At 61.8% G+C, this 114,186-nt stretch carries 104 protein-coding genes and 1 pseudogene (1 of these 105 only partly in view); 36 read left to right on the top strand and 69 right to left on the bottom strand.

The features are described from left to right. From BC363_RS11015 to nirK, 12 genes and pseudogenes are all read right to left on the bottom strand, one after another. Positions 1–605, bottom strand: a pseudogene (locus tag BC363_RS11015) (SAM-dependent methyltransferase) (its annotated part extends 469 nt beyond the left edge of the window); the annotation flags it as partial. Continuing rightward, positions 577–3,234: a nitrate reductase gene (locus BC363_RS11010; RefSeq protein WP_065781676.1), complete on the bottom strand. Its 2,658-nt coding sequence runs from the start codon at positions 3,232–3,234 to the stop codon at positions 577–579. The gene BC363_RS11010 and the pseudogene BC363_RS11015, both read right to left, overlap by 29 nt. Before the next feature lie 2 nt (positions 3,235–3,236). Further along, complete coding sequence (gene nirD / locus BC363_RS11005; protein ID WP_053248710.1) at positions 3,237–3,572, bottom strand: nitrite reductase small subunit NirD; 336 nt, start codon at positions 3,570–3,572, stop codon at positions 3,237–3,239. Positions 3,573–3,576: 4 nt separating this feature from the next. Beyond that, the gene (gene nirB, locus BC363_RS11000; protein ID WP_065781677.1) at positions 3,577–6,036 is read right to left on the bottom strand and encodes a nitrite reductase large subunit NirB; all 2,460 of its coding nucleotides are present in this window, start codon (positions 6,034–6,036) and stop codon (positions 3,577–3,579) included. Between the two features lie 5 nt (positions 6,037–6,041). Continuing rightward, on the bottom strand, positions 6,042–6,842 hold the full coding sequence (locus tag BC363_RS10995) for an ABC transporter ATP-binding protein (RefSeq protein ID WP_065781678.1): 801 nt from the start codon (positions 6,840–6,842) through the stop codon (positions 6,042–6,044). Between the two features lie 14 nt (positions 6,843–6,856). Next, positions 6,857–7,750, bottom strand: a complete 894-nt coding sequence (gene ntrB / locus BC363_RS10990) for a nitrate ABC transporter permease (protein WP_065781679.1) — start codon at positions 7,748–7,750, stop codon at positions 6,857–6,859. 59 nt (positions 7,751–7,809) lie between these two features. Beyond that, the gene (locus BC363_RS10985) at positions 7,810–9,102 is read right to left on the bottom strand and encodes a CmpA/NrtA family ABC transporter substrate-binding protein (RefSeq protein ID WP_065781836.1); all 1,293 of its coding nucleotides are present in this window, start codon (positions 9,100–9,102) and stop codon (positions 7,810–7,812) included. A 355-nt stretch (positions 9,103–9,457) separates the two neighbouring features. Continuing rightward, on the bottom strand, positions 9,458–10,753 hold the full coding sequence (locus BC363_RS10980) for a CmpA/NrtA family ABC transporter substrate-binding protein (RefSeq protein ID WP_065781680.1): 1,296 nt from the start codon (positions 10,751–10,753) through the stop codon (positions 9,458–9,460). Between the two features lie 52 nt (positions 10,754–10,805). Beyond that, entirely contained in the window at positions 10,806–11,393 is a 588-nt protein-coding gene (locus BC363_RS10975; RefSeq protein ID WP_053248712.1) for an ANTAR domain-containing response regulator, read from the bottom strand. Between the two features lie 287 nt (positions 11,394–11,680). Further along, a complete protein-coding gene (locus BC363_RS10970; protein WP_053248632.1) occupies positions 11,681–12,382 on the bottom strand; it encodes a Crp/Fnr family transcriptional regulator in 702 nt (233 codons plus the stop codon). Positions 12,383–12,501: 119 nt separating this feature from the next. Continuing rightward, a complete protein-coding gene (locus BC363_RS10965; RefSeq protein WP_244519853.1) occupies positions 12,502–13,305 on the bottom strand; it encodes an SUMF1/EgtB/PvdO family nonheme iron enzyme in 804 nt (267 codons plus the stop codon). Between the two features lie 223 nt (positions 13,306–13,528). Next, positions 13,529–14,671: a copper-containing nitrite reductase gene (gene nirK, locus BC363_RS10960; protein WP_065781682.1), complete on the bottom strand. Its 1,143-nt coding sequence runs from the start codon at positions 14,669–14,671 to the stop codon at positions 13,529–13,531. A gap of 336 nt (positions 14,672–15,007) precedes the next feature. On the opposite strand from nirK, the gene BC363_RS10955 reads away from it, so the two are divergent. Continuing rightward, entirely contained in the window at positions 15,008–16,231 is a 1,224-nt protein-coding gene (locus BC363_RS10955; protein WP_065781683.1) for an NnrS family protein, read from the top strand. An 80-nt stretch (positions 16,232–16,311) separates the two neighbouring features. Here BC363_RS10955 and BC363_RS10950 read toward each other — a convergent pair whose 3' ends face one another. From BC363_RS10950 to BC363_RS10935, 4 genes are all read right to left on the bottom strand, one after another. Then, on the bottom strand, positions 16,312–16,620 hold the full coding sequence (locus tag BC363_RS10950; protein WP_065781684.1) for a metal-sulfur cluster assembly factor: 309 nt from the start codon (positions 16,618–16,620) through the stop codon (positions 16,312–16,314). Next, positions 16,607–17,143, bottom strand: coding sequence for a DUF2249 domain-containing protein (locus BC363_RS10945; protein WP_065781685.1), 537 nt, complete (start codon positions 17,141–17,143; stop codon positions 16,607–16,609). The genes BC363_RS10950 and BC363_RS10945 overlap by 14 nt, the downstream gene beginning before the upstream one ends. Next, the gene (locus tag BC363_RS10940) at positions 17,140–18,504 is read right to left on the bottom strand and encodes a hypothetical protein (protein WP_065781686.1); all 1,365 of its coding nucleotides are present in this window, start codon (positions 18,502–18,504) and stop codon (positions 17,140–17,142) included. Before BC363_RS10940 ends, BC363_RS10945 begins: the two co-directional genes overlap by 4 nt. 136 nt (positions 18,505–18,640) lie before the next feature. Next, on the bottom strand, positions 18,641–18,931 hold the full coding sequence (locus BC363_RS10935) for a DUF2249 domain-containing protein (protein ID WP_065781687.1): 291 nt from the start codon (positions 18,929–18,931) through the stop codon (positions 18,641–18,643). A 227-nt stretch (positions 18,932–19,158) separates the two neighbouring features. On the opposite strand from BC363_RS10935, the gene hemN reads away from it, so the two are divergent. Continuing rightward, positions 19,159–20,511 carry an oxygen-independent coproporphyrinogen III oxidase gene (gene hemN, locus BC363_RS10930; protein WP_065781688.1) on the top strand — a complete coding sequence of 451 codons (1,353 nt, stop codon included), beginning with the start codon at positions 19,159–19,161 and terminating at the stop codon, positions 20,509–20,511. A 69-nt stretch (positions 20,512–20,580) separates the two neighbouring features. Here the strand turns inward: hemN and BC363_RS10925 are convergent, their stop codons facing one another. The 6 genes from BC363_RS10925 to BC363_RS10900 form a co-directional block, all read right to left on the bottom strand. Next, on the bottom strand, positions 20,581–22,482 hold the full coding sequence (locus tag BC363_RS10925; protein ID WP_065781689.1) for a nitric oxide reductase activation protein NorD: 1,902 nt from the start codon (positions 22,480–22,482) through the stop codon (positions 20,581–20,583). 10 nt (positions 22,483–22,492) lie between these two features. Further along, the gene (locus BC363_RS10920; protein WP_065781690.1) at positions 22,493–23,305 is read right to left on the bottom strand and encodes a CbbQ/NirQ/NorQ/GpvN family protein; all 813 of its coding nucleotides are present in this window, start codon (positions 23,303–23,305) and stop codon (positions 22,493–22,495) included. A gap of 66 nt (positions 23,306–23,371) precedes the next feature. Beyond that, entirely contained in the window at positions 23,372–24,718 is a 1,347-nt protein-coding gene (locus BC363_RS10915) for a nitric-oxide reductase large subunit (RefSeq protein WP_065781691.1), read from the bottom strand. Between the two features lie 110 nt (positions 24,719–24,828). Continuing rightward, a complete protein-coding gene (locus BC363_RS10910; protein WP_065781692.1) occupies positions 24,829–25,281 on the bottom strand; it encodes a cytochrome c in 453 nt (150 codons plus the stop codon). A gap of 172 nt (positions 25,282–25,453) precedes the next feature. Continuing rightward, entirely contained in the window at positions 25,454–25,732 is a 279-nt protein-coding gene (locus BC363_RS10905) for a cytochrome C oxidase subunit IV family protein (protein ID WP_065781838.1), read from the bottom strand. A 5-nt stretch (positions 25,733–25,737) separates the two neighbouring features. Beyond that, positions 25,738–26,304 carry a cytochrome c oxidase subunit 3 gene (locus BC363_RS10900; protein ID WP_065781693.1) on the bottom strand — a complete coding sequence of 189 codons (567 nt, stop codon included), beginning with the start codon at positions 26,302–26,304 and terminating at the stop codon, positions 25,738–25,740. 122 nt (positions 26,305–26,426) lie between these two features. Here BC363_RS10900 and BC363_RS35400 point away from each other — a divergent pair, with 122 nt between their 5' ends. The 4 genes from BC363_RS35400 to BC363_RS10885 all read left to right on the top strand — a co-directional run bounded on the left by BC363_RS35400 (position 26,427) and on the right by BC363_RS10885 (position 29,091). After that, the gene (locus tag BC363_RS35400; protein WP_167590811.1) at positions 26,427–26,582 is read left to right on the top strand and encodes a hypothetical protein; all 156 of its coding nucleotides are present in this window, start codon (positions 26,427–26,429) and stop codon (positions 26,580–26,582) included. 391 nt (positions 26,583–26,973) lie between these two features. Next, positions 26,974–27,657 carry a DUF1326 domain-containing protein gene (locus BC363_RS10895; protein WP_065781694.1) on the top strand — a complete coding sequence of 228 codons (684 nt, stop codon included), beginning with the start codon at positions 26,974–26,976 and terminating at the stop codon, positions 27,655–27,657. Between the two features lie 302 nt (positions 27,658–27,959). Beyond that, positions 27,960–28,388, top strand: a complete 429-nt coding sequence (locus BC363_RS10890; RefSeq protein WP_065781695.1) for a hemerythrin domain-containing protein — start codon at positions 27,960–27,962, stop codon at positions 28,386–28,388. A gap of 10 nt (positions 28,389–28,398) precedes the next feature. Next, a complete protein-coding gene (locus BC363_RS10885; protein ID WP_065781696.1) occupies positions 28,399–29,091 on the top strand; it encodes an NnrU family protein in 693 nt (230 codons plus the stop codon). Here the strand turns inward: BC363_RS10885 and BC363_RS10880 are convergent. Further along, on the bottom strand, positions 29,084–29,668 hold the full coding sequence (locus tag BC363_RS10880) for a UbiX family flavin prenyltransferase (protein WP_065781697.1): 585 nt from the start codon (positions 29,666–29,668) through the stop codon (positions 29,084–29,086). The two genes, BC363_RS10885 and BC363_RS10880, sit on opposite strands and share 8 nt — an antisense overlap. Beyond that, entirely contained in the window at positions 29,665–31,176 is a 1,512-nt protein-coding gene (locus BC363_RS10875) for a UbiD family decarboxylase (protein ID WP_065781698.1), read from the bottom strand. Before BC363_RS10875 ends, BC363_RS10880 begins: the two co-directional genes overlap by 4 nt. Positions 31,177–31,307: 131 nt before the next feature. Here BC363_RS10875 and BC363_RS10870 point away from each other — a divergent pair, with 131 nt between their 5' ends. The 3 genes from BC363_RS10870 to BC363_RS10860 are packed head-to-tail and all read left to right on the top strand — an operon-like array spanning position 31,308 to position 33,701. Further along, on the top strand, positions 31,308–31,796 hold the full coding sequence (locus BC363_RS10870) for an SCP2 sterol-binding domain-containing protein (RefSeq protein WP_244519852.1): 489 nt from the start codon (positions 31,308–31,310) through the stop codon (positions 31,794–31,796). Further along, complete coding sequence (locus BC363_RS10865; protein WP_065781700.1) at positions 31,787–32,764, top strand: peptidase U32 family protein; 978 nt, start codon at positions 31,787–31,789, stop codon at positions 32,762–32,764. Before BC363_RS10870 ends, BC363_RS10865 begins: the two co-directional genes overlap by 10 nt. A gap of 4 nt (positions 32,765–32,768) precedes the next feature. Then, positions 32,769–33,701 (top strand): U32 family peptidase, encoded by a 933-nt coding sequence (locus BC363_RS10860; RefSeq protein ID WP_065781701.1) that lies wholly within the window; start codon positions 32,769–32,771, stop codon positions 33,699–33,701. A gap of 204 nt (positions 33,702–33,905) precedes the next feature. Here the strand turns inward: BC363_RS10860 and BC363_RS10855 are convergent, their stop codons facing one another. From BC363_RS10855 to BC363_RS10835, 5 genes are all read right to left on the bottom strand, one after another. Continuing rightward, the gene (locus BC363_RS10855) at positions 33,906–34,091 is read right to left on the bottom strand and encodes a twin-arginine translocase TatA/TatE family subunit (protein ID WP_065781702.1); all 186 of its coding nucleotides are present in this window, start codon (positions 34,089–34,091) and stop codon (positions 33,906–33,908) included. Between the two features lie 507 nt (positions 34,092–34,598). Next, positions 34,599–36,146, bottom strand: coding sequence for an alkaline phosphatase (locus BC363_RS10850; protein WP_244519849.1), 1,548 nt, complete (start codon positions 36,144–36,146; stop codon positions 34,599–34,601). 273 nt (positions 36,147–36,419) lie between these two features. Beyond that, entirely contained in the window at positions 36,420–37,487 is a 1,068-nt protein-coding gene (locus BC363_RS10845; RefSeq protein WP_065781704.1) for an ABC transporter ATP-binding protein, read from the bottom strand. Between the two features lie 15 nt (positions 37,488–37,502). Beyond that, a complete protein-coding gene (locus BC363_RS10840) occupies positions 37,503–39,671 on the bottom strand; it encodes an iron ABC transporter permease (RefSeq protein WP_065781705.1) in 2,169 nt (722 codons plus the stop codon). Between the two features lie 131 nt (positions 39,672–39,802). Continuing rightward, entirely contained in the window at positions 39,803–40,828 is a 1,026-nt protein-coding gene (locus tag BC363_RS10835; RefSeq protein ID WP_202618559.1) for an ABC transporter substrate-binding protein, read from the bottom strand. Between the two features lie 133 nt (positions 40,829–40,961). Between BC363_RS10835 and BC363_RS10830 the strand changes: the two genes are divergently transcribed. The 3 genes from BC363_RS10830 (at position 40,962) to BC363_RS10820 (ending at position 46,373) form a co-directional block, all read left to right on the top strand. Then, the gene (locus BC363_RS10830; protein WP_348272160.1) at positions 40,962–41,828 is read left to right on the top strand and encodes a response regulator transcription factor; all 867 of its coding nucleotides are present in this window, start codon (positions 40,962–40,964) and stop codon (positions 41,826–41,828) included. Then, positions 41,825–44,320, top strand: coding sequence for an ATP-binding protein (locus tag BC363_RS10825; RefSeq protein WP_065781707.1), 2,496 nt, complete (start codon positions 41,825–41,827; stop codon positions 44,318–44,320). Before BC363_RS10830 ends, BC363_RS10825 begins: the two co-directional genes overlap by 4 nt. A gap of 298 nt (positions 44,321–44,618) precedes the next feature. Next, on the top strand, positions 44,619–46,373 hold the full coding sequence (locus BC363_RS10820) for a hybrid sensor histidine kinase/response regulator (RefSeq protein ID WP_065781708.1): 1,755 nt from the start codon (positions 44,619–44,621) through the stop codon (positions 46,371–46,373). 173 nt (positions 46,374–46,546) lie between these two features. Here BC363_RS10820 and BC363_RS10815 read toward each other — a convergent pair whose 3' ends face one another. Then, positions 46,547–46,882 (bottom strand): cupin domain-containing protein, encoded by a 336-nt coding sequence (locus BC363_RS10815; RefSeq protein WP_065781709.1) that lies wholly within the window; start codon positions 46,880–46,882, stop codon positions 46,547–46,549. Positions 46,883–47,044: 162 nt separating this feature from the next. Here BC363_RS10815 and BC363_RS10810 point away from each other — a divergent pair, with 162 nt between their 5' ends. Further along, on the top strand, positions 47,045–47,608 hold the full coding sequence (locus BC363_RS10810) for a MarR family transcriptional regulator (RefSeq protein ID WP_065781710.1): 564 nt from the start codon (positions 47,045–47,047) through the stop codon (positions 47,606–47,608). 99 nt (positions 47,609–47,707) lie between these two features. Here the strand turns inward: BC363_RS10810 and BC363_RS10805 are convergent, their stop codons facing one another. The 3 genes from BC363_RS10805 to BC363_RS10800 form a co-directional block, all read right to left on the bottom strand. After that, positions 47,708–49,114: an FAD-dependent oxidoreductase gene (locus BC363_RS10805; RefSeq protein WP_083223417.1), complete on the bottom strand. Its 1,407-nt coding sequence runs from the start codon at positions 49,112–49,114 to the stop codon at positions 47,708–47,710. 3 nt (positions 49,115–49,117) lie between these two features. Then, positions 49,118–49,495: a cupin domain-containing protein gene (locus BC363_RS33445; protein ID WP_083223418.1), complete on the bottom strand. Its 378-nt coding sequence runs from the start codon at positions 49,493–49,495 to the stop codon at positions 49,118–49,120. Positions 49,496–49,572: 77 nt separating this feature from the next. Next, positions 49,573–51,294 carry an amidohydrolase gene (locus BC363_RS10800; RefSeq protein ID WP_202618558.1) on the bottom strand — a complete coding sequence of 574 codons (1,722 nt, stop codon included), beginning with the start codon at positions 51,292–51,294 and terminating at the stop codon, positions 49,573–49,575. A gap of 202 nt (positions 51,295–51,496) precedes the next feature. Here BC363_RS10800 and BC363_RS10795 point away from each other — a divergent pair, with 202 nt between their 5' ends. Beyond that, the gene (locus tag BC363_RS10795) at positions 51,497–52,393 is read left to right on the top strand and encodes a LuxR family transcriptional regulator (protein WP_065781711.1); all 897 of its coding nucleotides are present in this window, start codon (positions 51,497–51,499) and stop codon (positions 52,391–52,393) included. 63 nt (positions 52,394–52,456) lie between these two features. Here BC363_RS10795 and BC363_RS10790 read toward each other — a convergent pair whose 3' ends face one another. From BC363_RS10790 to BC363_RS10750, 9 genes are all read right to left on the bottom strand, one after another. Next, positions 52,457–53,251, bottom strand: a complete 795-nt coding sequence (locus BC363_RS10790) for an ABC transporter permease subunit (RefSeq protein ID WP_065781712.1) — start codon at positions 53,249–53,251, stop codon at positions 52,457–52,459. A 108-nt stretch (positions 53,252–53,359) separates the two neighbouring features. Beyond that, positions 53,360–54,247, bottom strand: coding sequence for an ABC transporter permease subunit (locus BC363_RS10785; RefSeq protein ID WP_348272161.1), 888 nt, complete (start codon positions 54,245–54,247; stop codon positions 53,360–53,362). A 12-nt stretch (positions 54,248–54,259) separates the two neighbouring features. Then, entirely contained in the window at positions 54,260–55,327 is a 1,068-nt protein-coding gene (locus tag BC363_RS10780; protein WP_244519848.1) for an ABC transporter ATP-binding protein, read from the bottom strand. A gap of 29 nt (positions 55,328–55,356) precedes the next feature. Beyond that, positions 55,357–56,463, bottom strand: coding sequence for a polyamine ABC transporter substrate-binding protein (locus BC363_RS10775; RefSeq protein ID WP_083223419.1), 1,107 nt, complete (start codon positions 56,461–56,463; stop codon positions 55,357–55,359). 564 nt (positions 56,464–57,027) lie between these two features. Beyond that, entirely contained in the window at positions 57,028–57,990 is a 963-nt protein-coding gene (locus BC363_RS10770) for a carbohydrate kinase family protein (protein ID WP_065781716.1), read from the bottom strand. 10 nt (positions 57,991–58,000) lie between these two features. Further along, the gene (locus tag BC363_RS10765) at positions 58,001–59,203 is read right to left on the bottom strand and encodes an aminotransferase class I/II-fold pyridoxal phosphate-dependent enzyme (protein WP_065781717.1); all 1,203 of its coding nucleotides are present in this window, start codon (positions 59,201–59,203) and stop codon (positions 58,001–58,003) included. 46 nt (positions 59,204–59,249) lie between these two features. Further along, positions 59,250–60,086 (bottom strand): carbohydrate ABC transporter permease, encoded by an 837-nt coding sequence (locus BC363_RS10760; protein ID WP_065781718.1) that lies wholly within the window; start codon positions 60,084–60,086, stop codon positions 59,250–59,252. 3 nt (positions 60,087–60,089) lie between these two features. Next, positions 60,090–60,992, bottom strand: coding sequence for a sugar ABC transporter permease (locus BC363_RS10755; protein WP_065781719.1), 903 nt, complete (start codon positions 60,990–60,992; stop codon positions 60,090–60,092). Positions 60,993–61,066: 74 nt separating this feature from the next. Further along, entirely contained in the window at positions 61,067–62,320 is a 1,254-nt protein-coding gene (locus BC363_RS10750; RefSeq protein ID WP_141690275.1) for an extracellular solute-binding protein, read from the bottom strand. Between the two features lie 90 nt (positions 62,321–62,410). Between BC363_RS10750 and BC363_RS10745 the strand changes: the two genes are divergently transcribed. Together BC363_RS10745 and BC363_RS10740 are read left to right on the top strand one after the other, a co-directional pair. Further along, positions 62,411–63,325, top strand: a complete 915-nt coding sequence (locus BC363_RS10745) for a MurR/RpiR family transcriptional regulator (RefSeq protein WP_348272418.1) — start codon at positions 62,411–62,413, stop codon at positions 63,323–63,325. A gap of 19 nt (positions 63,326–63,344) precedes the next feature. Then, on the top strand, positions 63,345–64,022 hold the full coding sequence (locus BC363_RS10740) for a phosphoribosylanthranilate isomerase (RefSeq protein ID WP_065781720.1): 678 nt from the start codon (positions 63,345–63,347) through the stop codon (positions 64,020–64,022). Between the two features lie 129 nt (positions 64,023–64,151). On the opposite strand, the gene BC363_RS10735 is transcribed toward BC363_RS10740, so the two are convergent. Beyond that, complete coding sequence (locus BC363_RS10735) at positions 64,152–65,387, bottom strand: Zn-dependent hydrolase (protein WP_065781721.1); 1,236 nt, start codon at positions 65,385–65,387, stop codon at positions 64,152–64,154. A gap of 138 nt (positions 65,388–65,525) precedes the next feature. Between BC363_RS10735 and BC363_RS10730 the strand changes: the two genes are divergently transcribed. Together BC363_RS10730 and BC363_RS10725 are read left to right on the top strand one after the other, a co-directional pair. Next, positions 65,526–67,025, top strand: a complete 1,500-nt coding sequence (locus BC363_RS10730) for an aldehyde dehydrogenase family protein (protein WP_065781722.1) — start codon at positions 65,526–65,528, stop codon at positions 67,023–67,025. Positions 67,026–67,081: 56 nt separating this feature from the next. Then, positions 67,082–68,782 carry an amidohydrolase gene (locus BC363_RS10725; RefSeq protein WP_065781723.1) on the top strand — a complete coding sequence of 567 codons (1,701 nt, stop codon included), beginning with the start codon at positions 67,082–67,084 and terminating at the stop codon, positions 68,780–68,782. A gap of 73 nt (positions 68,783–68,855) precedes the next feature. Here the strand turns inward: BC363_RS10725 and BC363_RS10720 are convergent, their stop codons facing one another. The 9 genes from BC363_RS10720 to BC363_RS10680 form a co-directional block, all read right to left on the bottom strand. Continuing rightward, positions 68,856–69,614: a helix-turn-helix transcriptional regulator gene (locus BC363_RS10720; protein ID WP_161952450.1), complete on the bottom strand. Its 759-nt coding sequence runs from the start codon at positions 69,612–69,614 to the stop codon at positions 68,856–68,858. Between the two features lie 60 nt (positions 69,615–69,674). Next, the gene (locus BC363_RS10715) at positions 69,675–70,694 is read right to left on the bottom strand and encodes an agmatine deiminase family protein (protein ID WP_202618557.1); all 1,020 of its coding nucleotides are present in this window, start codon (positions 70,692–70,694) and stop codon (positions 69,675–69,677) included. Positions 70,695–70,775: 81 nt separating this feature from the next. Next, the gene (gene aguB, locus BC363_RS10710) at positions 70,776–71,654 is read right to left on the bottom strand and encodes an N-carbamoylputrescine amidase (RefSeq protein ID WP_065781725.1); all 879 of its coding nucleotides are present in this window, start codon (positions 71,652–71,654) and stop codon (positions 70,776–70,778) included. 28 nt (positions 71,655–71,682) lie between these two features. Beyond that, a complete protein-coding gene (locus BC363_RS10705; RefSeq protein WP_065781726.1) occupies positions 71,683–73,086 on the bottom strand; it encodes an aminotransferase in 1,404 nt (467 codons plus the stop codon). 61 nt (positions 73,087–73,147) lie between these two features. Continuing rightward, positions 73,148–74,173, bottom strand: coding sequence for an extracellular solute-binding protein (locus tag BC363_RS10700; RefSeq protein ID WP_083223421.1), 1,026 nt, complete (start codon positions 74,171–74,173; stop codon positions 73,148–73,150). Between the two features lie 38 nt (positions 74,174–74,211). Next, on the bottom strand, positions 74,212–75,048 hold the full coding sequence (locus BC363_RS10695) for an ABC transporter permease (RefSeq protein WP_083223422.1): 837 nt from the start codon (positions 75,046–75,048) through the stop codon (positions 74,212–74,214). Positions 75,049–75,060: 12 nt separating this feature from the next. Further along, the gene (locus BC363_RS10690; protein WP_065781727.1) at positions 75,061–75,978 is read right to left on the bottom strand and encodes an ABC transporter permease; all 918 of its coding nucleotides are present in this window, start codon (positions 75,976–75,978) and stop codon (positions 75,061–75,063) included. After that, positions 75,975–77,156, bottom strand: a complete 1,182-nt coding sequence (locus BC363_RS10685) for an ABC transporter ATP-binding protein (RefSeq protein ID WP_083223423.1) — start codon at positions 77,154–77,156, stop codon at positions 75,975–75,977. Before BC363_RS10685 ends, BC363_RS10690 begins: the two co-directional genes overlap by 4 nt. Positions 77,157–77,293: 137 nt before the next feature. Continuing rightward, positions 77,294–77,488 (bottom strand): hypothetical protein, encoded by a 195-nt coding sequence (locus BC363_RS10680; RefSeq protein WP_065781728.1) that lies wholly within the window; start codon positions 77,486–77,488, stop codon positions 77,294–77,296. A 191-nt stretch (positions 77,489–77,679) separates the two neighbouring features. On the opposite strand from BC363_RS10680, the gene BC363_RS10675 reads away from it, so the two are divergent. Continuing rightward, positions 77,680–77,925, top strand: a complete 246-nt coding sequence (locus tag BC363_RS10675) for a LysR substrate-binding domain-containing protein (protein ID WP_083223424.1) — start codon at positions 77,680–77,682, stop codon at positions 77,923–77,925. Between the two features lie 201 nt (positions 77,926–78,126). Here BC363_RS10675 and BC363_RS10670 read toward each other — a convergent pair whose 3' ends face one another. Next, on the bottom strand, positions 78,127–79,359 hold the full coding sequence (locus tag BC363_RS10670; RefSeq protein WP_065781730.1) for a benzoate/H(+) symporter BenE family transporter: 1,233 nt from the start codon (positions 79,357–79,359) through the stop codon (positions 78,127–78,129). A gap of 113 nt (positions 79,360–79,472) precedes the next feature. Here BC363_RS10670 and BC363_RS10665 point away from each other — a divergent pair, with 113 nt between their 5' ends. Beyond that, positions 79,473–80,963, top strand: coding sequence for a PLP-dependent aminotransferase family protein (locus BC363_RS10665; protein ID WP_065781731.1), 1,491 nt, complete (start codon positions 79,473–79,475; stop codon positions 80,961–80,963). A gap of 483 nt (positions 80,964–81,446) precedes the next feature. Here the strand turns inward: BC363_RS10665 and BC363_RS10660 are convergent, their stop codons facing one another. Genes BC363_RS10660 through BC363_RS10630 form a run of 7 tightly spaced genes read right to left on the bottom strand, consistent with a single transcriptional unit; the run spans position 81,447 to position 89,168 of the window. Further along, on the bottom strand, positions 81,447–83,111 hold the full coding sequence (locus tag BC363_RS10660) for a hydantoinase B/oxoprolinase family protein (protein WP_065781732.1): 1,665 nt from the start codon (positions 83,109–83,111) through the stop codon (positions 81,447–81,449). A gap of 12 nt (positions 83,112–83,123) precedes the next feature. Beyond that, positions 83,124–85,196, bottom strand: a complete 2,073-nt coding sequence (locus BC363_RS10655; RefSeq protein WP_065781733.1) for a hydantoinase/oxoprolinase family protein — start codon at positions 85,194–85,196, stop codon at positions 83,124–83,126. Further along, positions 85,196–85,699, bottom strand: a complete 504-nt coding sequence (locus tag BC363_RS10650) for a GAF domain-containing protein (RefSeq protein WP_202618556.1) — start codon at positions 85,697–85,699, stop codon at positions 85,196–85,198. Before BC363_RS10650 ends, BC363_RS10655 begins: the two co-directional genes overlap by 1 nt. Then, on the bottom strand, positions 85,686–86,498 hold the full coding sequence (locus BC363_RS10645; protein ID WP_065781734.1) for an ABC transporter ATP-binding protein: 813 nt from the start codon (positions 86,496–86,498) through the stop codon (positions 85,686–85,688). The genes BC363_RS10650 and BC363_RS10645 overlap by 14 nt, the downstream gene beginning before the upstream one ends. Further along, a complete protein-coding gene (locus BC363_RS10640) occupies positions 86,495–87,385 on the bottom strand; it encodes an ABC transporter ATP-binding protein (protein ID WP_065781735.1) in 891 nt (296 codons plus the stop codon). Before BC363_RS10640 ends, BC363_RS10645 begins: the two co-directional genes overlap by 4 nt. Then, positions 87,382–88,215: an ABC transporter permease gene (locus BC363_RS10635; protein ID WP_065781736.1), complete on the bottom strand. Its 834-nt coding sequence runs from the start codon at positions 88,213–88,215 to the stop codon at positions 87,382–87,384. Before BC363_RS10635 ends, BC363_RS10640 begins: the two co-directional genes overlap by 4 nt. After that, positions 88,212–89,168, bottom strand: coding sequence for an ABC transporter permease (locus BC363_RS10630; RefSeq protein WP_244519847.1), 957 nt, complete (start codon positions 89,166–89,168; stop codon positions 88,212–88,214). The genes BC363_RS10635 and BC363_RS10630 overlap by 4 nt, the downstream gene beginning before the upstream one ends. Between BC363_RS10630 and BC363_RS35395 the strand changes: the two genes are divergently transcribed. Further along, entirely contained in the window at positions 89,152–89,343 is a 192-nt protein-coding gene (locus BC363_RS35395; protein ID WP_167590808.1) for a hypothetical protein, read from the top strand. The genes BC363_RS10630 and BC363_RS35395 overlap by 17 nt on opposite strands. On the opposite strand, the gene BC363_RS10625 is transcribed toward BC363_RS35395, so the two are convergent. Then, entirely contained in the window at positions 89,312–90,898 is a 1,587-nt protein-coding gene (locus BC363_RS10625) for an ABC transporter substrate-binding protein (RefSeq protein ID WP_065781738.1), read from the bottom strand. The genes BC363_RS35395 and BC363_RS10625 overlap by 32 nt on opposite strands. A 1-nt stretch (position 90,899) precedes the next feature. Next, entirely contained in the window at positions 90,900–91,595 is a 696-nt protein-coding gene (locus BC363_RS10620; protein WP_202618555.1) for an XRE family transcriptional regulator, read from the bottom strand. A gap of 174 nt (positions 91,596–91,769) precedes the next feature. On the opposite strand from BC363_RS10620, the gene BC363_RS10615 reads away from it, so the two are divergent. The 7 genes from BC363_RS10615 to BC363_RS10585 are packed head-to-tail and all read left to right on the top strand — an operon-like array spanning position 91,770 to position 97,357. After that, the gene (locus BC363_RS10615; RefSeq protein ID WP_083222467.1) at positions 91,770–92,693 is read left to right on the top strand and encodes an amino acid ABC transporter permease; all 924 of its coding nucleotides are present in this window, start codon (positions 91,770–91,772) and stop codon (positions 92,691–92,693) included. Beyond that, the gene (locus tag BC363_RS10610) at positions 92,690–93,454 is read left to right on the top strand and encodes an amino acid ABC transporter ATP-binding protein (protein WP_065794767.1); all 765 of its coding nucleotides are present in this window, start codon (positions 92,690–92,692) and stop codon (positions 93,452–93,454) included. The genes BC363_RS10615 and BC363_RS10610 overlap by 4 nt, the downstream gene beginning before the upstream one ends. 32 nt (positions 93,455–93,486) lie before the next feature. Beyond that, a complete protein-coding gene (locus tag BC363_RS10605; protein ID WP_141690274.1) occupies positions 93,487–94,350 on the top strand; it encodes an ABC transporter substrate-binding protein in 864 nt (287 codons plus the stop codon). Between the two features lie 22 nt (positions 94,351–94,372). Then, positions 94,373–95,146 (top strand): GntR family transcriptional regulator, encoded by a 774-nt coding sequence (locus BC363_RS10600; protein WP_139109952.1) that lies wholly within the window; start codon positions 94,373–94,375, stop codon positions 95,144–95,146. A gap of 26 nt (positions 95,147–95,172) precedes the next feature. Next, a complete protein-coding gene (locus BC363_RS10595; protein WP_065781741.1) occupies positions 95,173–95,913 on the top strand; it encodes a BtpA/SgcQ family protein in 741 nt (246 codons plus the stop codon). Next, positions 95,910–96,428: an ureidoglycolate lyase gene (locus BC363_RS10590; RefSeq protein WP_065781742.1), complete on the top strand. Its 519-nt coding sequence runs from the start codon at positions 95,910–95,912 to the stop codon at positions 96,426–96,428. The genes BC363_RS10595 and BC363_RS10590 overlap by 4 nt, the downstream gene beginning before the upstream one ends. Further along, a complete protein-coding gene (locus tag BC363_RS10585; protein ID WP_065781743.1) occupies positions 96,425–97,357 on the top strand; it encodes a carbohydrate kinase family protein in 933 nt (310 codons plus the stop codon). The genes BC363_RS10590 and BC363_RS10585 overlap by 4 nt, the downstream gene beginning before the upstream one ends. Before the next feature lie 208 nt (positions 97,358–97,565). Here BC363_RS10585 and BC363_RS10580 read toward each other — a convergent pair whose 3' ends face one another. From BC363_RS10580 to BC363_RS10565, 4 genes are all read right to left on the bottom strand, one after another. Next, positions 97,566–97,856 (bottom strand): type II toxin-antitoxin system RelE/ParE family toxin, encoded by a 291-nt coding sequence (locus BC363_RS10580; protein WP_065781744.1) that lies wholly within the window; start codon positions 97,854–97,856, stop codon positions 97,566–97,568. Next, positions 97,856–98,110 carry a type II toxin-antitoxin system ParD family antitoxin gene (locus tag BC363_RS10575; protein ID WP_065781745.1) on the bottom strand — a complete coding sequence of 85 codons (255 nt, stop codon included), beginning with the start codon at positions 98,108–98,110 and terminating at the stop codon, positions 97,856–97,858. Before BC363_RS10575 ends, BC363_RS10580 begins: the two co-directional genes overlap by 1 nt. 246 nt (positions 98,111–98,356) lie before the next feature. Beyond that, complete coding sequence (locus BC363_RS10570; protein ID WP_065781746.1) at positions 98,357–98,815, bottom strand: BA14K family protein; 459 nt, start codon at positions 98,813–98,815, stop codon at positions 98,357–98,359. A 567-nt stretch (positions 98,816–99,382) separates the two neighbouring features. After that, positions 99,383–100,042: a hypothetical protein gene (locus BC363_RS10565; protein WP_065781747.1), complete on the bottom strand. Its 660-nt coding sequence runs from the start codon at positions 100,040–100,042 to the stop codon at positions 99,383–99,385. A 275-nt stretch (positions 100,043–100,317) separates the two neighbouring features. On the opposite strand from BC363_RS10565, the gene BC363_RS10560 reads away from it, so the two are divergent. Together BC363_RS10560 and BC363_RS10555 are read left to right on the top strand one after the other, a co-directional pair. Then, entirely contained in the window at positions 100,318–101,712 is a 1,395-nt protein-coding gene (locus BC363_RS10560; RefSeq protein ID WP_065781865.1) for a sensor histidine kinase, read from the top strand. Further along, positions 101,709–102,365: a response regulator transcription factor gene (locus tag BC363_RS10555; protein ID WP_065781748.1), complete on the top strand. Its 657-nt coding sequence runs from the start codon at positions 101,709–101,711 to the stop codon at positions 102,363–102,365. The genes BC363_RS10560 and BC363_RS10555 overlap by 4 nt, the downstream gene beginning before the upstream one ends. Here BC363_RS10555 and BC363_RS35090 read toward each other — a convergent pair. After that, positions 102,355–102,729: a hypothetical protein gene (locus BC363_RS35090; protein WP_161952449.1), complete on the bottom strand. Its 375-nt coding sequence runs from the start codon at positions 102,727–102,729 to the stop codon at positions 102,355–102,357. The genes BC363_RS10555 and BC363_RS35090 overlap by 11 nt on opposite strands. A 269-nt stretch (positions 102,730–102,998) precedes the next feature. Continuing rightward, positions 102,999–103,286, bottom strand: a complete 288-nt coding sequence (locus tag BC363_RS10545; RefSeq protein WP_065781750.1) for a hypothetical protein — start codon at positions 103,284–103,286, stop codon at positions 102,999–103,001. Between the two features lie 531 nt (positions 103,287–103,817). On the opposite strand from BC363_RS10545, the gene BC363_RS10540 reads away from it, so the two are divergent. The 5 genes from BC363_RS10540 to BC363_RS10520 all read left to right on the top strand — a co-directional run bounded on the left by BC363_RS10540 (position 103,818) and on the right by BC363_RS10520 (position 110,555). Continuing rightward, entirely contained in the window at positions 103,818–104,579 is a 762-nt protein-coding gene (locus tag BC363_RS10540) for a diguanylate cyclase (protein ID WP_065781751.1), read from the top strand. 423 nt (positions 104,580–105,002) lie between these two features. Further along, positions 105,003–106,391 (top strand): TolC family outer membrane protein, encoded by a 1,389-nt coding sequence (locus BC363_RS10535; protein ID WP_065781866.1) that lies wholly within the window; start codon positions 105,003–105,005, stop codon positions 106,389–106,391. A 33-nt stretch (positions 106,392–106,424) separates the two neighbouring features. Continuing rightward, positions 106,425–108,602 (top strand): type I secretion system permease/ATPase, encoded by a 2,178-nt coding sequence (locus BC363_RS10530; RefSeq protein WP_065781752.1) that lies wholly within the window; start codon positions 106,425–106,427, stop codon positions 108,600–108,602. A gap of 60 nt (positions 108,603–108,662) precedes the next feature. Further along, positions 108,663–109,943 carry an HlyD family type I secretion periplasmic adaptor subunit gene (locus tag BC363_RS10525; protein ID WP_065781753.1) on the top strand — a complete coding sequence of 427 codons (1,281 nt, stop codon included), beginning with the start codon at positions 108,663–108,665 and terminating at the stop codon, positions 109,941–109,943. Between the two features lie 3 nt (positions 109,944–109,946). Continuing rightward, on the top strand, positions 109,947–110,555 hold the full coding sequence (locus tag BC363_RS10520) for a ribbon-helix-helix domain-containing protein (RefSeq protein WP_065781754.1): 609 nt from the start codon (positions 109,947–109,949) through the stop codon (positions 110,553–110,555). Between the two features lie 79 nt (positions 110,556–110,634). On the opposite strand, the gene BC363_RS10515 is transcribed toward BC363_RS10520, so the two are convergent. Continuing rightward, entirely contained in the window at positions 110,635–111,561 is a 927-nt protein-coding gene (locus tag BC363_RS10515) for a transglutaminase-like cysteine peptidase (protein WP_244519846.1), read from the bottom strand. A 531-nt stretch (positions 111,562–112,092) separates the two neighbouring features. Between BC363_RS10515 and BC363_RS10510 the strand changes: the two genes are divergently transcribed. Then, on the top strand, positions 112,093–114,186 hold a 2,094-nt coding region (locus BC363_RS10510; protein WP_065793299.1), incomplete at its 3' end, for a DUF5801 repeats-in-toxin domain-containing protein.

Genomic DNA, 114,186 nt, shown 5'->3' with positions numbered 1-114,186 from the left:
CCGGGCTTGAGGCGTGCATTGACCTTGTCGCGGATCGCCTGCGCCAGCGACGCCCAGTCCTTCAGAGCCGGTGGCAGCAGCGTTTCGATGCGGCGACGGATCGCCTGGGCCAGGATGGGAGCGGCGCCATCGGTCGATATGGACACGACGACAGGCGAGCGATTGACGATCGAGCCGAACTGAAACTGGCAATAGGCCGGTTTGTCGATGACGTTGACCGGTACGCCGGCCTTTTGGGCTGCCTCGAAGAAGGCTTGGGCATCGCTCTCAGCCTCGCAATCGGCGATCGCAAGCGCCGCGCCGATGAGCGTGTTCTTGGTCCAGGCTTCGCCGTGATGCACGAACCTGCCGCCCGGGTGACAGGAGCCGCCCTCGAGCAGGCGGGTGCAGACCTCTCCGAGTTCCTCAAACGGCGCATAGACATGCACCTCGGCGCCGCAGGCCGCCAACAGTTCCGCCTTCCAGGCAGCGGCGTCGGAGCCACCGGCCACGACGACGCGGCGGCCGTCGAGCGCCCAGAACACTGGCAGCTTTGCCAGTGGCATCATGCGCGGCGGCTCCGCGCGTAGGCGCCTTTCATTCCGCGGCGGCAGCAAGGCATCCATCGACGATCCCCCTGATCTCGGCGCGGCAGGAGCCGCAATTGGTTCCGGCATTGAGTGCCTGGCCGACCGCCTCGACCGTGCGGCAGCCGTTGCGCACGGCAGCAACGATCTGGTTGATCCCGACATTGAAGCAGGAGCAGACGGTTGCGCCCGGATCAGGCTTATCCGCTCCCGGCCGGCCGGCCACGAGCGCGAAGCGCAGACGCAGATCCGATTGCGAGATATCGAGCTGCTCGACCGCCCAGTTGCGGGCGACCGCGACGGGCTCCGGCGCGAGATACAGGGCCAGCAGAAGCCGATCGCTGTCGAAGAATGCAAGCCGGCGATGGCCCGATGGCCCGTCCGCGTAGCCGATCGGGTCGATATCGCCAGGCAGGTCGAAGGTGCGCCGGCACCAGGCGACCCAATCCTCAGGTGCCCTCTCCGCCGCCAGCTCGAGCCGCCAACCTCCCCGTGCCTTGGCGAGCGCCCAATAGGTGCAATCGAGGGCTTTAGGCTTTGCGGCACTCACCGCAAATCCATAGGTGGTGGCTGCGAAGCGGCGGGCGGAAACAGCAACGTTCTTGGAGGCCGGCTGCCCCGAAACGGGATCGGTGATCGGCGGCACCAAAGCATCGATGCGCGCCTTGGCCGCGAACTGGTCGTTCCAGTGCATCGGCACGAAGAGGTTGCCGCGCGCCTGGCGTTCGGTAATCAGTGCCCGAACGATCGCCTCCCCATAAGGGCTTTCCAATACCACGAGATCGGCGGGCGATAGATCAAGCTCCATCGCATCGCGCGGGTGGATCTCGACGAAGGGCTCGCCGATATGGGCGGAGAGCCGCGCGCTCTTTCCCGTCCGGGTCATCGTGTGCCAGTGGTCGCGGACACGCCCGGTGTTGAGGGTGAAAGGGAAGGCGTCGCTGACGCGGTCGTCAACGCGACTGGTGGTCGCGATGAAGCGTGCGCGCCCGTCCGCATGGAAGAAGCTGCCGTCAGCGAAGAAGCGTGTCGTCGCGCTCGCCGCACCCCGCGGCTGCGGCCATTGGAACGGTATCAGCGCATCATAGCCGGCATTATCGATCGAGGCATGGGCACCGATATCGAAATCGCGCCGCCCATCGTTCTCGAAGCCTGAAAGACCGGCATGTTCGGCAAAGATTTCGGATGCCGACGCATAGGCAAATGCGCCGGCAAAACCCATGCGGCGGCCGACTTCGGCAAGCTGCCACCAATCCGCTCTGGCGTCCCCAGGTGCCGAGAGAAAACCACGCTGGCGAGAAATGCGGCGCTCGGAGTTGGTGACCGTGCCATCCTTTTCACCCCAGCCGAGCGAAGGCAGCAGCACATGCGCATGACGCGTCGTATCGGTCTTCTTCAGGACATCGGAGACGACGACGAAGGGACAGGCCTTGAGCGCTGCCTCGACGGCATCGGCATCCGGCATCGACACCACCGGATTGGTCGCCATGATCCAGATCGCCTTGATGCGCCCGTCGGCAACGGCGCGAAACATGTCGACGGCCTTGAGGCCCGGCTTGGCGGCGAGCGACGGCGCGCCCCAGAAGCGCCGGACCTGATCGCGGTGCCCGGCCTTTTCGATATCCATATGGGCGGCAAGCATATTGGCAAGCCCGCCTACCTCGCGACCGCCCATGGCGTTGGGCTGGCCGGTCAGCGAGAACGGCCCCATGCCGGGACGACCGATGCGGCCGGTGGCCAGATGGCAATTGATGATGGCATTGACCTTGTCGGTCCCGGCCACCGACTGGTTGACCCCCTGGCTGTAGCAGGTGACGACCTTTTCCGTCGTTTCGAACAGTCGAAAGAAGGTCGCTATTTCCGTCGCCTCGAGCCCCGTCGCCTGCGCCAAAGCGGTCTCATCGAGCGCACTTGCTGCGGCGAAGGCTTCGGCGAAGCCGCTGGTATGGGCGGAAATATAGCCCTGATCGACGGCCGGGCTCGCGGCCAGGTGCGCGAACAGGCCATTGAACAGCGCAACATCACCATCCGGTCGGATCGCCAGATGCAGATCGGCGATGTCGGCGGTCATTGTCCGGCGCGGATCGATGACGACGACCCGCATCTGCGGCCGGGCTGCCTTAGCCGCAGCCAGACGCTGGTAGAGAACCGGATGGCACCAGGCGAGGTTGGAGCCGGTCAGGATGACGAGATCCGCCAACTCCAGATCCTCGTAGCAGCCGGGCACGGTATCGGCACCGAAGGCGCGGCGATGACCGGCCACGGACGAGGACATGCACAGGCGCGAGTTCGTGTCGATGTTGGCCGAGCCGATGAAGCCCTTCATCAGCTTGTTGGCGACGTAGTAATCCTCGGTCAGCAACTGGCCGGAGACGTAGAAGGCAACAGAATCCGGCCCATGTTGGGCGATCGCGCTTGAGAAACGCTCGGCAACATGATCGAGCGCCTCATCCCAATCCGCCCGTTCGCCGGCGATCTCGGGATAGAGCAGCCGTCCGTCGAGATCGAGCGTCTCGGCAAGCGCCGACCCCTTGGAGCAAAGCCGGCCGAAGTTGGCGGGGTGATCCGGATCGCCTTTCACGCCGACGCCGCCGTCATCGCCAACCGTCGCGATCACGCCGCAGCCGACACCGCAATAGGGACAGGTGGTTTTGACTTCGGTTGCCATGACTATTCCGCCGCGATCATCAGGCTTTCGAGCGCGATGAAGAGCGCGCCGCCGTCGTTGCGCACGGGGATCGTGCGCACGGCGCCCTCGTCCGCGCCCAGCGCCTTGCCGGTTTCGAGCGAGATCACCCAGTTGTGCAGCGGGCAGGTGACGGCCGTGCCGTGGACGATGCCCTGTGACAGCGGCCCGCCCTTGTGCGGGCAGTGATCCTCGATGGCGAAAACCTCGTTTTCGGCCGTGCGGAAGACGGCGATCTTGCCTTGGGGCGTTCGCACGCAGCGTGCGCCGCGGAGCGGAATGTCCGAAATGTCACCGATTGTGATCCAGTTCATGTCCATCATCTCACTCCGCTGCCTGGGAAAAACCGACCGTCGCCATCGGTCGGAACTCGTGCTTGTCCTTGCCGGAGACACGCTCCGACCAGGGGTCGACCTGGGCGAATTTCTGGCTGAAGACGAAGCGATCGAAGAACGCCTTGCGACGTTCCGCATCGTCCATGATCTGGCGGCGGATTTCCTCGAGGCCGACGCGCTTGGCCCACTTGTAGATACGCTCGAGATAGCGGGCCTGCTCGCGGTACATCTGCGTCAGCGCCACGATATGCTCGAGCGCCTCGTCCTCGGTCCTGACCAGACCGAGAACCTCGGTGCCCTTGATGTCGAGCCCGGCGGCACCGGCAAAGTGGATCTCGAAGCCGCTATCGACGCAGATGACGCCGATATCCTTGCAGGTGGCCTCGGCGCAGTTTCTGGGACAGCCGGAGACGGCCATTTTCAGTTTGGCCGGGGTCCAGGAACCCCACATGAACTTCTCGATGCGGATGCCCAGCCCGGTCGAATCCTGCGTGCCGAACCTGCACCAGTCGGAACCGACGCAGGTCTTCACCGTGCGCAGACCCTTGGCGTAGGCCTGGCCCGACACGAAGCCGGCCTTGCCGAGATCGGCCCAGACGGCGGGCAGATCTTCCTTCTCGATGCCGAGCAGGTCGATGCGCTGACCGCCCGTAACCTTGACCATCGGGATCTCGAACTTGTCGACCACGTCAGCGATCGCGCGCAGTTCCCCAGAGTTGGTGACCCCACCCCACATGCGCGGGACGACGGAATAGGTGCCATCCTTCTGGATATTGGCGTGCACACGCTCGTTGATGAAGCGCGACTGGTAGTCGTCGGCATATTCGTCCGGCCAATCGCAGACGAGATAATAGTTGAGCGCCGGGCGGCACTTGGCGCAGCCGCAGGAAGTCTTCCATTCCAGCTCCTGCATCACGGCGGGAATGGTCTTCAGCCCCTTGGCCTTGATCAGTCGGCGGACGTCGTCGTGGCCGAGTTCGGTACAGTTGCACATCGGCTGGACGGCAGCGGGATTGTAGGCTTCGCCGAGCGTCAAGGACATCACCTGCTCAACGAGACCCGTGCAGGATCCGCAGGAGGCGGATGCCTTGGTATGGGCGCGCACCTCGTCGAGCGATGTCAGTCCCTTGCCCGTGATCGTCGCGACGATCTTGCCCTTGCATACGCCGTTGCAGCCGCAGATTTCCGCATCATCCGGCAAGGCTGCAACGGCCGCCGTAGGGTCCAGCGGGGATCCTCCCTGATAGGCCTGGCCGAAGATCAGGGTTTCGCGCATGGCGGTGATATCTGCCCCCCTCTTCATCAGATCGAAGAACCAGGAGCCGTCCGATGTTTCGCCGTAGAGGACGGCGCCGATGATGCGGTTTTCCCTCAGCACCAGGCGCTTGTAGACGCCGGCGGTCGCATCGCGGAGCACGATTTCCTCGCGACCTTCGCCATCGGCAAAGTCGCCGGCGGAGAAGAGATTGATGCCGGTGACCTTGAGCTTTGTATTGGTGACCGAGCCATGATATTCCGCATCACCGCCGGCCAGCCGGTCGGCAAGCACCCTGGCGCTTTCATAGAGCGGCGCCACCAGGCCGTAGCAGGTGCCGCGATGTTCGGCGCATTCGCCGAGCGCATAGACCGCCGCATCCGACGTCATCATGCCGTCGTCGACGACGATGCCGCGGTTGACCGCGATACCGGCTTCCTTCGCCAGGCCTGACGCCGGACGAATGCCGACGGCCATGACGACCATCGACCCCTCGATGATCCGGCCGTCTTCGAGCTCGATGCCCTCGACCTTCGTTTCGCCGAGGATCCGTTTGGTGTTGGCCTTGGTGACGATCTCGATGCCACGTTCGGTCAGCGCTTTTTCCAGGAGATAGGCGGCGGCCGGATCGAGCTGACGCTCCATGATCGTCGGCATCAGGTGGATGACGGTGACCTCCATGCCCTGGCGCTTGAGGCCATAGGCCGCCTCGAGCCCGAGCAGGCCGGCGCCGATGACGATGGCACGGCCGCCGCCCCTGCTGCCGGTAAGCATTTTTTCGACGTCGTCGAGGTCGCGGTAGGCAAGCACGCCGGGTAGCTGATGGCCGGGCACGGGAATGATGAAGGGACTGGAGCCGGTGGCGATCACCAGCTTGTCGTAGCTGGCGGTGATGCCGTTTTCCGAGGTTACCGTGCAGGCCGTCCGGTCGATCTGAGCGACCTTGGCGCCCTTGTGCAAGGTGACGCCATTTGCGGCGTACCAGGCGTCGTCATGGATGACGATGTCCGCGTATTCCTTCTCGCCAGACAGCACCGGCGACAGCATGATGCGGTCGTAATTGACGCGCGGCTCGGCGTTGAAGATCGTGACCTCATAGCGACCCGGGGCCTTTTCGAACAGCTCTTCGAGCATGCGCCCCGGCGCCATGCCATTGCCGATGATGACCAGTTTTTCGCTTGTGCTTTGAGCCATGGGGATCACTCCGCAGCTTCGACGAAACGGTGGCGCTCGTAGAGGAACTTGAGCACCGCTTCGCGGCATTTGAGGTAGGTTCGGTCGGCCGCAAGCTCGATGCGCCGGCGCGGGCGGGCGAGCGGCACGTCGAGGATCTCGCCGATGCGCGCCGAAGGCCCATTGGTCATCATGACGATACGGTCGGAAAGCAGCACCGCCTCGTCGACATCATGGGTGATCATCAGCACCGTGTTGCCGAGCTCGGCGTGGATCTGCATCACCTGGTCCTGCAGATGGGCGCGGGTCAGCGCATCGAGTGCGCCGAACGGCTCGTCGAGCAGCAGCACCTTCGGTTCCATGGCCAGCGCCCGGGCGATGCCGACACGCTGCTTCATGCCGCCGGAAACCTCGGACGGGCGCTTGTCGGCAGCGTGCGCCATCTGCACCAGCTCGAGATTGCGCATGGTCCAGTCATGGCGCTCAGCCTTACCCTTGGTCGCGCCGAACACCTTGTCGACGCCGAGGCGAACGTTCTCGTAGACCGTCAGCCAGGGCAGCAGCGAATGGTTCTGGAAGACGACGGCGCGGTCCGGTCCCGGCTCGTCGGCAACCCTGCCATCGAGCAGGACCACGCCGGTGGTGGCCTGCGTCAGGCCAGCGACAATATTGAGCAGCGTCGACTTTCCGCAGCCGGAATGGCCGATGATCGAGATGAATTCGCCCTTGTCGACGGAAAGCGAGACCTGCTTCAGGACCTCCGTCCTGACGCCGCCGCGTTCAAAACTCTTGTCGATAAGCTCAAGCGAAAGATAGCTCTTGGTCATGGTCTTTGCCTTTCTCACGCGGTTGCCGTGCCGCGGGTAACGATGCGGCCGATGAGGGCGATGAGACGATCGAGGAGGAAACCGACGATGCCGACGTAGATCAGCGCGACGATGATGTCGCTGATCAACGAGGAGTTCCATGCGTCCCAGATGAAGAAGCCGATGCCGACGCCACCGATCAGCATCTCGGCGGCAACGATGGCGAGCCATGAGAGGCCGATGCCGATGCGAAGGCCGGTGAAGATGTAAGGGGCTGCCGCCGGCAGCATGATCTTGCCGAAATATTCGAAGGCATTGAGCCGCAGCACCTTGGCGACGTTCTGGTAGTCCTGCGGAATGTTGCGGATGCCGACGGCGGTGTTGATGATGATCGGCCAGATCGCGGTGATGAAGATCACGAAGATCGCCGAGGGGGTGCCGTCCTGGAAGGCGGCAAGCGACAGCGGCAACCAGGCGAGTGGCGGCACCGTGCGCAGCACCTGGAAGATCGGATCGAGCCCGCGCATGGCAAGGGCGCTCTGGCCGACGAGTGCGCCAAGCGCGATACCGACGACGGCAGCAAGCGCATAGCCGATCGCAACACGCTGCAGGCTGGCCGAGATATGCCAGAACAGACCCTGATCGACCCCTTGCCCGACATAGAACGGGTGCGCAATGAGCTCCCAGCTTTCTTCGAGAACGCGTGTCGGCGCCGGCAAGCTCGAGTCGGGCGCCGAACAGATCACCTGCCAGGCGACCAGGATGAAGCTCAGAGTGACCACGAGCGGGACGAGATTGATCAAAGCCGTCGTGAGCGCCGCCGGCAGCCGGCCGCTGGCGCCGGGTCTGGCGGCGCGGGTAAAGGCGATGACACGGGCCGCGTGCCGTGGGGCAGCATCCTGCGGAAGCTTGAGGTTGGTGACGGACATACCGTTCTCCTAAAGGTTCAAGTCGGGCGGCGGCGGGGTTCGGCCGCCGCCACGAAGGCTCAGGCGACGCGCGAGATGCTCAGGCTCTTCAGGTAAGCCTGCGGATCTGCCGGGTCGAAGACCTTGCCGTCGAAGAATTTTTCCACGCCGCGCGAGGTCGAGGACGGGATGTCGGAGACGCCGAGCTCCTTGGCCGCCTCGCGCCAGATGTCCTCACGGTTGACCGTGGCAACGAGCGCCTTGACGTCGGTGTCGGGCGCAAACTTGCCCCAGCGGATGTTCTCCGTCAGGAACCAGCTGTCATGGCTCTGGAAGGGATAGGAGGCGTGGTCGCGCCAGAACTTCATGAAATGCGGGCTGGCCTCGACGATCTTGCCGTTGCCGTAGTCGTATTCACCCTTCAGCCGGTCGACGATGTCCTTCGGCGGTACGTTGAACCAGCTGCGCTTGCCGACGATCTTCGCCAACTCTTCCTTGTTGGCCATGTCGTCGCACCATTGCGCCGCTTCCTGGATGGCCATGGTGAGCGCCTTGGCGGCGCGCGGGTTTTTCTCCACCCAGTCGGCACGCATTGCGAAGGATTTTTCCGGATGCTCGTTCCAGATCTCGGCGGTGTTGACGGCGGTGTAGCCGATCTTCTGGTTGACGAGCTGCTCGTTCCAAGGCTCGCCGACGCAGAAACAGTCCATGGTGCCGACCTTCATGTTGGCGACCATCTGCGGCGGCGGAACAACAATCGTCTCGACATCCGAGTCCGGATCAATGCCGCCCGCGGCAAGCCAGTAACGCAGCCAGAGGTCGTGTGTGCCACCGGGGAAGGTCATCGCCACCTTGGCCGCAGCGCCTTCCGCCTTCTTCCTCGCAAAGGCCTCCTTCAACGCGGAAGCATCGAGCCCGACTTTCAGATTGGCATAGGCGCCACCGACCGAGATCGCCTGCGCGTCGAGATTGAGGCGCGCGAGGATCGCCATCGGCAGCGGCTGGTTGTTCTGCGTGACCTTGCCGGTCGAGATCAGGTAGGGCATCGGCGTGAGAATATGGGCGCCATCGATGCCGGCACCGGCCGAACCGAGCACAAGGTTGTCGCGCGTCGTGCCCCAGGAAGCCTGCTTGACCACATCGACTTCGGTCATGCCGTACTTGTCGAACAGGCCCTTCTCCTTGGCGACGATCAGTGGCGCGGAATCGGTGAGCGCGATAAAGCCGAGCACGGCCTTGGTCGTTTCCGGACCCGCAGCCTGAGCGAAGGCGCCGGAAGGGAATGCCGCCTTGACCGCACCGAACAGGGCGGCCGTGGCTGTGGTCTTCAGCAGGCTGCGGCGGGTCAGGCCGCCGGTCGAAAACTTGGTCATGCGCAGGTTCCTCTGCTGCTGCCGGGCAAAGCCGGACATAAAAAAACGCCGCTTGGAGATTGCGTCCGGGATCAGGAGGAATCCTCGGGAAACAAAAACCTTGCGACGTCAGTGTCTCTGGCAAACGCGATCTGGCGTTTGAACTCGCTTCAATCGCCGTTGATCGAAGCGATTTCTTAGAAGCAAGGGTCGTGCCAGTTTCAGAGGAGTAGCTTTAATATACTGAGATTAAAGGATAAAAATACAACTTGATAAAGCAGCCCATAAAAATGGCTATTATAGAATCTGCTGAATTATTGTGCGCCGCACACAATCGGCCTGGCGACTCTGCCCAAACAAGCAGCGGCCGACGCCTTCAGTTGTCGGCGTCAAAAGCGACTGCACCGCCCGTCGCACGCACGGGAAACGCCTCGACATAGGCCTTGATGGCGGCAGGGTCGAAAACATGCCCGTCCACGAAGCCATCGTCGGCAGATGCGCCCTCGATCCTGATGTCAGCACCCACTGGAGCCACGCCATTCCCGAGCGCGAGCCGATAGAGGTCCGGGCGATAGGCCGAAGCCGCGGTCGTCATCCCGTCCGGGCTGAGGCCAACCTGCCCCCAGCGCGCCATCTGGCTGTAGATCCACAGTGCGTGGCTGGGTCGGGGATAGTTGGCGAAACGGCGATGGAAGACAAAGTAATCGTCGATGACCCGGCGCTGCCCGTGGGCGTCGATGGTGAACTCGCCGGAAAGCACGCGGCGGATGATTTCGACCGGGGCGCCGACATACCGCTGGTCGGCGAGCGCGTCGGACAGGGCAGCGCGGTTCTGCGGATCGTCGCACCACTGCGCTGCCGCATCCAACGCCACGATCAATCGTGAAACGGTTTCCGGATTGGCCTCGGCCCATTCAGGGCGCATGCCGACGACCTTTTCGGGCGCCGACGGCCAGATATCCTGCTTGGCGGCGACGATACGCCCGACGCCGCGCTCGGATGCAACCATGTTCCAGGGCGCACCGACGCAGAAACCATCGATCGCGCCGGCGGCGAGCGCGTCGGAGGTCATCGGAGGCGGCACCACCACAAGCTTGACGTCGCGGTCGGGATCGATGCCGCCAGCCGCCAGCCAGTAACGGAATTCGTAATTATGCGAGGAGAAGGGATAGGTCACGCCCAAGGTCGGCGGCGTTTCGCCATATGCCTTCATGCGTCGAAGCACGGCAGCAAGCACTCGGGCGTTGGCAAGCGCGTCCTCAGCGCCCCCGAGCGCCCCTTCCTCGGCCATGCGGGCATAGAGCCGGTTGGACAGCGTGATGGCATTGCCGCCGCGCCCGAGCGAGAAGGGCGTAATTGCAGGCGAAGGGTTGGAGCCGAGACCGAGCATCGCCGCAACGGGCATGGGCGCGAGCATATGGGCAATATCGAACTGACGGAAAGCCAACCGATCGCGAACATTGGCCCAGGAAACATCCTTGACCAGATCGAGTGTCAGGCCTTCCTTGCGAGCAAAGCCGAACTCGCAAGCGGCCACCAGCACCGATGCGTCCACCAGCGGGATAAAGCCGGCGCGCAGCGTGCGGGCATCCTCGCTGCGCAGCTTTTGCGGCGCCGGCAAGCCGTCACCGGTCGAAGCCTGGCCGCTGCCGATATCGCCGAAATTGGCCATGATGTTCACTCCGCTCACTCCTTGCGACAAGGCCGATGCACCGCGCGCGCCATCACATCAGCAGGCCGGCAGCCGTCACCACGCTTTGCGCGATTTCAGACATCTTCTTCTTTTCGTTCATCGCCGTCTGGCGCAGCAGGGCAAAGGCTTCCTCTTCCGAGAGACCGCGGATCTTCATCAGGATACCCTTGGCGCGCTCGACGACCTTGCGCTCCTCGAGCGCGGACCTGGCGTCGGCCAGTTCTCTTTGCAGCCGGCTGAAGGCGTTGAACCGACTGACGGCCATGTCGAGGATCGGCTTGACGCGCTCCTTCTTCAGGCCGTCAACGATATAGGCCGACACGCCCGCTTCCACCGCCGCCTCGATCGAAGCCGTGTCCGAGCGATCCACGAACATCGCGATCGGTCGCCCCACAGTGCGCGTCAGTTGAAAGAGATGCTCCATCATGTCGCGATTGGGGTTTTCGATATCGATGACAATGACATCGGGCCTGAGGCTGTCGATGATCCGCGCGACGCCCTGCACCTCATGAATCACCGTGACCTTGCGATGCCCGGCCTCATGCAATCCTTCCTCGATGATCGAGGCACGGATGGCGTTCTCGTCGATAACGAGAATAGTGAGGTCGCGGTTTGTCATGGTGCGATCATGATGCAGCGCAGCAAGTTTCGCAACAGAATTGCCTATTTTCTTGACAAATTTGTTGCTGCCTAATTTTTAGGCTGACTGCCCATCACGTTAGCGCTACTTAGCGCGTCATATTTGACGTGCAGCGCTGTAGCCGGGTCATCGAGATGCTGCACCAATCGAAGCGGCGCAATCCGGCCAAGCTGCCGACCGGGAGACGGCCGTGCGAAAACCTGTTCGGATTGTTTGTCGCTCGCCCAGATTCAGGCGTGAAGCGCCCCATGGCCGGAGCCGTGAACCTAGTTTTTCTCGACCTGCTCCGCCAGCCGGCGCAGCCCGGCCAAGTCACAGAGAAGCAGCTTTTGACGTCCGCCCTGGACGAGGCCCCGCCCCTCCCACGCACTGAGGATGCGCGAGACCGTGTGAAGGGTGGTGCCGGTCATTTCGGCAATGTCCTGACGGGAAATGGGAAAATCGATACGCACGCCGAGCTCTTCGCGCTTGCCCGCCTGTTCGGCAAGGCGCAGAACCGCGTGCGCGACCCGGCGCTCGACCTCCTCGGTCGACATCTCGCGGATGCGGGTATGGGCCTCGTCAAGCCGCTGACCGATCGTGTGCATCGCGTTCACGGCCAGATGCGGATTGCTCTCGACGAACACGTTCCAGAGCTCGGTCGGCCAGGCGAGAACAAGGCTTTCCGTCGCTGTCATCGCCGTGCCGGGATAGTCGCTGCGCTGCAGCGCGCGGGCAAAGCCGAACAGATCGCCCGGGTTGACGACACGGACGATGATCTGTTGGCCGTCGCGGGTGACTTGGGTGACCTTAAGTCGTCCATGCAGAAGCAGGTAGAACGAATCCGCCGCAGCCCCCTGTTCGAAGACGGCCTCATTCTGCGGGACGCGCCTGACGGTCGCATGCGCCAGGAGCTTGTCCAGCTCCTGATCGCTCATCTTTTGAAACAGCGGGAGCGATTTGACGAGTGTTCGGTCCAGTGCAGCCACGTCGTTTCCTGTCTCCTGCGGATCGGCGATGCGCGCTGCTATATCACGTGCGATCGGGCGGAAGAAGCGGACAGCACCCCGTCGTAGCCCCAAGGCGGCGATAATGAGGGCCTGCGCTGTTACACCGCACCGGGAAAACGGCGCTCGAAGGCGTACAGCATGTTCGCATACCAGCGATCGTCGCGAACCAGGCGGAAGCCGAGATTGTCCGGCGGCACGCCGACGGCGCAACCACCGCTCTTCGGATCGCGAATGAAGAAGCTCATCGACGCGCGGTGCTTGCCGTCGACGACGTAGATGCCGCAGGCGGGCGATTCTTTCAGCACCTCGCCGTCCTCGCCGATCGTCACCCGACGGTGGCAGGTTTGCGTCCATTCCCAGACATTGCCGTCGAGATCGGCAACGCCGAATTCGTTCTCGCCGAATGTGCCGGACGGTTGCGGCATCGGGTTCTTCGACTTCTGCCGGGTGGATTCGCGCTCGTAGTCGGCAAGCCATCTCAGCGCCGGGTTGTCCTTGCTGCCGTCGATGCCAAGCGCGTCATCGGGAAATTTCCTGCCTGCCGCAAAGGCCCATTGCCGATCGGTCGGCAGCCGCCAGACCTGCCCCGTCCTTTCGGTCAGCCAGGCGGCATAGTTGCTGGCATCGGTGTAGTTGACGCCCGTCATCGGCGTACCATTGCCGAGGCTTGCCGCCGGCTCACCCCCCTCGCAAGCTCCGTCTTCGACGCAGCGCTGATAGTCCCTGCGGCTGACCTGATACTTCATGATCCTGAATGGTGTCGCGAGCGTCGCATCGACAAGCGGCGCATCGACGGCAAAGCCGTTCTTGATGAAGTGGCCTTCGGCCCGGTACTCCATGCGGCGTGGCTCGATGGTCACCGTCACCGGCGCCTCGATGCCGGTATCGACCGATGTGTCCATATCGTCCAACAGCCCGACCTTAGCCGAAAGCACGCCGCCAATGGCAACCAAAAGCATTGCTGGAACGGCGACCGAAAAGACCGAAACCGAATTCTTGTGACGTTTGTCGCGCATGACCTTCCCCTTCTATTGGCAGGCGCCGACGGCTGCGGCGCATGCCCTTGTCGCTCCTGTCGCCGCCCGAGGATTTCCCCGGGCGGCGTAGCCGATTGCCATGCCTGGGTTACATCGACGCCGGCTTGACGACCGAGGTCATCAGATCGTCGTTCCACTCGCCGGTGACCTTGAAGTGTCCCGCCGCGCCCAGCTCAAAAGCTTCGATCAGGTTGTGGTTGACGTAGGCGTAAACACCCGGCTGTCGGAATGTGTAGAAAGCCGCACCGGCGGTGCCGCCCGGAATGAACCAGGTTTCCTGGTCGAGTTCCGGCGGGTTGCGGAACTTGCCGGTCGCCCAGACATAGTCACCGTGTCCACCGATCAGGTGTGGCCGCGTATCGCGGTTTGCCTGCGAATGGATGACGAGCACATGCTCGCCCACGGCCGCCGTCAACGCCCTCTCACCGGTCAGCGCTCCGACCGCGCCATTGAAGACGACGTGCGTCGGCGTCAGCGTGCGCATGGCCTTGACGGTGTCCTCGTAGGCGTCGCCGGGCGTTTCGTATTTCTTGTAGTTGCCGGCCTCGTCGCGCGGGATGTAGAAGTCCTGCTCGCCCACGTAGTAGACCTTGTCATAGGTCAGCGGCTGTCCCTTCTCGTCCTTCAGCCCGTCGCGCGGCAGTACCATGATGGCGCCGTTCATGCCCGAGGTGACGTGCCAGGGCACCATGCCTTCCGGCGCGCAATGGTAGACGAAGACGCCGGCCTTTGTGGCCTTGAAGCGCAATGTCGTCTCTTCGCCGGGATTGACCTGCGTCAGGGCGCCACCGCCCAGGGCCCCCGTTGCTGCGTGAAAGTCGATATTGTGCAGCAGCGTGTTGGTGGCGGGGTTGATCAATCTGAGTTCGACGTAGTCGTTCTCGTGGACGACCATCAGCGGACCGGGAACCGAGCCGTTGAAGGTCATGGCGTGCACCTCGGCGCCTTCGCCATCGATCACCAGCTTCTTTTCTTCGATGGTCATGGTGAATTCGACCACGCGCGGACCGGTCTTGGCGACCTGATCGTGAGCATGAACGAAGGGCGGCGCGACCAGGTCGACCTTGACCCGCTCCAGTGTCGCAATGTCGACCGGTGCCGCGCCCGTAGCCGCGGGAGCGGCGGCCGTTGCGGCCTGGGTCGAGGTCGCCGTCAGGATCGGCGTCAGCGCGCCAGCGAAGGCGGCGCCGGCCAGAATCGTCCGGCGAGTCATCTGCAGCTGTTCTGTCATCATTGCTCTCCTTGGGCATGACCGCGCGACCGGAATGGCCGTCCGAAAATCATCCCGATATTCAACGTGTTACGGTGTCCTCTGCCGTCCCTGGCGGGCTCACCTCAGGTTTTGACCACCGGTTTTCCAGCAGTCATGTCTCAAGTAGAACCGAGAGCGAATGACGTCTTTGTCTTGGAACAAATCGGCCCGGGAAGTGGATGTTTTTCTGCAAATCTTCATGCGAGGCGGCAATAGCCGGGCTCTATAATTGCGTTTTCGCAAAGAGGCCTCGGCGGGCCACGGATAAATCGGTCCTATCCAGAAGTCCGCTGGACGAAAGAACAGGATCGAACAATGCTTAATCTACTTAGAAAACCACGACCCCGCGGCGGAATCCCGCGTGGGCTCGCCACCACTGGCCCCGTTCTCTTCTCCTATGGCTTCAGGCCGTTTTTCCTCGGAGCCAGCCTCTGGGCGATCTTCGCCATGGCCGCATGGATCGCAGCCCTTGTCAGGGGCATCGACATCGCCGGCGATTATGACCCTGCCCATTGGCACGCGCACGAGATGCTCTTCGGGTTTTCATCGGCCGTGCTCGCGGGCTTCCTTTTGACTGCGGTTCCGAACTGGACGGGAAGACTGCCCGTTTCCGGAAGGCCGCTGGCCTACCTGTTCGCTCTGTGGGTTGCCGGGCGGCTGGCGCTGCTGGCAACGGATGTGATCGGACTGACACCGGCGGTCATCATCGAAGCCGCGTTCATGCCGGCATTGCTCACGATCTGCGCGCGCGAAGTCATCGTCGGGCGGAAGTGGAAGGATCTGAAGGTCGTCGGCGGATTGGTCCTCCTTTCGGCCGCCAATGCGTGGTTCCACATCTCCGTCGTCCGGCAACTCGACGTCGATGCGGCAGCACGGCTGGCGATCGGCGCCTATGTCATGTTGATCATGATTGTCGGCGGCAGAATTCTGCCGAGTTTCACCCGCAACTGGCTGAACAAATTCGGCCGGACCGACTTTCCGGTTCCTTATAATCGCTTCGATACTGCGAGCATTCTCGTCGGCGTGGCGGCCCTCACCTGCTGGACCTTCGCACCACAGCAAATCGTCACGGCCGCCATCGCAGCCGCAGCCTCGTTGCTGCAGGCCGCACGGCTTGTCCGCTGGCGTGGCTGGACCACCTGGCCGGACAAGATCGTATTCATCCTGCACGCGGCCTATGCCTTCGTTCCGCTCGGCTTCGCCGCGGTTGCGGTAGGTGCCGTCGGCGCCCTCGACGGGTATCCCGTCATGCATGTGATGACCGTGGGTGTCATGGCCTCGATGATGCTGGCCGTCATGACGCGCGCAAGCCGAGGGCACACTGGCAGGCCGCTGGCCGCATCGAACCTCAGCTGCGCGTCCTACATCGCCATTATCGGCGCGGCGCTGGCGCGCCCCTTCGCCGAAATCCTGCCGGTTCACTATCATCATCTGATCGCGCTGTCGGGAGCGCTCTGGATCGCTGCCTTTGCGCTGTTCTGCATCGAATACGGTCCGATGCTGGTTCGCGATCGGCGCTCGCCACGTGGGGCCGCCTAGCGGCCGTACCGGCTAATTCATCCTGCAAGAAAGAATGAAGGTTGCCGCATCTGCGGCAACCTTCATAAGGCGTTATCCAATTACCGCGCTACGGCTGCGTCGAGCATCATCTCCGGGGTCCACGGCGGCTCATAGGTCAGCCGCACCTCGGCATATTCGACGCCCGGCACGTACCAGACGCAGTTCTGCACCGCCTCCTTGAGAAAGGCCGTCGCCGGGCAGGCCTTTATCGTCGTCGTCATCGTCACCCGGACAAGACCGCCGTCCTGGACGGAAATGTCGTAGATCAGTCCGAGGTCGACGACGTTGGAGCCCATTTCCGGATCGACGATCATCCGCAGGGCGGCGCGGATGCTTTCGACCAGTTCATCACTTTCAGTCGGCTGCATTTTCGTGCCCCTTGCGTCCACCGACGCGGATCAGGATGCGATAGGTCTCGCCGGCCGCGTCGAAATTGCCGGCCCATTTGTGGCCGCGCTTGGCAAGCTCGGGATAGAGAAACAGCGGCTCGCGCGCGAGCAAGGCGAAGAGCACCTCGCCGGCCTGCATCTTTTCCACCACGGCGAGGATGCGCACCATCGGTTCGGGAGGGTCCAGATCCGTCAGGTCGAGCTGGCGGGCAGGGTCCGGCCAGGCATCCAGATCTGTGTCGCCGGCCGAGACCCGTATTCCGTCCACCTGTCCCTCTGGCGTGAACAGTACCTCCCAATCACCGTCGGCGAGCGGTTGGTCCTGATGGGCAAAGCCGCGGCCGGCCATGACGCTGAAGAGGGGCACCGGCCTGAACGTCGCAATCAGCTTGAGCGGTTGCCCGGGTGCCAGGCCGTCGACGGCGCTCATGATGGCCTGGAACGGATCGTTGCCGCCTCGCAGAAGTGGCCTGACGTCTAGCTCGTAGGGATCTTTTGTCATGGTTGTCTCCGTGACTGGAACGGTGGGAAGATAAGGTGTGGATGGGCGAAGCCGCCAGAAAGCCGAAGATTGTCGGGCACGTTGCTGAGCCGTCGTGTTGCCGCGAATTCCCAAAGCAACGCATTGACCGCAATCAACTGGCCAAGGCTGCTCGCCCGAAACAGCAGTGCCTTGTCGAAAGACAGCGCTATCGAAGCCACGATCACGGTGAAGTAAAAGAGCCGGAACCAGTGAGCGGCGCGCGCCTCGACGACCAGATCCTGAACCCGCGGCGTCGGCATGCGCCCGAGCAGCGGGCCGTAACATTCGAGCCAGGTGATGAAGGGAACGATCTTGTAGAGCTGTGCCAGTCCCATACCGGTCAGCCAGCCGAATGTGACGAGATAGACCAGCGGACCCAGGCCGCTTTCGATCTGGCCGACCGCAGCCAAAACCAGGAAGAATAAGGTCGCGACAGTCAGCGCCGAAAAAGCGCCGATGCCGGCCCGGCTGTTCAGTTCGATGTGCTTGCGTTTGCGTTCACGGTAGATCCGCACGATGTCGGCCATGTAAATTCCGATGGCGATCACACCGGCCAGCGCGGCGATGAAAAGCACTGCCGCTTTCCCGGCTAAGCCGGAGAGGATCATCGGCACGACGCAGGCGACCATGACGAGAGCAGCGGCGCCGAGTACCCAGACAACCCTGCTGCTAAGCCGCTCCCGATCGGGCGACAGCATGAACATGGTCAAAAGCCGGTAGCTGACTCCCATGGTCGTAAAGCTCAGCCAGCCGCCCAGTCCCAGCACGGCATGAAGTGAAACGCCTTCAAGCGTCAGATCGATGGCGCCCGGCGCATCAGCAAGCCCGGCAAGGACAAATGCATAGGTACCGCCAAGGGAAATGGTCATGACAAGGGTGCCGAGACCGACGGCGACGAACCGCGCAGGCAGCGGCAACGGTCGAGCGCGCCATAGGGTAGCGGCGAACACGATGATGAGCAGACCGAATCCGGCGATCGTCACGGTCGCGCCGAAGGGCAGGAGGAGCGGCGACAGGTTGTCGGCACCGGCAAGGCCGATAAAGCCAAGGACAAGGCTGGTTATGCCGACCACCAGCAGCACCAGGGCCGGAAAAGCCAGGTGCGACAGCGAAAGCGGCCGGCCAACGAGGACCGGCACGAACTGCAACAGGGCTCCCGCCATCAGCAGGCTGAGCCAGCCAAGCGCAATGGTGTGAACGAGCGCCAGCGTCTCAGGGGCTTCGATGGATGAACCCGGATATCCGAAGCCGAAGACCATCATCATCTCGCCGATGGCAAGAAAGATCAGCGCGGCCGCGAAATAGGACATCGTCCAGCGGGAAAGCGTGGCTCCGAACATCGCGGTTCATCCTGACGACAGCATTTCCAGGAAAAGTGTGAAGCGGCTTTCCGTCAGGAAATGCGTATAAACAAAGAGATAGAGCGCTTCTGCGGTTCCGCCTGAACCGGAAGCGCTCTAGCCGGGGGCATTCTTCTCAGTGGCCGCTGCTGCTGCCGCAGCAGCAGTCGCAGCCGGAGGCCTGTTGCCGGCCGATCTCCACCCGCCAGACGTCCGGTCCCTGTTCCAGATAGTCCCAGGTGAATTCACCGGGATGACGGCTCTCCAACTGATAGTGCAGCGGGCGCGGATCGTGGTCGTTGACGATGATGAAGGAGCCACCCTCGGCCAGCGCATTGAGCATGCCGAAAATCTTCGGATGGCGCTCCACCGGCGGGATCGTGCGCACGTCGATGAAGGGCTTCGTTTCCGTTTCTGCAGTTGTCATCTCTGTCCGTTCAGGGCGTCGTTGTTGCCTCAGTTCCCGGGAAACGCCGACGCAAACGGCCCGGATATGCAAAGCCTAGTGTCGGCCGCAACGCGACATTTTGTCGAAGCGCAAACAAATCCCGCTTTGCCCCTTGTTGCTCGCCTGCTTGGCTTTTCGCAAAGAACGACGGTGTGCATCCGGCCTAGAAACGGATCGATTGTTTCGACACGCCGATAGGAAGAGCCATGCAGCCCACCGCCCTTATGAACTATGCCGAGATGCGCCTGCCGCGTTACACCAGCTACCCGACCGCGCCGCGCTTTTGCGCCGGCGTCGGTCGCGAGATCTACGCCGACTGGCTGGGCGCGATCCCAACGGACCGGGATGTGTCACTCTACCTGCACATCCCCTTCTGCCGCTCGATGTGCTGGTATTGCGGGTGTCACACCACGATCACCCGACAGGACGAACCGATCCTCGATTACCTCAACGTGCTCAAGCAGGAGATCAACATGGTGGCCGATCATGTATCGGGACCACTGCCGGTCGGCGAGGTTCATTTCGGTGGCGGGACGCCGACGATCATCGAGCCGGAAGAATTCCTGGCGTTGATCGCGCTCCTGCGCGAGCGCTATCGGTTTGGTCCCAAGACGAGCGTGGCGGTCGAAATCGATCCGCGGCGCCTGACCGCCGCCATGGCGCAAGCGCTCGGCGCCGGTGGGGTGAGACGGGCCAGCCTCGGCGTTCAGAGCTTCGACCCGGTCGTCCAGAAGGCCATCAACCGCATTCAGAGCGAACGGCAGACTGCGGATGCGGTGGCGCATCTTCGCAAAGCCGGTGTCACCGGAATCAATTTCGACCTGATCTATGGATTGCCGCACCAGACGGTTCGCTCCTGCGTCGAGACGGTCAAGGCCGCCACGGCAATGCGGCCGGAACGCTTCGCGGTGTTCGGTTACGCGCATGTGCCGTCGTTCAAGAAACACCAGCACATGATCGACGAGAACGTGCTGCCCGACGCTTCCGCCCGCACCGACCAGGCGCTCGCCATCAGCGAAGCGCTTTGCGAAGCCGGTTACCGCCAGATCGGGCTCGACCACTTCGCCCTGCCCGACGACGATCTCGTGCATGCGCAGTCCTCCGGCATGCTTCGGCGGAACTTTCAGGGCTATACGACGGACAATTGCGAAACGCTGATCGGTTTCGGCGCCTCGGCGATCGGCCGCTCACAAGACGGCTATGTGCAGAACGAAGTGCCTCCCGGGCTTTATGCAAGCCATATCGCATCCGGCCGACTGGCAACGACGAAGGGCTATCGTTTGACCGACGAGGATCGCCTGCGTGCCGCGATCATCGAAAGGCTGATGTGCGATTTCACGGCCGACATCAAGGCAATCGCCACTGCACACGGACGGGATCCGGATTTCCTTCTCGGCGGCAATGAGCGTCTGGCAAGGATGGCCGACGACCATCTGCTGGATATCGCCGATGGCGTCATAACGGTAAGGCAGGATCATCGCTTCGTGATCCGCGCCGTGGCAGCCGCTTTCGATGCCTATATCGACGACGCGCAACGCACCCACAGCAAGGCAGCCTGAAGCACTGCCAATACCAAACACGAAAATGCCCGGTCGCGACCGGGCATTTTCGTGTTTCATCTGATCGTTCTATCCCGCAAGGCTCCGGTAGATCGCCGGCAATGCCGCCGGCAGCCGGGCGATGTTGCCGACGACGGCATAGCCGTTCTGGCCGAACATGGCAGGTACGTAGGACCGCGCCTCGCGGTCGACGGTGACGGCAAAAGCACTGAAGCCGCTCCGGCGTGCCTCCGTGACCGCCTTGCGGCTATCCTCCAGCGCGAAGCGTCCTTCATAATGGTCGACGTCGTTCGGCTTACCATCGGTCAGGACAAGCAGCAGCTTCTTGCGGTTGGGCTGCTTCTGCAGCTCTGATGTGGCATGGCGGATCGCGGCGCCGATGCGGGTGTAATATCCCGGCTTCAAGGCGCCGATGCGGGATTCAACGAGCGGGCTCATCGGCTCGTCGAAAGCCTTGACGCTTTCCACCTTCACCCAGTCGCGCCGCCGCGAGGTGAAGGTGAGGATCGAATGATTGTCGCCGCAGGCCGAAAGGCCGTGGGCGAGAATGAGCAGCGCCTCCTTTTCGACATCGAGCACGCGGCGATTATCGGACCAGGCATCGGTCGAAAGCGAGACGTCGACCAGGATTGTCACGGCGAGGTCGTGAACCTGCGGGCGGCTCATCAGATGGATGCGGTCGCTCCCCTGGCCGCCGGCGGCCAGATCGGTGCGGGCGCGCACCACCGCATCGAGATCGAGATCGGCGCCGTCGATCTGCGCGCGCAGGATCTCGTTGCGTGGCCGCAGCACTTCGAACTGCCGCCGCACCCGCCGGATCAGGCTTTTCGTTTCCGGCGTGAGCAGGGCCCGGTCTTCCACGCCAGATGCCGGGCCCGCCAGCACCCGGCAATGATCTTTGAGATAACTCGACGTCCTGTAGTTCCATTCGGGATAGGTGAGTTCTGATGTCAGCGGCGTCGGATCGACGGCATCCGGCGGCAGGTCGAGATCGAAGCGAAAGCGGGCAGACGGTCTGCCCTTCCGTTCGCCCAAGGTCATCTCGTCAAGATCCTGCGCAGCCTTGTTGTCATGTTCGTCGCTGTCGTCGGATGGTCGATCGACATTGACCATCTCGGCCATCGCCAGGATCTTCTCGAAGCGATTGAGGATGAAGGGGCTGCGATCGCCCTTGCGGTTCTCCGGGTCTTCCCTGACCGCAATGTGGCGTTCGGTCTCGGCGATCTGACCGGAGGCCGTACCCGTTGCCGCGACATCGTCATCGCGCGCTGTCGCAGTCTCCGGCCGCAGCAAAGTATCCGGCCACAGCGGCACCGGCAGCAGCGGCAGATATCCCGGCGGAGCGCGATGCGGGAAGATGACCGGCAAGGTCGTATCGGGTTGGCTGGCCGCCTTGCGCAGCAACCGCAGGACACGGTTCTCGACATGCTGCTCCACCGAAGGGAGAGAGCCGCGCTGGCGCTCGACGAGAACGGCTTCGGCCAGGCGGCAGTATTTGTGGCGCATGCCCGGAAACCGCTGGAAGACCTCGGCCACGGTTTCCTGCGCCCGCGACAGATAGGCCAGATCGGACAGCAAGGGATCCGTTTCTGCAGCCGGATCGAGCGGCATCGTCGCCATATAGGCGACCAGCCAGAAATAGAGATCGATGTTGAGTTTCCTGTCTGGGAAAATGTCGATCTCGCCGGGCAGCATCAACGAGGCATGATCCCGGCCGGGCTGCACGAGCTTTTCCTCGCCGAGCCCCATTTTCTGCCGCCACTTCAGACGGTGGCCGGACGTGCGGCCGCGCGCCGGGACGATCTGGACCGCGGTCTCGCCGCCGTGTCCTCGAAAGCAGATCGCCAGCATCGGCATCATATCGGCCAGTTTGACAGCCTGTTCGGGATAACGCCGCCAGGTGCCGGTATTGCCGATGAAACGGTGCCAGGCGCGCCCGACGGTTTCTTCCAGTTCGAGGAAATCCAGCATGGCCCAATCCTCAGGCGATCAAGGAAGCGGCGACTTCGAGAAGTGCTGCCCGCACGTCCGGCTCATCGGTCAGCGGTTCGATCATCGCCGCCCGCACCGCGTCTTTGACCGGCATTCCGGCATCGATCAGGCAGGCGCAATAGACCAGCAGGCGGGTCGAGACACCCTCCTCGAGGTCATGCCCTTTGAGGGCGCGCAGCCGTGTCGCGAGATTGACGAGCGGCGCCACCTGGCTTGCGGCCAGCCCGCTCTCGCGCGAAACCACCTCGATCTCCTCGTTCCGTGGCAGGAAATCGAACTCGATCGCGACGAAACGTTGCCGCGTGCTGGGCTTCAGGCACTTGAGCAGGTTCTGGTAGCCGGGATTGTAGGAGACGACCAGCATGAACGCTGGAGGTGTTTCGAGCAGTTCGCCGGTCCGCTCCAGGGGCAACATGCGGCGGTCGTCGGTCAGCGGATGCAGCACGACGGTCACATCCTTGCGTGCTTCGACGATCTCGTCGAGGTAGCAGATCCCGCCCTCGCGCACGGCGCGCGTCAGGGGGCCGTCGACCCAGACCGTATCGCCGCCCTTCAACAGGTAGCGCCCGGTCAGATCCGCTGCGGCCAGGTCGTCATGGCAGGAGACGGTGGAAAGCGGCAGGCCGAGCTTTGCCGCCATGTGGCTGACGAAACGGGTCTTGCCGCAGCCGGTCGGGCCCTTGAGCAGGAGCGGCAATTGCCGGACCCAGGCATTCTCGAACAGCGCGCACTCGTTGCCCGAGGGGCTATAGGCGGGAATGTCGATCGATACCGGAACCAGGCTTGGTTGAACAATGCTCATGGCATGTCTCCGTGAAAGAGGAGGGAGGAGATGGCCGGTCCGGGGCACCCGGACCGGCGCGTTCATTCATTCTGCAGGCTGCATCGATACACTCAGCGTCTTGCTGCGTTCCCGGCCGGGGACGAGGATCGCCCAGACGAACATCAGCGCCGAGGTCAGCACGAAGACGCCCGAGCCGAGGCGGATCCAGTAGAACAGCGCGAGCTGGTCCTGGACGTCCATGTAGCTCTCACCCAGGACACGCTGCAGATGAGACTGCAGCACGCCGGCAAAGGTGAGCGCGAAGGTCATCACCGACATCGCCGTGCACATGATCCAGAAGCTGACCATGGAAAGCATCTGGTTGTAGGGCGCCCGACCGCGGATTTCGGGGATCGCATAGGCCATGACCGCGAGGTTGAGCATCACATAGGCGCCGAAGAAGGCGAGGTGTCCGTGCGCTGCAGTCACCTGGGTACCGTGGGTGTAGTAGTTCACCGACGACAGCGTGTGCAGGAAGCCCCAGACGCCGGCGCCGAAGAAGGCCATCACCGAGCAGCCGATCGACCACAGCAGCGCCGCTCTGTTCGGGTGCTTGCGTCCGGCCTTCCAGGTCATCACGAAAGTGAAGATCACCATGGTGAAGAACGGCGCGACCTCGAGCGTCGAGAACAGCGACCCGATCCACTGCCAGTAGCCCGGCGCGCCGATCCAGTAGTAATGGTGGCCGGTGCCGAGGATGCCCGAGAACAGGGCCAGGCCGACGATGACGTAGAGCCATTTCTCGACCACTTCCCGGTCGATGCCGTTGAGCTTGATCATCAGGAAGGCGAGCACCGACGCCATGATCAATTCCCAGACGCCTTCGACCCACAGGTGCACGACGTACCACCAGTACATCTTGTCGAGCGCGAGATTGATCGGATTGTAGAAGGCGAAGAGGAAGAAGATCGCAACGCCCCAGAGCCCGAAGATCAGGATGTTGGTGACGGTGGTCTTGCGGCCTTTGAGCACCGTCAGCGTGATGTTGTAGAGGAACATCAGCGCGACGATGACGATGCCGACCTTGATTGCGAAGGGTTGCTCGAGAAACTCTCGCCCCTCGTGGATGCGCAGGAGGTAGCCGACGACGGCGACGGCGGCCGCGATCAGGAAGATCCAGAACTGGGCGATCGCGATCTTGGTGCTGTAAAGCTCGGTCTCCGCCTCTTCCGGCAGGAGGTAATAGGTGGCGCCCATGAAGCCCATCAGCAGCCAGACGATGAGGGCGTTGGTGTGCACCATGCGAACGATGTTGAAAGGCAGCAGTTCGGACAAGGTATTGGGAAGGACATAGATGGTGCCGGCAAGCACGCCGAACAGCACCTGGGCGAGGAACAGGCCGATCGCTCCGTAGAAATAGAGCATTGCGACCTTCTGGGTCTGGTATTTCATGATTTCACACTCCAATCGCGGCGCAGAGCATCCCGCCGAAGGGCGGATAAGATGCTCTGGTTTCAAAGAGTTAGGGCGTCGTTCACGCGTTCCTCCGAACGCGCGGCACCCTAGCCGGCCTCGTTCGGCGGCCAGTCCTGGGTCTTGATACGGCTTGTCCACTCCAGGAAATCGGCGAGGTCGTTGAGTTCCTGTTCGGTGAGGTTGAACTGCGGCATCTGGCGTCGGCCTTCGATGCCGCTCGGCTGGGCGGCCATCCAGGCCTTCAGCGTCTCGCGTGCCCCTGTCGGGTCGCTCTCCCCGCCCCAGCGCTTCCAGACATTGCCGAGCTCGGGCGCGAAATAGGCGCCTTCACCGAGAAGCGTGTGGCAGTTGATACAGGCGTTCTTCTCCCAGACGTGCTTGCCGCGGGCGACCGCGTCCGTCAGGGTCGACTCATCCGTCGAGACAGTGCGCATGTAGTAGTGGCTGTGGGCGGTGAGCCCGACAAAGATTGCAAAAAAGAAAAAGGACCCGCCGTAAAAGACGTTTCGGGCCCCGGTCTTGGTGAGGCGTTCTGCCATCACGTGATCCTTTCGACTTCGGCCGGCCTTGAACACCGTGGCCGGCTGATCTGATCCCCTCCCCGCTTGGCGCCGCGACCTGCGGCGCCGACGAACTATCGGGGCGCGGACCATGTCTAGGGATTTCCGAGAGGCCTTCTTTGCGTTTTGGCAAACAGGAGGAAGAGTGGTTTCAGGCGGATAGCGCCGCGCCGATCGCGAGCTTTGCCAGAGCCAGAAGCACAAGGATGATGGGCCAGGTCAGCAGGCCGAACCGCTGACCGGCCGGGCCCTGGCGCAGGCCCATGAAATCCAGAACCACAAGCCGGCATTTGATGACCGCCAGCAACAGCAACGCCACGGTCACTGCCGTCGTGCCGCCCCAGAACATCATCATGACCGCGCCCGAAAGCACGATTGCGACCAGAACGGCCCAGGTGTTTTGAAGTCGGCGCGCATTGTGATGGGTCATGGCGATCACACGAGATAGACGAGCGGAAACATCACGATCCAGACAAGGTCGATGACGTGCCAGAGGGTGGTGATCAGCGCGACGTTTCCGGGGCTCGGGCGCCAGGCGACCAGCAGCAGCACGGCGCTGCCGAAGGCGACGTGCAGCAGATGGAAGCCGGTGATGAGGAAATAGAGCTCGAAGAAGGCACCGAACTGCGGCACCCCGGCGACGTCGACCTCGGTGGAATATTCGAAAAGCTTGATGACGACGAAGGCAAAACCGAAAAGGGCAGCGAGAACCAGCGCACGCCGGCGCGTGGGCGTCGAAGCGGCCGGACGCGCCGCCGAAGCCGCCTGCCAGCCGCTGGTCAAGAGAACGAGCGTATTGATGCCCGCGAGCAGCGGATCGAGATGTGAACGGGCCGCGGCAAACGCATCTGCCTGGATGACGCCGACCACGAGAAAACCAGTGAGCAGGATGCCGAAGGCTGCAAGTTCGCTCCACACGAGCACCCAGAGCAGCAGATCGTCTACGGATGCATGTTCTTCTGTTTGTTCTGTCTCGACAACCGGAAGGGCGTGCCCGTCCATGCGCCAACTCCTTTGCTGCAACCGGCGTCAGCTACGCAGGCATGCGTCCCTTGTCTTTGTGATTGCGCAAAGAGGCGGGGCAACGGAGCTGATAGCAGCAAGCTCATTCCAGGAGTTTTCCGATGACAGACGCTCAAATCGGCCTTTCCGTCGCAACCCCGATCATTGTCGGGTTCGCCCTTGCTCTGTATCGCATGGGCGTGCTGCAGCGCGGCGCGACACTATCGGCCATCCTGTCCTCCGTTGCGATCGCGATCGTTCTCTTCCTCGACCGGTAAGACACCCGTCCCGCCACGTGGCCATTTGCTGTATGGCATGAACTCGTAAGCCCGCTCGCGGACGGCTTGCCAGTGTCCACTTTGGAGCCGCCAGCGGCCTCCTTCGCGGCGGGCGACACTTCCGCATAACTGGACGTCCGAGCATCCCGATTGAAGCCACATGTCAACACTGGTAAGCTTCCGATCCTTCCGCATCCAAAGTAGGAGCACGTCCCGTGAGCGAAGCGGGCATGGAGCGTCGGGTGCTGCCATTCTCGCCGCAGACTTCGTCGGTTAGCGCCTGCCCACGCGAGAGGATGAGGCAACCACGATCGCGACATAGAAGCGCGCATCGTCAGGCGCTGCCCTCTCGAAGAGAAAAAACGCGACGGATTAGGGGAGGATCGGAGGGATGTCTGATCAATGGCTATTCAAGAGCGAGACTTACGATAACTGCAATTGCGCCATGAATTGTGGTTGCCAGTTCAACTTGCCAAGTACCCACGGCTATTGTCAGTCGGCTTTCGTCGGCAACATCGTTGAAGGCCATTTCGACGATACGCCGATCGCAGGCCTGAACTGGGCGGCACTTTACAAGTGGCCCGGCGAAATCAAGGACGGAAACGGCCGGCGCCAGATCGTTATCGACGAGCGGGCGAATGAAGCTCAACGGATCGCGCTTGAATCGATCATCTCAGGCGAGGCAGGCGAACCATTGAGCAATCTTTTCTCCGTATTCGCGTCCACATGCTCGGAATCTTGCGAGACATTGTTCCTGCCGATTCATCTTGAGGCGGACTTGGAACGCAGAACCGCCAGAGTAGAGATACCCGGTGTCATGCGCAGCAGCGGCAGGCCGATGATCAATGAGTTTAATGGTCAACCGTTCCACATTGCTATGGCGCGTCCCAGCGGCAGTTTCGAGTTTACCTATGCAGAGATCGGGCTAGGCACGACCTCGGTCACCGGGGATATGGAGATGGCGTTCGAAGAGTCATGGGCGCATTTCTGTGTTCACCACTTCAATCAGCATGGTTTGGTCCGAGAAAGATCAAGGCTCACCGCATGGCTTGAGCGGATGAGCCCGCGTCCGTGAATGACGACGATGGGTTGAACCCGGCCCAAAGGCCGTGCCCCCGCAGGTTCTGGACTCGTAAACTCTGAGCCCGAGCGGCTCAATCAGCCGCCACTCCGTCCCGCTCAGATCGTACCGCGCCATCCAAAGCTCCTTTCAAAGAGCTTTGGACCACATCAAGTTGAATCCGGCGACCCCTTATGCGTTCACGACGTAGCACCGCGAGCGGCGAACGGTCGCGCCGGGGACTTTGCGAAATGTCAAAGAGGACGGTCGCCATCGGGTGTAGTTCAGATGCGGAACATCCCAATGGAGCAGGTTCGATGCGACAGCGCTTTACCGGACACCAGGAACTGGGCGAGGCCTACCGCGGACTTCTCGACCTGTGCGATCGCCTCGAAGCCCTCGCCGACTCGATTCCACATCGCATTGACGGTGCGAGCTGCCGCATGATTCTGGCGGAACTGCCCGAAAGGCTCAAACAGGTCCATGCGCTCGAGGAGTCAATCCTGTTTCCAGCCGTTGAAGACCAAAGGACAGCCAAAGATCGCGACGCGTTGATCGAACGACTACGCGCCGAGCACGACCACGATGACCAGGCGGCCGCCGAGCTGGGGCGCGTGCTGAAGGCTGTGTTGGATGACCGGGCGTCGCTAGGCTGGGACGCGATCGGCTATATGTTGCGGGCCTTCTTCGAAACCGTCCGCCGCCACGTGGCGACGGAGCGCCTGCTGCTCGCAGCCTGTGCATGAGACCCTCGACATGACCTATTTCCTCCTCGCCTTTGCCGCCTTCCTGCTGCTCCATCTCGTGCCGGCCTGGCCGTCACTGCGCCAGGGCCTGATCGACCGGCTCGGTCGCCGAACCTATTTCGCTGCCTACTCGCTGCTGTCGCTGGTTGCGCTGGGTTTCGTCTTTCATGCGGCGCTTCAGCTCGATTTCGTGCCGATCTGGGATCCAGCGCCGTGGCAGGCCTGGGTAACGTTCATTCTGGCTCCGCTCGGCATTTTCTTCGTGCTCGCGGGCCTCTTCAGCGAAAACCCACTGTCGATCTCGATCTTCGAAAATCGCGATCAGACAGGCGCAATCGTCGCCATCACACGTCATCCGGTCCTGTGGGGTTTCCTGTTGTGGGCGATCGCTCATGTCGTGCCCAATGGCGACCTACGATCGCTGGTGCTCTTCGGTGGTTTCGCGCTCTTCGCCCTGGGCGGGTTCTTCATGGTGGAGAAGCGAGCGCGGCGACGCCTGAATGAACGCTGGTCCGTCACAAGCAGCCGCACTTCCATCTGGCCCTTTGTCGCGATCCTCAAGGGCCGGACGCCGTTTCGCGCGGATCCGGTGATGATCCTGTCGGCCTTCGCGACCGCTGCAATCACCCTCTGGCTGCTTGCAGGCGGCCACTATGCGATGTTCGATGCCGATCCGCTGCTGCAAGCCCTTCCGTTCAACTGATCTTCTCCCCCTGCCAGGCCCTTGCAAGCGGCGCGATCGGCAGCGCCAGCAGATCGATTGCCCTTGCGGCGAGATGGTCGATGATCGCCTCGACGCTTGCCGGCCGGTGGTAAAAGGCCGGCACCGGCGGCATGATGATGGCGCCCATTTCCGTGGCGGCGCACATATTGCGCAGGTGCCCCAGATGAAGCGGCGTCTCGCGCGTCATCAGGACGAGACGGCGACGCTCTTTCAGGTGTACGTCCGCAGCCCGGACAAGCAGATTGTCGGCCAGCCCGTTGGCGATCGCGGCAAGCGTGCGCATGGAACAGGGCGACACGATCATCCCGGCCGTCGGAAACGAGCCGCTGGCGATCGCCGCGCCGATATCGCCATGGTCGTAGGTCCGATCAACCTTTTCCAGAAGCCGCAGCAGCGCGTGCGCTCCGACCTCATGGGCAAGCGTGCGATGCGCCGCCGGCGACATCACCAGATGCATCTCGACCTCGTCGATCTCAGCTAGCCGTTCGGCGATGCGCAAAGGAATGGCGGCACCGGATGCGCCGGTCACACCGGCGACAATTTTCAACCTGCTCATCGCGCTCCGCCTCCAAGGCCAAGATCGGCCCAGATGGTATCAACCTGCTCGACGACATCCGGCGTCATATCGAGCACCCGCCCCCATTCCCGATCCGTCTCCGAGCCGATCTTCGTCGTTGCATCCAGCCCGAGCTTGCCGCCGAGGCCGGAGCGCGGCGACGCGAAATCGAGATAGTCGATCGGCGTGTCGGCAATCACGGTGACATCGCGGCTGGCATCGAAGCGCGTGGCCAGCGCCCATATGACATCGGGCCAATTGCGGACATTGATATCCGGATCGACCGCGATGATCAGCTTGGTGTAGCTGAACTGCGGCAGCATCGACCAAAGCCCCATCATCAGGCGTTTCGCCTGTCCGGGGTAACGCTTGTCGATCGCCACCACCATGGCGCGATAGGAACAGGCTTCCGGCGGCAACCAGAGATCGGTGACCTCCGGGAACTGCTTCTTGGCCAGCGGAACGAACAGCGTGTTCATCGCCTCGCCCAGCCGCGAAGGCTCGTCCGGCGGCCGGCCGGTATAGGTGGAGAGATAATAGGGGGCACGGCGCGTGGTGATGGCGGAAAGTGTCATGACCGGAAACGGTTCGACAGAATTGTAGTAGCCGGTGTGGTCGCCATAGGGCCCTTCCTCGGCCGTCTCAGTCGCCGATACCGTTCCTTCGAGGACGATCTCGGCATTTGCCGGAACGGCCAGCGGCACCGACGTAGCCGCCGTGAGCTGCGTTCGGTTGCGCCGCAACAGTCCGGCGAAGTTGAGTTCGCTCAGCCCCTCCGGCAGCGGCATGACGGAGGCAAGGATCGTGGCGGGATCGGCGCCGATTGCCACGGCAACCGGCATGTCGCGCCCCTGGCGCTGCCACAGGCGATGGTGTCGGGCGCCACCGCGATGGGCAAGCCAACGTAGGATCACCCGGTCCCGGCCCAGCACCTGCATGCGATAGATGCCGACATTGACATCGAGCGGATCGTCCGGTGCGCGCGTGATCACCAGCGGCCAGGTGATCAGCGGTGCCGGTTCGCCCGGCCAGCACCATTGGATCGGCAAGCGGCCAAGGTCGAGGTCCGCACCACGCCAGACGATGTCCTGGCAAGGTGCGGACGCCACATGTTTCGGCCGCATGAAGAGTGCAGACCGCAACAGCGGCAGCCGGTCCCAGGCATCGCGCAGCGACCCGGGGGCGCGCGGATCCCGCAGCTCGGCCAGCTCGCGTGCAAGCTCGACAAGTCCGCCGGTGCGTAAACCGAAACCACGTTCGATCCGGCGCTCGGTGCCAAAGAGATTGGCAAGCAGAGGGATGTCGTGGACGCGCCCGGAAGCATCGACCGGCCGCTCGAACAGCAAGGCCGGTCCCTCATCCGCCAGAACGCGCCGGTGGATTTCGGTCACCTCATGCACCAGCGAGACGGGACGGGAGATGCGTTTCAGCTCCCCGTCACGCTCCAGCGCGCCGGCAAAATCCTGAAGCGAGACAAAACCCTTGGCGGAACGGAAGCTCTTGTTCATGCCGCCTCTTAGGCTCGGCAAATGCCCGATGTCTTTGACGTGGGACAAACAGCGGCAGCAGCGCGCCGACTAGCATGCAGCCATTCTTTGCTCAGTCTTTATGCAGGCAGCCCATGACCCTACTCTTTGCGATGATCGTGCCTTTCCGGATCGCCCCGCTCTCCGTCATAGAACACGCCACGCGGCTCGTCTTTGCGCAGGTCGTTGCCCAGCATCCGGATCTTTTCGACCGGCTCGGGGAGCACGCCGACAAGCGGTACGCCTTTGTCCCCACGGATCTTCCCGTGGGCTTTCTGGTAGAGCCGGCGGCCCGCCGCATCTCCGTTCACCGCAAGCCGCATCTGCCGGTCGCTCACGCCTGCATGGGCGGCAGGTTCGTGTTGCTTCTGGCGCTGCTCGAAGGCCAGATCGACGGCGATGCCGTGTTCTTCTCCAGAAGCCTGACGATCACGGGCGACATGGAAGCCATGTTGGCGCTGCGCAACGCGCTCGACGACTGCGACATCGACCTGCCGGCAGATATCGCCCGCATGAGCGGGCCGTTGGCACCCTTGGTCCGGCGCGCGGCCGCTGAAATCAGGACACGCGCATTGTCCGGGGAGGCAGCCACATGGAACTGATCTGTCCGGCGGGCACGCCCGCCGCCTTTCGCGAGGCCGTGGATGCTGGCGCCGATGCCGTCTATTGCGGCTTTCGCGACGAGACCAATGCACGCAACTTTCCCGGCCTCAACTTTTCACGCGAAGAGCTGAAGACCGCGATTGCCTATGCCCGCCGGCACAAGGTGATGACCTTCGTCGCCATCAATACCTTCATGCGGGCGGGTCAGGAAAAGCTCTGGCATGACGCGGTCGACGATGCCGTGCGCCTTGGGGCCGACGCCCTTATCCTCGCCGACTTCGGATTGATGGCCTACACGGCCGAGCGCCATCCGGAGCAACGGCTGCACGTCTCGGTCCAGGCCTCCGCCTCCAACGCCGACGCCGTCAAATTCCTTGTCGAAACCTTCGGTGCGAAGCGCGTCGTGCTTCCGCGCATTCTCACGATTCCCGATATCGCCCGCCTTGCGCGCCAGATCAGTTGCGAGATCGAGGTCTTCGTTTTCGGCGGGCTCTGCGTGATGGCCGAGGGGCGCTGCTCGCTCTCGTCCTACGCCACCGGCAAGTCTCCCAACATGAACGGCGTCTGTTCGCCGGCAAGTCACGTGCGTTACCGCGAGGATGGCAGCGAACTGGTATCGGAACTGGGCGACTACACCATCAACCGCTTTCCGGCCGGCGAAGCCGCCGGTTATCCCACGCTCTGCAAGGGACGCTTCGACATTGCCGAGGAGCGTGGGTACGCCTTCGAGGATCCGGTTTCGCTCGACGTCATGGATCACATCGATGCCCTGCGCGATGCGGGTGTCGGCGCGTTGAAGGTCGAGGGACGCCAGCGCGGCAAGGCCTATGTCGCCGAGGTCGTGTCCATCATGCGTCGCGCCGTCGCTGCCAATGCGGACGAGAGGCCCGCCTTGCTGTCGCGTCTCCGGCGGCTTAGCGAGGGACAGAAGACGACATCAGGCGCCTACGAGAAGCGGTGGAGGTAACGACATGCCCGCATCAACACACCCCTCGCTCAGCCTCGGCCCGGTACTTTACCTCTGGGACGGACCCAAATGGCGCGACTTCTATTTCCGCATTGCCGACGAAGCCCCGGTCGAACATGTCACCCTCGGCGAGGCAGTCTGCTCGAAGCGTCTGCATTTCATCGAACCGCATGTCGCCGAGGTGATCGAACGCCTGGAGGGCGCCGGCAAAAAGGTCAGCCTTGCCTCGCTTGCGCTGGTTACTTTGGAACGTGAAAGCCAACTCGTGCGCGGCCTTGTGCGCGACAGCGTCCATCCGATCGAGGCCAACGATCTGTCCGCTCTCGGGCTGCTTGCCGGCAAGCCGCATTCGGTCGGCCCTTTAATCAACGTCTACAACGGCGCGACCGCCCGTCTGCTGGCGTCGCGCGGTGCGACCAGCATTTGTCTGCCGCCGGAGTTGCCCATGGCGTCGGTGCGCGACATCGCTCGCGATGCACCTGATGTCGTGTTTGAAATCTTCGGTTTCGGACGCGTGCCGTTGGCGATCTCGGCGCGCTGCGCCCACGCCCGTTCCAAGGGCCTGGTGAAGGACAATTGCCAGTTCATCTGCGGCGAAGACAGCGACGGCCTCATCGTCGACACACTCGACCGCCAGCCGTTCCTCGCCCTCAACGGGGTGCAGACCATGTCGCACACATGCCAGAGCCTGTTGCAGGAGCTTGGCGAACTGACCGCCGCCGGCATCGGCCGCATCCGGTTGTCGCCGCAGGACTGCGACATGGTGATGGTCGCCCGGATCTATGACGATGTTGCAACCGGACGATGCTCGCCCGCCGAGGGCCTTGGTCGCCTGACGCTTGCCTACCCGGGCGTGCCGCTGTCGAACGGTTTCCACTATGGCCAGACCGGCGCGTCATGGATCGCAGCGCCCGCCGGCTCGCCCCCATGGAGGTGAACGATGGCAGATGAGTTGATCCTTTCGGCCAAGGAGACGACGGATGATGCCACTCTCGCCGATGTCGTCGGCAGCATTCGCCGGCTGATCGATGGCGCGACGCTCGATTGCGCCTGCCGGACCGAGATCGATCAGTTGCTCTTCCAGTTCGAAGCACTGGCTGCCGTGCGGCTTCGCCGGGCGCGACCCGGTGCGGGCCGGTCATTACTCGCCCTGTCTCGTATCGATCTCCCTCTGCGGCGGCACGGCGACATCGTCCTGCAGACCGCGCTTGAAACTGCGAATGCCCTTTGCGACATCCCCCATCAGTTCCGGGATCTTGCCGCGTCCGAACAGGACCAACACCACCGCAAGCACGATCAACCAATGCCAAATACTCAAGGAACCCATGTCTTCGCTTCCCTAAAACTGTACCGATGCCGCCGGGCGGCGACAGGGTCGCCGGCTGCGACATAGGATTAGCGTCCGTTGGGCGGGAAATCCTTGTCGGGTGACAAACAGCGGGCCGCTATGTCCCCAAACCGCCTGGACCCTGTCGCCATGCGCGATGCTGCGCCTTGTCGGGGAGCGATGGTCAGGCGTTGGCCCATCAACGCGCGGCGAGGATCAAACCCTGCCGCCGGCGCTCGTGACTTCGATCGTGGCATCGCCGGACGTATTTCGCTGAACCAGTCACGATCGATCGCCGAACCGTCATCGGCGAGTTCGGTACTGATCCGAGGCCTCCACCGTGACCTTCGTGTGCACCCGTTCCGCCATCCCGACTTATCGACAGCAAGTTTGCGAAGGTCGATCCTGTCCTGGACTTGTGGGCACCGGAAACCTCGATGCACCGAGCGGATAAAAAGTTGCCGGCGCCGCCGAGCGAGACAGCGGCACCGGCAAGCATGAGGCGGACTACTCCTTTGCCAACCGCTCGCCGATTCTCGAAGCGAAGTTCATCACATGGAAGATGTAGTTCTCCTCGACGGTGCCCTGGAACAGATGAGCCCATGGTCCGGCGGCATAGATGCCAAGGTCCTCGCCGCCATGGGTTTCGCTGTTGAGCGGCACCAGCGAGTGCTGGACAAAATCAGGCTTGGTCGTCTCTTCGGAAGTCAGCATCGGCCGCTCCTGCGGCTTTTCATAACCGCCTGGACCGTTGGCGAAACCGATCGTGGTATAGGTCTTGCCGTCCTTGCCGTAGATTGGTTCACCGTCGACGCCGACAGAGATCCCCAGAATTGGATTGCCTCGTTTGGCATAGCCCGCAATCGTCAATGTGTGGCTATGATCGCCGGTGACAACGATCAGCGTCTCGTTGAGATCGACCTTGCGCAGAACAGCCTTTACCGCCTCGTTCATGGCAGCGGCGTCAGACAGGGTGCGGTAGGCATTGGACTCGTGGCTGGCATGATCGATGCGCCCGCCTTCGACCAGCAGCACATATCCCTCCGGGTTGCGCGACAGAATGTCGATCGATTTTTCAGCCATCTCGGCGAGCGACGGCTCGCCAGCCTTATCGGCGGGGCGGTCGACGTCGTACTGCATATGTGATGGTTCGAACAGGCCAAGAAGGTGATCCGTGCGAGCGGTGTCGACCGCGTCAAACTGGGCTTTGTTCCAGACATAGGCGCCTTTGTCGCCGTAACGGTCCGTCCATGCCTTGGTGAGATCCATGCCATCCTTGCGCTTGCCGCTCTTTTTCGCGTTCCCGGGGTACTCGGGATCTTCCATCGACGCCGGCAGGAAATTGCTGCGGCCGCCTCCAAGGGCCACTTCCAGACCATCGCCATAGCCCATCTCGACGAGCTGGCGTGCAATGTCGAGGCAACCGGCGCGCAGCGCTTCTTCCGGCATATGGGAATCGGACTCCCAGTCGCGATTGGCGATGTGGGCGTAGGTGGCTCCCGGTGTCGCATGGGTCATGCGGGTCGTTGTGACCGCACCGGTCGACATGCCGATCGTCTCGGCCATTTCCCATAGGGTGGTCACCTGCTTAGTCTTCTGATCCTCGCACGAGTCCAGCTTGGCCGTGTGATCAAGCCCCATGGCGTCGTTGATCGACTTCACGCCGGTGGTCATGGCCACGGCACTGGGAGCAGAGTCGGTGATCTGGGCATCCGAGGAGTAGGTCTTCGACGCGGCGAGGTAGGGAAAGGCTTCCCAGGCAAGCACGTTGGATTCGCCATCAACGCCGCGCTGCTGCCCCTCAAAGATGCGGGCTGCGGTGACCGTGGAAAATCCCATACCGTCACCGACAAACAGGATAACGTTTTTCGCCTTGTTCGTGTTCTTCTGCAGCTTCAGGATGTTGGCCAGCGTGGCGTCGGCCTGCTTGAAGTAGGGGTCGTCAGCCTGGACCAGCGTGGCGTCAGCCGCCGCCGCTTGCGTGGCTCCAAACAGGCCCAAAAGCGCCAAGTGCAGAACCGTGCTTCGCAATCTAGCCGTTTTGATTGTCGTCATTCTCATTTCTCTCCTCCGTGTTGGCCCTTTTTCAAGGGTGGTTTGTGTTCCGGTGCCCTGCAATGCCGGGCGGCTCCAGCAAGACGACCGTCCTTCCGGTGGCACCGCACCGATACGAGCGTTCTCCCAACGCGCGTTCATGTGTGTCGGGGCGCTGTGCGCCAGCCGACCAAGAGCGTTTCCGGTTCAGATGGAGTCACGGAAACGCTCTAGCTCCTTGTTTTTGCGCAATTCCTGGACGGAAAACCGCTTCGGACTTTTCCTGGAAGTGCTCTATGCTGAAACCAATCGGGCCTCTGTGGGTTCGAAGCTGACGAACACGGATGATCCGACCTGCGGGGCGCCAGCGATCGGAGGCGCCACGGCGAAGAGAGAACCGAGCTCTCCCTGCAACGTGTATTGGATCTGGTTTCCCATATATGCGGCATAGGTGATCTCCGCCGGAAAACTCGATTGGCCCGGCATCCGGTCGAGCTTGATCTGATGGGGCCGCAAGACGAGCTTGGCGGGGCCGGTTGGCGCAGCGGCTGAGGGCAACGTCAGCTTCTTACCGCACAGAGCGATTTCAGCCCCAGACGATGACGCTGCCGTGACTTCAACATCCACGAGGTTCGCATCGCCGATGAAGTCGGCAATAAAGGCCGAGGCGGGGCGCTCGTAGAGATCGTGAGGCGATCCTTCCTGGGCGATCTCGGCGTTTCGCATGACGATAATGCGATCCGAAACGGCCATCGCCTCTTCCTGGTCATGGGTCACGTAGACCGCCGTCAGGCCAAGCCGCTGCTGTATCTGGCGAATTTCTTCGCGAACGTGACGGCGCAGCTTCGCGTCAAGGTTCGACAGCGGCTCGTCCAATAGCAGCACTTCCGGTTCGAGCACGATTGCGCGAGCGACGGCGACGCGTTGCTGCTGACCGCCCGACAGTTCCGAAGGCAGGCGGTTGCCGAACCCTTTGAGGCCGACGAGCTCAAGACCCATCTCCGCCCGTTGCTTGGCTTCGGCCTTGCGCATCCGCTTCACGGTCAGGCCGTATGCGACGTTCTCGAGAACAGTCATATGCGGGAAGAGCGCATAGGACTGAAACACCATCGAGACCTTCCGATAGGTGGCCGATAGGTGAGTAACGTCCTGACCGCCGATGAAGATGCTGCCTTCACTGGCGCTTTCCAGCCCGGCGATCAGACGCAGCGTCGTCGTCTTGCCGCAGCCGGAAGGGCCGAGAAGCGTCACGAGTGTTCCGGGCTCGATCTCCAGCGACAATTCCTTGAGAGCGGTCACGTTGCCGTAGCGCTTTGCGACCCGGTCGAAACGGACGGATCCTTTCGGCAGTGTGTTGGTCATGGGTGGTCCTTTCGTTCAGGCTGCTTCGAGGCGGTTGGTCCGCCGCAGGCGCCTTTGGCCGATAGTGAATTGAAGGGTGAGGATGGCGGCGAGCATCGTCAGGATCAGCACGGCGGAATAGGCGATGGCGACGCCGAAATCGCCATTCTCGACGCGGCCGACGATGAAGGAGGTCGCCATGTTGTGGCGGGCACTGACCAGAAAGATGACTGCCGAGACCGATGTGATGGAACGCACGAAGCTGTAGGTCACGGCGGCAAGAATAGCGGGTCCGAGCAGTGGTGCCAGAACGCGACGCGCTGTCGTGAAGCTGTTGGCGCCGAGCATCGTCGAGGCCTCGTCAAGGCTCTTGTCGAGCTGGGACATCGCGGCAATCCCACCACGCACGCCAACGGGCATGTTGCGGAAGATGAAGACGATCACCAGGATTATGGCCGTGCCCGTCAGCTCGATCGGCGGGAAGTTGAAGGCCATGACATAGGCCACACCGATAACCGTTCCGGGGATGGCGAAGGAAAGCATCGTCGAGAATTCGAATGCCGCCTTGCCGAAGAACCGCTGTCGAACCAGCAGATATGCGGTGGCCAATCCGATCAGGGCCGTGAGTGGCGCCGATATGGCGGCGATACCCAGCGTCGTGAAGAAGCTGTTCCAGGCCGAGCCGGTGAAGCGCAGACCATGACCGATATCGATGGCGAAGGCGCGCGCATAATGAGCAAGGGTAAATGTATGATCATAACCCCAAAGCTTCACCAGGCTGCCGAACGCAATCATCGAATAGACGACGGCCGTGAAGGCAGCCCAGGGCAGTGCGAGCGCGTAACAGGCCGCTCTGAGGCCGGGGTTGAGCGCCGCGTGCCGACCGGAATCGGCCTTTCCGGTCACTGTCGTATAGGACTTCTTGCCGACCCAACGTCGCTGGATCAGAAAGACGCCCAGCGTCAGGAACAAGAGGGCTATCGACAGGATGGCGGCACGCGCCGGATCGGCGACGGCGCCGACGATCGCAAAATAGATCTCGGTCGACAGCACGTTGAAGTTGCCGCCGAGCACGAGCGGGTTGCCGAAATCGGCGAGGCTTTCGATGAAGCCGAGCAGAAAGGCATTGGCAAGCCCGGGCCGCATCAGCGGAAGCGAGACATAGCGAAACGTCTGCCAACGGTCCGCATCGAGCGTCTGCGAGGCCTCTTCCATCGAGGGGCTGACACCCTCGACAACACCGATCAGCACCAGAAAGGCAATTGGCGTGAAGCTCAGCACTTGCGCCAGATAGACACCCCAGAAGCCGTAGAGCCAGCGTGTCCGTTCGAGCTCGAAGACGTCGGCGAGCAAGTTCGTCACCGTGCCGGAGCGGCCGAAAAGCAGGATAAGCGCCAGGCCGATCACGAATGGGGGGGTGATGATGGGGATAATCGTCAGCACCCGCAAAAGCCCCTTGGCCCTGAAGTTCGTGCGCGTGAAGATCAGCGCGAAAGCAAGGCCGAGTACGGTCGTGCCCAAGCCGGTCATGAGGGCAAGGATCAGCGAATTGGTTCCCGAGCCGCAAGGCCCCGCAAAGACCAGGCACTTCGCGCCCCAGATGTCGGCCGAAAGAAGCCTCGGCAGGAACTCGCCGAAACCGTAGCCCGTCTTGTCGCGCAGTTCGAAAGCGCGCAGCAATACATGCAAGACAGGATAGAAGACGAAGACGCCGACGGAAGCGACGATGGCGCCGATCAGCCCGCAAACGAACGCATCGCCCCGACCTTTGCCAAGACCGGAAATGCCCGTGGTCAGCGTGAACAGCAGGCCGCAGAACGTCAGCAAGGCGCCAATACCCATGCTGCCCTGGCCGACTTCGGTGCCGGGAAATGAAAGAAGGCGCGCGCCCGACGGGACGATCAGCAGGCCCTGCATCGCTGAAAGCGCGAGACCTGCCGCGGTAAAGGTGACAAGGCCGATCGCCGCCTGCCGTTGTGCCTTCACGACGAGAAGGACAGCAAGCGAGCCGGCAAAACCGATAAGCGGAGCCGCGAGCCACCAGCGCCCATGAAACAGCATTTGGGCCAGGCCGGACGGCACTTCGCCTCTGATATAGGCCGCCAGAACAGCAGGATCGAGCAGGCCCGCATCCGTCTCGTACCATGGCAACAGGACATAGCCCGCCAGCCCCAGCGCTAGCCAAAGCGCAGTGGTCTTTTTCATTGGAGATGTTCCCTAACTAAGGCCAATGGCGCAGCAGCGGCGCAAATGGCATCGTTGCCGCATCGCGAGCGGCGTCAGCCTGTGCTGGTGACGGTAACGGCGTGCCGGAGGCATGCCGTTACCGCTCGCTGTTACTGTTCGATGGCACCGCCGGCTGATTTTACTTCGGCGTCCCAGCGGGCAAGGAGCTTCTCGCGCGTCTTCGACGAACCGTAGGTCGCAAAGTCGTAGTCGATCAGCTTGACCGAAGAGAGGTTCCCCACTTCAGGCGGCACTGGCGTGTTCAGGTTGGAGGGCGTCTGGTACGACTGTGCCTGGGCACCGAGCTTCTGGCCGTCCGGAGACAGCACGAAGTCGATGAACTGTTTGGCGGTTGCAGTGTTCTTGGTGCCCTTGATCATCGAGACCGCGCCGACTTCATAGCCCGTACCTTCGCACGGAGCGACGATCTCGAGCGGAAAGCCCGCATTCTTCTGCTGCACCATGTTGGCCATGAAACCGATGGCGAAGACGGATTCGCCGCGTGCGGCGGCCTTCACGGGCGCCGAGCCGGACTTGGTATACTGGTTGACGTTCTTGCCGATTTCGGCGAGCAGGCGGAAAGCCTCATCCTCACCGAAAAGCTGCACCAGTGTTGCAATCTCGGTATAGGCCGTGCCGGAGCTGTTGGGATTGGAAACCTGAATTTCGCCCCGATACGCTGGGTCTGCAAGATCCTTCCAGCAGGCCGGCGCCTTCAAGCCCTTTTCCTTGAGCAGTTCGGCGTTGTAGGCGATACCGAGCGCGCCGGCATAGACGCCGATGGCTTTGCCGTCGGTGATCTCGGCCATGTTCTTCGCCCAGCCGAGCAAATTCGTCGTGTTCGCGCCAGAGGCCTCGGTCAGGTTCTCCTCGGCGGCGATCATATGCGGGTCACCGGTTCCCGCAAACCACACATCGATCTTGGGATTGCCGGACTCGGCCCGGATCTGTGCGAGCGTCTCGCCGGTGCTTTTGCGGATCAAGGAAATGTCCGCACCGCTGGCGGCGCGGAACTCGTTCGCGACCAGGTCGCAATGGTCTTGTTCCGAGCTGCAGACGACGCTGAGCTGCTGGGCAGCCGCAGTTGTCGCGGTTGCCGCGATCAGCGCGGAACTCATGAATAGTGTCTTCAACATCATTGGCGTTGCTCCTCCCTGCCATGGCTATTCGACAAACCGTTGCCGAACAACCGGTTCTACTATGTCAGCTGGGCAGGCGATTTCGCCACGATCATCGCATTAACAATCCTGCGCTGTACCGGCTTATTGATTGGGATTGTTTCAAAAGTTACAGCCTTGCCAACTTTGGCAATCAAACGCGTCGTGCAGACTTGTCCGCTTCAATATATGGTCGCTGCATGCCGCCATGTGCGGCATGGGAGGAGCTTTAGAGGTGAGGGGATTATCAGACAGACGGAGCGTTATCGCTATCGTCGATGACGATCGCGAGCATCGCGATATGGTGGCAAGTCTCCTTGCGGAGAACGGGTTTTCAGCGATTACGCTTGCCAGCATCGCCGAGTTTATCGCGCTCGGTGAGCGGCCCGAGGTCGATCTCGCGCTCATCGACCTGAAACTCAAGGGCGAGTCCGGTCACTCGCTCGCCATGCATATCCGGGCGCGCATGGACATGCCTATCGTCATGCTGACGGGCCGGGGCGATGAGATCGATCGCATCATTGGCTTGGAAACGGCGGCGGATGACTTCATCACCAAGCCCTTCAATCCGCGCGAGCTGCTGGCGCGCATCCGGGCCGTGCTGCGCAGATACGGCCGGCCGGCCGCCGGGATCGTGACCGCCGACACGACGGCACCGTCGTTGATCGCGTTCGGCGAGCTGCGTGTAGACAAGTCCAGGCGCCAGTTGCTGGGTTCCGACGGCAATGAGGTCGCGCTCACGAATTCGGAGTATCGTCTGCTTGAATACTTCCTCGACAATCCAAATCGCGTCATTCCCCGAACGGAATTGCTGACCGACCTTGGTAGCGACCTCTCGAATTACGGGGATCGAACGATTGACGTTCTGATATTGCGGCTGAGACGCAAGATCGAGCGTGTCCCTTCGAAACCGGTGCATCTTCAGACGCGGCGAACGCAGGGATATGTCTTCGTCACATCGTTGGCGCCGCACGAATGACGGTGCGCTTCCGCCATCTGAGCGTGCAGCAGAAGTTGTTGGGTTCGCTGGTGCTGTTGTCGGCAGCGACAGTGTTGATCGGCGCCGTGGCGTGGGTCGCGCTCGACCGTTCGGAGAAGCGCCTCAGCGCGTTGCATTCCGCCACGGTCCAGGATGTCGGTGATGCTCTTGCCATTTCGCGTCTTGTCTCGCAACTCTCGAGTACGGCTCCGTTCCTGCTCACCTTGCAATCGTCGTACTTGATCGAGAAGGAGGCCGCCGCCGTGCTCGAGACGGCGCGCCGGATCGAGGAACAGGTCGGGGCGCTCTCCAGCTCCCATCCGCGGCTCGCCGTGCAATTCGATATGCCGCTCGGTGCGCTTAGAATAGCGGTCGCGGACCTGGTCGCCGCGACGCAGCAACAGTCGGTCATTCGCGATGCGAAGTTGCGCCTCGACCGGGAACTCCTTTTGTTGGATTCTGCCATTCTTCCCGGGCAGGACACATCCGCCCTTGCCAATCCCCAGCAGCAATTTGCTGTCAGGCAGTTGATCGATCTGCTCGCGGCCGCACGCCGCACGGACAATCTGTTCCACCTCGGCGAACTTGATCGCGAGTACCATGCCGTACGGCGGCAGGTCTCGCAGACCATGCCCGGTCAGTTGTCGAAGCTGACCGGCGATGGCGAAGGACCGGCCCGAATCTTTGAATTGCGCCGCATGGAGTTCGCGTTTCTGGCAAGGGCGAGAAACGCTCTCGCGCGCATTCGTGAGCAAACAGAGAATATCAATCAGCTGAGCGCGACGGTCATCGCGCAAGCCGATGTAAAACTTTATGCCGTGCGGCTCGATACACGCTCATCCATAGACTACGCGAAGGTCGTTATCCTCATCGTCGGGACGATCAGCGCGGTGGTCACCATTCTCGCCGCCCTTTTCGTCGTTCGATATGTCGCCGCCAATCTCAGGGCAATTTCCGAAGCAATGGTGCGACTGGCCCTCGGCGATCGAGGCAGCCGGCTGGCGCGAACCCGGCAACCCGACGATGAGATAGGCAAGTTGTTCCACGCGTTTCGGATGTTCCGCGCGACGGTTCTGAGACTGGATCGCTTGAACCGGCAGCTTCGCCGCAAGAACCTGCTCTTCGAGACGGTCGTTGCTGGAATGAGCGACGGCGTGGCGATAATTGCACCACAGGGCACGATTGCTGCCGTGAGCCCGAACCTGCCGAAAGTGCTGCGGATCGGGGCGGGTGCCGTGGCTGTCAACCGGACACTTTCCGGCGTGTTCGAGGCCTCCCCGTTCGCACGCGCCAACATCCGCCACGACACCGCACCAGAAAACCACGAGCTTAGAAGTGCCGACGGTGGCGTGATCGAGTGCAGGGTGGCCCCTCTTCCTGATGGCGGTGTCGTTTGGTTGTTTTCCGATGTCACCGAGCGGCGGCGCGTCGAGGCCCGCTTGAACGAGATCCGACGGATCGAAAGCCTCGGAAAGATCGCCGGCGAAGTCGCGCACGATTTTGGCAACATCCTATCCACCTTGTCGGGCAACCTTCACCTGCTGGAGACGGCGACAGCCGACGCCGCGGCAAAGTTGCGCCAGCGTATGGGCGCCACCGTCGAGCTTGGCGCCACGTTGGTGCAGCGCCTGCTTGCCTTTGCGCGAAAGCAACATCTGGAGCCCGAGGTCATCGACCTCAACCTCCTGGTTTCCGGCATGGGAGATCTGGTCGAGATCGCGTTGAATGGGGAGGTCGATCTCGTCATCGCGCCTCACGGCCAGCCGCTGCTTGCCAAAATGGACCCTGGCCAGCTCGAGAGCGCAATTCTCAACCTGTGCATCAATGCGCGACAGGCCATGGATGAGCGAGGGCGGATCGAAATTGCCCTTCGCACCCGTGGGGATCAGGCAGCAGAGATCGAAATCACCGACACGGGCTGTGGCATGTCGCCCGAGATACGCAGGCAATGTCTTGAGCCCTTCTTTACCGCGCGACGCGACGGACAGGGAACCGGGCTCGGCCTTTCGATGGTCTATGGGTTCATCCGCCAGTCGGGCGGTGACCTATCTATTCAGTCCGAACCTGGGCGCGGGACGACTGTTACCCTGGTAATCCCGCTTGCCGCCGCCGCCGAAGAGGCATCTGTCAGCACAAGCTCGTCCCGGCGCTGCCTGCTCGTGGACGACGATCCAGTGGCGCTGGCGAATGGCGAAGGCATACTCAGGGGCGCGGGTTTCGAGGTCGTGACCGCAAACTCGCTCTCCACCGCCGTAAGCCTGTTGCAGACGTTCTCGCCATCCGATCTGCTGGTAACCGATCTGCATCTGGAGGACCTGCCTCGCGGGTGGGAATTGGCCAGAATATGGCTTGAGACCTCACCGGAGGCGCACGCGCTTGTGGTTTCCGGTCGATTTCCCCAGACAAATCCATTGGCTGAACGATATGCGGAGCGGCTGGCCTGCATTGAAAAGCCATTGACCGCCAGCAAGCTCGCGACGCTTGGCCTTTAGCAGGCGTGGCCGAACTCCCTTTCGCACCTCTGGCATATTACTCATTCAGATGAGCTCGCAGGGCAACCAGACTGAAAACGTGCAGACCGCAGCCGTGCTTACCGCGGGGCAGCCAGGTTCGGTCCGTCGCGAACAATGGCATGATCGTCGGTGAGAATAGCGGTGAGCTGACGATCAATCTGATCACCCTCCACGAAGGGATCGACGTAGTACCAACCTATGGGAAACAACTTTCTGATAAATCACTCGTCCTGGGGCGGACCGCCGGATGAGTTCCACCCGGCATCTGGGAGGAACAATGCACGAGGACAAGATTCGTCAGGCTCTCATCGAGCTTCTGTATCGCAACTCCTATGGCGTGGTCATCTCCAACATCGTCATTTCTCTCGCCGCCGTGTCCGTCCTTCGGCATGTCGTATCGGCGAGCTGGCTGGCCGGATGGGTTGGCGCGCTCTACCTGCTCATCGTCATACGTGTCTTTGCCTCCCGCCGGTTCTTCCGCCGTCCAAGAGATCCCCGGTCCATCATGCGATGGGCCTGGCTCGCAGCGGCATTCACCTGGGTGTCCGGCCTCATGTGGGGCACGCTCGGCTGGGTCGGCTTCCTTCCCGATGAGCCCATTGTGCTTTCCTTCACGGTTATCGTGCTGACCGGCCTCGTCTGCGGCACGGTACCGTCTCTTTCGGCTTTTCCACCCGCGCTCATCGGCTCAATTCTTGTAACGGTCCTGCCGATTGCCGCGCGCTGCATTCTGACGGACAGCGATATTTCCGGCGCTTTCCTGTTCCTGCTCGCCTCCCTTGTGGCGATCAATTTCTACTATTGTCGCATCACCTACCGGATGTTGCGCGAAACCGTCAGCCTGCGACTGGAGAACGAGAGCCTCGTCGGCCACTTGCAAGAGGAACGTGACCGGGCGCAGGCAGCAGACCGCGCCAAGACGCGCTTTCTGGCAGCCGCCAGTCACGATCTGCGCCAGCCGATCCATGCGTTGAGTCTGCTGGTTTCCACACTTGCGATCCTGGGGCAACGCGGAAACGTCTCCTCCGGCGATGCTCGCGATCTGGCAACGAGGGCGAAGTCCGCCGTCGGCAATCTCAGCGGACTGCTGAATGCGCTGCTCGATATCTCCCGGCTTGACGCCGGCATCGTCACGGTTGTGAACGAGACGATGGCGTTGCGCGACCTTTTTCGCGATCTTCGTGACGAGTTCGCCGCGGAAGCACACCAGCGCGGCCTTGAACTGCGGATCGTCGACAGCGACCTGCTGGTCGACAGTGACCCGATGATGCTCAGGCGGATCCTTAACAACCTGTTGTCGAACGCCTTGCGCTACACGAAAGCGGGCAGCATCCTGCTTGGCTGCCGCAGACGCGGCAATACGGTCGAAATCCAGGTTCTGGACACGGGCTCCGGCATCCCTGCCGATCAGCAAGCGATGATCTTCGAGGAATTCGTGCAGTTGCAGAACCCGGCAAGGGACCGCACGCAAGGTCTGGGCCTGGGTCTTGCCATCGTTCGCCGGACGGCCGAGTTGCTGCAACACCCCCTAAGATTGGTTTCCGTGCCTGGGCGCGGCTCCATGTTCTCGATCACGGTTCCGAGAGCCCATCCGGTGAGATCCATTCTGCAACGCGGTCAGCCGTCTCCCGCGGCGGACATCACGGCCGGCATCATGCTGGTGGAGGACGAGAAGGACGTCTTCGACGCTATGGTTCGGCTACTTACGCTGGAGGGGCATCGCGTCTATGCCGGCCGATCTGTTGGGGAGGTGCTAAAAGTCCATACGGAAGCCCTGATGGCCGGCGACGCGCCTGTCGATCTTATCGTTGCCGATTACCGCCTTGAGCATGGCACCACAGGTTTGGACGCGATCCAGGCCCTCAGCGCCCACATCGGTCGCCGCGTTCCGGCAATCATCGTCACCGGCGACACCTCGCCGTCACGTCTCAAGGAGGTTAGCGCAAGTAGCGTTCGTATCCTGCACAAGCCCATCACCGGAGAGGAACTACGGGAAGTGATCCACACCACCTTGAGGGGGATAGAGCCGTAGATCCGCCCGACACAAGCGGTTGTCACATCCCGGCAGGCCGGCTCGCCATACAACGAGCGCAGATTGCCCCCAACCGTGACGCTACGAGTTGCGCTGCGAACGTGTCGCCGGCTCTTGGCGGCCGGTAGCGATCGGTCTTTGGTCAACCCGCCTGACGGGGATTGGAAACCGGTCTAAACCAAGACCTGCTGAATCGTCTGGCTCGGATGAATGCAGACGATTTCCAGCTGGTCGGCGCCGACATTTTCGAAACGATGGGGAATATTGGCGGGCCCGACAATGATATCGCCGGCGGAGCCGCGTGTTTTTTGATTGCCTATCGTGAATTCTGCCTTGCCTTTGCGGATCACCCAAGTCTCCGCATAGGGATGCATGTGCAGTGCGGAACCGCGCCCGGGATCCGCGTCGACGACAAAAAGCGATACGTCGCTGCCAAACTCACGGCCTTCGAAGCGAACGGTGCGGCTCGCGCCGGGTTCGACTTCTTGATGACGGCGGACTGAAATCATTCCGAACTCCTCCACGTCGCTGAGATCTGAAATTTATCTTTGCGAGAAGATATATTCTCAAGACTCTCTTCTCGTCAAGATATTTATCTTCGCACAAAGATATCTTTGCCATTGGGATGACGCGGTGTATGTCTCGAAGGCTTGAGACCGTTGAAATCGACTATGAGGGACGCCAAACAAGTGCAGTCGGATCAAGATGAAAACCGCCGCTTGGAACGCGGTTCTGCCGAAGACCATGTTGATCGGCTTCGTGCGCAATGGGCGCGCGAACTGCCGGATCTGGACACGGAGCCGATGGCTATCCTCGGCCGCGCGAAGCGCCTTGCCAATTTGGTTGGCCCATCCATCGAGGACACTTTTGCAAAATTCGGCCTCGACCGGGGCGAATTCGACGTAATCGCGACCTTGCGGAGATCCGGGCCGCCCTACCAGCTCACACCGACGGAAATGTACACGACGCTAATGCTGTCTTCCGGCGGACTGACGCACCGCCTCGTTCGGTTGGAAAAAGCGGGGTTGATTGTGCGCGAAAAATCGACCCGCGACGGCCGAAGCGTCGTCGTTTGCCTGACACCGACTGGCGCAACACTTGCCGAGAAGGCATTTCGCGTGGATATGGAGAACGAACTGGTCTTTCTTCAGGGGCTTGATGCGGAAGAACGCACCACTTTGGCAGACCTGCTGCGCAAGCTCGTCGCGAGCCTCGAGGAGCCGCGCGAAAGCTGAGAGTGCAGCGGCAGCTTATGCAGCAACTCAAAGTGTTACAGCGACCTTTGCGCGTCTAAATAGACGCGCGGCGCTATAAAGCGCCGGGCCTGTTGCCGCTCAACTCAATGGAAAGCCCATTGCCGAGACCAGCCTGAGCCACGGCTTGCGCCATCCGCCCTTCCGGTCGGCGGTATCGAGCGCGTACATCGTCACTTGTGCCCCAAGCCAGCGGAAAGGTTCCGGCGGCACGACGTTGGGCAATTGCGTTGCAAAATCCAGCCTGCTCTCCGAAGTCTTCGACCCGTCGAGAATGTCGAGCGCTATGCGTGCGCCGAACCTCGACGCGGAGACACCAAAACCCGAATAGCCGCCGGCATAAACGACCTTGCCTGCGTGGTATCTCTGGAAATGCACCGCCATGCGTGTGCTGAGATCGATCGGGCCGCTCCAGGCGTGCGTGAAACGGAGGCCCTGCAACTGCGGAAACGTGTCGAAGAACGCAGCGGCAAGCGGCTCGTAGGTCTGGACATCGCTGTCCACGCCTGGCGACGTCGTGCCCGCGAAGGCATAGCCCAGTCTTCCCCCGAAGATGATGCGATTGTCTTTCGTCAGGCGCATATAGTTCATCTGGGTTCGGGTGTCGTAGACACCCTGCCGGTTTTTCCAACCGATCGACGCCATCTGATGTTCAGACAACGGCTCGGTGGCGAGCACACGATCTCGGACGGCGACGACGCGGCGCTTGATGCCGGGGTGGCCGGAGGCAAACGCGTTGGTTGCCAGCAGCACCTTCGGCGCGGTTACCGAGCCGAACGGCGTCTTAACCTCGATCCTGGCCCCAGCCTCGTCGAGCGCCAGCAACTCGGTACCCTCGAAAATCTCGACGCCGAGAGAAAGCGCAGTTCGCTTCAACCCCCAGGCAAGCAAGGCGGGATGGACCGTCCCGCTGATATCCTTTGACCAGATCCCGGCCTTGTATCGCGGCGACCCGATCTGCGCCTGGACCGCGTCTTGATCCAGAAACACGGCCTGATGCCCATATTGAAGATGCAGTTCATGCTCCCGGTGAAGGGCTTCGATATGGTCTGCATCCACCGCGACGGTCAGCTCACCGCCCCACTCCGCGTGGCAGTCGATGCCATGGGCCGAAATGGTCTGCATGAAGCCGTGCATGTTCTCCTTGCCCAGTCGCTCCAGCTCGGCGATGTCGTTGGGGAACACACGCACAGCATTGGACAGACCGTGCATCACCGACGTGGAGACGACCCCGCCCGGGCGACCGGAGGCGCCGTTGGCGACGCTACTCTTTTCGATCAACACCACATCGAGATCGGGCTGCGCCTGCTTGGCCTGGATTGCGCCCCAGAGGCCGGTGAAACCGCCCCCGACGATCAGCAAATCAGCCTTTCGATGGGCCTTCAGCGGCGGCAGCGCTTCGGGAGCATCCGGCCGATCCAGCCAGAACGGCGACATCTTCACGTCGGCAAGCGACGCCGCCGACGATCGTTGCGTTGCGTGCGCCATGGGTCACCCGTCGGTCTTCGCGGTGTGCAGGACATAGACTTTGCGCATCGTCTCCAGCACCTCGAACCGGACCTTCACCCCCTGCGGCAGGAAGTAGCTTTCGCCGGCTTCGAACGTCTCCACCGATCCGTCCGGGCTGGTGATCGAGACTTTGCCTGAAAGGATGACGCTGTATTCCACCCCATTGGGGTAGGAGAGCATTTCGGCATAGGGCGTCGATTGCCATGTGCCGACGACGACCGAACCGTCGGCGCTCTCGAAGTGGACGTCACCCATCTCGTCGGCAAAACCCGACAGGATCGCCTCGACGGGCACGACGCTGCATTTTTCCAGCTCGCGCCGGCCGACGCCATTGCGATCGATTTTCATGACCTTGGACATTTATGCTCCTGAATGCATGGACAATTGTTGGCGGGACACGAGAAAAACCCGGTCCCGCCGGATGCGGTTGGCCGCCGTTACTTCGCCCGATAGACTTCCGTTCCGGCGACATAGGTCGCCTCGACATGCCGCTTTCGGATGGACCGGTCGACGGGATCGGGAAGCTTGGCGTCGAGCACGACGAAATCGGCCCATTTACCGGTCGAAATCGAACCGATCTCATTGGCCCACGGCGTCATATTGGCGCCGGCCTGAGTGTAGGCGAACAGCGCCTCGTCAAACGTGACGGCCTGCTCGGGATGCCATGGGCCGTCGCCGAGCCCGAACGGACTTTCGCGGAAAACGGCATCGTTGATCTGGGTCAGCGGGCTGAGCGGCGACGTCGCCCAGTCGGATCCGAATACGACCGGAACCTTGTTCTGAAGCATCGACTTCCAGACATAGGCATGGCTTTCGCGCTCATGGCCCACCCGCTCGGTGATGTATTTTCCGATCGTGCCGGTTGCGTGGTTCGGCTGCATCGACGCCACGATGCCGAGCTTCTTGAACCGCTCGATATCGGGCGGACTGATGATCTCGATATGCTCGACGCGATTGGGGTATTTGCCGGGAGACTGCCCCTTTTCGAATGCGTTCAGCGTCATCTGGACGCCGGCATCGCCGATCGCGTGAACGGCAGTCGGGAAGCCGTTGTCGTTGGCCGCCTTGATCAGCGCGCTCAGATCCCCTTCCGACTGGAATGGCTCCCCCTTCCATCCCGTGCGATCCGAATAGTTTTCAAGCAGGTAGGCCGTATGGGTCGAAAGCACCCCGTCGACGACCGATTTGGCGTAGCCGACCGTCAGGAGCGGACCCTTCACTTTGGTTTCACCGCTGGCAGCCACACGGCTGTCGACGGCTTCACGATCCTTTGCCGCTGCCGGAATATTTGCAGCCTTGTCTTCGAAGAAGCCGTACCAAACCCGCAACGACAAGGTCTTGTCCTCGACGAGCTTCAGATAATCGTAGGCGGCAGCGATGGACGACATGTCGTGAACGCCGGTCAGGCCGACGCTGTTGGCAAACTTCACGGTCTGCAGCAGCGCTTCGGCGCGCTCCTTGTCGGAATAGGCCGGCTTCTTGTTGGTGACGAGATCGCCCGCCCCTTCGAGCAGGATCCCGGTCGGTTCTCCGGTCTTGGGGTCGACGACGATCTCGCCACCGGCAGGCACCTCGGATTTCGCCGTGACGCCGCTGATTTCCAAGGCCTTGCTGTTCACCCAGATCGAGTGGAAATCGATATCGCGCAGAACGACCGGGCGATCCTTGACCACGGCGTCGATGTCTTCCTTCGTCGGAAGCTTGCCCTCCTTCAGCGTATAGTCCCAGCCGCCTCCAGTGATCCACACGCCTGGCGGCAGGCGTTCATCCGCCTCCTTGATCTTCTTCAGCCACGTTTCCTTGTCAGGGATGTAGGAGAGATCGACGCCGGTGACGTAGTCCGTGCCGCTTGTCAGATGCGTATGTCCGTCGATGAAGCCGGGCGTGACCGTCTTGCCGCCGAGATCGAGCACGGTGGTCTTGCCGTCGGCGAGCGACCGGATCTCGGCGCTGGTGCCGACTGCCACGAACTTTCCGCCTTCGACGGCAAAGGCTTCGGCTCGCGGCGCATTGGGGTCAACGGTCCGCACGTCGCCATTGACCGCGATAAGATCGGCGGCCGCATTCGCAACCGTAAAAGATGATCCGGCCGCAAGCGCGGCGAGCATGGTGCCAGCCAGAAGCTGGTGCAGCAGAACACGTGTTTTCTTGGTGCGCACGTCTTTCCCTCCCGAGGTCAGAACCGATGAACCTGATGCATGGAGTAAGCGGCAATGCGGCCGGAAGCGGAATACTCCAAAGGGCTAGGTCCGCGCGATCGGCGACCGCCGCAAGCATCCTTGCCCAGCCTGCAACAGGCTGCGGCCGTCCCTTGCGGCCGTTTTGAAACTGACCTACGCTCGCGCGAGGGAGGACGCAGGCATGAATGGGAGTATCGCGACGAGCGAGCCAGGCACGGTGACGCAGTCGCCTGCAATCAATGAACTGGCGATGTCACTGATCGGCAATATCGGTCGAATGGATTTCCAGGAGCGTTTGACTGAGGCATTGAAGCAGCATGTTTCCGTGGATGCAGGGCTGATCCTGCTCTATCGGGGCGACAGCGCGCCGAAAATACTGTTCAACGATTGGCAGACGCATCGCGGCCTGTCCGACATCCGGCACTATCTTCAGGGACCTTACCGGCTCGATCCGTTCTATCAACTCGCGGTCGAGAATGAGGATGACGGGCTTTATCGCCTAAGCCAGATCGCGCCATCGTTCGATCGAACCCAGTATTACCGCGAATACTATCAGCACTCCGGACTTCACGACGAGTTCAACTTCATCGTCAGCCTCGGCGACGCCTCGAAGATTGCGATCTCCCTCGGCCGCAAGCGGTCGAGCATAGCCTTCAGCGAGCAGGAAGTGGCGTTGCTCGAGAGCCTGGCTCCGATCCTGCGGACGGCAGTCATCCGCCATTTCCGCGACCTGAGACCCGAGACGCTCGATGGCGAGGGCTCCGCGTTGCAGAAGGCGCTTGCCCAGGCGATCGGCAATTTCGGCCGCAGCATCCTGACGGAGCGCGAATGCCAGGTCGCTCAACTCGTGCTGCGCGGCTATTCCGTCAAAGGGGCTGCGACGCGGCTCGGCATCTCGCCGGCAACGGTGAAGCTGCACCGGCGTAACCTCTATTCAAAGCTGGATATCACGTCGCAGACGGCGCTGTTCGCGCTGTTCATAGACTCCGTTTCTTCGGCCAGAAACGTCTACGAGGACCCGCTGTTGGGCTACCTCGCCAAGCGCGGGCAGTTGACGGGCGAGCTTGCCTGCAACTGACGGGCGTCTGTCTCACGCAGCCGAAGCCTTATGATCGAAATGTGCTCGGTCGCCCGGCCGATTTTATACGGCAAGGCTGCTGTTTGCCGATGGCCTGGAGACGATGCGTGATGCCACCAGGCCGAAGACGACGACACCAAGGATGATCGTCGATATGGCATTGACCTCAGGGGTCACGCCGAACTTGATCTGCGAATAGATCTTCATGGGCAAGGTCGAGGCTCCGGGGCCCGTCGTGAAGCTCGATAGCACAAGATCGTCGAGCGACAGCGTGAACGACAGCAACCAGGCCGAAACGAAGGCCGGAGCCATGTTCGGCACGGCCACCTTGATGAACGCCAGGAATGGCGGGCAGCCGAGGTCTCTTGCCGCCTCCTCAAGCGACGGGTCGAGTTCGGCCAGACGGGATTGCATCACCACTGCCGCAAAACACATGGTGAAGGTGGCGTGGGCAAGTGTGATCGTCACCGGTCCGCGATCGATGCCCAACGTCACGAACATCAACAGCATCGACACGCCCATGACGACCTCCGGCATCACCATCGGCGCCACCAGCATGCCGTTGAAGATGTGATGGCCGCGAAAGCGCCGAATTCTCACAGCCACGATCGCCGCCAGCGATCCGAGCGCGGTCGCGAATGTTGCCGAGATCGCCGCCACGAGAAAACTGACCTTCGCCCCCTCGACGATCGACTGGTTGCTGATCGCGGCCGTGTACCACTGGGTGGAGAAACCTCCCCAGACCGTGACCAGTCGCGAGGCGTTGAAGCTGTAGATGACCAGAACCACGATCGGCAGGTAGAGAAAGGTAAGCCCGACAAAGATGGAAAGCCGGTTGAACAGGGATGGCTGGGGCATAGTCGCTCCTCACTTACAGCGCCGCGTCAAATATGACGCGCAATGGACGCTGTAGCACTTTGAACTTGCTGCATAATCTTATCCTTAAATCGATTCCGATTTAAGGAATTATGCAGTAGAGGTTCGAGACAAACGTGTCTGAAAAAGGACGATCGGTATCACCAAGATGACGAGAAGCAGCACGGTGACGGCGGAGGCTACCGGCCAGTCCCGGTTGTTGAAGAACTCGATCCAGATCGTCCTGCCGATCATCTGAGTGTCCGCACCTCCCAAGAGATCGGGCACGACGAACTCGCCGATAACCGGGATGAACACCAGCGCGCACCCCGCGGCAACGCCCCTGAGGCTGAGCGGAAACGTGACGCGCCAGAACGCCGCCATGCGCGAGCATCCGAGGTCGCGTGCCGCCTCGATCAGGGTGCGGTCGCTGGCACTGAGATTGGCGTAGATCGGCAGCACCATGAACGGCAGATAGGTATAAACGATGCCGATATAGATCGCGGTCTCGGTGTTCATGATCCGCAGCGGTTCGGAAATGACGCCGAGGTGCAGGAGCAGCGAATTCAAGAGCCCGTCGTTGCGCAGGATGCTCATCCAGGCGTAGACGCGGATCAGCATCGAGCTCCAGAACGGCACGATTACGAGGAAGATGAGGAAGGAGCGCGACCCAGGCGAGCAACTTGCGATGCCGTAGGCCAGTGGATAGGCGATCGCCAGCATCAGCGCCGTCGAAATCGCCGCCACCTTCAGGCTGGTGAGATAGGCAAGCAGATAGGTATTCTCGCCCAGGACGAAGATGAAGTTCTCAAGATTGAGGCGAATGCTGAGCAGCGAACCCTGCCAGGCATAAAGCGGCTCATAGGGCGGCATGCCGAGACGAACGGACGAGAGGCTGATCGCCAGCACGAGCAGGAACGGCATGAGAAAGAAGATCGCCAGCCAGCCATATGGGACGAGCACCAGCGCGCGCCGGCCCAGATTAGGTTTTGATTGCATCATGTCGTTCCCCTAGTCGGCCAGCAGACGGGCGGCCTGCGGCATCCATGACGCAAACACGGTGTCACCGACCGACAGGTCGTCCTGGGCGCCTAAGTTGACGCGCAGCGCGTCCAGCGTTGCTCCGCTCTTCAGGCGCACCCGGTAATGCCGCCCGGATCCGGCATAGCTGAACTGTTCGACAACGCCCTCGAGACCGCTGCCCTGTTTGTTGAGTTCCACTCGTTCTGGGCGCACCGACACCCAGTAGCGACCATTGGTTGAAATATGGTCGCTGGCGGTGGCAAGCACCGAACCGCCGGCCTCCGCACTTTCGATTTTCAGCTCATTGCCGGAGCGCCTGGCGGTGCCGCCTTCGAACACGTTCGCCTCACCCAGGAATTTCGCGACGTAGCGGGAGACCGGTGTTTCATAGACTTCGGCAGGCGATCCGATTTGCAGTACTTTCCCCTGTCGCATGATCGCAATACGCGACGACACGGTCATTGCCTCATGCTGGTCGTGGGTGACGATGATGAAGGTTAGCCCCAGCTCCCGCTGGAGCCTGACCAGCTCGTGCTGGGTTTCCGTGCGCAGGTTCTTGTCGAGCGCGCCGAGTGGCTCGTCCAGCAACAGCACCTTCGGCCGCTTGACCAGTGCGCGCGCCAACGCGACGCGTTGCCGCTGCCCCCCGGACAGCTGCTGCGGCTTGCGATCCAGCAACGCAGTCAGTTGCAGCTTTTCGGCCACCTCGCTGACGCGCTGCCGGATCTCGCTCCGTGCCAGCCGGTCCTGCTGCAGGCCAAACGCAATGTTCTTGCCCACCGACAGATGGGGAAAGAGCGCGTAGGACTGGAACATCATGTTCGTTGCCCGGCGATGGGCCGGAACATCCGTGACCTCTTCCCCGTCGAGCCGGACGACACCCGACGTCGGCGTTTCGAAGCCGGCGATCATACGCAGCAGGGTCGACTTCCCGCATCCGGATGGACCAAGAAGCGAGAAGAATTCCCCCTTCCCGATGCCGATCGAAATGTCGTCGACGGCGGTGAAGAGGCCGAAGGATTTGGAGAGGTTCTCGATGGAGACGTAGGATTGCAATACGGACATCCTTCTGCTTGTCGGCGCGCTCAGTTGCCGGCCCTGAAGGCGGTCCACACCCGGGTGCGCTCACGGGCCTGCCGCGGGGGCAGCGACTTGTCGACGAAGAGCTTGGAGCGAACCTCCGCGGGCGGATAGACGTTCGGGTCCGTGCGGATCGCCTCGTCGACCAGCGGCGTGGCTGCAGCATTGGCATTGGCGTAGAACACGTGATTGCTGATGTCGGCGACGGTCTTCGGCTCGAGAACGTAGTCGATGAAGGCCAGGGCCTGCTCCGGGTCAGGCGCATCGCTAGGGACGGCCATCGTATCGAAGGAGATGATGGTGCCCTCCTTCGGGATCGAATAGCCGACCGCGATGCCGTTGTTGGCTTCTTCCGCGCGCGCTGCGGCAATGCCCGCATCGCCGCTCCACATCATCGCCAGGCACAGCTGGCCGGAGGCCATGTCCGCCACCAGTTGTCCGCTCTGCATGTGGCGGATGTACGGGCGTAGCTTGAGGAGCAGGTCCTTGGCCTTGTCGAGATCTTCCTGTTTTGTCGAATAGGGATCCAGCCCGAGATAGTTCAGGGCGATCGGCACCACCTCGTTCGGCGCATCGACGATGCCGATGCCGCAGTCTTGAAACTTCTGCGCCAGTTCCGGCTTGAAGAACATGTCCAGGCTGTTCGTCGGGGCGCCGCCAACCCGCTCCTCGACGAGCTTCGGATTGTAGGCAATCCCTGTCGTCAGCCACATGTACGGGACGAGGTACTGATTGCCGGGGTCATGTTCGGCAACGAGCTTCAGAAGATCCTTGTCCAGGTTCTTATAGTTTTTGAGACCGGAAGCATCGATCGGCTTCAGCGCACCCGATTGGATGAGCCGCTCGCCGACGGTCGCGCTTGGAAAGGTCACGTCGAATCCGCTTCCCCCTGCCAGCAGGCGCGTTTCCAGAACTTCGAGCGAGTCAAAGAAATCGACACGGGCATCCACGCCCGTGCGCTTGGCGAAGTTCGAAATGGTATCCTCCGCGAAATAGTCGGAGAAATTGTAGATAAAGAGCTTCTCATCGGCCCTCGCTCCCCCCTGTCCATAGAGCAAGGCGATCGAGGCGATGGCAAACGAGTGCATAAGCGACCGGCACGGACCAGACATGTTCCCTCCCAAGGAATGATCTTTGTTTGCGAAAAAACTGCTGGCGTAACGGGGAAGGGTCAACACTCCCTTTGGCTAGGCCAGTCGTTGGCTCGCCGGCACCGCACATGACTCTTGGTTCTGAGAAATCCCATATTTCCAATGATTTGAATGCAGCAAAGTCGCGTCGGATCCTGGTGCAGTTTAGCGACCAAAGGCAGTGGTTTCAGTCGAAACACAGATTGCCTGAGGTTCAGATCGACCTGCCGACGCAATCGAGAACGGGCAAAGGTCCGCTCGGCAACAGGCTGGGGGTGCCAATGACGTCACATTTGGCAATGTAAGTAATGGCCTACACAAATCAGACCAAGGACGATTTCCGACGAGGAAGCTTCGCCTGATTGTTTCTCTGGCATTCCCGGTTGCGCCGCTGGCGGCGTCTTCGGAAGCCGCATCTTGCCCGCCACAAGGGCGCTTTGAACGCTTTCGAGCAAACAGAGAAGTACTTTGGGCTGTCAGCCTATGTTCGGTTTGGATCCTGCAAGTATTGAGGCTTGACGCGTTACGGTCGTTCCAGCTCTTCCCTCAAGCCGGCTTTCTCAGCCTATTGCCGTTGTCGGCACCAATCAGCTCCATAACCTCCGCCAGCGCGGGCATCGACGTTCCGGCCCCCTGCCGGGTCACCGCAACGGCCCCGAACGCATTGGCAAGCCGGCAGCATTCAGCTCCGGGCAATCCGGACAGCCGCCCGATAATGTGCCCGGCCGCGAAGGCGTCGCCGGCCCCTGTCGTGTCGACGGCAGCGACCGAAAACCACGGCGCGCTTTCAACCCCGGAATTTTGGTGGAGAGACGACCCCATGGCATCATGCTTGAGGGCGATCCTTTTCACACCCTGATGCAACAGCGACTTGATCATCTCGTCAGCAGACGTGTCGGGGCCTCCTCCTGCCAGCGGCGCAAGATCGGCCCCGCCCAGCATGATGGTGTCGAGTTTCGGCAGCAGATTGCGCACCTGCGGCGCAACCGACAGGGCAACGCCGGCGGGAATATCCAGAGTGACGGGGATATTTCGTTCTTCAGCAAGCTCGATCGCTCTAACCGCTGCGTCGGACTGCGGACTTTGCAACAAGGCGTAGCCGGAGAGATGGAAGAGCGCTGCATCCTCAAAGGTATCGCCGACGATCGATGCCGGGGACAAATGCGCATTGGCTCCGCGATAGGCAAACATCGTTCGCTCGCCGCTCTTGCCGACGGTCACGATGTTCGTTTGCGTCGGCTCAGACGGATCCCGGCCGATCCACGCCGTCGAGACCCCAATATCCTCGAGCGACGACAGCGCCTGCTGTCCCCATGCGTCTTGTCCCACCCGGCCGATCAGCCGGCAGCCGTGGCCGGCGCGCGAAAGCGCGATCGCCGTGTTGGTGGCCGAACCACCCAGCATGTGCCGCTGGGCGGTTGCGATCGCCTCTCCCCCCTCGGGCGGGTAGGCGGGGATATCAAGCACCAGGTCGATATTGATATCCCCGAGAAGGACGATCGCTGCCATTGCACAAACCCTAGAGATCGAGATGCATTTGTTCTATCGCCTGATCTACGTCGGCGATGATGTCGTCAACATGTTCGATGCCGACCGAGAAACGCACCAGGCCATCGACCACGCCCATCGCCTCGCGCTCCTGGCTGGGAATATCGAGAAAGGCCATGGTCGCGGGCATCTGCGTCGTGGTGCGCAGTCCGCCGAGGCTTGCCGCGAACGAGCCGAGCTTCAGCCGCTTTAAGAGCCGTACACCCGAAGCCTCGTCCTCGACGCAGAAGGAGAGCATGGCGCCGCCGCCGCGCAACTGCTCGCTCGCCGAGGCATGGTTCGGATGCGAGGGCAGCCCCGGATAGAAGACCCGCTTGACCTTGGGATGCGCTTCCAGGTGTTTTGCAAGCGCAAGCGCGTTGGCGCACTGCTTTTCCAGGCGCAGCGCAAGCGTCTGCGCACCGCGGAGCAACAACCAGGCATTGAAGGGTGACAGCGGTGCGCCGAGCTTGTTGAGCGTGTTCCAGCGCACGTCCTCCAGCCAATCCGCAGGCAGGATGTCCGACTTCAGCGTGATCACTCCGCCGACCGCATCATTGTGGCCGCCGATGAATTTGGTCGCGCTTTCGACGACGACGTCGACACCGAACTCGTGGGGTCGGCAAACCGCAGGCGATGCGAAAGTGTTGTCGCAAATCACGACGATGCCGCGCGCATGGGCGAGTTCCACCAGGGCTTTCAGTGGCGGCACCTTCATGGTCGGATTGGCGATCGCCTCGACGTAGAGGACCTTGGTCTCATCGGTAAACGCATTCTCGACCGCCCGAACATCGGTGCAATCGACAAGGCTGACCTTCAGCCCGAAATCGGCCGCGCGGTGATCGAAAAACTCGTGCGTGCTCGAATAGGTGGTGAGATCGGCAACGATGTGGTCTCCCGCCTTCAGGATGCCGAACAGCGCATGCGAGATCGCAGCCATTCCGGAAGCCGTGGCCAGGCAGGCGGTTCCGCCCGTCAGTTGGGCGATGTGTTCTTCGAACTTGTATTCGGTCGGGTTGCCGCAGCGCGAATAGATGTTCACTTCCTTGCGCGCGCCGGCGACGATCTGGTCGTAGATGTCGCCGCCATACTGGAAGTTCGCCGACATGTAGATCGGGTAGCTGATCGACTGGGAATGCTCCTCCGGCGTGTAGAAAACTGCCCGGCTGGCAAAATCGAGCTCTTTAGGCGACATGAAACTTCTCCTGCATTGGACCCGGCTGAAGCCGGGTCATTAACGGCTATTCCTTGACGGCACCGCCGAGCAAAGCGGCAGTGATCTGGCGTTCGAAAAAGATGAAGAGGACCAGCGGCGCGATGGCGGCGATCAGGATTGCCGCCAGCATCACCGGATAATTGGTGATGTGTTCGCCGACGAAATCCGTGAGGCCCACGGGCAATGTCTTGCGCGCCGGACTGTTGATGAAGACGACCGGAAACAGGAAATCGTTCCAGACCCAGATCATGTTGACGATCGCCGCGGTGAACATCGCCGGGCGGGCGATCGGCAGCGCAACACGGGCGAAGATCGACCACTCGGAAGCACCATCCATGCGCGCCGCGTCGAAAAGTTCGCGCGGAAGCGTGTTGAAGAAGGCCTGCATGATGAAGATCGTGACCGGCACGTTGAATGCGGCGGTCGGCAGGACGACACCCATATGCGTGTCCAGCAGTCCGGCGCCACGAAGCATCACCACCAAGGGCACGAGCGCCACATAGGCGGGTATCGCCATGGCCGCCGTCAGGCCGAGTTCAACCGCAGGCATCCAGCGCGGACGATAAACCGCTAGCGCATAACCCGCCAAGGTCGCGACGACCACCGTGATAATCGTCGCTCCTGCCATGATCAGTAGCGAATTGACCGCGTAACCGCCAAGCGCGCCGCCGCTCCAGGCACCGACATAGGCGTCAAGCGAGAAGCTCCGCGGGAAAGACCAGACCGAACGCATGAACTCCTTGTTGGTCTTGAAGGTGCTGTAGATCATCCAGATGAACGGGAACACCACCAGCAGCACATGCAGCGTCAGGAGAACAAGGACCACCGTGTTGGTCACGGTCCAGCGGCGAACGGCACCCATGGCTCAAGTTCTCCCGCCGACGCCGGCTCTTTTCAGATACCGGAAGACGAGCCAGGCGCCGATCGCCGTCAGCAGCATCTGCGTGAAGCCGATCGTTGCGGCGTAGCCCATCTCGAAGCTGCCGAAGCCCATCTTGTAGAGGTAGGTGGAAACCACCTCGCTTGCATGGTTCGGGCCGCCATTGGTCAGGACAAAGACGAGCGAGAAGGTCTTGAGCGAGCCAATGATCCCAAGGAGAGAATTGGCACGCACCGCGTCTCCGACCATCGGGATGGTGATCGAGAAGAACTTGGTGAAATGGCCGGCCCCGTCGATCTCGGCAGCCTCATAGACGCTTTCGGGCACACTCCGCACCGCGGCCACGAAAAGCAGAACGTAGAGGCCGAGATAGGTGAAGCTCATCACCACCACCACGGCCGAGAAGGCCGTGCCGGATTCGCCGAGCCAACCGCGCTTCAGGCCGTCCAGCCCAAGCGCGCCGAATGCCGCGTTCACCAGGCCGAAATAGGGATTGTACATGAAGCGCCACAGCAGCCCGATGCAGATCTCGCTGACCATCACCGGTACAAGATAGAAGAACAGGAATATCCGGCTGAAGGCGGGCACGATGCGCACTAGGCAGTAGGCGATGCAAAGCGCCAGAAACACCTGGAAAACCATCGCCGAAAGCGCGACGAGAAGGTTTCGACCAAGCGCCCGCCAGAAGATCGGGTCGCCGGCCAGGCGGACGAAATTGCCTGCCCCTTGGAAGACCGGTGCAGACGCTCCGTCCCAACGGAAAAGCGAGAGCCAACCGGCATAGACGACGGGATAGGCGACGAAGGCTGCAATGAGCAGGAATGCAGGCGACAGGAACAGGAGTGCCGCCCTGTTGTGGCTGCTGGCAATGCCTTTGCTGGTACTCATCGTTCTCGGGCTCCATGGAGGGCTTGCGCGGCGAGCGGCTCGCCGCGCAAGCGGGTCATGTCGCTGGCGGCGATCTACTTGTCGGCCCGCAGCGCATCCTCGAGACGCTTGGCTGCATCGGCCGGCGGCACCGAGCCGTCAAGCACGCCCTGGAGCGATGTGTAGTAGATGTTGGTCGCAGCCGGCGGCATCGCCGTGTCATAGAAGGGATCGAGGCGGCCAGCAGCAGCCATCAGCTTGCTGCTGATATCGAACAGGACAGGGCCTGCGGCCGCCTCGGTCGTCGCATCCTTCACCGTGACCATTGTCTTTCGAAGCTCGACATACTTGGTCATCACCTCGCGCGACGTCAGGAACTTGAGCAAGGTCACGGCATCGGCCTTGTTCTCGGCCTTCTGCGAGATGCCGAATGTGGCGGCGACGCCGGCCAGGACGTCAGACTGGTCACCAGCCCCGTCCTTGACTGTCGGGAAGGCGAAGTAGCCGAGCTCGAAGCCTTCAGGCGCATCCGCGGAGGCGCCGATCTGCCACGTGCCGTTCAGCATCATCGCCGCCTGGCCGTTGAGGAAGAGCATGTTGGCTTCCTGGTCTCCCATGCCGTTGAAGCCGATCGGGAAATAGCCCTTGCTCGAAAGCGCGGCGACATGTTCCAACGCCTTGGTCGCCTCATCGCCGAGCGCGGCTTTGGCATCCTTGTTGACGAAGGAGGAAACCACACCGGATCCCTTGAGGCGCATTTCGAGATACTGGAACCAGAACGTCGCGGGCCAGGCGTCCTTGTTGCCAAGCGCAAACGGGACAATGCCCTCGCCCTTGATCGTCTCGGCCAATGCCAGAAGCTCATCGTAGCTCGACGGCACCGTCCAGCCGTTTTCCGCAAAGAGCGCCTTGTCGTACCAGAAGACGACGGAGTCGACATCAACGGGAACGGCGTAGGCATGACCATCCTTGCTTGTCTGCGCCAGCGCGCTTTCAAGGAAGCTGTCGCCCCAGCCGTCCTTGGCGAGGTCCGCGTCGAGCGCATACATCTGTCCGCCATTGACGAAGGCGTTCAGGAAGCCGCCGGGCAGCGTGTAGAACACGTCAGGCGGATTGCCCGACGCCATGGCCGTGTTGAGCTTGGTCTTATAGGCCGACTGCTCGGCCGCAACCACATCCAGCTTGATGTCGGGATGGGCCTTGGCAAATTCGTCCAGTGCGAAGTTGATGAAATCGACCTTGTCCTGCTGACCCGCATAGGCGTGCCAGAACGAGAGTTCACCGGCCGCGGCCGGAAAGGCGGTCAGCACCACGGCCGCACCAGCAATCAACAAACGCTTCAGTCCCATGACATCCTCCCAGAAGTCGAGCAGCGCAACTCATCGCGTCGATGCAGTGATGCCACATCATATCAGTCATGTCTATAGTGACACCACAACATGACTATGCTAGCCTCCTCGCCAAGACGCACCGCGAACCCGAAAAGGGCCCCGTCAATGATCAATGATTTGCGAGGCAACAGCAGCATTCCAGCCAGCAGCCGGCTTCGAAGCGTGCTGCCGAAATTGTCTGATTCCGAACGGCGCGTGGCGCTTTGGATGCTCGACAACAGCGACAGCGCCATCCGCCAGTCGATGTCGGCAATCGCCCAGGCGACGGATGTCAGCGATACGACCGTGCTGCGCATGTGCCGCACCGCCGGCTTCGAGGGGTTCACCGATCTCAAGCTGGCTCTGGCTCAGGAACCGCGCACCGTTCAAGCCGAAATATCGACCGAGCCGCAGACAAGCGACCTGCAGGCTGCCACCCGATTGTTTCGGGCCATCGGCCAGGCCCTGACCGATACGCTCGGCGTTCTCAATGAAAAGACCCTGGCCGAAGCAATCGATCTGATGGCCGGTGCCAGGCACATATTGGTCGGAGGCGTCGGCGGATCCGGCATCGTCGCGCAGGCATTTTATCAACGCTGCATCCGGCTGGGTCTGCGCTGCGATGCACCGGTCGATTCCCAGCTGCAGATCATGCATGCGGCGCTGACCGGGCCGGGCGATCTCGTCGTCGCCATCTCCTATTCGGGCATTACCAGCGATCCGGTTCTCGTGCTGCAGGAAGCCAAGTCGCGTGGCGCCTCGACGCTCTGTATCACCGGCAACAGCAGCTCACCGCTCGCCCGCCTCGCCGACGTCGTTTTGGTCAGCGTCTCGCATGAGCAGGGCAGCGAGCCGATGGCCGCGCAGATCGCGCAGATGACATTGGTCGACGCGCTCTATTCCGTCTTCGCCGCACGCAATACCGAGCGGGTTCAACTCACCGAGGAGCGCATGGTCAAGGCGATCCTCCCGAAGTCAATCTAGCCAAAAGACGAGCAAGGCATTGAAAACACAAATCTACACCATGCAGACAGTCGCGGAAGCCCTTGCTGCGGCCGAAGTCGGCGTCGATTATCTCGGCGTCACACCTTCGAACCGGGGGCTGCCCGGAGAGATCAGCTTCGCCACGGCGCGCGAGATCACCGATGCCCTCAAGGGCAAGGCGCAACGGGTGGCGCTGTCGGTGGAGAGTGATCTCGAGGCGATCGTCGAGATGGTGGACGCAGTGCAGCCCGACGTGCTGCACCTGTGTGGCGACATCGAACTCGTGACCGCCGAGCATGTCAAAACGTTGCGCACCAAGCTGCTTGCAAAGTATCCCGACCTGCAGATCCTCCAGGCCATTCCGATGACGGGCCCGGAGGCACTCGATCACGCCGCAAGGTTCGAGCCGTTCGCGGACATCTTCATCCTGGATTCCGTCGCCGCCCACATTGGCGGCATTGGTGCGGCCGGCGTCACCCATGACTGGTCGCTCAGCCGCGACATCGTTAAACGCAGCAAACGACCGGTGATCCTGGCGGGCGGCCTCAAGCCGGAGAACGTCGCCGCTGCGATCGAAGCGGTTCGCCCTTGGGCGGTCGACTCGCTCACGCACACGAACCGCCCGCTTCCGGAAGGCGGCTTTCGCAAGGACATCGACAAGATCGCGGCCTTCGTGGCTGCGGCCAAGCACGCCTGAAATTGAAGCCAGGCGCATTCCGGCGCGCAGCACCGCTGCGCGCCCTCGGGCCGCTTGGCTTGCGAATTCAGCCGCACCGCACCCGACGGTGGTGTCCAGAGAGCGACGGATTGCCAAGGAGGTGGCCGTTCATCCGCGCGACATGGCCCTGTCCAGCACCACCGACAGCAGCACATCCGCCCCGGCCGCAACGGCCTGGGGAGAGGCGTATTCCTGCGGATTGTGACTTATACCATCACGGCAGGGAACAAAGATCATCACCGTCGGCATCCGTCGTGCCAGATGAAAGGCGTCGTGGCCCGCCCCGGACACCATATCGTGCGCGGCAAAGCCGAGACGTTCGGCGCAGGACCTGACCAGGTTTGCAAGGTTCGCGTCGAACCGGACAACGGGCGAGTGCCAGCGAGGCGCAACGTCCAGCCTTATTGCGGGGTAGTTGCGCGACAGGTCGCTGCAGCCACGCATCAGTGCATGATGCATTGCTTCCAACTCGATTTCGTCGGGATGCCGCAGGTCGACCGTCATCTCTATACGGCCAGGCACGACATTGATGGATCCGGGAACAGCTCGCACTTGGCCAATGGTGCACCGCGCCTGCGGATCGCGGCCGCCGATATCATGGACAAGGTCGATCAGTCGCGCGAGCATCGGCACGGGATCTTTCCGCAGCGCCATCGGAACCGGTCCGGCATGGGTTTCCTCACCATGCAGCGAGATTTCATACCAGCGGATCCCCTGCCCGCCCGTCACGACGCCGATAGTCTTACCGCTGTTTTCAAGGATAGGCCCTTGTTCGATATGCAGCTCGACATAGCAATCGGCCAAGCCGATATCCGGCACCGGCTCCCGCTCATAGCCGTGGCGAACGAGTTCGTCGGCGACACGGACTCCGCCTGCATCGCACGCGGCAAGAGCCTGTTCGAAAGGCAGGATGCCACAGGCCACGCCCGACCCCATCATCGCTGGCTGAAAACGGCTGCCTTCTTCATTGGTCCAGACGCAAAGGTCCACAGGCCGCTCGGTCTCAAGGTCGAGGTCCGCAAGCGTCTCGAGAACTTCAAGCCCCGCCAGGACGCCGAGAACGCCGTCGAAACGCCCACCCGTCGGCTGGGTGTCGAGATGACTGCCGACAAGGACGGGTAAAGCGTCGGCATCGCGTCCCTGCCGACGGAAGAACAGATTGCCGATCGCGTCGCGCCGCAAGGCGAAACCCCGCGCCGCGCACCAGGAGATAAGCAGGGCGCGACCCGCCTCATCGTCATCGGACAAGGTCAGTCGGCAACTGCCGTCCCCGGGAATCGGACCAATCTGCGCCATCGCCAGAAGCCTTGCCCATAGCCGTTCGCCGTCGATGCGGTGCTGCATCCGCCTTCCTCCCTGCCTCGCTCGCTCCCAGATCGCCCTTATGCGCGAGCACTGCCAGTCCCCCGCATGGGGGACTCGATGGCCCGATCGAACGGCACGTAGGATGGCTGATCGAACGGAGCACCGAGGGGACAGCCCATGGATATGAAGGCGCATGTAAATTGGCACGCAATCGCACGCGCCGTCAGGCCGGAAACGCGACTGCTGATCGACGGCAAATTCCGCCATGCGGCGAGCGGGGCAACGCTCGCCTCCGTCAACCCGGCAACCGGCGAGCACATCGCCGATATCGCCTGTGGGGGCGCGGACGATGTGGACCTGGCGGCGAACGTTGCCGCCAAGCGTTTCAGGGACGGCGTCTGGTCCAAAATGCCCCTGCGCCAGCGCGTCGATATCCTCACAAGATTTGCCGAGCTGATCGGCGAACATCGCGAGACGCTCGCCGTGCTGGACACGCTCGAGATGGGAAAGCCCGTCTCAGAAATGTGCACCATCGACATCCCTGCCAGCATCCTGACCATGAGGTTCATGGCCGAGGGGCTCGACAAGATCGGCGGCACTTGTCCGGTGACCAACGGCAACGCGCTGCACTACATCCTGCGCCAGCCACTCGGCGTCGTCGGCTGCATCACCCCATGGAATTATCCCTTGATGATGGCCGTGTGGAAGGTCGCCCCGGCGCTGGCGGCGGGAAACAGCGTGGTGCTCAAGCCCGCCGAAGACGCCTGCCTGAGCGCGTTGATGCTCGGACACCTGTTTCTGGAGGCGGGTGGCCCTGACGGCGTCTTCAATGTGGTCCCTGGCCTGGGCTCGGTCGCCGGCAAGGCACTTGCCCTGTCCCACGACGTCGCCAAGATCGCATTTACCGGGTCGACCGCTGTCGGAAGGCAGATGTACCGCTATGCCGCCGACTCCAACCTCAAGGCGGTCTCGGCCGAACTTGGCGGAAAATCGCCGCAGATCATCCTTGGGGATGTCGAAAACCTGGCGAAAGTCGCCGCGACGGTCGCCGATGGCCTGTTCGGCAACCAGGGCGAAGTTTGTTCGGCGGGCACGCGGATACTGGTCGCGCGCCCGTTGGAAGAGGAGTTCACGGAATTACTGCGCCAGGAAGCGCTTGCCCGCTACCGCCCGGGAGATCCGCTGGATCCCGCGACGACGATGGGCCCGCTGGTCAGCAAGACGCATCAACAGCGCGTCATCGGACATATCGCGACGGCCCTGGATGAAGGAGCGCGCTGCATCCTGGGCGGTCTGTCCGATCAGTCTTCCGAGATATCGGCCTTCGTGGAGCCGACACTCTTTGCCGGGGTCGACAACGGAATGTCGATCGCCCGCAACGAGGTCTTCGGCCCCGTCGGCGCCGTCATTGCCCATGATGGGCCGGAACACGCTGTCGCGCTCGCCAACGACAATCCCTACGGACTTGCGGCAGGGATCTGGACGACAAATCTAGGCGCGGCGCATCGGGCCGCGCGCGATCTGGAATGCGGCATGGTCTGGATCAACGGCTACATGAACGGTGACATGAGCCAGCCATGGAGCGGATGGAAGCTTTCCGGCCACGGACGCGACAAATGCCTCGACGCACTGGTGGATTCGACCCATAGCAAATCCGTATGGGTGACGCTCGAGTGACCCTGGCCTATGTGTGCCAAGAATTTGATCAAGACTGACGCGAGCAGGAGACCACGATGAAGACGTCAATCGGCACAGCGGCAGGCGCCGCGGCAGTCGCGTTCCTGACAACGTATGCGGTGGCGCCGGTCCTTGCGGCCGACGGGAACACCGTCATTCGCAACGCCGCAATCCACACGATGGCGACGGACGAGGTCGAGGCGGATGCCCTGGCGATCGATGCCAAGGGCGTCATCGTCGCCGTCGGCAAGGAAGCCGACGTGATGTCGAAGGCAGGCCCGAATGCGCGTATGATCGATCTCGACGGCAAGGCGGTTCTGCCTGGCTTCCAGGACACCCACGTCCACCTCATCGAGGCTGGCGTGAACGAGATCCTCTGCGAATTCGAACCGTTCGCCACATTGAAGCAGACCCGAGAGGCGATCGAGGCATGCGAAGCCGAGACGGAAAGCGAGTGGGTCTTCGGTTCCGGCGTGGGCATGCCGCATCTGCTTGACCAGACGGATAACCCGGTCGCCGTGCTGGACGAGCTCGTGCCCGATCGACCGGCGCTCATCCTCGATGACATCGGGCACGCGGCCTGGGCAAACAGCAAGGCCCTCGAGGCGGTGGGCTATGACACGATTGAAGGAAACCCGCCCGGCGGCATTATCCTGCGCAATCCAGACGGCCGGCCCAACGGCATCGTGCTGGAGAATGCCCAGCAGAAACTGCGCAATCTGGCTTTTCCCGATACGCCCGAGAACGAAGAGTTTGCCTATGAAAGCATGCTGCCGACGCTGAAGACCTTTGCCGAGAATGGCATCACCACGGTCAGCGATGCCGGCGGGTTCTGGCCCCAAGGTCATGTCAAGGCATGGGAGACAGCCGAGCGAAACGGGACCCTGACGGTACGAGCTTCCAACGCGCTCTATGTCTACCCGGACATGCCTTTCGACGAACAGGTCCAGAAACTCGCAAAGCTCTACAGCAACGATCCGGACCGGCTGTCGAAGTTCAACCAGGCGAAACTCTATGTCGACGGCATTCTCGAGCAGCGCACCGGTGCCGTGCTGCAGCCCTACCGGAAGGGACCGGGCATCGATCATGGCTTCGAATCCGGCTTCCTCTATTTCGAACCGCCGGTGCTGAATGACTATGCACGCGCGCTTTCGCAGATCGGCTTCAAACTGCATTTTCATGTGACGGGCGACCGCAGCGCGCGACTGGCCCTCGATGCGATCGATCAGGCGGACACGAAGCCGGGTCCGCATCGGCTCACCCACCTCTATCTTCTCGACCCGGCGGACTACGGCCGCTTTCGCGACACCGGGGCCGTTGTCGATTTCCAATTGGCGCCGAGCTCGCTCGATCCCGATTACATCGCCTTCATCCGCCAGTTCATCGGCAAGCGCGCCGATCGCATGATGCCGGCGGCGAGCCTGGAAAAGAGTGGGGCCACCGTCGTGATGAGCAGCGACTTCGATGCCGATGAGCTTTCGCCGCTCGTCAAGATCCAGGCGGCGCTCGAGCGCCCGAAGGAAGGCGCGCCGGACGTGCGCACCGCCGTTAAGTGGATGACCGTCAATCCCGCCCGGCTCCTCAATCAGGAGGACCGCACCGGAACGCTCGAGGTCGGGAAATATGCCGATCTCGTGGTTCTCGACCGAGACATCTTCGACATTCCCGTGGGCGAAATCGGTGAGACGTATGTGAAGGCGACCCTTCTGCAGGGCAAACCCGTCTTTGATGCGGACAGTCTGTTCGCTGCAGAATGACGGGCTGCGAAGGATTGTTGTGAATCCCATGCCTTGGCGCGCCGTAGACCGGCGTTTCGGCGTGGCGGGAAGATCACTGGCCGAACAGCAGCGAAAACAGCTCGCCCTGCGACGATATCTTGAGTTTGGAGTAAATGCGCTTTCGGTGAACCTTGACGGTTTCCGGACTGTTGCCGAGATGGCGGGCGATGCTTTTGGTCGAATGCCCCTTGAGCATCAGTCTGATGACCTCGGCCTCCCGATTACTGACCGGCATGCTTGCGAGCCGGTCGAATACGGGCTCTTGAATGTCGGGCGGGCCGACCTGACAGACTTCGGGCCAATGCTTGCGGCAAAGGGCTGATATCACCGGCAACAGCGCGTCAAGCGATGCCTTGCCGGAAGGATCGGCGTGATGATCCTCCCGCCGCAATCCGAGAGAGAGCGCTATGCTTGTGTTCGCGCCCGCCCCGACGAGGATGGCGATCTCGTCCCGTAATCCGGTTTCGGCATAGAAGATCCGGTAATATTCGCTCTCCCTGAAATCATCGGGCGCGCATTCGTCGAGACTGACGACGCGGTCACGCGGCTCGCTGGCGAACAGGCCGTAGAAGGGGTCGAGCAGATAGGCAAAGCCGAGATAGGGAGCGACTGTGCGGCGCGTGGCATCCGGATCGAGATCGCTGTGAAGCTGAACCGGTGGCCGGTCGGTCGAAAAGACGGAGATGAACAGGCTGTCGAAGCCGCATGCGCCTAGGCAAAGCTGGCGCAGGGCGTCGGGAAAATCCGGGCCGCCAAGCGCTGCGACAGCCTGCGAGAGGGGTTGCACATGCTCGAAAGGAATTCCCGTCATCCGCATCCCCACTCCCGAAAGCCTTATCACAAGCCTACCTTGTCGAACGCGTCAGCTTTGTCAAAGCGGCTCCTGCTGCGTGATGCAATGAATGCCGCCGCCTCCGATCGCAATTGAATCAATCCGCACCTCGCGGATCCGCCGGTCGGGAAACAGCGACTGGAACATCCGCCTGACTGTCGTGTCCGAAGCGATGCCATAGGCAGGCATGATCACCCCGCCGTTGACGAGGTAGGAATTGACATAGGAGCGGCAGAATTTCGGATGGGTCGAAGGGGCATCGACCGCCTCGGGGATGGTGACGATCCGGATTGGCCGACCCTTGGCGTCGGTCTGTCCCTGCGTCGCTTCATAATTGAGGCGAATATAGTCGTTCCACGGCGTGTCTTCTTCACCGGGGCTCTCCATCAGCACGACGCCGGGCGCAACGAAGACAGCGATACCATCGGTATGGCCATCGGTCTCGTCCTCGAGCGGGTTGCCCGGAAGCCAGATGACCTTTTCGCCGCCGAGCATCTCCAGTAACTCGCGCTCGATCTGCTCGCGCGTCCAATCCGGATTGCGGTTGCGATTGGGAAAGCAGGTTTCGGTGGTGATGATGGTGCCCTCTCCGTCGACGCTTACGCCACCGCCTTCGGCAACCAGAGCGGAGACAAAGCCGGTTACGCCGGCCGCATCCACGACGGCTCCGGAGAAGCGGGCATCCGCGTCATGCGGATGATACTTGCCGCCCCATGCGTTGAAGCGGAACCGTGTCGCTGCCCTGCGGCCGTCGACGGATTTGAGGAAGCACGGGCCAGCATCGCGGGCCCAGCTGTCGTCGATCTCAGTTTCGACGATATCGATCGACGGATCGAGCAGCGCTCGGGCACCGGCGACGTCTGCCGGCTGCACGGCCATCGTGACCGGCTCGAACTCGCGAATGGCATGAGCGACGGCAGCATAGTCGCGCCGGGTCGCTTCAATATCATCCCAGACCGCGCGGCGACCGGGCCACATCATCCAGGTCCGCTTGTGCGGTTCCCATTCCGCCGGCATGCGGAAACCGGCTTGTCGTGGCGTCTGATTCAGCATTTTCATTCTTTCTGCCTAAGGTACTTGCTGTCGATTGCAAAACGGCTTCGGGCCGTTGGTCCTGTCGAATGCGGCTGGCGATATCACTCAACCGCGGCTTGTCTGCCCGTCCAACGTCAGGATCGGCCCGTAGAGATCCGGGCGGCGATCGCGATAGACCCCCCATGAGCGGCGGTAGCGTCTCACATCGTCGAGATCGAATGTCGCAAGCAAAAACGTTTCGTCGACGCGGTTGGCTTCGGCCACGATCAGGCCGGTATGGTCGGCAATGAAGGAGCTGCCATAGAACGTGCTGGTGGTTCTGCCGTCCACTTCTGTCCCCACGCGGTTCGATGCGATGAGCGGCACCATGTTCGCCGCCGCATGGCCCTGCATGGTGCGCTGCCAATGGCCCGAGCTGTCGAGGTCGGGGCTGTTCGGTTCGCTGCCGATCGCGGTCGGAAAGAACAGCAGTTCGGCACCGTCGAGCGCCAGCAGACGAGCCGTCTCGGGAAACCATTGGTCCCAGCAGATGCCGCAGCCGATGCGGGCATAGCGCGTATCTATCGCCCGCAGTCCGGTATCACCCGGGCTGAAGTAGAACTTTTCCTCATAGCCGGGCGCCTGCGGAATGTGAGACTTCCGGTAGTTCCAGAGGATCTCGCCGTCGGCATCGATGATGGCCAGTGAATTGTATTGAACCGGGCCGGCCTTCTCGTAGTAGGAGATCGGCAACACGACGGAAAGTTCCTTCGCCACGGCACGGAAGCGGTTGATCGCCCGATCCTTGCCAAGTGGTGCTGAAAGCTCCAGATGCGCAAGGTTCTGCTCCAGGCAGAAATAGGGCGTCTGGAACAGCTCCTGCAAAAGTATGATGTGCGCGCCATCCTCATGCGCGAGCCGGATCAGCTCCTCTGCCTTTTGAATGTTTTCATCGACATCCCAGCTGCAGGCCATCTGGGTTGCTGCGACCGTCACTTGGCTCATTCGATTGTCCTTCGCCGTTTCTGCCGTTTCAACGCGCAGCCATGAAGTCCGCAACGGAACCGGAGATTGCTTCGAGGATCTCGTCGCACTGGCTTTCGGTGATGATCAGGGGCGGCGAAAGGATGATGCGATTGCCGACAGGCCGCACGATAACCCCGCGCTCGCCGCAGCCCTTGAAGATCTTTTCCGTCGCCTTTTCATGGGCGGGAAGAGGCTGGCGCGTAACCTTGTCCGCGACGAAATCGATGCCGAGCATGAGCCCGCCGCCGCGCACGTCACCGACGATATCGTGCTTCAACAGGAGACGGGCCTTCTGCTGCAGGTAGGCACCAACCCGCGCTGCATGGGCAAGCAGCTGCTCGCGTTCCATGATCGCGATGTTGGTGAGCGCCGCCGCGCAGGCGACGGGATGTCCGGAATAGGTAAGGCCCATGGAAAAGACGCCACCCTCGCATTGCGGGCGGCTGATAACGGCATGGATCTCATCGGAAATCAGCGTGGCTCCGAGCGGGATGTAGCCCGAGGTGATGCCCTTGGCGGAAACAAGAATGTCCGGCTGGGTCTCGTAGATCCGATCAGAGGCGAACCATTCGCCAAGGCGGCCAAAAGCCGTGACCACCTCATCAGCGATGTAGAGGATGTCATGACGGCGGCAGACCGCCTGCATCGCACGATGATACCCCTTCGGCGCGACCAGAACGCCACCTGCGCCCATGATCGGCTCGGCGATGAAGGCTGCGACATTTTGCGGGCCGAGCTGCTCGATCCGCATCTCGAATTCCGCCACCAGAAAGTCGCGATACGCGTCTTCGGTCATGTCCGTGGGCTTGGCATAGCAGTCCGCGGCGGAAACGTGATGGATGAAATCCTCGCCGACCTGGGAGAAACCATATTTGGTGCCGTGGATGCCGGTGAGGCCAGCCGCCACATAGGTCGCACCGTGATAGGCGTTGTTTCGCGAGATGATCTTGCGCTTGCCCGGCTGCCCTCGCATGGCGAAGTAGTAGTGAACGATGCGGATGGCCGCATCGTTGGCCGTCGAGCCGCCGCAAGTGTAATAGACATGGTTGAGACTGCCAGGCGAAAGGTCCGCCAGCCGGGCAGCCAGTTCCGCTGCCGGAACATTCGTCGAGGCTCCGAAGGGATTGTAATATTCCATATCCAGTACCTGCCGGGCGATGGCGTCGGCCATCTCCCGGCGGCCATGGCCTATGTTGACGCACCACAATCCCGCGATGCCATCGAGGAAGCGTTGCCCGGTGCTGTCGGTGACGAACATGCCTTCGGCTTTTTCGATCACCTGGCTGCCGGTCGCGGCAAAGGTCGTGAAATCGGCATAGGGATGAAGGACGTGGTCGCGGTCCATTTCCCATGCGGAACGGCTGTTGAGGCGCGTGCGTTCGCTGGCACCGAGGTTGTGCTGGATCGTCATCTTCTTTCTCCGGAAGGTTTGACACGGTCGAGCCGTGTCAGGACTGTTTGTCGCGATGGGCTCAGCGCAAGAGCTTGGTCCAGACGCGGTCGTAGAGCTTGGTCACCGCGGGCGAACAGGCCGGAAGAAATTCCGGTGTCGGCGCATCGGCAGGTGGATTGAGTTCGGGTGCAGCCGCAAGCGCCTTGTCGACAAAGGCCTCGGCCCCCTTGATGCCGTTGGAATAGCGGGCGTAGTTGGTGATCATCGCCGCATTTTCGGGGGCCATGACGAAGTTTACCCAGAGCTTGGCGTTTTCGAGGTTCGGCGCACCCTTCGGCACGGCAACATTGTCCATCCAGCCGGTATAGCCTTCCTTCGGATAGATATATTCCAGCGTCGGCTTCTCGTCGCGAGCCCGCATTGCATAGCCGTTCCAGCTCATCGAGACGACGGCCTCGCCCGAAGCAAGCAACTCCTTGGTCTCGGAATTGTAGCTCTTTACGAACGCCTTCTGCGTCGTCAACAGGTCGAGCACCGCCTTCAAATCCCCCGGGTTCTCGTTGCAGCGCGGCTTGCCGAGATAGCGCAGTGCCATGTTGATCACGTCGTTGACGTCGCGCAGCATGTTGATCTTGCCCTTGGTCGCGTCATCGGGCTCAAAGAGCGTCTTCAGCGAGTGATCTGCGCCGTCGACGAGCGCGCTGTCGATGACGAAGCCGGTGGAGCCCCAGGCCCAGGGCGCCGAGTAGACGCGGCCCGGATCCCAGAACACGTCCCGCCACGTCTCGTCGACATGCCTGAAGTTCTCCATCTGCGAAGCATTGATCGGTTCCAGCAGACCCTCGCGCACCAGGATCGTCATCGTGTCGTGCCCGGGCACGATGACGTCATAGCCACCGGCGCCTGATTTCAGCTTCGCCAGCATGGTCTCCATCGAATCATAGGTGTCGATGTGAACCTTGACGTCGTGGGCCTTCTCGAACTTGGCCACCATCTCCGGCGGCGTGTATTCGCCCCAGGTGTAGATAAAGAGGTCGCCGGCGGCGAAAGCGGGGTGGCCGGCCACGCAGGCCAGCAATGCGGTGGGCAGAATGAGCTTCATCATGCGAGAGTTCCCCTTTTTTGATTGTTGTCAGGCGGTTGTCAGTGTTTGTGGCCGACCCGGCCGATAAGGGCAGAGACAAGGACGAGCACGGTGGAAGCACCGAGCATCAGCGTCGAGATGGCATTGACTTCGGGCGTCATACCGAGCCGCAGCATGCCGTAGATGTGGAGCGGCAAGGTGGTTGCGCCCGGTCCGGCCACCAGCGCGGTGATGATGAAATCGTCGAGCGAGATGATGAAGGCGAGCAGCCATCCGGACAGCAGCCCCGGCACCAGCAGCGGCAGAGTGATGCGGGTGAAAGCCTGCGCCGGCGAGGCGTAAAGATCGGCCGCCGCCGCCGGCAAGCTCGGATCCAACCCCTCCAGCCGCGCCTTGATCGGCAAATAGGCGAATGGGATGCAGAAGACAATGTGCGCCATCAGGATGGTGACGAAGCCGAGGCTGATGCCGATGGCCACGAAGAACACCAGCGAGGCAACGGCTGTGACGATTTCCGGTACCATCAGTGGGAAGGTCAGGACCACATAGGCCGCCTCTCCGCCGGTTGCTCGGCGATTGGCGGTGGCAGTGGCGGCACCAAGGGCCAACAGCGTGGCGACTGTCGCGGCGATGACGGCGATGATCACGGAGTTCAGCGCCGCGGTCTGGATATTCTCGTTGCTGAAGACGGTCGTATACCATCGGAGGGAGAAACCGCTCCACCGGCTGACCGAGCGGCCGTCGTTGAAGGAATAGGCCGCCAGAAAGACGATCGGCGCGTAGAGGAAGGCGAGGCAGCCGACCGCGACCGAGCCGAAGCCGGCAAAGGCGCGGATATCACCGATGCGGGACGTGGCGGTGACCGTTTTCGTGATCGATGAGGAGGTGTTGGACATCGGTTGGTCTCCTTAGCGGCAATCGGACTTCTGGTGCCCGGCCCGACGGGCAAGCCACAGGAGCACAAGGAGCGTGAGCGTCAGCAGGATCATCGACAGCGCCGCGCCGAACGGCCAGTTTCGCGCGCTCTGGAACTGGGTGCCGATCAGGTTGCCAATCATCAGGGTCTTGCCGCCGCCGAGGATGTCGGGGGCGAGATACGAGCCGATCGACGGAATGAAGACGAGAAGGCTTCCGGCGATGAGGCCGGGCCGCATGACCGGCAGCACGATGCGGAAGAAGGCGATGCGGCGGCTGGCATAGAGGTCGTAGGCCGCTTCCAGCAGCCGGAAATCGAAACGCTCGAAGGCCGAGTAGAGCGGCAGCACCATGAAGGGCAGGAAGGAATAGATCAGCCCGAGGCAGACCGCAAAGCCGTTGTAGCTCAAGGGCAAAGGCTCGCTGACGATCCCGAGATTCATCAGGACAGCGTTTATCGGACCATCGCCGCGCAGAACAAAGAGGAGCGCGATGGTGCGGATCAGCAGGTTGACCCAGTAGGGAATGGTGATCAGCACCAGCCAGATATTCTTCTGCCGCTCCGGCCTGGTGGCGATGTAATAGGCCGTCGGCACGCTGATGACGAGGCAGAGCACCGTTGCGATGCCCGCCTGAAAGACGGAGCGCGCCAGGACGATGAGGTAATCGGGCGTAAACGTCAGGCTGTCATCCAGAAAATCCCGTTCGAACAGGATCGAGCTGTAGGCTTCGGTCGTGAATACCCATTCGACGCCGCCATAGGGCGCGGCCTGCAGGAAGGAGTAGACGAACATGATCGCCATCGGCGCGACCATGAAGACCAGGATGACAGCGATGGCGGGACCGAGCAGGCCGAGATCGGCAAGGCGCGGCGAGATGCGGGAGGAAAGGGAAAATTGCCGCGCGCTCATGACAGCAGCACCTTGATCGAGCCAGGCTCGAAACCCACCCCGACTTCGTCGCCGGGCGCGAAATCCAGGAGGCCGCGCAATCCGCCTCGCGGCGCCCGGGCGGTCAGCGACTGGGCTCCGGCAACGAGGTGATACTCGACCGCGTTTCCGAGATAGGTCCGGGCAACGACACGTGCCATGCCGCTGCACGTTTCCTCGCCGGCCTCGCGGATAATCAGCCGTTCGGGACGAATGGACAGTGACACGGCCTGCCCGACCGCAAGTGGCCATTCGACCGGTGTACGGATGTCGGCGAACCCCTCGATGGTCAGGTTCGCCTCGGTGCCGGTCAGTCCCGACACCCGCGCATCGAGAAGGTTGGATTCGCCGATGAAATCGGCAACGAAACGGCTTTCCGGATGCTCATAGATCTCTTCGGGCGTGCCGACCTGCTGCAATCTTCCCTGGTCGATGACCGCGATCCTGTCACTCATCGCAAGCGCTTCTTCCTGATCGTGGGTCACGAAGATGAAGGTGATGCCGGTTTCCCGCTGCAGCGCCTTAAGTTCGAGGCGCATTTTCTGCCGGAGCTTCAAATCCAGCGCCGATAGCGGTTCGTCGAGCAGAAGCAATTTCGGTCGAGGCGCCAACGCCCGGGCAAGCGCAACGCGCTGCCGTTGGCCGCCGGACATCGTGTCGGGTTTGCGATCTGCGTACTCGGTCATGTGCACGAGCTCGAGCATGCGCTCGACCGTGCGCTCCGTTTCGGCGCGCGAGGTACCGAGCATTTCGAGCCCGAAGGCAATGTTGCGCCGAACGGTCATATGCGGAAAGAGCGCATATTGCTGAAACACGGTGTTGACCGGCCGGGCTTCCGGCGGCAGCCGGCTCACATCCTGGCCGAAGATCGTGCAGGTCCCGGCGCTTAAGGTTTCGAAGCCGCCCAGGATGCGCAGAAGCGTTGTCTTGCCGCAGCCAGACGGGCCAAGCAGGGTGAAGAACTCGTTGGCATGGATCGACAGATGGAAATTCTTCAGCGCCTCATAGGCCCGTGAACTGCCGGCGTTGTAGACTTTCGAGAGCCCCTTCACTTCCGCAGCGATCGTGTCTTGTCGCGGATCGTGAAGCCTTGGCTTTTCCGTTAAACCTTGAGCACGCTCGCTCGAGCGCGAAATCGATAGGCTGGCACTGGTTCGCATCTGATGTTCCCCTTGTTCGGGACTGAAACTTCCCGTCTTTTCCAAGGAGTATGGGGACATGGCGGAAGTGCGTTAAGTCACCCTTAGGGGGTATCGCCCGCGGATCCGTGGACCCGCGGGCAACGCCGGACGTGCGTCTATCCCTGCGCTTCGCTTTGCGGCCGCCTGCCGCGCAGGATGACGACCAGGGCCGTCACAACGGTCATCAGCACGGAAATCGCCGCGATCGCCGGATCCAGATCGAGACGCAGATTGTCCGACATCCTCTTCGGCAAAGTCGTGACGTTGACGCCGCTGATAAAGAGGGTGACCGAACTCTCCTCCCAGGACATCACGAGGCTGATGAACCAGGCCGTGAAGAGGCCGAAGCGTATATTGGGCAGCGCTGGTGCCGATGCTGGCGAGCCACGTGTCGGCGTCCAGGAGTGCGCGGTAGTGGCGCAGCGAATAGTCGCCTTCAGGCAGCGAAAGAAACCGGTTCGCGGTAAAGGAGAACGGGACGACCGCCGCCGACGTCCGACGGCTGTATTTCGAGGACTTCAACCAAAACCTCGCCGCCGCGCGCGTCGGCTTGGGTATCACGATGGGCGACAACATCACGGCTGCGGAGGAACTGGCCCAGGGTGCGCTGGTCCGCCCGCTGAAGGGCTCACTCAAGGCTTCGCCAAAAGGCTACTATGTGCTGACACAGAAGGGCCGCGAGAACTCCCCGCTGTCAAAAGTGTTCATCGAATGGATCTTCAACGAAGCCAAGAACGCAGCTGACTGACCCCAGTCCCGGCTGCTTTGGCCCTTTCACGCCCGCCCCGAAAATGGCCATGGCGATGACGGTATCGAAACATTTCCTGCATAAACCGAGAAATTCTTGCCCACCTGCCGAAGCAGCACCTGAAACGTGCGGAACTGGCAGCGGCGTAGCCTTCGACAACCGTTTCGGCATCGAGCGAAGCTGTGTTCCTAAGCGCGAACATCATTCGGCCGCACCCTCGCGGGCAGCCAGTTCAGCACGCTCGCGGCGCGGCAGGCGACCGTTCAGCACGATGTAGGCCACAAGACCGATCACGAGCCCCCAGAACGCACCGCCAATGCCGAGCAAGTTGATATTCGCGGCCGATGCGAGGAAGGTAATCAGCGCGGCCTCGCGGGACTTCGGATCAGCCATCGCACCAGCGAGACTGCCGCCGATTGTGCCCAGCAGCGCAAGTCCGGCCAGCGTCGTGATGAACGTCGCCGGCAATGCCATGAAGACCGCCGCAAGTGTCACACCGAATACGCCGACAAGCACATAGACGACACCCGCTGCGATCCCCGCCAGCCAACGCTTGGCCGGGTCTTCGTGGGCTTCCTTGCCTGTAGCGATCGCGGCGGTGATAGCCGCGACGTTGAAGGCGTGTGAGCCGAACGGCGCCATGACAAGTGAGCCAAGTCCCGTCATCGTCACGATCGGATTGGCGCTGGTCCTGAAGCCGTCATTGCGCAGAACCAGCATCCCCGGCATGTATTGCCCCGTCAGGGTGACCAGAAACAGCGGTAGCGCAACACTCAGGAGCGCATTCAACGAGAATTCCGGCAGAGTGAACACCGGCGCCGCCAGCTTCAGCTGAAGCCCGGAAAGGTCGACGCGGCTCTGCATAACCAAGAATGCAAGTCCGAGCACCAATATGCCGACCACGGCATAGCGCGCGGTAAAGCGTTTCAGCAGGAGATAGGCGATGATCAGAAGCCCGACCAGCAGCGGATCGACCGTCGCGCCACCAAAGGCCCCGATGCCGAATTGCAGCAATATGCCCGCGAGCAGGCCTGAGGCGATGCCAGGCGGAATCAGCTTGATGACCTTGTCAAAACAGCCCGACAATCCCAGCACCACGAAGGCTGCCGCCGAGAGCAGATAGGCGCCTACCGCTTCAGCGTAGGGGGTAGTGGCAAGGGCGGTGACGAGGAAAGCCGCAGCCGGCGTCGACCAGGCCGTAATGATCGGCTCGCGATACCGCCAGCTCAGGAACAGTCCCGTCAGGCCGACGCCGATTGAAACAGACCACACCCAGGATGCCGTTAGCTCTGGACTTAGGCCGGCAACCTTTGCGGCCTGAAAGACCAGAATGAAGGTTCCGCCGTAATTGACGATGACGGAGATCAATCCGGCGACGATCGGGTGCGTGAAGTCGCTTAAACGTAGGGGCGATGGTGACGAGATAGGCTGCATGATCCTGTTGAATCTCCTGAAGATCTCTGGCCCCGGGGCCGTGATGCGGCTTGACTTTTAACCGATGAATGGCCTGATATTTCCCTCCACTTTTCGAGAGGTAGCCAGACCATTTGTTCAAACATTCCCAATTGGAATCCGTGAAGGCATGGCTTGCCCATCCCGCACATGCTGAGCTGCCGCTGCATGCGCGGATCCAGCGGGCGGTACGGCAATTGATCGTCGACGGTGCGCTTGGCCCCGGCAAGCCACTGCCAGCCTCACGCGCCCTCGCCAAGTCGCTTGGCGTATCCCGCGATACGATCGAGGCCGCCTATTCCCAGCTCCATGCAGAGGGCTTTATCGACCGGCGGGTGGGCAGCGGCAGTTTCGTGGCGGAGATGACCGCGTTCTCCCCTGGCCATAAGCCCTCGCAACGGCGCGCGCTTCTGCGCCATCAGCCAGCGAACCTCAGCAAACGCGGAACTACAATGTTCCGCAGCGGCGGAGTATACGAGCAGCTTGCCCCCAGACCGTTTGCGCCGGGCGTGCCTGAGACGCGCAGCTTTCCGCTTCCACTCTGGCAACGCCTGGAGCGGCAAGTGCTGAAGGAAACAGGCACGCGAGCGCTGCTTCATGGCGATCCGCAAGGCACGGAGCCGCTTCGGCGCGCGATCGCCGACTATGTCAACCTTGAGCGCGGTGCTCGCGCCAGCGCCGACCGGGTGCTGGTCCTCACGAGCTCGCAACAGGCGATGACGCTCTGCGCCAATATGCTGCTTGATCCGGGAGATCGCATCTTGATCGAGGATCCAGCTTACTACGGCGCGCGGAAGGCGTTCGACGCTGCCGGGCTGGAATGCATACCAATTCCCGTCGACGATCATGGGATCGCGGTCGAACAGATCCTGGACGAGCCGCGCAAGGCCAAGGCCGTCTTCGTCACGCCTTCCCATCAGTTTCCAACCGGCGCAACACTTGTGCTCGAGCGACGACTTTCCCTCATCGAATGGGCCGCCAGACATCAGGCCTGGATCATCGAGGACGACTACGACAGCGAATTCCACTACGACGGCAAGCCAACGGCCTGCGTGCAAGGTCTCGATCCACATGACCGGACCATTTACATCGGCACCTTCACCAAATCTCTTTTTCCCGGGTTACGGATCGGGTACGTCGTCCTGCCTCCGCAGCTGGTCAAACCGATGACCGTCGCACGCACGCTGCTTGACGGCCACACCGCCTCGGCGGCGCAATTGACGCTTGCCCGTTTCATGGAAGGAGGACATTTCGGTGCGCATGTTCGCACCATGCGCGGCATTTACGCTGACCGGCTCAAAATCCTCACCAGCCTTATTGCGAAACACCTTTCGGCCTTCGTCGAACCGCGCATCCCGATCGGCGGGCTCCAGATGCCGTGCGTGCTGACCTGCGACTTGCCCGAGCGTGCAGCCATCGATGCCGCCCGGCGCGTCGGCATCGAACTTCTGGGGTTATCGGCGCTTCATGCATCCGGTGACGGCACGGCTGGGTTTCTGATGGGTTTTGCCGCCTACACGCCGGACGAACTTGAACTGGCAGTCAGAAAGCTCGCAGACGCACTGAAGACCCTGAAAAGCCCATAGCCAACCCTATTCCATCTGCGACTTTCACGCGCTCGACAGCCTCCGGGTAGCCTACTGCATAATTTATCCTTAAATCGGAATCGATTTAAGGATAAATTATGCAGCAAGTTTAAAGTGTTACAGCGTCCTTAGCGCGTCATGTTTGACGCGCGGCGCTGTAGGAATTAAACCGCCCGGCTGCAGGCGGCCGGCGCGATCTCGACGTCTTCGTTCAAGTGCACACATCCGGCGAGACCAGCAAATACGGTCTCCCGCCAACGAGCTGCTGGCGGTCGTCAAGCGTCGAGCGTCTACCGGCATATCCCCGGCTCAGGCCCGCGCGGCCTGATGACGCTCGCGATCTTCAGCGCAGACAAGGAGCGAATGCGAAACTGTTTCCGGTTGCCGCGCAGTCTGCGGGACCGTGCCGCGCTTATCGATCCGGCGGGCCGCGATCCAATGGCCGAAGCGCCAAAAGGCACCTCGGCTCATCTTTGATCGGGCCTAGCCGACATAGCCGTGCACCTGTCGCGCCCGTTCGGGCGAGATATAACCGTTGCGGATATCGTCGGCGACTGAAGTCGGATCGCGCTCCTTCGGGTCGCCAAGTCCGCCGCCCGTGCCTGTAATGATCCGGATGACGTCGTTCGTATCCACCTTGATGCCGGATCCGAAGGCGTAGCGCTCATTGCTTCCGTCCTTGCGCATGACCAGCGCATAGTTTGGCGTTCCCTCGTTACCGCCGTCGAGCGACCAGGGCAGGATGCGCGAACGGGTGTAGCCAAGCGTCAGGAAGCTGTCGTCGCGGCGAATGCGGTAGTCGATGCGGATACCGTGACCGCCGGACCATTTGCCTTCGCCGCCGGCATCGGTGTTGAGCTCCATGCGATCGACAATGAGACCGTTGCGCGCCTCGGAAATCTCGGCCGGGCAATTGTAGGTCTCACCATGCACGCCCGAGAAAATCGCGCTGTTGCCGTCCCGGCCGGCACTAGCGCCCCATCCGCCAATCTGCGGTTCGATGATCGTGTACTGGCGACCGGTGTCGGGATGGATGCCGCCGATGAACGTGCCGGCGATCGAGGAGAAATGCCCGGCCGGCAGCTTGTGGGGCATATGCGGCGCCAGGCAGCGCCAGACCAGATCGTAGGCCCGGATTCCAATCTCGTAGTAGAAGCCGACGGCAGCCGGCTCCCTTGCATGGAAGCAGGTACCTTCCGTGGTCAGAACCTTGAGCGGGCGGAACGATCCTTCGTTCGCCGGCGAGGTCGGGTCGGTCAGCGCCTTGAAGATGACCTGCATGCTGACCAGCGTATCGTCGCGGCAGGCGTTCGACGGCCCTTCGTCCTGCGCAGGGTTGTCGCGCAGGTCAATCACGAACTCGTCGTCGCTGATTGTCACCTTCACGTTGAAGAACCGGCCGTCGTCCTGCTCCTCCGTGAGCTCGAACGTGCCATGCGGCAGCTTGGCAAGCTCGGCGCGGGTGACTTCCTCCCCAAAGTTCATGAAGCTGTCCATGGCGGCCTCGAAGGTCGAGACGCCGTACTTCTCCGCGAGTTCGGCCAGGCGCCTGGCGCCGATGCGAACCGACGCGATCGCCGCCCAGAGGTCGCCCTCGATAAAATCGGGCATGCGCGAATTGACGGTGATGATGTCGAAGACGGCCGGGATCGGTTCGCCCCGGGCAATCATCTTGATCGCCGGCAGCCGCAAGCCTTCCTGAAAGATTTCCGTCGCATCAGCCGAGAGCGAGCCCGGCGACTTGCCGCCGACGTCGGAATTGTGGGCAATATTGGCGGTCCAGGCGATGATCCTGCCGTCGGCGAAGACGGGCATCGCGACGACGAGGTCGTTGAGATGGGTGACGCCGCCGTAATAGGGATCGTTGGTGATGAACACGTCGCCCGGCTCGATATCACCGGGCTTGTTGAACTTCTCCAGCAGCACCTTGACCGATTTGTCGAGCACGCCGATGAAGCCGGGGATACCGGCGCCGGACGACGCCAGCCGGCCGGTCGCATCAGTGATGCCGGTGCCCATGTCGAGCACCTCGTAGATGATCGAGCTCATTGCCGTCTTGCGCATGGCGGCAAACATCTCGTCGGCCGTTGCCTGCAGCGAATTCTGGATGATCTCCAGAGTGATGGGGTCGTGGGAAACTGAAGTCATACCCCGCTCTCCTCAAGCCTTGAGATTGATATGGATGTTGCCGAAGCCATCGACCTCGACGCGATTGCCGGGATGGATGACGATCGTCGTCCCGGGATCTTCGATCACCGCAGGGCCGGAAAACGTCATGCCGGGCTCGAGCTTTTCGCCGTCGTAGATCGCGGCCTTGTGGACACCCTCGAGCGCGTAGTCCACCTCGCGCTCGCCCTTGGAAGCCACCTCGGCCTTGGCACCGGTCGGCTCTTTATGGCGCATGGTCAGTTTGCCGACCTCGGCTGAGGCAACCAGGTGAATGCCGACAAGCTCAACCGGCGCGTCGAGCCGGTAGGTATATTCGCGCTCGTAGGTCTCGTGGAATGCCGCCTCGATCTCGGCCAGCCTTGCGTCCGAAATCGCCCCCTCGATCAGGACCTCGGTCGTGTGCTCCTGGTTCTGGTAGCGGAACTTGCCGTATCGCAGGAACTTGACCTTCGACGCATCCACTTCCTCTTCGCCGAACTGCTGAAGGGCGACCGCTTCGGTCTCGGCGAACAGGGCCTCGACAGCATTGCCGGCGCCCGCCTTCAATTCCGCCAGCTTGGTGACGAAGAAATCGCGGCGAAGGTCGGACATCATCATGCCCCAGGCGGAGAAGACGGCGGCGCCCGCCGGAATGACCACCTTCTTCACGCCGAGTTCGGCGCCGAGCGCCACCGCATGCATGGCACCGCCGCCGCCGAAGGCGACGAGCGTGAAGTCGCGCGGATCATGCCCGCGGTTGAGGGAAACCAGCTTCAGCGCGTTGACCATATTGTTGTTGGCGATGCGGATGATGCCGCGCGCCACATCGCTAGGGCTCGCACCGAGCTTTGCGCCGACATCGCTCAATGCTTTCTCAGCCGCCGCCATGTCTGCAATGACCGAGCCGCCGCAGAAATAGTCACGGTTGATACGGCCAAGCCAGAGGTTGGCATCAGTCGTCGTCGGGCTCGTGCCGCCGCGCCCATAGGCGGCCGGTCCCGGCATCGCACCGGCCGACTTCGGGCCGACATGCAGCTTGCCGAAATCGTCCACCCAGGCGATCGATCCGCCACCATTGCCGATTTCAACCAGGTCGACCACCGGCACCATGATCGGATAGCCGGCAGAGGTCCGATCGCGCTCGATCCAATAGTCGGTCATGATCCTGACCTTGCCGTCTTCGATCAGCGAGCATTTGGCCGTGGTGCCGCCGATATCGAGGGCGAGCACGTTCCGTTCGCCGATCAGCTTGCCGAGCTCGGCAGCGCCCCAGAAGCCAGAGGCTGGCCCGGACTCGACCATGGTGATCGGGATCTTCGAGACGGAATCCAGGGAATCGACGCCGCAATTCGACTGCATGATGAACAGGTTGCCGTCGAAGCCGCGATCCTTGAGACCGTCGTTCAGGCGGCCGAGATAGCGCTCAGCGGCCGGCTGGACATAGGCCGACATGACCGCCGTGTTCGTGCGCTCGTATTCGCGCCACTCGCGGGTGATCTGGTGGGAGGAGACCGCTGATATGCCGGGCCAAAGGCGTCGCATCTCTGACAGGGCCGCCTGCTCATGCGCCGGGTTGGCGTAGGAGTGCAGGAAGCAGATGGCAACCGCCTCGACACCGTCGGCGCGAAAGTCGTCCAGGATCGCTTTCAGCGGCGCGAGATCGAGCGGCTGCAGTTCCTCACCCTTGTAGTTCATCCGTCCCGCCAGCTCGCGGCGCAGATAACGCGGCACGAAAACCTCCGGCTTCACATAATGAAGGTTGAAGAAGTCCGGTCGGTTGCCGCGGGCGATTTCGAGCGTGTCGCGAAAGCCCTCGGTGGTGATGAGGCCGACTTTCACGCCCTTGCGTTCGGTCAGAGCGTTGATGACGACGGTGGTACCGTGGGCAAGGAAGTCGACCGTCTTCGGGTCGATCGCCGCCTTCTCCAGGACATTGAGCACGCCCTGCTCGAAGTTGGGCGGGGTCGTGTCAGACTTGGCGGTGATGATCCGGGACTGGCCCGTGGCGTGATCGGTCTCGAAGCAGACCAGATCGGTAAAGGTGCCGCCGACGTCGGTGGCAACGCGAATGGTTTTCTCGGCCATTATCTTGCTCCGGCTTTCATCTGTTCATGGAGAAGCATGCAAACGGCGCCGGGCAGTTTCAGCGCCTCGGCCGCCTTGATGCGTTCGTCGGTGTAAAAGCCCGCTTCGTGCAGGCAGTTCAGCGTGCCGATGACTTCGCCATCGACGATGATCGGCACATTGATGACGGATTCGCAGCCAAGCGACTGAATCAGCTCATGATCGTCGAACACCGTGGCGATGTCTTCGATCGTGTTGGCGACAAAGGTCTGCTTGTCACGCAATGTGATATCTGACCAACGGGTGTCGTTGTAGGGCTTCGTTCCCAGCACCGGATAGGCGTCGGGCATATTGGAGTAGACGCGTTCGGAGAACTTATCCTTCGTGTCGCTGGTCATGATCGTGAACAGCTTCACGCCGACGACGTCGTGGGTGAGCTTTTCCAAGGCGGCATAGGCCGCCTGCGGCTGTTGGCCGGCAGCGGCCACGGCTTCGACGAAGAATTTATAGTCAGGCATCTGCATGGTCATTCTCCATAAGTCGGTCGCGAAGAGCCGCTTCCTCGCGGCTGACGACCGGAACCGCGCCGATGAGGCGGCGGGTATAGTCATGCTTCGGGGTGGTGAAGAGGTCCGTCGTCGTACCGAGTTCGACGAGTTTGCCGCGCTCGAACACGGCAACGCGGTCGGCGATGTTGCGCACGACGGAAAGGTCGTGGGTGATGAAGATATAGGTGAGGTTGCGTTTCACCTTGAGGTCCTGCAACAGCCGGAGCACGCGGGCCTGGACCAGAACGTCGAGCGCCGAGGTCGGCTCGTCCAGCACCACCAGTTCGGACTGGCAGGCGAGCGCCCGGGCGATCGCCACGCGCTGCCGTTGGCCGCCGGAAAGCGCGGCCGGTGCGCGGGTGCGGAAGTCGGCGGGCAAACCGACTTCTTCCAGCAGACGCCCGGTCTCGGCATCGCGCGCCTTGCGGTCGCCAATATCGTGAACGTCGAGCGCGAGACGAAGCGAGGCGCCGATCGATCGTCGCGGATTGAGCGAGGACAGCGGGTTCTGCTGCACAAGCTGGATCCGGCGGCGATGCCGCTTCGTCCTCGTCTGGTCAAGCGGTTCGCCGTCGAAGATCATCTCGCCCGAGGTCGCACCGTAGATGCCGAGGATGACGTTGGCGATCGTCGATTTGCCCGAGCCGGACTCACCGACGATCGCCAGGCATTCGCCCCTGGCGACGTCGAAGGAAACGGTGTCGAGCGCACGAACGGTGTTGGAGCCGACCGTGAATTCCTTGGACACGGAGCGTATGGAGAGCAGAGCACTCATGCCAGCAGTTCCTTCTCGCTAAAGCCGGCATGGGCCGCAAGCGGCGCGAAGAAATCGTCGGTCGTCTCGGCGATATCCGGGATGCCCCCGCCGGTAATCCGGGGAACTGCCGCCAGCAGCGCGCGCGTATAGGGATGGCGTGGATTGTCGAACAAGGCGCCAGTCGGCCCCTGCTCGACGATGTTGCCCTGATAGATGACGTAGACCCGATCGGCGAACTCGCGCACGACGCCAAGATTGTGCGAGATGAACAGCACGGCGGTGTCGTGCTTTTCCGCAAGAGTGCTCATCAATCGCAGCGTCTGCGCCTGAACCGTGACATCGAGTGCCGTACCGGGTTCATCGGCCAACAGAAGCGACGGATTGTTGGCGAGCGCCATGGCGATCATCACGCGCTGGTTCATACCGCCCGAAAGCTGGAACGCATAGGAATCGAGCACGCGCTCCGGTTCGTGGATCGACACATCGGCAAGCGCCTCGACCGCCTTGCGGCGTGCGTCGGCAGCGGAGATACCCGGCGTCGCGCGGTCGAGTACCTCGCGAAACTGCGCTCCGATCGTATAGGTCGGGTTCAGCGAGGACGTCGGGTCCTGAAAGATCATCGACATCTTCGTTCCGCGCAGCTGATGCCGCTCGCGGCGGGACAGCCGATCGAGCTCCCGGCCTTCGAATTCCAGCTTGCCCGCAATCCGGGCCGTCTTCATCTGCTGCAGCAGGCCGAGAACGATGCGAGCCGTCACCGACTTTCCCGAACCGGACTCACCGACGAGAGCGACACGCTCTCCCTTGCGGATATGCAGCGATATGCCGTGCAGCACCTCGACCAATCCGCGATGCGTCTTGAAGGCGAGCTTCAGGTCTTCGATCTTGAGGGTCGGAGCACTCATTGATCCACTCCCAGGATTTCGCGCAGGGCGTCGCCGATGAGGTTGAAGCCGAAGACGGCAATGAGAATGGCAAGGCCGGGGAAGACGGTCAGCCACCAGCTGTCGGGCAGATATTTGGCGCCTTCAGCGACCATCGAGCCCAGATCAGGCGTCGGCGGCTGAACACCAAGTCCAAGGAACGACAGCGACGAGGCAATCAGGATCACGAAACCGAAGTCGAGCGTCATCTTGGTCAGGATCGACGGCACGCAGTTCGGCAGGATTTCGCGGAACATGATGTGCAGCTTCGAGGCGCCGATGACCTCGGCAGCGAGCACATAGCCCTCCTCCTTCTCGGAGCGGGCGAGATTGTAGACGAGCCGGGTGTACCAGGGCCACCACATGACGGTGACCGCGATCATGCCATTGGTCAACGTCGGCTCCAGCAGCCCCATCATCGACATGGCAAGCACCAGCGGCGGGATCGACAGGAAGACATCGGTCAGCCGCATCAGCAGATATTCGGTCCAGCCGCCGACATATCCAGCGATCAGTCCGATCGCGACGCCGACCGGAACCGCAATCGCCAAGACGACGATGCCGAGTACGAGCGAAATGCGATAGGCATAGATGATGCGGCTGAAGAGATCGCGGCCGACCAGATCCGTGCCGAATATGTAGGGCCATTCCGGCGCCTTGTTGAAGTTGACGAAGTCGACGACAGCGCCGCGATGCTCGGGAAACGGCGCTATGAGATCGGCGAACACGGCCGACAGCACCGCGAGCGCGACCAGGATCAGGCCGATGAGCGAAAGCGGATTGCGGGTAAGGATGAGAAGCGTTCTCTTCATGACGCCCTCTGGGAAAGACGGATGCGCGGATTGATGATGGAGACCAGCAGGTCGACGACGATGTTCACGATCAGGAACAGGGCCGACATGATCAGCACTGTACCGACGATGGCGTTGAGATCCTTGCGCAGAATGACGGCGACGCCGTAGCGCGACAGGCCGGGCCAGGCAAAGACCGCTTCGACAAGGAAGGCGTTGCCGAGCATGGCTGCAAAGTCGAGCCCGATGATGGTCAGCGACGGGATCAGCGACGGCCGGAAGGCATAGCGCCTGGCGATGCGCTTTTCGGCAAAACCATAGGACTGCGCCATCTCGATATAGGGCTTGTCGTAGGTCTCCACCATGTTGGAGCGGACGAGCCGTGCCGCCTGCCCGATGCCCGACAACGCCAGCGCGAACGCCGGCAGCACGATATGCCACGCCGCATTGCCGAAAGCTCTGATATTGCCGGCGAGCAAGGTGTCGATCAGCAGGAAGCCGGAAACGGGTGGGATCGTGAAACTATCGGAGATGCGGCCCGCAATCGGAAAGAGCGGCAGGAAATAGGCAAAGACCAGCATCAGGATCACCGCCCACACGAAACCCGGGGCGGAAACGCCGAGCAACGTCACCATCCGGATCGCATGATCGATGAAAGTGCCGCGATGGCGCGCCGAGAGAATGCCGAGCGGCAGACCGAAAGCGACCATCATCAGCCCGGCGATGATGACCAATTCCAGCGTTGCGGGTAGAAACTGGGCGATGTCCGACGTTACCGGCCGATTGGTGTAGAGCGATGCGCCGAGATCGCCCCGCACCAGGTCCGCGAGAAAATAGCCGTATTGCGTCAGGAACGACTGGTCGAGATGCAGCCTGTCACGAAGGGCGGCAATCGCTTCGGCCGTGGCGTTCGGGCCGAGTGCGATGCGGGCGGGATCGCCGGGGATGACCCGGGCGATGGCGAAAATCAGCAAGGAAACTCCGATCAAAACGATCAATGAGGTTCCCAGCCGCTTCGCAAGGAGGCGGATTAAAGACGGCATCTTGGTGGTTCTCGGTTGGGTCTGTCAGCAGACGACGGTCCGCGCCGCCGTCAGCGGCGCGGATGGCGCTTCGATCATTCCTTCATTTCCATCAGGCGGAAATTGAAGCCGAAACCCGCAAGCGGGAACGCCTTGGCCGGATCCGTCAGGGCCGGCACGGAAACACGGTTGCTCGCGGCAAAGACGGCGGTCTGATCCTGAGCGAAGATCGACGGGGTCACTGTCAGCAGACGCTTGCCGAGGTCCTGATAGATTTTCGCCCGGCCGTCGTCGCTTTGCTCCGCGCGGCCCTTGTCGAGCAGCGCATCGACCTCGGCGTCTTTCAGATATTCCGGCGCCTGCCAGGTGCCAGCGGCCGACGAATGGTACATGCCGTAAAGCAGCGTATCCGGATCGCCGGTCAGCGTGTTGACGAAGAGCTGCGAGATGTTCGGCGTGTTTTCCGGCTTGGAAACCTGTTCGGAGAACAATGCCCAGGGTAGCTTCTTGACCTCGGCCTTGATGCCGATTTCGGCGAAATTTGCCTGCATCAGCAGTGCAAAGCGCTCTTCGAGCGGAACTTCGCCGATCCAGGAGAGCTCGACATTCATCTCCTCCGGTCTGTACTTGCACTTGGCGAGATGTTCCTTGGCTTTCTCGACGTCACGCTTCAGGACGTTGTCCTGCGGCAGCGCACCGAGCATGCCGACGGGGATCGCACCGGTGGCGGGGCTGCCCTGCGAGACCTTGTCGTTGATGGCGACGATCTTGACGCCGGACTCGTAGTCGAAGGCATAGGAGACCGCGAGGCGGCACTCGGCATCGTCGAACGGCGGCTTGGCGGTGTTCATCTTGATGTAGAAGCCGGTCGTGCCGCGCTCGGTGAGCAATTGCGCGCCGTCGGCCGCCAGCGACTTCAGCACTTCCGGCGGCAGCCACTGCGAAGAGATGTCGTGCTCGCCCTGGGAAATCAGGGTGCGAACCGTCGCGGCCTCCAGGCCGTAACGCATGCGCACCGTATCCGGCGCCTTTGCCGGCACGCCGAGGAAGTACCCGGCGTTCTTCGACATCACCGTCTCCTCCTGCGGATTGTGCGAGACGACCTTGTAGGCACCGGTTCCGGCCGCATTGGCAGACAGGAAGCCCTGGCCCCAATCCTTCATCTCGCCATCGCCATTGCCGAGATGCTCGAGCACCAGCTTCTTGTCGACGACAGGCAGGCGCGTCAGCGCCGAAATGAAGGGTGAATAGGGTTGTTTCAGCGTGAAGCGCACGGTGGCGGCATCGATGGCTTCAACCTTGTCGACGTTTTCGAAGAGGTAGGAGAGACCGCTGCCAAGCGCCTTCATTCGTTCGAAGGAGAAGACCACGTCATCGGCCGTGAGCGGATTGCCGCTCTGGAACTTGACGTTCGTACGCAGTTTGAAGGTGTAGGCAGTGCCTTCCACCTCCCAGCTTGCCGCCAGATGCGGGGCGTAGCCCGGCTGCCCCTGCTTGGGAATGACGAGAGCGTCATAGACGTTGAAGATCAGGATCGAGTCCGCGTAGTCGGAGGCCTTGGCCGGATCAAGCTCGCCGACGGGCGCCTCATCAAGCCGCAGGACCGTCTCGGCCGCTGCAAGGCCGTGGACCGAGGATGCTGTCAGGAGGGCCGCGGCCAGCATCTTCATGATGGTTTTCATTTCAATTCCCCTTGCTGATCTTACGTTTTTTGGGTGTGCTGCGACGGTTTTCCGCACGCGTCACCACCAGGCTGTTATCCGTGTTTCCCGACGGCTCGCCATCGCCGAAGACATCCATCGTGCAGGTGTGCAGGACGGTGGCCGGCTCGGTCGTGTGGTTCCAGGTCGCGTGGGTGCGGATCGATGGAAAATGGGCGGAATCGCCCGCTTTCAGAACCATGCGCTCGCCGTCCACTTCGAGCGTCAATGCCCCTTCCAGAATGAAGAAGATCTCCTCTCCCTCATGCGACATCGGCTCGCTTCGAAAGCCCGGCGGCTCGTGAATGATCGTGCTTCGAAGAACGTTGCCCGGAAAGGCTGCCGAGATCCGCTCGTAGGACACAGTGCTGCCGGCCTCGCCCCCAAGTGCGTAAACGGGGCGGCTTTCGCGCCGCGTGAAGGGCGAGGCGGGCTTGGGCGAATTGAGAAAGGTTCCGACCTCGACCTTCAGGACGCGGCAGACGGCAACGAGCGACGTGAGGGATGGTACGGTGATACCGCGCTCAATCTGCGAGATGAAACCGGCGGAGAAGCCGGCCTGGTCGGCAACCTCCTGCAGCGTCATCTTCAGCGCCTTGCGCCGCTCGCGCAACCGATCGCCAAGTGACGGCAGTTCTGTCGCGACAATTTCCGCTTTCGAGATATTTTCGGTCTTCAATGGTGCCCCTCAGTTTTTTAGTATTTCTTCAGCGTAGGACTGGACGCAATTATCTGTCAATCGCATTTTTTTAGAATTGCTAAAAACGGTGAGAGCAGCGCGTCCAGCGGCCCGCTTGACTCCCTTTTAGAACACATTTAGTAAGTTGTAGGCCTAACCCTACAATTGGACACCATGACCCGATCAACCTCGAATGCAACTTCCACGCTGTCGCTGACAGACCTGCCGGGCCCGGATGTGCCTGTGCGTCGGTTGTGCCATCCTTGGCGCTGGATCAGTGGCGGCGCCGTCATCCTCCTGCTTGCCGTGATCGGTCGCGCCTTTGCGGTCGGTCAAATCCAGTGGCCAGTGGTCGGGGAGTTTCTGACGGCCGGCGTCATCATCACCGGTTTCGGCTGGACGCTGCTGATCTCGGCCTGCGCACTTGCGCTTGGCGTGATCCTCGGCTTCGCCTTCGGGATCATGCGCCTTTCGGAAAATCCGATCCTGCGCTTTGCCGCGTGGCTTTACGTCTGGATATTCCGTGGCACGCCGGTGCTGCTCCAGCTTCTCATCTGGTTCAACATCGCGCTCGTCTTTCCGCGGCTCTATATTCCGGGTCTTGTGGACGAGCGCATGGTCGATGTGGTGACCCCCTTTGTCGCTGCCGTTCTTGGTCTTGGCGTCAACGAAGGCTCCTATCTGACGGAGGTGGTGCGCGGCGGAATCTCGTCTGTCGATCGCGGCCAGAAAGAAGCGGCCCACACACTCGGCATGACGCCGGGCCAGACGATGCGGCGCATCATGCTGCCGCAGACCCTGCGGTTGATCCTGCCGGTTCTTGGCAACAGCGCCATCGGCATGCTGAAATTCTCCTCGCTCGCCGCCACGATCGCCATGGGCGAAATGCTGAACGCGGCCCAGCGGATCTACTTCATCAACGGCGCGGTCATCGAGCTGCTGTTCGTTTGTGCCGCCTGGTATCTGGCCGGAACGACGGTGCTTTCCATCGGTCAGTATTATCTTGAACGCCATTTCGGCCGCGACGCTGCCGTCGCCGCTGACCGAAGCTGGTTCAAAGGACGGGCGCGGCGAGCGGCCGCCGTGAGGGAAGCATGAGTCTCGCAGTCAAGGCGGTAGGCATCCGCAAGAGTTTCGGCCACCACGAGGTGCTGAAAAACCTCGACCTCGAAGTGGCCTATGGTGAGGTGCTGTGCATCCTCGGCCCTTCGGGTAGCGGCAAGAGCACATTCCTTCGGTGCATCAACCACCTCGAAACGCCAAACGGCGGTTATGTCTGGGTCGATGGCGCGATCATGGGCTATGCGCTCCACCGGGGCGCTCTTCAGGAACTGCCTGTCAAGCGGCTGCGCGCCCAGCAGAGCCAGCTCGGCATGGTGTTCCAGCATTTCAATCTGTTCGCGCATCTGACGGTGCTCGGCAATGTCATCGAAGGGCCGATGGTCGTGCGCGGACTGCGCCGTGCCGAAGCCGAAGCCCGCGCCATGGATCTGCTGGAGCAGGTCGGCATGGCGGCCAAGGCCTCAAGCTATCCGTCGCAGCTTTCCGGCGGCCAGAAGCAACGCGTGGCGATCGCCCGTGCGCTGGCCATGGAGCCGCGGGTGATGCTGTTCGACGAGCCGACCAGCGCGCTCGATCCGGAACTTGTCGGCGAGGTGCTGGAGGTCATGCGCAATCTGGCGCGCGGCGGCACCACCATGATTGTCGTCACCCATGAGATCGGCTTTGCCCGCGAGGTGGCCGACCGCGTCGTGGTGATGATCGACGGAGAAATTCGCGAGACGGGCGCGCCGGAACAGGTCCTCAGCAACCCCGGCGATCCGCGCGTGCGCACATTCCTCAGCCGCGTTCTGGCCTGACAATTTTCAGCTTAAAAATGGGAGAACAGAAAATGAAACGACTGCTGCCAATAGTTCTGGGACTTGCCTCCACCACATTCATCAGCCTCGGCGCAGCCGGAGCGGCCCATGCCGCAGCCGATGAGAAGCTGGCCGGCGCCCTGCCCGAAGCCGTGCGCGCCGCCGGCAAACTGAACGTCACGATCAGCCTTGCCTATCCGCCGATGGAATACAGCGATGCCGGCTCGACCGACCTGAAGGGCTTCGACATCGATCTGGCCAAGGCCATTGCCGAGCGCCTCGGCCTGACGGCCGAATTCCAGAACGTCGAATTCCCGCAATTGATTCCGCAGGTCGTCACCGGCCGGTCCGACATGATCATGACCGCCTTCTCCGACAAGGTCGAACGCCAAACACAGCTCGATTTCATCGACTACTTCAAGACTGGCAACGTCTTTTATTCCACGGCCGATCATCAAGGTGAGATCAAGGTCGAAACCGACCTCTGCGGCAAGACCGTCGCCGTGGCGACGGGCACCAGCTGGGTCACCTGGGCGGAAAATGTCGGCAAGGCCAATTGTGCAGTCGACAAGCCGATCACCGTCATCCAGATCCCGACCCAGGCCGAGCATATCATGCAGATCCGCCAAGGCCGCGCACAGGCCTCGGTCATCGGCCTGGAAGGCCTGCTCGATCTGATGAAGCAGGAACCGGGCAAGTTCTACCAGATCGGCAAGGTGGACGACATCAACTACTATGGCATCGCCTTCGCCAAGGCGAATGGCCCCTTGCGCGATGCGGTGCTGGCAACGCTCGAGGCACTGAAGGCGGATGGTACTTATGCACAGATCCTCGACCGTCATGGCTTGAAAGAAGCCGCCGTGGAAGAGTTCAAGGTGAACGGAACCACGAAGTAACGGAGCCAAACCGGAGCCCGCCTTGACCCATCCTTCCATGCCTGACGCCTCCACCGCCGCGGACGACAGATTGTCGAGATTGCGCCTCGATCTCTATTCGAGCGAGCAGCTTTACCGGCAGCTCTACCGGGCTCTTCGAGCCGCAATCCTGAGCGGTGACTTTTCCGAGGGGGAAGCCATTCCCTCGGAAAACCAGTTGCGCGATCAGTTCGGCATCGCCCGGACCACGGTTCGCAATGCGATGGCGCTTTTGGTGTCGGAAGGATTGGTCCAGCAGGTTCGCGGCCGAGGCACGATCGTTTCGCACCGGCCGATCAGCCACAATATCTGGAACTTCGGCAGCTTTACCGAACTGGCCCGCCGACAGGGCCAACGCCCGACGACGCGGGTGCTGGAGCACCGGGTCGAGAACGGTGAACTGTTGCTGGTGCGTGCCCGCGGACTTGCCAACGGCGAAACCGTCAACTGGCTGAACGTCGATACGTCGCAACTCGATCTCGCCCTCTACCCAGGCATCGACCGCTACGATTTCGCGGCGCAATCACTCTACGAGGTATTGCGCCGCGATTATGATCGCCACCCCCTGCGCTCGGAATTGCTTTTGACGGTTGTGCCGCCATCCGAACGTCTGCGGGAGGTTTTTGCTCCGGCGCCTGAAGTGCCGGGCTATCTTTGTGCCAGCGGGGACGTGCTCGACGCCGACGATCGGTTGGTGGAACGCACGTCGATCGTCTACTCGCCGGCCGTCCAGATGAAATTCGCAACCCGCTGGGGACGCGATACCGCACCCGCCTGAGGGCGGCGCGATGCAGGAGAACAAACATGAGCCGCTTCGGCGAGACCTTCACGACCCCAAAACCCATTCTCGGCATGCTGCACCTGGGAGGCGATAGCCCTGAGGCAAAGCTTGCCCAGGCCCTGGAAGAAGCCCGCATCATGACAGGCGAAGGCGTGGATGGGTTGGTGGTGGAGAATTATTTCGGCCATGCCGAGGATGTGGAGCGGGTGCTGGAGCGGCTGTTCGGTCTCGATCTCGGCACGCGCATCGGCGTCAACGTGTTGCGCGACGACGCGCGCGCCTTTGAACTTGCCCGACGCTATCCCGTCGCCTTCATCCAGGTCGATTCCGTCGCCGGCCATCTGCCGCCCGAGACGGACGCACCCTTCGCCGCAGACCTTGCCGCCCGCCGCGAAGGCGTCCAGGCGCTGCTGCTCGGGGGGGTGCGGTTCAAATATCAACCTGTCCTTTCCGGCAGGCCGGAGGCAGAGGACGTGCGCATCGGTGCCTCGCGTTGCGACGGTCTCGTGGTGACCTCCGACGCCACCGGCCGACCGACGGACATGGATAAGGTGGCGCGTTTCCGCGCGGCAGCCGGAGGAACCGTGCCGTTGCTGATTGGCGCCGGCCTTACCGAGGCCAATGCCGCTGAACAGTTGGTCCACGCAGACGGCGCCGTCGTCGGAAGCTGGTTCAAGCACGACCATAAGGATACCGGCCGGGTTGAAGCCGCTCATGTCGCCGGCCTGATGCGCGTCGTGCGCGCCGCAAGGAGCGCCGCATGAGCGCTCCGGCTGCCGTTCTCGCCCGGCCGGTGACCGCGGAAAACTTTTCGCGGTTCGGCACGACCTACGACCTGACTGACGATGCCGATCCCAAGGTGATATGGACCGCGGGCGCCGGCTGGCATGACGGTTTCACCGCTACGCCGCTGATCGAGGGCGCCGGCCACCTCGGCATCACCCGCGGCGGCAGCGCGCCGTGGCTCTGTGCTGCGATGGAGCGGCATCCGGGCACCGAAGAGGCGATATTCTGCGCATCCCAACCGATCGTGCTCGCCGTCGCGCCCGCGTCAGACGCCGAGGCGCCGCATCGCGATGATATCGAAGCATTCGTGGTCGCGCCGGGACAGGCGGTGGTGATGCGTCGCGGCGTCTGGCACGACGCCTGTCGCGGCGTTTCGGGGCCCACGCCCTACTACTGGATGGCAATCTGCGGCCTCGGTGAAAGCCCCTGGGTGCCGGTCGCTGGCGGACCACGGCTGATCAAGGCGGCTGCTCAGGAGGGACCAGACGCATGACGACCTTTTTCATCGGCGACGTGGCGCTCGACGAATATTACACGGCCGATCGCTGGCCAGGTCGCGCGGACAAGGGCATGGTCGCGGAACTGCCGGCGGAGACCGGCGGCTCCATCGCCAATGCCGCCGTGGTGCATGCGGCACTGGGCGGCGATACGCAGTTCATCTCGCTGCTCAACGACAGCCCGCTATCAAAACGATTGATCGCCGACCTCGTGGAGAACGGCGTCGGCGTCAGCCACATGCTGACCGATCCCACCATTCCGGAATCACGTAACCTGATCTTCCTGGTCGAGGGCGAGCATATTGTGCTGACCGTCGAGATGGGCGAACAGCCGATGTGGCTCACGCCAGACAGTTTGACGGCGCTGCGTCAGCCGGGGTTGATATATACGACCCTCTATCGTGTCCGCCGCCTGCATGTTCGAGCGGAGAGCGGCGTGCTGAAACAGGCCGCACTTCTGGCCGACCTGCGCCGGCACGGGCGCCGCGCCATCTTCGATCTCGACGTCGGCGGCTGCACGCCGGAGGACATGGCCTACCTCAACGGTGCGGCGGTGGTCATCTTCAACCAGGTCGGCTTCCGTACCGCCTTCGGCCATGAAGACCTGTCGCTTATCGGGGACTGGATGCGTGACCATGACATCGGCTGGGTGGTGCGCACGCTGGCCGCCGAAGGCGCAGAGGCGCGTAGCGGTGACACGATACTGCGCGCCAGCGGGTTTCCCGTCGATGTCGTCGACGTGACCGGCGCGGGCGATACCTTTGGCGGCGTACTGACCTGGTGCCTTGAGCAGAACCAGCCCTTTGCCGCTGCCTTGGACTTCGCCGTGGCCGCCGCAGCCCGCTCAGTGACCATCCATGGCCCCCGCGGCGGCAAGGCGAACGCCGACGAAATCCGCCGCTGGCGCGATGCGAGACGCCGGTAAGCCATCAGTTTGCCCTACAGCGCCGCGCGTCTTATCAGACGCGCAAAGGTCGCTGTAGCGCTTTGAATTGCTGCAGGTCAGGACGGCGCAGTCGCACAACGCTTAGTTAGAGCGATTCCGGTTTAGACGGAGTCGCAGAAACGCTCTATCTCTTTGTTTTTACGCATTTCCTGACGGAAAGCCGCTTCGCACTTTTCCTGGAAATGCTCTAGGCGTTGTCCGTCCAGTTCTCGTGACCGTGCCGGACACGGACAATGAGAATGTCGCCGTCGGCCTCAACCCGGTAGACGACAAGATGGGCTTTGAACGGATGGATGCGCATCGGCGGCGATAACTCTGGACGCTCGCGCGCCATGCGAGGACTAGCGGCAATCAGGACGAAGATACCGAAAAGCTCGTCATGATACCGGCTGGCCTGAGCGGCTCCGAAGAGGCGCACGCCTTCCTCGGCAATAGCGATAATGTCTTCTTCTGCAGCGAGGGAAAGGCGGAATCCCATTAACGATGGTCGCGCGGTGTTTCAGCCCGCGCCAATGCCGCAGCGAAAAGTTCGTCCTTCGAGCGATTACCGGTTCCGCTTTTCAGGCCGTCGTCGACGAAGCGCTGCATGACGGCAATCTTGTCATTACGCTCCTGATCCCTGCGAATGAGATCGCGCACATAGTCGCTGGCGTTTGCATAGCGGCCCGTGCGCGTTTGTGCTTCCACCCAATCCTTCATCGGATCGGGCAACGATACGTTCATCGTGGCCATATTCAGCCTCCATAGCTCCCTTCACGATGACACAGTTTGCCAAAGTTTGTCAAACATCAGGAATGTTGCCGGCGCTGCTGCCACGCTCTTTTGAGGCGTGTAGCGGCACGGCTTCGCACCAATCGCGCCAGCGAGTGCGCGTTTTCGAGATGTTGCCCTGGGCGGCGGTCCGGTCTTTCTTGTCAGCAGTTCGAACCCCATTCGGATAGCCGATGAGCCCGATTGACCGCGTGCCTTACCCCACTCTCAATAGTAAGGCGAAACGCACACCTGTCGCGGACCGTAATAGGGCTGGAACGTGTTGTCGTAGGCCCGATAGGAACGGTAGCGCGCATAGCACCAGTGCGTATGTGCACCGCCGTCATAGTAGACTTCGCGGTAATAGCGTGGCGCATAATAGTGCGGACGGTAGTAGGTCCGGCCGTAGTAGTCCGGTTCATAGTAACTGGGGCCATAATACTGGGGCTGCGCCAGCAACCCACCGATAACGGCGCCGGCGGCAAGTCCACCCAATGCCCAGGCCCACTCATCGCCACCGTTATGGTGATGTCCGTTGTAGTATCCGCCACGATATCGCCTGTACTGCACCAGCTGAGCTTGCGGCGCTTCAATCCTCGGCGCGGCAATTGCGGGAAACGCCATGGCCGGCGGAGCGCTTGTCAGCGCCGTCGCCAGCGCCAGAGTAACGATTGCAAACCTTTTCATCGGCTTCACCTTCCCTCTGCAGCGCCACACGTCGAATTCGGCGCGCAAAGGACACTGCAGCCCTTTAATCGCGGCATAATTCTACCCTAGAATCGAACGTGAGTTGAGGATTTATGCATTCGCAGGAAGCATCCCCGTCCAGGCTTCGAATGCGGGAATGCCTGTCTTTTCGACGAACCCTCGATGAGGTCCCTGCCTCGAAAGGCGCGCGCCAGCTTGCCGGCCGACAGCTGCCGTTCGCCCAGGAGCAGGCGTCACCTCGAGCCTCTCCAGGAAAAGTCCGAAGCGGTTTTCCGCCGGGAAATGCGAAAAACAAAGGATAGAGCGTTTCCATGTGTCCATTTAAGACGGAAACGCATCTACAGCGCCGCGCGTCAAATATGACGCGCTAAGGACGCTGTAACACTTTAAATGTGCTGCAGAATTCCTTAAATCGGATCCGATTTAAGGAATTATGCGGTAGGATGCGCGATAGCCTAAGGAAGCTGGCAACCGCGCTTCAGCGCACGACCTTCACCGGCCCGGGGTCAACTTCCCGGGCCTGGCGACTTGCCTGTCAACCGCCGGTCAATCGGCGGTCGGTGGAGGCAGCGTATCGCGGATCTGATCGATCTTGCCGTCCTCGGGCCCCACCCCGAGGATATCCTTGGCCTCGTCAAGCATATCGTCGGTCACGACACCATCTTTCGAGAAGCCGGCAAGCGCCTCGCGCAGGGCCTCGTCGCTGAGAGCCGGATCGCTTGGGATGGCGTCGACGCCGTTCTCAGCTTCGAACTCGGCATAGGCAATGGCGTAGGCAGAAACCGCGGCCATTCGGGGATCGTTCGAATTGAGGTATGCGTGATAGTTGCGGTTCAGCGAGCGCAGTCCCGGGGTGCCGACGCCAGCACCTGTCGGATCCACCTTGGCCAGCTTGTCGGCCTTGGCAGATTTTCTTGCTGTGTCCGGTGCCTTGTCGCGTGTGAAGAACGATTTCAACGTCGACTTGTCGCTGGCCTTGCTCGACCGGGAGTCCTTGTTTGTGCGCGCGGTTTCCGATTTCCCATGGCTGGAACCTGAGCCCCCGCCATGGCTGCCGCCATTTCCGTTACCGCCGCCACCACCGGAATTGCCATGGCCGTCCTTGGCGAAGGCTGTGCCCGCCGCGCCGACCATCCCGCCCGCCGCCGGAACCAGGGCCAAACTCAGCGCCACGACGCCACGAGCGACTGCTTTCGTGAAAACCATAAGAAACTCCTCTTCGAATCGCCGCGGCACCAAATTTGACGAAGGCCGCGCTTGTAGAGGAATTGAACCTATCTTGGGCAAAAGGGATCGGCTATGACCCTCGGACCATTGCGGCGGCCTATAGGACCTTGGTCCTGTCGGGCAGGCAGTCAAAGGTCCGATAAGAATTGAGAACCGAGCCACGGCATTGACCGGCCTGCCCAACCGGATAGGTTATCGTGGGTTTGTTGTACCACAGCGACGCTGGCGAACAGCGGTCGATCCCGGGAAATTTCGTGCGCGCCAGCCAACTCATCAAAAATTGGAACGCCCGTTCGTTGGCAACGCAGTTCTTGCTGATAGGCGGCCTTGTTGCGGCGTCTGCAATGGTGATGGTCGGGGCGTTTGTTTCGCGCCTTATCGAGGAGGCGGTCACGCGGAACTCCGCCGCGACCACCGCTCTCTACGTGGACAGTGTGATCGCACCGTTGTTGCCCGACATGCAGACGACCCAGGTACTCAACGGCGCGGTGGCGCGCGCGCTGGACGAAACGCTTGGCCAAGGCGCTCTGGGAGACCGCCTCTTGTCCTTCCGCCTCTGGCGGGCAGACGGCACGGTTCTCTATTCAAGCGACGAAGCCCAGATTGGAAAACGGCTCGAACTCAGCGACGAGTTGCGAACGGCGTTCTCCGGCAGCATGGTGGCGCTCTTCGATCAGTCCGGGGAGCTGTCAGACAAACGCCCAGCCGACATGCCGGTCCTTGAGATCTACAATCCGGTGCTGCAACCGTGGTCGGGAGAGGTCGTCGCCGTTTCTGAATTTCATGAAGTCTCCTATGATTTCCAACACGGCTTGAGCCAGGCGCGCTTCTATAGCTGGTTGGCGGTTGCAGCCTTTACGCTCGCCTTTTTTGTGGTCCTCTCCGCGATCGTGCTGCGCGGCAGCCGGACGATTGAAAGCCAGCGCCATGCACTCAAGGATCGGATCGCCGAGCTTTCAGGTTTGCTCGCTCAGAACGAAGCTCTACGGGGACGGCTCCAGCGGGCCTCGCAACGCACGACGGCGCTCAACGAAAGCCACCTGCGCCGCATCGGCGCTGATCTGCACGACGGCCCGGCGCAATTGCTGGCCTTCGCTTCCCTGCGGCTCGACAGCGATGCTTTCACGAGCCCGAAATCAGCACGCGCCTCACGCGAACGCATCATCGGCGAAATCAAGGAAAGTCTCGATGAAGCAATGCAGGAGATCCGGACGATCTGCAGCGGCCTCGTCCTGCCGCAGATCGAGACGGCGACGCTGTCCGAGATCTTGAAACGGGTGGTTCACGCACATCAGCAGCGAACGGGAACCGCCGTGAACCTGTCGGTTTTCGACCCGCCCGATCACCTCTCTCTGTCCGCCAGGATCTGCATCTACCGCTTCGTGCAGGAGGCCCTCAACAATGCCTACCGTCATGGCGGCGGCGTCGGCCAGCGTGTCTCGCAATGGACGAAGGGTGAGCAGGTGACAGTCGAGGTCGGGGACAACGGGCCTGGCTTCGACCCAGATCTCGTGCAGCCGACGGGCCTTGGCCTTGAGGGATTAAGAGAACGCATCGAAAGCTTGGGCGGAGCCTTCGAGATTAATGTCTCCGCCTCCGGCACCGTTGTTCGTATGACAATCAGCACTGAGGAGACAAAAGCGGCATGACGACAGCGATACGCGTGGCGGTGGTCGATGACCACCCCCTGTTTCGAGAGGGCGTAACAAGGAGCCTGCTGGAGATTGGCGGCTTCGAGATCGTTGCCGAGGGGAGTTCCAGGGATGATGCCCTGCTTATTGCCGAGAACGTGCATCCCGATGTCTTGCTGTTGGACATCTCCATGCCCGGCGGCGGCTTGAACACAATCCTCCCGATCCTCGAGTCGTCGCCATCGCAAAAGATCATCATGCTGACCGTCTCCGAAACCAGCGACGATGTCACCGCGGCGCTTGACCGAGGCGCGCTCGGATATGTGCTGAAGGGTGTAGGCGGTCGAGCACTGGCAGAAATCATTCGCAGCGTCGCCGCGGGCGAAAGCTATGTCACTCCCGCGCTTTCAGCCAAACTCCTTTCCAACCGCACGCGCGGTCCAGGAAACCTGTCGGCCCTGGTCGCCAACTTGACCGCGCGCGAACATGAAGTGCTGCAGTTGGTCGCCGCGGGCATGAGCAACAAGCACGTCGCTCGGAAGCTCGACCTGCAGGAAAAGACAGTAAAGCACCACATGACGCAGATCATGGCCAAACTCGGTGTCAGCAACCGGACTGAGGCTGCCATGGTACTGCGCGACGCCGTTGATTGGCGTCCCCTCACTGAATGAGGGACTGAATTCGTTTCAGGTCCGCCAGGGTGGCCCTTCGGTTGATGATCGTGCGCCCTCGCGCATCCTTCATGATGTAGCGGCCGCCACTGATCTCCTCGCTTATGCCATCGGCATGGCGCACGCCGACCCTGGAAGCATCGCCGCCGATAGCAGCTCCGCCACCCCCGGCCCCCGTCGAATTGCCACGGGCGTTGCCGCCGCTCGATCTGTCTTTTGCGGAGTTGCCCCCTCCGTTCCCCCCGCCGTTGCTACCGCCATTTCCTCCGCCATTGCCTCCACCGTTTCCGCCGCCATTGCCCCCACCATTGCCGTTGTTCTCCCCGCTCTTGGCAAAGGCAGCTTGGGGGACAAGTTCCAGCAACGAGCCGGCAGGGCCGACAGTATATGGAAGAGCTACCGCAAACAGACAAACGGCTCCCGAGCTGACTGCGGTAAGAAACTTCCGACGCGTAGGCATGACATCTCCTCAGAACAGAACTTTGCCGACCCTTTACTGGCGGTCGAGATTACGCACGCTTGATAGAGCCATAACCAGGGCCCTTCCCGGCAGTGTTCGTCCCCGATACCCTCGTCAACAAACGCCGGCAATAAAGGGACCAAGTCTTTGAGACCGAGGCTGCTCCCCCCCGATCAACGCATGGCAGCAGGCCGTCGTTGGGAAACGTGCACGCCGTCAGCCCGATCCATCTTCTCGAGAGATGACATGAGCCGCGCTTCAATATCGCGACAAAGGACTTCGAGCTCACGGATCGCTTCTGGCCGCGGATTATCTTCTGCCTGCAGTCTGTGCAGCTCCATTACCACCAGGCTGTAGGCTTGCCACAGGTCAAGAAGAGTTTCCAGGGCATGTATCCTGATTGCCGGCTCCTGCGGATCCGGCGGGGAAAGAAGTCGGCGCAGAGAGTTCTTGATCGACATGTTCGCGACACCAGCCCAACAATCCTATCAGCGTGCGGAACAAGCGGGTTTGTGTCAAAGCGGACTGAAGTCGGATCAGACATAGGACCAAAGTCCGCGACCGCGACAACTCACGGCATTTTTTGATACCGTTACCGTGTCTCGGGTTTGTTCTCCAACGGCATCCGCCTCCCGTCGCAGGGGACTTTTTTCTGTTCAGCGCGCGGCACAATCTCGAAATTTGAGAGTTGCATGGTGCGATATCGCACGAGCATCGCGGATGCGGCGAACCTTGCGCTTCCCGTATACATCTGAGTTTGTGAACAAAATCGGCGGCGTCCCGTTGTTCGGCACGGGGAGAGGACGAACGAAATTTCTCGGCCGCCATCTTGAATTTACACGCAAAGCGCGAATATCCAGGCAGTCATATGCCGTTTTGGTGCATTCCCCTCGGTATTCTGCGCGGTGCATAAAGTTGTAGATAGCTAGGAAAGGGAATATCCATAAAACTGCACTAGACCGATTATCGTCAGTGAATCGGGAGCTGGATGCATGCAGAGAGAGGTACCATTCAACGGGCAGAAGGACTGGCGGATCGCGCGCTATGTCCTCGGCGGCATCGTTGGTTTCGCCATCCTCGCCCAGGCCCTGGTCTATCTCAGCCTGGTTGCTCTCGTCGATCGCCCCTATGCGGCGGCCGTTGTGGGCGCGGCTTTGATTTCCCTGCTGATGGGTGTGCCGCTGATCGTCATCGCGGCCATGCAGTTTCGTCGGGCCCAGCGTCTCCGTAACCAGATCAACCATGTCGTTGCCCATGACACCACGACCGGCTGCGTCACCGGCCGCGGGCTCGTCCAGTATGTCAATGGTCTTGAGCGCCGCCGTCAACGCGCCGTCGAGGAGCTTCACGGGGCTCTCATCCATCTGCGGATCAACAACCTCGACGATGTCGGCGCCGCCTTCGGCCCGGAATGGAGCGAGGAACTGCTGCAGTTCGTCGCCTCCACCATCAGCACCTCGGTGCGGCGCGATGATATCGTCGCGCGAACCGGCCCAGCGAGCTTCGACGTCCTGTTGGTCGCTGCGACCGAAGCCGATGCCGAGCAGGTTTGCACCCGCCTGACGAAAGCGCTGACCTCGTCGCATTTCTCTGCCGATGGCCGCAAGGTCGATCTCGCACTCAGCGTTGGCGGTGCGTTGTTCGAGGGCAGCGTCGATCTGGAACGGCTGCGCCGCGCCGCAGCCTCGGAGACCGTTGCGGTTGCTGCCGGGGCAACTCAGAGCGTCGGCTTCGTCCGCCTGCCTTCGGCCTGAAACGATGCGGCACTGGCGCGCGCTTCAGCTTAGTACCTAGTCCTCGCTCGCGGCGGCTGAGGTGAGGCTGCCGCATTCGCGTCGGCGTTGAGTTGAGGGCAGTGTCCTGGTCGATCTGAGCCGGCTCAGATCCTGGAGCAATTACGCCCGCTCCATTTCTTTTCAATAGGTTAAAAGATCCCCTTGCGGCAGGGCGGCTGTTCCATTTTTGCAACATAGCCGTGCGAAAGCTTGCGACGGTCTGGAACGACCCCAAATTTGGTGGCCGCGTTTTATTACCGCTGTATTATTTAGCGGTGGGTTTCTGCAGTTTTAACGTCCGCCTGGATTTACTAGCGTGACGAACTGATTGCGAGGGGGATAGTATTGACCGTGGGGAAAACCTTAAAGGGCGGATTGTTTTCCATTCTGCTCGCGTCGACCATGTTCGCGGGGAGTGCGGCCGAAGCGATGACGCTCAAGGAAGCGCTTCAAATCGCAATGGAATCGAACCCGGAGATCGGACAGTCGATCGAGAACCGCGAGGCGATCGAGTTCGAACTGCGGCAGGCCCGTGGCCTCTATCTGCCGAGCCTCGATGTGGAAGCGTCGACTGGCGTGCAGCATCTCGAGGATACCGGCCGTCGGCTGGCCTCGATCGAGAACGACCCGCTCTATCCTTCCGACGTCGGCATCACCGTCACGCAGAAGCTCTTCGATGGCGGCGGCCGTCGGGCGGAGCTGGAGCGCCAGGCGGCGCGCGTCGATAGTGCGTCGTTCCGCGTGCTTGAGCGTTCCGAAACGATCGGCTTGCAGATCGTGCGCGAGTATTTCGAGTATATCCTTCAGCAGCAAATCGTGGCGGAGGCCCGCAAGAACGTCGGCGTGCACCAGTCGATCCTGTCGGATATCAGCTCGCTGATATCGGGGGGCGCCCTGACTGAGGCGGATCGCCAGCAGGCCAGCGAACGCCTGCTGTCCGCAAAGGCTCGCCTGCAAGAGGCAGAGGAAGCGTTCGACACGGTCAAGATCAGCTTCAACCGCCTGGTTGGTCAGCCGCTCACCAAGCCGTCCATGCCGAAGTCGGTTGGCGGTGCTCTGCCGAAGACGCTGGAAACGGCGATCGGCATCGCTCGCGGCAGCAATCCGCGCATCAAGGCCGCCGATTCCGACATCAGCGTCGCGGATTCGCAGGTCAAGGCCGCGCGCTCGAACATGCTTCCCGAGGTCTTTGCCGAAGGGCGCGCACGCACGGGCAACGATATCGACGGCACGACCGGCAACACCTGGGACGCGCAGGCGCGGATCGTGGCGAAGTGGAACCTCTATCGTGGCGGCATCGACATCGCCAATGAGCAGGAGCAGATGCGCCGGGCGAGCGAGCAGCGCCTGGTCTTCCACCAGGCGCATCGCGAGGTCGAGGAAGCCGTTCGCATTTCCTGGGAACGCCGCACAAGCCAGTACGACATTGCGCGCACACTGAATGCGCAGGCCCAGATGAACGTGCAGCTCGTCGAGTCCTATCGCGAGCAGCTCAAAGTCGGCCAACGCTCTCTGCTCGATGTACTGGGCGCGCAGAACTCGCGTTTCAACGTCAGCATCCTCGCGAAGACCGCGCAGTACGCAGCCTTGTTTGCCGAATATCGCCTGCTTGCAGCGACCGGACAACTTCTGTCCACGATGCAGATCAAGGCACCGGCTCAATCCGAAGCCTACGCGCGCACCGAGTTCAATGTTCCAGCCACGCCTGCTACGGAAACCTATCGCCGTGTCCCGTCGCGCCAGACAAACGACTTGCCACTCGACTTGTTGGCGCCGATCCGGCAAAAATAACAGTCCTCGTGAGGGCGGACACAACCGGTGGTGATGCAAGGTATCGACAGGCATGCGCAGATTGGCCCGTCCCTGACCGGCTTTTCCGAGGCGTTCAAGGAGATTTGCATCTTCTTGAACCGCCCGTCGTCAGACAGTGTGCTCTATTCCGACGTCCCCTTCGACGCCCGGTCACCGAGCGCTGAAGACGTCTCGCGCATAGCCGAACGGGTGGGTCTGGAGACGGAACTCGTTTCGACGCGCGCGCTTACCAATCGCGATTTCGTGTTCCCGCTGCTGCTCATCTTTCGCGACGGCAGCGCCAGGGCGTTGTTGGAAGAGGCTCTGGACGGCACTCTCAGTCTTTCGAACAAGGTGGGCAGACCCGACGAGCCGGCGATCAAGCTGTCTGATCTGCAACTCGGCGGGCTCGCCTATGCCGTGTCGTTCTCGGCCACCTATTTGAATGCGGCGGCCGGTCGGGGCGTCGGCGCGGCGCGCAACATCGACCGCCGGCACTGGTTGACCTCGACGATCAAGCCCTTCTGGCAAGCCTATGTGCAGGTGGCGATCGCGGCATTCTTCATCAACGTCCTGGCGCTCGCCGCGCCGCTCTTCACGATGAACGTCTACGATCGCATCCTGCCCAACAAAGCGATCGCGACGCTCTGGGTTCTGGCGCTGGGCATCAGCGCTGCCATCCTCTTCGACTTCCTGTTGAAGACGGTGCGGGCGGCGCTGATCGACTACGCCGGCCGCAAGGCCGATCTGAAACTCTCCTACATGCTGTTCGAGAAGATCCTGCATGCAACCATGGCCTCGCGGCCGCCGTCCACCGGCGAATATGCCAACCGGGCGATGCAGTACGAATTCGTGCGGGAGTTTTTCACGTCGAATACGCTCAGCACCATCATCGACAGTCTTTTCGTTTTCGTCTTCATCGCGGCCATCTATGCGGTCGCGGGCTGGATCGCGCTTGTTCCGACGATCGCTTTTGTCTTGAGCCTCGTGATCGGCTACGTCGCGCAGTATAAGATCGGCCACCGCGTCGCTGCGGCTTCGAACGAGTCCGCCCAGCGCCAGGCGCTGCTGGTCGAGACGATCGGCGCGATCGAGACGGTGAAAACGCTGCAATCGGAAAAGCAGCTCCTTCGCCGCTGGAACGAACTGGCCAAGCATTCCTCGAACACGGCCGAACAGATCAAGGAGATTTCCTCCTGGGCATCGCACGCGACGCAGTTCGTGCAGCAATTGGTGACGGTCTGCATTGTCGTGGCCGGCGCCTATGAATTCACGGAGGGAAATATCTCCTCCGGCGCGATCATCGCCGCGAGCATGTTGGCCGGCCGCGCCGTCGCGCCCCTCGGCCAGATTGCGATGACGCTGGCGCGGCTGCGCCAGGCGCTTCTATCGCTGCGGATCCTGAATGCGGTGATGGAGCAGCCGGAGGACCGACCCGATACGATCGGTTTCGTCAATCGCGAGATCCGCAACGGCAGCATTACCTTCGTCAACCTCGAGTTCGCCTACCCGGGTAACGACCACAAGGTGGTCAGCGGTATGAACGTCGCGATCAAGGCGGGCGAGCGGGTCGGCATCATCGGCCGCATCGGCTCCGGAAAGACGACGATCGGCCGCCTCCTGGGGGGGCTCTATCCGCCAAGCGCCGGGCGTATCCTGCTCGACGGCGTCGATATCCGGCAACTGCACCCCTCCGTCGTTCGCTCGGCGGTCTCGTTCGTGTCGCAGAATTCCGACCTGTTCTCGGGCACCATCAAGGAAAACCTCCTGATGGCGAATCCGACCGCGAGTGATGAAGAAGTGGTCGCGGCAGCGCGGCTCGCCGGGGTCGACGAATTTGTTTCCCATCATCCGCGCGGCTACGACATGCCTGTGGGTGAGCGCGGTTCGCAGCTTTCCGGCGGGCAACGCCAGGCGGTTGCCATCGCCCGGCTGCTGTTGCGAAAGCCGAAGATCGTTTTCCTTGATGAACCCTCCGGAGCAATGGACCTCGCCAGCGAACGCGAGCTGATCAACAAGCTCTCCAATGTCTTCAGCAGCGATGTCACTCTTGTGATCTCAACGCATCGCCACAGCATGCTGAGCCTCGTCGATCGGCTACTGGTCCTCGACCGCGGGCGCGTCGTTGCCGATGGTCCGAAGGCCGAGGTCATCGAGCAGTTGCAAAGGCGGCCCGGTCCTTCCGGCCCGCCGGCGGGAGCTGGGCTATGATGCACGTTTTCAGCAAGAGCGCGAAACGAAGCCGGTCGGCAAGTGGCGGAAGGTGCCAGCATGACTGAGAAACCGCCGCTTGCCGCGCGCGCCGGGCTGCTTGTCGTAGGCTTGCTGATCAGTTCTTTCGTCGCCTGGGCAGCGATCGCCGAGGTGGATGAGATCGCCCGCGGAGAAGGCAAGGTCATTCCCGTCTCAAAGACGCAGATCATCCAGTCGAGTGAGCCCGGCATCGTGCGCGAGATCGCGGTGCAGCCCGGACAGGTCGTTCGCCGCGGCGATCTGATCCTCCGGCTCGACGATACCGCGAGCGGCTCCTCGCTCGGCGAGCTTGAGGCGAAGGCACGATCACTGCGCGCGCAAATCGCGCGGCTGGTGCTCGAGGAGACCGGCGCCTACGACGCAAAATACCAATGTCCTGACGAAATCACCAAGGTCGCGCCGGCCATATGCGCCAACGAAGAACAGCTGCTTCAAGCCAAAGCCGGTAATTTTAACAACAAGCTTTCGGTCATGCAGGCACGTGAGGGCCAGCGCCAGAAGGAACTGGCCGAAGCACAGGCGAATATCAACCGGCTGACAGAGAGCTTGCAGGTAACCGAGCGCGAGCAGGAACTGCTCGCGCCGATGGTCAAGCGTAAGCTCGTCGCGCAGACCGAGTCGCTCAGGGTCGAGAAGGAGCTGACCGATACCCGGGGTCAGCTCGCCCTCTGGAAGGAATCGGTCGGAAAGCTGGAGGAGGCACTCCGGGAGGCAACGCTGCAGGTGACGGAACTTTCGCTGCAACTGAAGCAGGAGGCCCTGGCGGAGAAAACCGAGGCGCTTTCGCAGCTTTCCGTAATCGAGGAAACCATCCGCGGTGCCAGCAGCCGGGTCGCCAACACCGACATTCGTTCGCCGGTCGACGGCATCATCAATACACTGGATGTCAACACGGTCGGCGCCTATGTGACGCCCGGTGGGGTGATCGCAGGCGTCGTCCCAACGTCGGAGATTCTGCTTGTCGAGGCGCGGCTTTCGCCGCGGGATGTTGCCTTCGTGCGCGCCGGTCAGCCGGCGCTGATCAAGATATCGGCCTATGATTTCTCGATTTACGGCGGCCTCGGCGGTGTCGTCGAGACCGTCAGCGCGGACAGCCTGGTCGATCAGAACAACGGCGAAACCTACTATCTCGTACGCGTCAAGACCGACACGGCCGCGCTGGTGAAGGATGGCCGCGAATATGCCATCATGCCCGGCATGATTGCGTCGGTGGATATCATGACCGGCAAGAAGACGATCCTTGCCTATCTGATGAAACCGATCAACAAGGCGCGCGAGGAAGCTCTGCGGGAGCGCTGATCAATGAACGAGACGCCGCCTCCCCCGTCCGAAAAGGACCTGAGCGCGCTGCGGTTCCGGGTCGTCACCGTCGGTGGTCAGCGCCACGGAATAAAGCTCGAGGAGATCTATTGGCAGAGCCTTGGCGAGCTTGCCGCGCGCCATGGCCGCAAGCTAGCCGATATCGTTGCCGCCTGCGAAAGAGAACTTGAGGGCGAAGGCAACCTGACGGCGCGGCTGCGCTATATCGCCACCCGCCACCTGCGCGACGAACTTTCGTCGGCCAAGGCGCGCAGCAATCTGGCGATAGTCACGAGCCAGGTCCGCGCAAGCCCGTCGCCAGCCTTTGCGCTCACCGGGAACAGGCATATCATTGCCTACAACCCCGCATTCCTCTCCTTCGTCCAATCTCGTGTCCTGCGGTCGCAGCAGCCACAGCCCGCCCTGGGCTTGAAGCTTTCCTTCGACGTTCAGTTTGTCGATCTCGTGGGCCGCCTGAAATCGGCTCCCGGCGAGCCGCAATCGGCCGGCTTCACCATAGGAGTGCAGGGCCAGGTCACGCGGGGCAAGCTCAACGCCGCCCTCGCTCCGCTCTCCGACCAGGACGTGATCATCGGCTTTATTCTGATCTGATGACGCGGCACCATCGCTGCCGCAGCGCAGGTTGGCACGACAGTGGCGATTTCGAGCGGCCACCCGTGCGGCGAAAGGTTCAGCGAAGCGCGACACCCTCGCCGGGCATGACATCGAACAGTGGTGCGGTCGACGCGACCTTGTCACCGGTCGACTTGACGCCGTGGATCCAGGAGCGGTCGGCGCTGACCGAAAAGAGCGGCTGGTAGTTGGGCAGCGCGCTGTCGAGCTTCACCTCGTCGCTCAGATTGTCGAGGATGAAATGGCCCTGGCTGGTCGTGATCGCGAGCACGGCATGATAGAAATTGCGTCGGACATCGCGAAGAACGACGATCGCCATGGCTTCCGCCGGAAGGCCAGCCGCCTTCAGGGCGGCCATTTTCAGGATGGCATAGTCTTCGCAATCCCCCTTGCCGCGGCCGAGAATTTCGGCCGGCGTCGCCCAATAATCCTTGGAGCCGTAGTTTTCGGCGTCCGGCTGGTAGCGAACGAGCCGGTTGACCGTCCGGTTGATGCCGCTGATCTTGTGCCGGAAGGCGAGACTTTCGGCGTTTTCGATCGCCTTGCCGAGGATGCCGCGGGCGGCACAACCGCTCTGTTGTGCGCAGTGGCTGAAATCAGCCGCGGCAACCGCCGGGAAGACAGTCTTCCATTTGCGGGCGACGGGGATCGAAGAGACGCGAAAGGCGACGGAATGAAAGACGGCGGAGGGTTCCGACCGTGCCGGCGTTTGGCTGCCAATGTTGGCGCGCGTCGTTATCGCCACTTTCTGGACCTGTTGACGCTTGAGCCCTTCGGAAGCTTGGTGCGACCAGGCGCCGATTACCTGCGTGGCGACGGCAGCCAACGGGCTTGCGAGGCTCATCATCTGCTGGAAGAGAGCGGGCTGGAGCATGCCGGTTTGTCCGGCCTGTACGGACGATGTTGCAGAAAGCGACACTAGGCCCATCGCAACCACCGAAGTCTTCAGGTATTTCGCGCAGTGCTTCCAGCTCTTCTTGTTCATCGCCGTGCCTCTCGTTGCATGAAGGCACTCTACGAATGAAAAGAAAAACTCCGGTAAAGCTGCATGTATTATTTAGTATGTCTCACCAAAATACGTTTTGTATAAAATTTTATTCAAATTTTATACTTGTGTATTCTTTCGAGGCACGGGCGGATTTTCACCAATCGCGAACCTCGGCACTATGAGGTGTCACGACAGCCAGGACCAGGCCGCTCGACGACTTGGCACTCATCGCGGTCTATTTGGTGGAGACGCGTTCGTTGGGGATGCAGCGTGTGGCAACCCGGTTCGGTCGATTGTGTGAATTCCGGTGCTGCTCCGCGGGACGTCAGGGCTTGTTTAATCGAACTCTGGCGGACCGTCCGGCATTCGTTTCGCGGTCATGACCAGAATTGTTAAAATTGCGCTAATCTAACCAATTTTGGGTATTGGCATAACATATTATGCCATTTTTCGATAACCCCTCCGGTACCGATTGCGGCCGCACAAGGTTGGTGTTTTCTTGCCCGCAAAGGTCGAGGGGTATTTCTTATGGCAACCGAAGGCACCGCAATTTCCAACGAAGCCGCCGCAACGCCGGCAGAGGCAATCGAACATCACGAAGCACCCAGTGGCAAGGTCGGGCGTCTGGTGGCGCAGGCCGGTGCTGGCGCGGCGGAAGAGCCGCAGCTCCTGGACTCGGCAACCGGTGCTCCGGTGAAGGGTGCTGAGACCACCCCTCTGACGCCGCCGATGCCGGCGACGATCAGCGCTGATGCTTCGAATGTCGTGCACCTGCCTGCAGGCGCATCGATCGAAAAGATCAAGGTCGTCGGCACGGATATCGTTTTGGAACAGCCTGACGGCTCCACCATCACGGTCCAGAACGCCGCATTGAAGGTTCCGACTTTCGTGATCGGGGACGCCGAAATCCCGCGCGAAACTCTCGTGGCGGTGCTCGGAGAAAACGGCATCAACGTCGCCGCGGGCCCGGATGGCAGCATCAGCGTCGTATCGAACCAGAGCAGCGGCGGCAACTTCTCCGACGCAGATGGCGGCATTGGCCAGGCCGGCCCGGTCATCGACCTGCTGGCGCCCACCGAGCTGCAGTTTCCGGCGCTCGAGGCCACCGAGCTTCTGCCCTTCGCTGTCGATCCCAACGACAACCCCACGATCATCCCCGATGGCAACAGCGATCCCAGCGGCGTCTTTGCCAGCGACCGGCAGCTTGACGAGGCCGGCCTCGCCGACGGATCGCGCGCCGGCGACGGCAGTGCGTTGGTCAACGGCGTCCTCGCCATTTCTGATCCCGATGGTCCCGGCGATATCGCGAGCCTGACGATCAACGGCCAGACGTTCGCAATCGGCAATCTGGTTGGGCAATCGGTCGCGGGCCAGTTCGGCGTACTGACCATTACGTCTTACGATCCCGTTACCGGCGTTGCGCAATACACCTACGAACTGACGAGCCCGGTCACCAGTTCCGGCGTCAACCCCGGCGCGAATGTCGAACAGGACCGGGACATCTTCAACCTGACGGTCACGGACAAGGACGGCGCCACGGGCACGGCGACATTGCGCGTCGACGTCGTCGACGACGTGCCGGTGATCGACACGAGCAAGATTGCGGTTCCCGCGGCTCTTACGGTCGACGAGACGACCCTCGGCGACAATGCCTCGTTCACGGTTGCCAGCGTGTTCCCGGCTGCGACGCTCAGCACCGGCGCGGATGGTGGCTCGGTGAGCTACGCGCTGCAGCTGTCGACCAACAATGTCGGCTCGGGGCTCTATGCCCATGGGGTCAACGGTGCCCAGGGTGCGCAAATCCTGCTCAGCCAGGACCCGGACACCGGCGTCATCACCGGCACGGCGAACGGCGCGACCTACTTCACCATCACCCTGGCCAACGGCGAGGTGACGCTCGACCAGCTCAAGGCGATCTGGCACGGCGACAGCCCGTCAAACTATAACGAGACCGCCAGCCTGACGCTCACCGGCGCCTCGCTGCAGCTGGTGGCGACGGTGACGGACGGCGACAAGGACGTCGCCACCGATACGGTCGACCTCGGCGGCGGCCTCATCAAGTTCGAGGACGACGGGCCGAGCGCGTCGCTGGAACTGGTGTCGCAGCCCAAGACGATCGTGGTCGACGAGACGGTGGGCGAGAACGCCGGCGAGGCCGCTGTCGGCCTTGGTCAGGTGACGGTCTCCGGTTCGGATCTGTTCACGACGGCGGGCACGTCGGTCGGCCAGGACAACGAAGGCGCGACGACGGCCTATTCGCTGGCGATCGTGAACGGCGGCCACACCGGGCTCTACCGGACGGGGAGCACGACGGAGATCCTGCTGGTGCAGAACGGCTCCGTGATCGAGGGCCGCGTGGGCGGCACGGGCGGCACGGTGGCCTTCACGGTCGAGATCAACCCGGCCAACGGGTCGGTGACGCTGACGCAGTATGAGTCGCTGAACCATGCGAACACGAGCAGCTACGACGAGGCGGTTTCGCTGGCCTCGAATGCGCTGCAGGCGGTTCTGACGGTGACGGACGGCGACAAGGACGTCGCCACCGATACGGTCGACCTCGGCGGCGGCCTCATCAAGTTCGAGGACGACGGGCCGAGCGCGTCGCTGGAACTGGTGTCGCAG

It is taken from the genome of Ensifer sp. LC384, assembly GCF_001695865.1.
Taxonomy (GTDB): domain Bacteria; phylum Pseudomonadota; class Alphaproteobacteria; order Rhizobiales; family Rhizobiaceae; genus Ensifer.
Note: the sequence above shows the minus strand (reverse complement) of the source record. Positions and strands in the feature narration are given on the sequence as shown.

Bases quoted from the DNA above. Each gene is read 5' to 3' on its own strand.
- BC363_RS11010 (WP_065781676.1), bottom strand. From the start codon at position 3,234: ATGGCAACCGAAGTCAAAACCACCTGTCCCTATTGCGGTGTCGGCTGC.
- nirD (WP_053248710.1), bottom strand. From the start codon at position 3,572: ATGGACATGAACTGGATCACAATCGGTGACATTTCGGACATTCCGCTC.
- nirB (WP_065781677.1), bottom strand. From the start codon at position 6,036: ATGGCTCAAAGCACAAGCGAAAAACTGGTCATCATCGGCAATGGCATG.
- BC363_RS10995 (WP_065781678.1), bottom strand. From the start codon at position 6,842: ATGACCAAGAGCTATCTTTCGCTTGAGCTTATCGACAAGAGTTTTGAA.
- ntrB (WP_065781679.1), bottom strand. From the start codon at position 7,750: ATGTCCGTCACCAACCTCAAGCTTCCGCAGGATGCTGCCCCACGGCAC.
- BC363_RS10985 (WP_065781836.1), bottom strand. From the start codon at position 9,102: ATGACCAAGTTTTCGACCGGCGGCCTGACCCGCCGCAGCCTGCTGAAG.
- BC363_RS10980 (WP_065781680.1), bottom strand. From the start codon at position 10,753: ATGGCCAATTTCGGCGATATCGGCAGCGGCCAGGCTTCGACCGGTGAC.
- BC363_RS10975 (WP_053248712.1), bottom strand. From the start codon at position 11,393: ATGACAAACCGCGACCTCACTATTCTCGTTATCGACGAGAACGCCATC.
- BC363_RS10965 (WP_244519853.1), bottom strand. From the start codon at position 13,305: ATGGACACATCGGTCGATACCGGCATCGAGGCGCCGGTGACGGTGACC.
- nirK (WP_065781682.1), bottom strand. From the start codon at position 14,671: ATGACAGAACAGCTGCAGATGACTCGCCGGACGATTCTGGCCGGCGCC.
- BC363_RS10955 (WP_065781683.1), top strand. From the start codon at position 15,008: ATGCTTAATCTACTTAGAAAACCACGACCCCGCGGCGGAATCCCGCGT.
- BC363_RS10950 (WP_065781684.1), bottom strand. From the start codon at position 16,620: ATGCAGCCGACTGAAAGTGATGAACTGGTCGAAAGCATCCGCGCCGCC.
- BC363_RS10945 (WP_065781685.1), bottom strand. From the start codon at position 17,143: ATGACAAAAGATCCCTACGAGCTAGACGTCAGGCCACTTCTGCGAGGC.
- BC363_RS10940 (WP_065781686.1), bottom strand. From the start codon at position 18,504: ATGTTCGGAGCCACGCTTTCCCGCTGGACGATGTCCTATTTCGCGGCC.
- BC363_RS10935 (WP_065781687.1), bottom strand. From the start codon at position 18,931: ATGACAACTGCAGAAACGGAAACGAAGCCCTTCATCGACGTGCGCACG.
- hemN (WP_065781688.1), top strand. From the start codon at position 19,159: ATGCAGCCCACCGCCCTTATGAACTATGCCGAGATGCGCCTGCCGCGT.
- BC363_RS10925 (WP_065781689.1), bottom strand. From the start codon at position 22,482: ATGCTGGATTTCCTCGAACTGGAAGAAACCGTCGGGCGCGCCTGGCAC.
- BC363_RS10920 (WP_065781690.1), bottom strand. From the start codon at position 23,305: ATGAGCATTGTTCAACCAAGCCTGGTTCCGGTATCGATCGACATTCCC.
- BC363_RS10915 (WP_065781691.1), bottom strand. From the start codon at position 24,718: ATGAAATACCAGACCCAGAAGGTCGCAATGCTCTATTTCTACGGAGCG.
- BC363_RS10910 (WP_065781692.1), bottom strand. From the start codon at position 25,281: ATGGCAGAACGCCTCACCAAGACCGGGGCCCGAAACGTCTTTTACGGC.
- BC363_RS10905 (WP_065781838.1), bottom strand. From the start codon at position 25,732: ATGACCCATCACAATGCGCGCCGACTTCAAAACACCTGGGCCGTTCTG.
- BC363_RS10900 (WP_065781693.1), bottom strand. From the start codon at position 26,304: ATGGACGGGCACGCCCTTCCGGTTGTCGAGACAGAACAAACAGAAGAA.
- BC363_RS35400 (WP_167590811.1), top strand. From the start codon at position 26,427: ATGACAGACGCTCAAATCGGCCTTTCCGTCGCAACCCCGATCATTGTC.
- BC363_RS10895 (WP_065781694.1), top strand. From the start codon at position 26,974: ATGTCTGATCAATGGCTATTCAAGAGCGAGACTTACGATAACTGCAAT.
- BC363_RS10890 (WP_065781695.1), top strand. From the start codon at position 27,960: ATGCGACAGCGCTTTACCGGACACCAGGAACTGGGCGAGGCCTACCGC.
- BC363_RS10885 (WP_065781696.1), top strand. From the start codon at position 28,399: ATGACCTATTTCCTCCTCGCCTTTGCCGCCTTCCTGCTGCTCCATCTC.
- BC363_RS10880 (WP_065781697.1), bottom strand. From the start codon at position 29,668: ATGAGCAGGTTGAAAATTGTCGCCGGTGTGACCGGCGCATCCGGTGCC.
- BC363_RS10875 (WP_065781698.1), bottom strand. From the start codon at position 31,176: ATGAACAAGAGCTTCCGTTCCGCCAAGGGTTTTGTCTCGCTTCAGGAT.
- BC363_RS10870 (WP_244519852.1), top strand. From the start codon at position 31,308: ATGATCGTGCCTTTCCGGATCGCCCCGCTCTCCGTCATAGAACACGCC.
- BC363_RS10865 (WP_065781700.1), top strand. From the start codon at position 31,787: ATGGAACTGATCTGTCCGGCGGGCACGCCCGCCGCCTTTCGCGAGGCC.
- BC363_RS10860 (WP_065781701.1), top strand. From the start codon at position 32,769: ATGCCCGCATCAACACACCCCTCGCTCAGCCTCGGCCCGGTACTTTAC.
- BC363_RS10855 (WP_065781702.1), bottom strand. From the start codon at position 34,091: ATGGGTTCCTTGAGTATTTGGCATTGGTTGATCGTGCTTGCGGTGGTG.
- BC363_RS10850 (WP_244519849.1), bottom strand. From the start codon at position 36,146: ATGACGACAATCAAAACGGCTAGATTGCGAAGCACGGTTCTGCACTTG.
- BC363_RS10845 (WP_065781704.1), bottom strand. From the start codon at position 37,487: ATGACCAACACACTGCCGAAAGGATCCGTCCGTTTCGACCGGGTCGCA.
- BC363_RS10840 (WP_065781705.1), bottom strand. From the start codon at position 39,671: ATGAAAAAGACCACTGCGCTTTGGCTAGCGCTGGGGCTGGCGGGCTAT.
- BC363_RS10835 (WP_202618559.1), bottom strand. From the start codon at position 40,828: ATGTTGAAGACACTATTCATGAGTTCCGCGCTGATCGCGGCAACCGCG.
- BC363_RS10825 (WP_065781707.1), top strand. From the start codon at position 41,825: ATGACGGTGCGCTTCCGCCATCTGAGCGTGCAGCAGAAGTTGTTGGGT.
- BC363_RS10820 (WP_065781708.1), top strand. From the start codon at position 44,619: ATGCACGAGGACAAGATTCGTCAGGCTCTCATCGAGCTTCTGTATCGC.
- BC363_RS10815 (WP_065781709.1), bottom strand. From the start codon at position 46,882: ATGATTTCAGTCCGCCGTCATCAAGAAGTCGAACCCGGCGCGAGCCGC.
- BC363_RS10810 (WP_065781710.1), top strand. From the start codon at position 47,045: ATGAGGGACGCCAAACAAGTGCAGTCGGATCAAGATGAAAACCGCCGC.
- BC363_RS10805 (WP_083223417.1), bottom strand. From the start codon at position 49,114: ATGGCGCACGCAACGCAACGATCGTCGGCGGCGTCGCTTGCCGACGTG.
- BC363_RS33445 (WP_083223418.1), bottom strand. From the start codon at position 49,495: ATGTCCAAGGTCATGAAAATCGATCGCAATGGCGTCGGCCGGCGCGAG.
- BC363_RS10795 (WP_065781711.1), top strand. From the start codon at position 51,497: ATGAATGGGAGTATCGCGACGAGCGAGCCAGGCACGGTGACGCAGTCG.
- BC363_RS10790 (WP_065781712.1), bottom strand. From the start codon at position 53,251: ATGCCCCAGCCATCCCTGTTCAACCGGCTTTCCATCTTTGTCGGGCTT.
- BC363_RS10785 (WP_348272161.1), bottom strand. From the start codon at position 54,247: ATGCAATCAAAACCTAATCTGGGCCGGCGCGCGCTGGTGCTCGTCCCA.
- BC363_RS10775 (WP_083223419.1), bottom strand. From the start codon at position 56,463: ATGTCTGGTCCGTGCCGGTCGCTTATGCACTCGTTTGCCATCGCCTCG.
- BC363_RS10770 (WP_065781716.1), bottom strand. From the start codon at position 57,990: ATGGCAGCGATCGTCCTTCTCGGGGATATCAATATCGACCTGGTGCTT.
- BC363_RS10765 (WP_065781717.1), bottom strand. From the start codon at position 59,203: ATGTCGCCTAAAGAGCTCGATTTTGCCAGCCGGGCAGTTTTCTACACG.
- BC363_RS10760 (WP_065781718.1), bottom strand. From the start codon at position 60,086: ATGGGTGCCGTTCGCCGCTGGACCGTGACCAACACGGTGGTCCTTGTT.
- BC363_RS10755 (WP_065781719.1), bottom strand. From the start codon at position 60,992: ATGAGTACCAGCAAAGGCATTGCCAGCAGCCACAACAGGGCGGCACTC.
- BC363_RS10750 (WP_141690275.1), bottom strand. From the start codon at position 62,320: ATGGGACTGAAGCGTTTGTTGATTGCTGGTGCGGCCGTGGTGCTGACC.
- BC363_RS10745 (WP_348272418.1), top strand. From the start codon at position 62,411: ATGACTATGCTAGCCTCCTCGCCAAGACGCACCGCGAACCCGAAAAGG.
- BC363_RS10735 (WP_065781721.1), bottom strand. From the start codon at position 65,387: ATGCAGCACCGCATCGACGGCGAACGGCTATGGGCAAGGCTTCTGGCG.
- BC363_RS10730 (WP_065781722.1), top strand. From the start codon at position 65,526: ATGGATATGAAGGCGCATGTAAATTGGCACGCAATCGCACGCGCCGTC.
- BC363_RS10725 (WP_065781723.1), top strand. From the start codon at position 67,082: ATGAAGACGTCAATCGGCACAGCGGCAGGCGCCGCGGCAGTCGCGTTC.
- BC363_RS10720 (WP_161952450.1), bottom strand. From the start codon at position 69,614: ATGACGGGAATTCCTTTCGAGCATGTGCAACCCCTCTCGCAGGCTGTC.
- BC363_RS10715 (WP_202618557.1), bottom strand. From the start codon at position 70,694: ATGAAAATGCTGAATCAGACGCCACGACAAGCCGGTTTCCGCATGCCG.
- aguB (WP_065781725.1), bottom strand. From the start codon at position 71,654: ATGAGCCAAGTGACGGTCGCAGCAACCCAGATGGCCTGCAGCTGGGAT.
- BC363_RS10705 (WP_065781726.1), bottom strand. From the start codon at position 73,086: ATGACGATCCAGCACAACCTCGGTGCCAGCGAACGCACGCGCCTCAAC.
- BC363_RS10700 (WP_083223421.1), bottom strand. From the start codon at position 74,173: ATGATGAAGCTCATTCTGCCCACCGCATTGCTGGCCTGCGTGGCCGGC.
- BC363_RS10695 (WP_083223422.1), bottom strand. From the start codon at position 75,048: ATGTCCAACACCTCCTCATCGATCACGAAAACGGTCACCGCCACGTCC.
- BC363_RS10690 (WP_065781727.1), bottom strand. From the start codon at position 75,978: ATGAGCGCGCGGCAATTTTCCCTTTCCTCCCGCATCTCGCCGCGCCTT.
- BC363_RS10685 (WP_083223423.1), bottom strand. From the start codon at position 77,156: ATGCGAACCAGTGCCAGCCTATCGATTTCGCGCTCGAGCGAGCGTGCT.
- BC363_RS10680 (WP_065781728.1), bottom strand. From the start codon at position 77,488: ATGTCCTGGGAGGAGAGTTCGGTCACCCTCTTTATCAGCGGCGTCAAC.
- BC363_RS10670 (WP_065781730.1), bottom strand. From the start codon at position 79,359: ATGCAGCCTATCTCGTCACCATCGCCCCTACGTTTAAGCGACTTCACG.
- BC363_RS10660 (WP_065781732.1), bottom strand. From the start codon at position 83,111: ATGACTTCAGTTTCCCACGACCCCATCACTCTGGAGATCATCCAGAAT.
- BC363_RS10655 (WP_065781733.1), bottom strand. From the start codon at position 85,196: ATGGCCGAGAAAACCATTCGCGTTGCCACCGACGTCGGCGGCACCTTT.
- BC363_RS10650 (WP_202618556.1), bottom strand. From the start codon at position 85,699: ATGCAGATGCCTGACTATAAATTCTTCGTCGAAGCCGTGGCCGCTGCC.
- BC363_RS10645 (WP_065781734.1), bottom strand. From the start codon at position 86,498: ATGAGTGCTCTGCTCTCCATACGCTCCGTGTCCAAGGAATTCACGGTC.
- BC363_RS10640 (WP_065781735.1), bottom strand. From the start codon at position 87,385: ATGAGTGCTCCGACCCTCAAGATCGAAGACCTGAAGCTCGCCTTCAAG.
- BC363_RS10635 (WP_065781736.1), bottom strand. From the start codon at position 88,215: ATGAAGAGAACGCTTCTCATCCTTACCCGCAATCCGCTTTCGCTCATC.
- BC363_RS35395 (WP_167590808.1), top strand. From the start codon at position 89,152: ATGGCGAAAATCAGCAAGGAAACTCCGATCAAAACGATCAATGAGGTT.
- BC363_RS10625 (WP_065781738.1), bottom strand. From the start codon at position 90,898: ATGAAAACCATCATGAAGATGCTGGCCGCGGCCCTCCTGACAGCATCC.
- BC363_RS10615 (WP_083222467.1), top strand. From the start codon at position 91,770: ATGACCCGATCAACCTCGAATGCAACTTCCACGCTGTCGCTGACAGAC.
- BC363_RS10610 (WP_065794767.1), top strand. From the start codon at position 92,690: ATGAGTCTCGCAGTCAAGGCGGTAGGCATCCGCAAGAGTTTCGGCCAC.
- BC363_RS10605 (WP_141690274.1), top strand. From the start codon at position 93,487: ATGAAACGACTGCTGCCAATAGTTCTGGGACTTGCCTCCACCACATTC.
- BC363_RS10595 (WP_065781741.1), top strand. From the start codon at position 95,173: ATGAGCCGCTTCGGCGAGACCTTCACGACCCCAAAACCCATTCTCGGC.
- BC363_RS10590 (WP_065781742.1), top strand. From the start codon at position 95,910: ATGAGCGCTCCGGCTGCCGTTCTCGCCCGGCCGGTGACCGCGGAAAAC.
- BC363_RS10585 (WP_065781743.1), top strand. From the start codon at position 96,425: ATGACGACCTTTTTCATCGGCGACGTGGCGCTCGACGAATATTACACG.
- BC363_RS10580 (WP_065781744.1), bottom strand. From the start codon at position 97,856: ATGGGATTCCGCCTTTCCCTCGCTGCAGAAGAAGACATTATCGCTATT.
- BC363_RS10575 (WP_065781745.1), bottom strand. From the start codon at position 98,110: ATGGCCACGATGAACGTATCGTTGCCCGATCCGATGAAGGATTGGGTG.
- BC363_RS10570 (WP_065781746.1), bottom strand. From the start codon at position 98,815: ATGAAAAGGTTTGCAATCGTTACTCTGGCGCTGGCGACGGCGCTGACA.
- BC363_RS10565 (WP_065781747.1), bottom strand. From the start codon at position 100,042: ATGGTTTTCACGAAAGCAGTCGCTCGTGGCGTCGTGGCGCTGAGTTTG.
- BC363_RS10555 (WP_065781748.1), top strand. From the start codon at position 101,709: ATGACGACAGCGATACGCGTGGCGGTGGTCGATGACCACCCCCTGTTT.
- BC363_RS10545 (WP_065781750.1), bottom strand. From the start codon at position 103,286: ATGTCGATCAAGAACTCTCTGCGCCGACTTCTTTCCCCGCCGGATCCG.
- BC363_RS10540 (WP_065781751.1), top strand. From the start codon at position 103,818: ATGCAGAGAGAGGTACCATTCAACGGGCAGAAGGACTGGCGGATCGCG.
- BC363_RS10535 (WP_065781866.1), top strand. From the start codon at position 105,003: ATGTTCGCGGGGAGTGCGGCCGAAGCGATGACGCTCAAGGAAGCGCTT.
- BC363_RS10530 (WP_065781752.1), top strand. From the start codon at position 106,425: ATGCAAGGTATCGACAGGCATGCGCAGATTGGCCCGTCCCTGACCGGC.
- BC363_RS10525 (WP_065781753.1), top strand. From the start codon at position 108,663: ATGACTGAGAAACCGCCGCTTGCCGCGCGCGCCGGGCTGCTTGTCGTA.
- BC363_RS10520 (WP_065781754.1), top strand. From the start codon at position 109,947: ATGAACGAGACGCCGCCTCCCCCGTCCGAAAAGGACCTGAGCGCGCTG.
- BC363_RS10515 (WP_244519846.1), bottom strand. From the start codon at position 111,561: ATGAACAAGAAGAGCTGGAAGCACTGCGCGAAATACCTGAAGACTTCG.